Raw genomic sequence first — 112635 nt, forward strand, 5'->3', positions numbered from 1 at the left:
GCGCTGGCCGACGCCGACACGATCATCCTGCCGGGCGTCGCCGACCCGACCGTGCCGCTCCCGCCGGGGGTCGCGGAGGCGGTGCGCGCGGCGGCCGCGAACGGCACCCGGATCGCCTCGATCTGCGTGGGCGCCTTCGTCTTCGCCGCCACCGGCCTGCTGGACGGGCTGCGCGCGACGACGCACTGGATCGCGGCCCGCGACCTGGCGGAGATGTACCCGGCCGTGACCGTCGACCCGAACGTCCTCTACGTCGACAACGGCCAGTTCCTCACCTCGGCGGGCGCCGCCGCCTCGATCGACATGTGCCTGCACATGGTCCGCCTGGACTACGGTTCGGCCGTCGCTGCGCACACGGCCCGCATGTCCGTCGTACCCCTCGAACGGGAGGGCGGCCAGGCGCAGTTCATCATCCACAGCCGGCCACCGGCACCGACAGGCGCCACCCTGGAGCCCCTCCTCAACTGGCTGGAGGAGAACGCCGGGCGTGACCTCACCCTGGAGGACATCGCCGTCCACGCGGGCATGAGCACCCGCACCCTCAACCGCCGCTTCCGCGAACAGACGGGCACGACGCCTCTCCAGTGGCTGCACCTTGCCCGCGTACGGCGCGCCCAGCACCTCCTGGAGACGACCACCTACCCCGTCGAACGCATCGCGACCCAGGCGGGGTTCGGCTCACCGACGGCGTTCCGGGAACGGTTCAAGAGGGTGGTGGGGACGAGTCCTTACGCGTATCGGCGGGCGTTTCGGGGCGTTGCGTGAGGCGTAATGTCTGAGGTCTGGGGCCTCAGGTCGGGGGCCTGAGGCCTGAGGCCTGGGGTTCGGGGCGGGGCCCGGGGGTACGGGGCTTGCGGGCGCTCAGGCGGACCGGCGGTCGGCGACGGCCCAGGAGGCGAGGGCGACGGCTCCGGCGGCACCGAACACGGCGGGCCAGGCGCCCACCTTCTTGGCCAGCGGGTGGGACCCGGCGAAGGCGGCGACGTACGCGACGGTCAGCGCCCCGGCGGCCTTCCCGCCGGCCTGCTGCTGCCACTGCCGCGCGGCAGTGGCCCCCGCGGCGGCCAGCACGACCCCGCCGAGCTGCCGCTTCCGGGTCCAGCGCGCCACGCCGTACCCACCGACAAGCCCACTCGCGGCCACCACCGCGGCCGGAACCTTCGCCATTGCTGCCTCCGTTGTCACGCGCGTCAGGAACGATACGAGGCTAGCCCGCCGGGGTGGCGGTTGTGGGCTCTGGGGCGCCGTGCTGGGTCGGGGTACTCGGCTGTGGGTTCAGGCGCGGACGCCGAGGTGGAGGCCACCGCTGGCGTTGAGGACCTGCCCGGTAATCCAGCGGCCGTCGTCGGAGGCGAGGAAGGCGACGGCGTCGGTGACGTCCTCGGCCCGGCCGAGGGAGATCGCCGATGGCATTGCGGAGGGTGCCCCGATGCTGCGGCTACCGCCAGGCGTGTTCGACGGTGGCGGAGTTGGAGATCGTTTCGACGCCGGCTGGGAGCTTCCATGCGCAGGTGTCGTGCAGATTGGCGAGCAGTTCCTGTTCCTGGTCGGTGGTGACCTTCAGGTAGGAGAGGGAGCGTTTGGAGTGGAGCTCGGAATCATCGATGTCGCGGGTAGTGGTGTAGGTCTTGGCTTCTTGTCCAGGCGTGATGGGATCCGATGGGCAGAAGACGGTGTGCTCGGTTCCCGGCTCGCCGACGTTGTCCAACTGGGCAATCAAGTAGTACTTGGTGCCCTTAGGGGGCGGACAGTTCACCTTGGCTGTCGTCTGGAAAGTGCTGCCGGCCTTCTCAGGCGCACTGATCTGGACGGCAGGGAAGGAGCATGCCTGGGGCGGAGGAGGCGGAGGTGGGTCCCCACCTCCGGCGATGAGCAGGAAAACGCCACCGCCGACTGTCGTGATGAAAGCCGCGATGACGACCTGGTACTTGGACGGACGGAACCGGCCCCCTGTGGGTGCTCCCTGTGTTCGTTGGGGTGCCGGACGAGACGGTGCGTCGGTTGCCTGGGGTGGACGAGAGCGGCGACTCATAGGCACTCCCTGTATTTGCTGACTTACAAGAAGAGACAGCATGTCGGCTGTCATCCGTTGCACGGAAGCAGAGGTGGTTTAGACGGATAAGAGTGATGTACGCGCAGTCATCTTTGCGCGTAGCGTTAGTAGTACTCGCTGCCTGAAATCTTCCGAACAGGGCGAGGTGAAGTCGGTTTCTGCCGATGTCCGGCGTGCTGAGAGTGCGTCTCGGTGCGTAAACACTTCGTACGAGCCGCGTTCGACGCGAGACGCTAAACGGCAAGCTCAGTGCGAGTGGCTGCACTCTCACCCAGTAGTGTCAAGAAATCCCACCCGCTGACCCCTCTCGCCGCTCGGACAAGATCAACCCGCAGTGAAGTGGCGAGGGCCGGAAGGAGGGCGCAGCGGAATCGGCGAAGCCGACGCGACCGAGGGAAGCGCCCTTCACCGGTGCCGCGGGAGTCCGTTCCTGACCAGAAGCCGGCAGTCCCCACGGCTACCTCGCGGAAAAAGTGTCGCTCTTCAGGACTCGAACGAATGCTCGCCAGGCGTATGGAGGGACGGTGACGACAGGTCCCGCGGTGTTCTTGGAATCCCGCAGAAGGGTGCCTTCCACCGTGTGGGCAAACTCGACACATTCGCCGCCCGCGCCGTTGCTGTAAGAGGACTTGAACCAAGGCGGTGCGTAGACGGCCGGGGCCTGCGCAGCTTTCATCTTGTGTATTCCTTAAGGATGGAGTTGATCAGTTCGGTGGAGCGCGGTGGGCTCAACGCTGCTGCTCGAAGTCCGTCGAAGGCCCTCGTGTACTCACGCACGTGATGTTCGCCTTCCAGATAGACGGCGTCGGTGATGCCGTCTCGATATACGAGGTCCGGGTCTTCTCGGTCGGGGAAGCCAAGCATGGTGAACGATCCCGTGGCCGGACAGGTACCCGCGTCGAAGGGTAGGACCTGCACCGTGACGCAGGGCAACTCGACGCATTTCAAGACGTGTTCGAGCTGCTCCCGCATCAACGCCCGGTCACCGACAATTTTGCGCAGGGCGCCCTCGTTCACGATGAACCAGGTATCCGGCCCGTCGGGCGCGGTGAGCATGGACTGGCGCTCCATGCGTACACGTACAGCCCGTTCGATATCCTCGGTTGGCAGGTGTGCGCCGGTCTTGTGAAGCTCACCGGCGTAAGCGGGGGTCTGCATCAGGCCGGGCAACAGTTCGCACTGGTACTGACGGAATGTCGAGGCGTCCTGCTCCAGGCCGATGTAGATGGAGAACCACTCGGGAACGCCGGCACCGTGTACCTGCCACCAGCCAGGGGTTTTGGCTTGCCTGGCAAGGGACTTGAGGAACTCACGCAGTTCGTCACTGGTGTTGTAGAACCGGCACATGGCGTCGATGTCGGACGGCTGGACCCTGCCGTTCCCCGTCTCCATCCGGTTGACCTTCGAGCCGCTCCAATCCAGCGCCTTGCCTACCTGGGCGCAGGTGAGAGTGCTCATCTCGCGAAGTTTCTTCAGTTCGATCGAGAGACGACGTCGACGTGCGGTGGGTGACCCGGCCATCCCAACCCACCTCCTCGTAGCGGGCGTTCAGTCTTGCGCCAAGGTGTGTGCTTGCCAATCACCCGTAAGTGGGAATCCCGTCGTGCACATTGCACGACGGGATGCGAAAGCGTCATTCTGTCGAGCAACACCACTCACAGTGAATGCCTGTAACAGTCCGTCGCTAGATCGGATCGGCGACAGGGGATGCCGAATGAGAGGGTTCTCGGTGATTCAGCACGCCTGCATGCCGCGGAAACCGTGGGATCTGGCCTTTGCGGCAGAGCCTCGGGAAGTAGCCGCCCTGCGCCGCATCATGCGGTTGCACCTCGGACACTGGGGATTGCACGAGGTGATCGGGGCAGCTCAACTCTGCGTTAGCGAAATGGTGTCCAACGTGATCACACACGTGGGACCCGGCACACCTACCACCCTGGCTGTCTCGATGAGCGGTACCTATCTGCGCATCGAAGTCCGCGACCCCGACACACGGACCCTGCCGACACTCCTCGACGTGAGCACCGATGCCGAGTGCGGACGCGGCATGGCGCTGGTGAACGCCCTCGCGGATCGCTGGGGCGTACAACTGCGGGGCGAGCAGAAGGTGACGTGGTGCGAGCTCCCCACGGACTTGAGCTCGGCAGACGGACACACCGGAGGGCCGGGTGTGACGCGGGCCGATGCGATCCTGAGCCTCTATGGCTCGGCGAACCCGCCTCGCACGTCCGCCCCCTTGAGCGTGGCTTTGGCCGAAGAGACGGCTATCGACGTCATCGCCGACCTCCTCCACTGGCTCCGGGCGCACGGCCGCGACGCCGATGAGGCGCTGGATCGAGCTCAGATGCACTTCGAGACAGGGTCCACGGAGATCATCTAGCTCGATCGAGGAACGGTTCAGCACTCGTAATTCCTGCCGTGGCGCGGCCTCTTGGCGTACGTTGGACAGCGAATCCTCGACGAAGGAGCCGAATGCCCTCCTCAAGTGCCTTGAGTTTCCTGGAAGTCTGTGCTGGGGCGGGTGGACTCGCGCTCGGATTGGAGTCGGCAGGTTTCTCACCCACGGCACTAGTGGATACCGATGACAAGGCGCTTGCGACACTGTTTGCCAACCGCCCCGAGTGGAAACTTGTGGAGGAAGACCTCAATACCTTCGATCCCCAAGACTACCCGGAGGTATACGACGTCGACCTGTTGTCCGCGGGCACACCGCGTGTGAAGTCGATGGCAACGATCAATCGCAAGGACGATCAGTCGGCAAGGAAGCTGGTCAAGGCGGCCCTCTATCTAGTGGGAGTCGTCAGGCCGCGTGCCGTTCTTCTGGAGAATGTGCCTGGTCTCATCAGCAAGGACGACTTCTCCGAAGTGCGCAGGGAAATCGAGGAAGAGCTGCAACACCTCGGCTTTCGACTTTTCAAGAACGTCCTGAATGCGAGGGACTTCGGTGTGCCTCAGAGTCGAGAGCACGGGTTCATAGTCGCTTTGCGGGAACCCTACGCGAAAGCCTTCACCTGGCCCCCTCCGTTGTCTGAACCACCACTTCATGTCGGCGACGTGCTGTACGAGTCCATGGCCAGTCGAGGATGGCCGCACGCTCGCGCTTGGGCTCGGCAGGCAGGGATCGTGGCACCGACATTGGTCGGAGGCTCCGACAAGCGTGGTGGTCCGGATCTTGGGCCGGAACGAGCCAAAGCCATCTGGGAGAGGATCGGGATCAACGGCGGCACTCTCGCAGACGAGCCGCCGGGGCCCGAGGACGGATGGGCTCCTGGCAGCGAGAGGAAGGAACTGCCCGCACTGACGCTCGCGCAGACGGCCTTGCTTCAGGGATTCCCTTCGACTTGGCAAATTGCAGGCAGGAAGACGCGGGGGTATCGACAGGTGGGCCAGGCGGTTCCACCGCCGCTGGCCACCGCGGTGGGCCGGCAGATCTCCGCCGCGCTGAACGTCGCTGCGTCCGGTTCGCCGCGACCGTAGCCCGCCAACTAAGATCTGGAAACATGAACGCCACCCGACGCACCGATCCCATCAACGTCGTTGACCTTTTCGCAGGTTGTGGTGGCTTCACTCAGGGTTTCCATGATTTTCGGTCGGTTGGTGACGATTCCCCAGCTTTTCGCACGGTGGCGGCGGTGGAGCACGATGTGGCTGCCGCCTCCACGTACGCCTTGAACTTCGCTGATGAAGCCGGTGGCGTCGACCACGTCCACGCGGGAGACATCGAGGACTGGGAACCCGACTCGAAGGAGGCCCAGGCTGAGGTGATCCTCGGTGGGCCGCCGTGCCAGGGCTTCTCGGGCCTTGGGAAAGAAGACAAAGCCGATCCGCGCAATAAGCTTTGGCAGGAATATGCCCGAGTCGTCAATGCGATCAAACCCAAGATGTTCATCGTCGAGAATGTCGACCGGTTCCTGAGGTCTCCGGAGTTCGCCCTGCTTCACGCGGCAACTGAAAAGCCTGACGGAATGCTTCGCGACTACGTGGTGGTCAGGCAGTCGGTGCTCAACTCTGCGGACTATGGAGTTCCTCAGGCGAGGCGCCGCGCAATTGTGGTTGCGGTGCGCCGAGACATTGCGAGCCTGGAAGGGCTGAACTACCCGGATCCAAGTCATACCAAGCATGTCAAAAATTCCGGTGAGTTCATTCCGGGTGCCGGCCCCGATCCTTGGGTGGCCGTCGGCCCCGCTGTCTTCGAGCACACGCCTGCGGGGACCTCTACGACAGAGCTGCCGGAGCGGACATGCGCCCCACTCGGTGTCACTCTCCCTGGTGTCTTCTTGACGACGGATCTGCATTTTGGTCGCAACCCGACAGAAATGTCTCAGAAGCGCTACAGGGCGATTCCCGAAGGTGGAAATCGCCATGACCTTCCGCCAGAGCTCTCTACGGAGAAATGGCTGGCTCACAAGTCTGGTTCGCATGATGTGATGGGCCGCATGTACTGGGAGCGCCCATCGGTAACTATCAGAACCGAGTTCTACAAGCCGGAGAAGGGGCGATACCTCCACCCCCGGGAGCACCGCCCCATCACTCACTACGAGGCTGCCCTGATTCAGGGGTTCCCGCCCGGATTCAAGTGGAGCGGAAGTAAGATTCAGATTGGCCGACAGATCGGCAATGCCGTGCCTGTTGGCCTCTCCAGGGCGCTGGCCGGAATGGTGCATACGGCTCTCAGGGGCTGACACTCTCGGGTTCGGCGGTATCTTCCGTTTCGCTGCCGCGAATAGGTGCTGTCTCGAACAGTTTCTCAAACCAATTGGTGAGCTGTTGCACCGACCGGAAGGGCACGCTTCCGTCCACAGGGCCCTGCGGCAGGGTATTCGGATTCCACACGGGGTCGGATTCGACGGATTCGATCCACTGCTGAAGTGCTTCGTAGTCCCTGGGCTCGTCAGGGGCGATCACTTCGTAGACCAGGGTGCTGCCAGCAGCTCCGGCAGCCTTGACGAGACCGTTCACGTCTCGTCCGGTCCGCACGATGCCTTTGTCGAGAAGCTCCACCAACGCCTGGGCGGAAGGACGGTGGTGATTCATGTCCAGACGCAGTGCAGTGTTCAGTACGTCCTGGTTACCGCAGGCGGCGCTCACAGGGCGATAGTCCTCTCCATCACGGAAGAGTTCCGCAGCCCACCAAAGGCGTGAAAAGCACTGAATATCCCAGCGCCCACTGAAACGGGCCGCCTGACGCACAACCATCCGGCCATTTTTCTCTTGACCCCAACGCCATCGGACGAAATCGGGCGCGACTCGGAGCGCAATAAAATTCCACAGCCCTGAATCAGTCGCCTCGGAACGAGTCAAGCGCAACGTGTAGTGCAATCTTGGTGCGAGCCAAGCATCGGAAGCTGTCGGACGTTCACTCGCGAAGCGTTCCATGGCCTCTTCAACGAGAGTGCGTACTTCCTCTGTGTACCATCGGGGCGAATCGTCGACGAGGGCGGTCGAATTACTGGCCAGCGTCGCTTGCGGCAACGGGGCACCGTTCACCACGCTGGGGGTCAGTACTTTATTGGCCACGGCGTCGGAAAGTCTTCCCAGCCTATCCGGTATGGTGGGCTTGTTATCCGCCGTCACGCGGTCTCCTTCTTGTTCGCCATGCGCCGTAGATCACGCAAGGCAGTCGATACCTTTCTGGGCTTGCGGGCCTGTACTCCGGAGCCGTGCATCAAACGGCGCTGCAAGTCACTCCCGTTCTCTCCCTCAGTGCGAGCCTCGACCAACTCGATCAGGGCGTCCTCGGGCGAGAGGTCGGGGTACAGATCAGGGATCATCCTCCGCAGTACGTCCTCGTGCCAGCCACCGGGCCATTGTGCCTCGCCGTCGATCACGTCGCATGCATAGACGGCGGCATTGAACATCGCGCTCCATGCCTCGGAGGCAACCTGGGACGCCATGATCTCTCGAACCAGCTTCTGTTCGACGGTTGAGGCACCCTCCATCACGCCACGGAGCCCGTCGATCGAAGAGTTGAGGAGGAGCACAGGTTCGCCGGCTTCGGTGTCGACCAACCAGGGGTCGTCGCGGTACTCCTTCAGGTAATCGTGTTCGGTGAAGTCGACCCACCGCATCTTCATCGAGCGTTCGGGGGTGGGCACCTTCGCTTCGAAGTCCACGTCCCACGGGGCTTCGGAGACACCGATGAGTCGACCTTCTATGTCATCGACGGTGGCGACGATGCTCGCGGACAGTTGACTGCGACCGACATGTTCTTCGCGTCTCAGCCCGACGTCGCCGACCCAGGTTCCCGCGCGTTCGTGACGCAGTGGAAAGGCGTGATAGACGTTCGTTCGGCGATTGGTCACCACGGCGACGCATTGAATGTCGGTCCACTGCCCCGACTCAAGTTCCGTGCCGTCCGTATGCACGGAGACCTTGAGGCGTACCTCGGACCAACGTTGGTTGGTCTCTTCCAGATCCTGAAGAGCCACGACTTGAGCCCGGTCGTTGATTCGATCAAGCCTGACGGGCCTGTTGTCGACCGAGATTTTCTCTACTCGAAGCCTAACGTCGCCGCTGAGTACCTGATAAGGGAAGACGGTCTTCACTACAGCTCCTCCTTGGCCCGGCGAACATCAACCATCACCTGAGACATGGCCGCAGACACCGGGTGACTGGACACATCGGTGACGCCGCGGAACTGTCCCTGTGTCGCTCCGTCCGAAAAGGCCAAGTCGCCGTGTGGCGTCAGCTCACAGCCGGCGAGAGGCACGATTTTGCTCCACTCGACGCTGACCGAACCCGCGGAGCGGACGACGAATCTGGGCACAGCCGTGATGACCCACGGCTCCTCACGCTTGGGCAACTTCACCGTGACGGTGACATCCCAGGCTCCGGTGTTGTCGATCGCCCCCTCGATTGCCCGCACTGTGGGGAAGCCCTGGCTCTGCGCCACCTTTGGGGGATCGAGTCTGAGCAACTCCCGCAGCACCTGGGGACCTTCGTCTCCAGCGGCTTCGTCTGCCTGCCCTCGCAGAACTTCGCGGACTTTCTGATCCGCCGATTTCTTGAAGTCAATGATCTTCTGGCGTGCACCGCGTTCGTACGTTGCGGTGAGATCCTCGGTACCGATCCAGTCATTGTGGTCGGGAGGCTCTGCCGTGCGTAGAAACTGTTCGGCCGCTTCGGCCTCGGGTGTCCCACTGCGGGTTGAGGATCCGGCCAGAAGAACCGCCTGGAACGTTCGATGTCCCAGCGGAAGGTCTCCGACCCGCTTGTACTTCACGACCATTCTGGTGGCACGCATGTAGGCGACGCAGTCGGGTTGCTCATCATCCTCCCCGGCAGCGGTCAGGAGCAGGACTGCTTGATGAACTCCAGGATTGTCGGCACGCAAGTCGTCCTTGCGGCGACGCAACTCCAAAGGCACTGTTGTTTGCAGGACTTGATCACGCTCTGTGAGTTCCTGGACCGTCTCCCCGTCGAGAAACGCTTGCACAGCCCGGGACCGCGCAGGCTCATGCGTATGTGGGTCGATGAATTCTTCGGGTCTCACCGGTACGCCGTTGCGGAAAGCCGTCACCGAGGCGCTCAGTTTCGCCCCCTCCAGGTTTCCTCCGACCATGGAGGCCCAGAAATTGTGCGCAAGACTCTTCACCAGGCGACTGTGCATGTCCTCCAAGTCCTCGGTCTCTCCGGAGCCGTCGTAGGCGCCGACGACGAGGAAGGTCGTACCGGGGGCCGCCTCGCTACGCTCCAAATAGAGGGATTCCGCCGCCGGTTTGTCGCCCCACCAGGACTGCGCGGTGTTCTGACGCTGGGGGTCGACCCTGCCGAACCAACCGGGACCGGCATACTCGACGCCGTCGAGGGTGTGCCACGGCAGCTCCAACCGCCCCGCCATGCGGCGCTCCGTGCGGCCCTGCTCGGGTGTGGAGAGCGTGCTGTTCACGAGTACCAGGCCGAATCGGCTGGATGCCCACAACGCGGCTTTCCCCAGGCCGTACGAACCGCCCTGCGCACCGGCTTTCCCACTGTCCAGGGTTCGCCGTACAACGCGCGCGAACCGTCCGTCGTCGAACTCCGGGCCTGTGAGACCGGTCGCGTTGTAGTCGTCCACCCGCAGCAGAATGAGCCGCTGGGTGTCCGCCAGTTCACTCAGTCCGTCCCTGAGTACACGGCCGACCTTCTGCCGCATGTCGGCCGCGGCGGTGATATGTCTTTCGATGGCCTCCCAACCGAGAGCGGCAAGAAAGTCCTTGAGATGCTGTCCGGTCAACTCGTGCAGTACGTATTTGGCGACCACCGGTTCCGGACCGGGCAGTTGCTCGTCCAGACTGTTCTGTGTCGCCTCTCGCGCCAGTACGTCCAAGCTCGCGGAGAAGGCGAAGGTGGCCGTGTTGCCCCCCTCGCGTCCGCCGTCTGCCGGGGCTGCCCGGAAGACCCACTTCACGTCGTCGGGCGAGACCATCGGAGTCCGGCGGTTGACGGCGTCCTCGATCTCGACGTCCAGGGCCGCAGCCACGGCGGCGATCTTCTCGTACCGGGGCTCGGAACGACCGTTGACCCACCCGTTCACGGCCGCGCCGGTGACACCGGTCATCTCCGCCAGCTTCTTTTGGCTCATCCCGCGTTGAACCAGCATCTCCGCGAGCCAGACACTGAAGTCTTTCATCGTCCTCCTCGCTTCTTCGAGATCAAAGTTAAGTGATCTTGGAGAAGTTAACTTTCCTTAAGTGGATACGGGCATAAGGTGCATATCTGGTGTCCGGTGGGGCTCTTTCGGTCGCCGTGGTCGCGATGCTAGCACCGGGCGGAGTCTCCGCGTCGATCAAATATGCGACGTGCGCACGTTCGGGGCGTGCTACCGTTCCCAACTGTGCTCCTCTGGCGCTCGGTTACCCCCTCAGTAGTCGATTGCCCGCGCAGTCATGGCCCCCGCCCTCCCTTCCGTGCGACATGGGCGGAGCTGCGCGGTCGCCGTTCATGGGATCTCGTATTGCAACCCGCTTCCAGCCATCGCGGCAGACGAATCGTCCCCAAATTTCGTGCGTGTGACGCTTGTTGCTGCGATGGAACCCTGTGTTCGTTATTGCCCGAACAATCCGTGAACCTTGGAGGTTCCGTGTATCCGAATCGGCGCGAAGTGTTTGTGGAGTTTTCGGCGGACAAGCCCTGCTCGGTGCAGTTCGTCGTCAACGGGTCGGCCACCGTGGCCACGGTCACGTCTGGGACCGACGAGATCAATGTCGGCTTCAGGGACATCGAGGAGGGTGGCGAGGAGTCCGACGAGGGCTTCGGTATGCCGGATGTGCGGTAGTTCGTCTCGTGTGGGCGTAGTCGGCGCGTCACTCCCACTATGCGCGCACATTCCCTGTCTTCAGGGCGGGGCGGTGTTTCGTGAGTGAAAAATCAATCCTTATCGAGAGCCTGATTGCATACGCAAACGATAAATTCGGCGAGGTTGCCTGGTGGCCCGGCGGCCTCGGCCGCGTTTCGTCGCCCCGATTCACGGGTGTTGACGCAGCAACTCGGGGCCTGATGTGGGTAGTTGTGTGCCCGTCAGTTCAGACGGTGCGTTTGGTCATGGTGTATCAGGCTGTTCATGAGTTCGTGCCTGAATGTGCAAGCGTGAAGGAGGGGTGGCATTGCTGGCCGACGTCCTGGTATCGGTGATGGACCGAACGACTTCTTCCGGTGGCTCGTGCTCCCAGAAGCGCAAAACGGTCCATCCCTCGGCCACCAGATGCTCAGAGGTCTGGCGGTCCCGTGCCATGTTCTTGTCCAGCTTGTCGCGCCACCATGTGGCGTTCGCTTTCGGTTGCGTCGCGTGTTGTGGGCAGCCGTGCCAGAAGCAGCCGTCCATGAAGATCGCGATCTTGGCTTTGCCAAAGGCGATGTCGATCGTACGTCGAGGCATCCCAGGAACAGGGACATTCACGCGATAACGGAGACCGGAGGCGTGAAGGAGGCGTCGGACCGCTACCTCGGGAGCTGTGTCGCGAGAGAGCTGTCGGCTCATGCGGGCCGAGACGGCGGGGGAGGATGGGATGGCATCGGGCACGCGAGTATTGTGCCGGCGTCCCGAGGCGCTCACACCTGTGGCGCCACCTGGGACCAACGGGCCATCGTAGATGGGTTTTTGGGCTCGACGCGGCTTCAGGTCATTCCTGACGTTGAAAGCCCGGTTCGAGGTGATGATTCCTGAGGATTCTCGGACAGGCGCCCGAGGGTGCACCCTCGGGCGGTCGGCCTCGGTCGTCGGTTCTCCTTCCTGCGCAGGCCTACCGGATTATTGACTGGCCCCGTGACACCCGCCGTAGGAGTCCCCCGACCCACACCAACACCCCGCCCCCCCCTGCGGAGGCCAAGCCACCGCCAACCCCCGCGCCGCCAACGTCGTCGCGTACTGCGGCAACAGCGTGCCGTCCGCCGGGGACGAGGCCTCCGACGCCGCGAACGCCTCGTATGAGGGGACCGTGCCCGTGACGATGCCCAGGTTCGGGGTGCCGGAGGCCGCCAGCTCTCGTAGGGACGTCTCTATCGTCGTGAGGTGGTCCTCGTGGGACGGGTATTCCGAAGCCAGGGAGGGGTACGCCGTCAGGAGTTCGGTGAGTTCGGGGGCCGGCCAGTGGAGGACCGCTACCGGGAAGGGGCGGGAGAGGGCCGCGCGGTGGGTGTTCAGTTCGGCGCGGAGGCGGGAGATCTCGGCCTGGAGTTCCGCCGGGTTGTCCGAGCCGAGGGACCAGACCCGCTTCGGGTCGTGGAGCTCGTCGAGGGACACCGGGGACGAGTGCAGGGTGTCCGCCAGCAGGTCCCAGTCGTCGTGGGTCGCACCCAGCATGCGGCGTACCCGGTGGCGCCCGAAGAGGACGGGGTGCGTGGCGTACGGGGGCTCGGCCACGTCGGTCAGCAGGAGCGTGGCCGCCTGCGTGAACGTTTCCTGGGCCGCTTCCAGCTCGTCGTGGGACTCCAGGGACTCCGCCACGATCACCCAGGGCGCCGGGTCGCGCGGGGACGCGGCGCGGACTCCGTCGATGATCGCTCGGGCCTCCGCCTCGTGGTCGTACTCCCAGAGGTTGGCGGCCTTCAGGGCCCGTACCAGGTGAGGGTTCTCCAGGGTGCCCGCGGCGGAGAGCAGGCGGTCGTAGAGGGCGGTGGCTCCGGGGCGGTCGCCGGCCAGTTCGAGGTGTGCCGCGGCCTGCACGAGCAGGTGTTCGGCGTCCTCGGGGTAGAGGCCGGCGGTACGTTCCAGGCGGGCTGCTTCGCCGGTGTGGTCGGCGTTCTCGGCAGGCGTGTCGGGGCGCATGGTGGACACGGTACTGCCGCCGGCCTGCGAACGAGAGGGATCCGCAGGCCAGAGGCAAAGGAGGGGAGGGAAAGGGGCGCACCCGCCGGGCAGGTTCAGGCGGCCCCGACTTCGTTCATTCCCGCGGGACTCACTCCCGTACGCGTCGCGTGCGACTCACGCCCACGACCGAGGGGTGAGCGCCCCTACCGGGGAGGGGTGAGCGCCTCTGCCCGCGGAACGCCCGCGCCACTCACACCACCACCCCGTCCACCTGCAACGTCTGCACCGCCCCCGCCGCGAACGGCACGCTCACCGATTTTCCGTTCAGGTACGTGTCCGAGCGGGCCGTGTAGAGGTCGCCGCCGCCCGAGGTGGCGGTGTTCCAGCGGGGGACCACGCCGCCCGTGCCGCCCGTGACGGTGGTGTAGCGGGAGAGGTCGAAGGTCAGGGTCTGGGCGGAGGTGGACTTGTTGGCGGCGACGATCACCAGGCGTCGTGCCGTCGCGTCGTAGGCCGCCGTCGCGTAGTCCACGCCCGTGTTCACGATCTTCATGCCGGGCCGGATGTGGCGGCTGAACTGTGCCAGCACGTAGTACTTCGTCTGTACGGCGCCCGGCTGGAGGGTGCTCGCGTCGTACGCGATCGTCGCCCAGCCCGCCGACGGGTCCATGACCTGCCAGTAGACCCAGGCCGTCGGGTGCAGCCAGCGCAGGTCCATGAGCAGGTTGCCCGCCATGGTGAGGCCGGTGGCGTCGCCGTCTCCGTACTCGGAGTTCCACAGGCTCTTGCCGGACGTCGTGACGGCGTCCGAGTAGAGGAGGTCGCGGCGCCCGCCCGAACCCTGGTAGCCGTGTACGTTGACGCGGTTGACCAGGGCCTTGGTGGCCGAGCTGAAGGAGTTCCAGGTCGTGCGCGCCAGGTCGTAACTCGTCTCGTCCGAGGCCGAGATCCTCGTGCCCGTCAGGCCGCGCTTGTCCAACTCGCTGCGCAGGTAGGGGAGTACGGCCGACTGGACGGCGGCGTCCAGGTGGCAGCCCTCCTGGGTGCCGGTGGCGGTCCACCAGTTGGAGGAAGGCTCGTTGAAGGGGTCCACCGTCGCGAAGTTCACGCCCCAGTTCGACTTCGCGTACAGGGCCACGGCCGCCAGGTGGGAGGCGTGCTGGCGGTAGTTCCAGCTCTGGAGGTTGTTGCCGCCGCCCGCCGCGCCCGACGGGTTGTGGTTCGCGCACATCCACCACATCGGGGAGTTGGCGAACAGCTCGCTCACGGCGCCGCGTTGGGTGGCCTTCACCAGCGCGGCCCGCTGTGCGGCGTCCGCCGTCCAGTCCCAGGCGGCGGACGCCGGGTCCTCGTTGTTCCAGTCCTGCCAGAAGCCCTCGATCTGCTTGAAGCCGGGGATGTTGGCGGAGGCGACCATGCTCTCGCCGTTCACGCTGTTCCAGCTGCAGGCGCCGAGGTTGTAGCGGGCGATGTTCAGGCCCAGGCCGGGCAGTGTCCTGCCGCCGTACGCCACCGACTTGGTGGTGAAGAAGATGTCGGCGAAGTCGTCCCGGGCGCCGAAGACGTTCGCCCACCAGGCCAGCGAGGTGCCCCAGCCCTCCCAAGTCCCGTACGTCGTCGCCGGAGTGACGGCGATGGTCGCGTCCGCGTGTGCGGTGCCCGTCGCCAGGGCGCCGCCGGCGACCGCGCCGCCCGCCGCGGCCAGCAGTGTTCTGCGTCGGATCATGGCTCTTCCGTCCGTTCCGCCCAACTGCCGGTCGTCCCACCGGGGTTGGGCTGTCGCGGCCTGATGCGGCCTGTCCCGCTGATGCCATCAGGAAGCATCGGGGGTGGCGCGTGAGGTTGTCGAGGGTTGTGACAGCCCTTTCTAAAACCGGTTTATGAAGCTGCTGTCGGCCAGTGGGGAGAGGCGCCGATCACGTGGAGTAATGAAGCCGTGCGGGTCTGGTGACTTGGAGCCGCAGCCCTTATCGTGCGTGCCGCCACGGCGAAGGAGGCGTACGCATGCGGGTTCCCGTGGTGCGGCACAGCACCCGACGACGGCGGGCCGTGCTGCGGCGCGCCCTGTGGAGCTGCGGCGAACTCCTCGTCACGGTGGGGACGGTGCTGCTCCTCCTCGTCGTCCATCAACTGTGGTGGACCAACCGGCAGGCCCAGCAGGGCGCCGAGCGCGAGGTGCGGGCCCTGGAGCGGGAGTGGCGGGCCGCGGCACCCTCGGAGACGCGGACACCGGGGGGAGCCGCCACGCCCCCGGAGGAGATCGCCACGCCCGCGGAGGGGGCCGCCGAAGAGCCGTCCGACGTCGAGTTGTCGCGCGGTGACGTCAACAGGACCGCCCCGCGCCCCAGTTGGTCACAGGCCTACGCCGTCCTCGCCATTCCCCGTCTCGGCCTCCGCGTCCCCGTCGCCGAAGGCGTCAGCAAGCCGGACGTCCTCAACAAGGGATACGTCGGCCACTACACGGACACCCAACAGCCCGGCCAGGCAGGGAACTTCGCCCTCGCCGGCCATCGCAACACGCACGGCGAGCCGTTCCGGTACATCAACCGCCTCAGGCCCGGCGACGAGATCAGCGTCGAGACCAGGGCCGCCTTCTACACGTACGTCGTCGACAGCACCCTTCCGCAGACCTCGCCCCGGGACGGCGGGGTCATCGGTCCCGTGCCACGCAGCGCCACCCGGCCCGCCCACGGGTACACCGAGCCCGGGTACTACCTCACCCTCACCACCTGCACCCCCGAGTACACCTCCACGTACCGGCTGGTGGTGTGGGGGAAGCTCGCCTCCATGCGGCCGCGCTAGGGGGTGTCGTTCGGCCCCGAGCCCAGCGGAGGTCCGGGCGGGTGCCTGCTTGAGCCGATCAGGACGCTTACCGTATAACTCGTACAAGCCGTATAGCCGTATAGCCGTGCAGCCGCGAGCCGTACGAGGAAGGAGGAGCAGCCGATGATCCGGACCTGGGGCAAGGACACCATGCGTCCCGCCGCCATGCTGCTCCTGCTGCTCGTCGAGGTCGCCCTGCTCGACACCGGCAGCCTCGCCGCCGCTGTCGCCGTCGCGTTCACCGCGACCGCCGCGGCCGGTTCCGCGCTCGCCGTCTGCGCGCTCATCGGCTCGCGCTGCGCGCCCGCCGTGCCGCGTACGCGCGTACGGACGGCCATCCGCGACCGCGAGCACCGTACGGCGTTCCTCCCTCAGCGTGATCCCGACGCGGCGGGGCGTTCGCGTCCCCGGGCGCCGGGGCGTGCCCTCCTGACGGCCGCCGCGTAGGGAACCTCCCGAGCCACCTCCGTGCACCGCCATGCCCGTGCACCGCACACCCGTACCCGTGCGCCGCCGCGTCCATGGAACGCGCCACACCCGTGGCCCGCCGTGGACGCGCACCGCCACATCCGTGCCCGTGCTCGTGCCCTCCCCCGCGCCTGGTCGTCATGCCGCCATCCCGTACGTCGACGCCGCACGCCCGCTTACGTCCGTACTCCCGCACTTTCGGCACGACGAGACCCTCGGAGGGCTCACCATGTCCACGTTCCTGTCCGCTTTCGCCGGCGTTGTCGAGCAGCTCGCCGAGCTGCTCCAGCCGCTGTTCCACGCTTCCGCGGCGGCTGCCGCGATCGTTCTGTTCACCGCGCTCGTACGTCTCCTCGTGCATCCCCTGTCGCGGGCCGCGGCGCGGGGACAGCGGGCGCGGGCCAGGCTCCAGCCGCGGCTCGCGGAGCTGCGCAGGAAGCACGCGAAGAACCCGGAGAAGCTGCGGAAGGCGGTGCTGGAGCTGCACGAGAAGGAGAAGGTGTCACCGCTGTCCGGGCTGCTGCCGGGGCTGTGCCAGATGCCCGCCTTCTTCCTGCTCTACCACCTCTTCTCCAGCTCGACGATCGGCGGCGAGGCCAACGGCCTGCTGGCGCACCAGCTCTTCGCCGCGCCGCTCGGCGACCGTTGGGCGGACGCGCTGGGCGACGGCGGCCTCCTCGGGGCGCCGGGGCTCGTCTACCTCGCGCTCTTCGCCGTCGTGGCGGCAGTCGCGAGCTTCAACTACTGGCGTACGAAGCGGATGACGGCGGCCGGTGGCGCGCTGGCCGCCGCCGCGGCGGGCGACGGGGGACAGCCGGTGCCCGGGTTCGCCGCCGTCAGCAAGGTCATGCCGTTCATGTCCTTCCTCACGCTCTTCTCCGTGGCGGTGATGCCGTTGGCGGCCGCGCTGTACATGGTGACCAGTACGACGTGGAGCGCGGTGGAGCGGGCGCTGCTGTATCCCGTGAACCCGTGAACCCGTGAACCCATGAGCCCTGCCCACCCGGACGCCCGGGAGCGCGGTCCAGTCCGTGATCAGGGTCTTGCGGACTGGACGCCGAACTTGGACGATCGACCAGTCATCCGATGGCTGCACCCGTCGGACGGCCGCCCGAGATCGAGGGAGATGCTCATCATGAAGCTGCTGCGAGTCGGTACGGCGGGATCGGAGCGGCCCGCGCTGCTCGACGCCGAGGGGACCCTGCGGGACCTGTCGGGTGTCGTCACGGACATCGACGGGGCGCTGCTCGCCGATGCCGGGGCGCTCGGCCGGATCCGGACCGCCGCGGAGGCGGGGGAGTTGCCCGAGCTGGACGGGGCCGGGCTGCGGGTCGGGCCGCCGCTCGCCCGGATCGGCAAGGTCGTGTGCATCGGGCTGAACTACCACGACCACGCCCGCGAGACCGGGGCCGAGCCGCCGGGTGAGCCGGTCGTCTTCTTCAAGGCGGCGGACACGGTGATCGGTCCGAACGACACCGTGCTCGTGCCGCGCGGGTCCGTGAAGACCGACTGGGAGGTCGAGCTCGCGATCGTGATCGGCCGCACGGCACGCTATCTGGTGTCGCACGAGGAGGCGCTCGCGCACGTCGCCGGGTACGCGGTGGCGCACGACGTCTCCGAGCGCGAGTTCCAGATCGAGCGCGGCGGGACCTGGGACAAGGGCAAGAACTGCGAGACGTTCAACCCGCTCGGTCCCTGGCTGGTGACCGCGGACGAGGTGCCGGACCCGCAGAACCTGACGCTGAAGCTCTGGGTCAACGGTGAGCTCAAGCAGAACGGGACGACCGCCGAGCAGATCTTCCCCGTCGCCGAAGTGGTGCGGTACGTAAGCCAGTTCATGACGCTGTATCCGGGCGATGTCATCAACACCGGTACGCCGGCGGGGGTTGCCATGGGGGCGCCGGAGCCCAAGCCGTACCTGCGGGCCGGGGACGTGGTGGAGCTGGAGATCGAGGGGCTCGGGCGGCAGCGACAGGAACTCAAGAACGCGTAGGCGCTCCGCTTGGTTTGGTGGGGTTGCGCGGGTTGCTGGGCGGTGCCGTCGTCCGGTGTCGACGGCACCGCCCAGCCGCGTGCCGCCCAGCCGCGTGCCGCCCAGCCGCGTGCCGCCCAGCCGCGTGCCGCGTGGCTTCAGCGTCTGCCTTCGGCCGTTGGTTTTTGGCTGACGGTCGGCTGTGGCTGGTCGCACAGTTCCCCGCGCCCCTTGCGGGGCGCGGGTGTTCGCGTTTCTTGTGGGGTCAGCCTGCGATGAAGTGTTCCAGGGCTGCTACGACCATGGCGTGGTCCTCGATCTGGGGGAGGCCGGAGACGACGACGGTGCCGACGACTCCCGCTCCCTCGACGGTGATCGGGAACGCGCCGCCGTGGGCCGCGTAGGTGTCGGGGTCGAGGCGGGAGGACTCCTCGAAGGTGGTGCCCTTGGCGCGGAAGCGGGAGCCTACGAGGTAGGACGAGGAGCCGTAGCGTTCGACGACCCGGCGCTTGCGGTCGATCCAGGCGTCGTTGTCCGGTGTTGAACCGGGCAGTGCGGCGTGGAAGAGCTGCTGGCCGCCGCGGCGGATGTCGATGGCGACGGGCGCGGCCTGCTCGCGGGCCATGTCCACCAGCAGGGTGCCGAGCGCCCACGCGTCGTCGTAGGTGAAGTGCGCCAGCGTCAACCGGCGCTCCTGCTCCTCCAGTTCGGGAATCGTGGGGGCGTTCACAGGGACACCACCACTCCGTCGCGGGCCGAGCGGCGGCCCGCCTCCAGGACGTCGAGGGCGGCCGCGGCCTCGTGCGCGGTGACCGGGTTGAGGCCGCCGTCGCGCAGGGCGGCGGCGATGGCCGCGTAGTACGCGGGGTAGGCGCCCGGAACCGTGGGCTCGGGCCGGCCGCCGCCCGTGAGCGGAGACTCCCCGGCGCCCACCCGGCCCCACAGGGACTCGGGCTCGACGCCCCACTCCTCGTCGGTGTCGGTGGGACGCTTTCCGTCGCGCAGGGCCGCCTCCTGGGGGTCGAGGCCGTACTTCACGTAGCCGGCCTGCGAGCCCAGCACCCGGAAACGCGGGCCGAGTTGGGCGGTGGTCGCCGACACGTAGAGGTGGGAGCGGACGCCGCTCTCGTGCGTGATCGCGAAGAACGTGTCGTCGTCCGTCGCGGCCCCCGCGCGACGGATGTCCGACTCCGCGTACACCGAGGTCGCGGGGCCGAAGAGGACCAGTGCCTGGTCGACGACGTGGCTGCCGAGGTCGTAGAGGAGACCTCCGATCTCTGCCGGGTCGCCGGACTCGCGCCAGCCTCCCTTGGGCTGCGGGCGCCAGCGCTCGAAGCGGGACTCGAAGCGCCACACGTCGCCCAGTTCGCCCTCGGCGATGAGCTTGCGCAGGGTCAGGAAGTCGTTGTCCCAGCGGCGGTTCTGGAAGACGGAGAGGAGCAGGCCGCGTTCGTCGGCCAGGGCGGCCAGCTCGCGGGCCTCCGCCGCCGTACCGGCGAGGGGCTTGTCGACGACCACGGGGAGGCCCGCCTTGAGGGCGGCGGTCGCGATCGCGACATGCGTCTTGTTCGGCGAGGCGATGACGACCAGGTCCAGCTCGTCGGCGCGGGCCCAGAGGTCGTCGGGGGTGGCGGCGAAGCGCAGCCCGTCGCCGAACTCGGCGCGGGCCTGCTCCTGCCGCTCCGGGTTCGAGGTGACGACCGTGTCGAGGGCCAGGCCCTCGGTCGCCGCGATCAGGGGGGCGTGGAAGACGGAGCCCGCCAGGCCGTAGCCGACGAGGGCCACGCGGAGGGGGCCGCCCGGGGTGCCGGGGGCTGCGGAGGCGGCGGGCGCGCCGGGTTCAGAACCTGTGCCAGTCATACGTCCACTTTCGCAACGCTGTTGCCAAAGTGCAAGCGCGGAGGACAATGGCGTACGTGAACAGGATCGATGCGGGATCGGGATCGGGGACGGGGCCGGGGGCAAGGTCGGGGTCGGGTACGGGTTCGCCGGGTGCATGTGGTGAGCGGGTGCCGGGCGCGGTGCCCGACGCGGAGTCGGTGAGGGCCGCGACGGCAGGTGACCCGCGGGCGGGCGACGCGGTGACGGGCCGAGCCGTGACAGGCAGAGCAGTGACGAGTGGCGCGGCCACAGGCGGCGGGCTCACGAGCGGCGTGGCCCCAGGCGTCGAGCAGGCCCCGGGCGACGAGCAGCCCCCGGGCGAGGCCCCGGGCGTCGAGGCCACGGGCGACCGGGCCACCCCTGAGCGGGTCACCGGCGACCAGCCCACCCGCGACCGAACCACAGCCCGCGCCGGAGTGAACCTCCGCGCCCCCCGCAGCCACAACGCCGCGCTCGTGCTCGACCTGCTGCGTACCGCGGGTCGGACCGGTATCAGCCGTCTCGAACTCGCCGAACGGACCGCGCTCACCCCGCAGGCCGTCAGCAAGATCACCGCACGGCTGCGCGCGGACGGTCTGCTGGCGGAGGCGGGCCGTCGAGCATCCACGGGCGGCAAACCACGCACGGTGCTGCGGCTCGTCCCGGGGGCCGGACACGCGGTCGGCCTGCACCTCGACCGCGACGAACTGACAGCCGTGCTCTGCGATCTCACCGGAGCGGTCGTGGCGGTACGGCGGGCCCCCCTCGATCTGGGACGCGGCGCGGACGCGGTGGTCGAGGTCGCGGCCACGGAGGTCGCGGCGCTGCTCACCGGGGCGGGCTCCGTACTGGGCGGGGGCTCCGTGCCGGGCGTGGGCTCCGTGCTGGGGGTGGGAGTCGCTGTCCCGGGCCCGCTCGATCACGTACGAGGGATGCTGCACCGGGTCACCGGGTTCCCCGAGTGGGACGGATTTCCGCTGCGGGACGCTCTGGCGGGACGGCTGGGGCTGCCCGTAGTGGTGGACAAGGACACGAACGCAGCCGCGCTGGGACTGGCGGCGGGCGATGCCCTGGACCCCGCCGCGGGCAACGGCTCCTTCGCCTATCTGCACCTGGGTACGGGCCTGGGCGCCGGCCTCGTCATCGGCGGCGCCGTCCACCGTGGCGCGCGTACGGGCGCGGGCGAGTTCGGACACCAGGTCATCCAGCTCGACGGCCCCCTGTGCGGCTGCGGCGACCGGGGGTGCGTCGAGGTGCTCTGCCTGGGCGCGGTCGCCGACGGCGCGATGCCCGAGGCCGCACGGGTACTGGGCGTGGGCGCGGCGAACCTCGTGGGGCTGCTGGACATCGACCTCGTGCTCCTGGGCGGCCGCACGATCGCGGCCCATGAGGAGACCTTCGTACGAGGTGTCGGCGCCGTACTGGAGGAGCGGGCCCGGCGAGAGGGCGCGGACACGCCGGTCCCCGTGCGGGTCGCTCCCGGCGGGGCGCGGGGTGTGGCGGAGGGGGCCGCCCAGTTGCTGCTGGGGCCGTTGTTCGGCCGCGGGGACGGGTGAGCGGGTGACTGGTGACGGGAGGCGGCGCGGTCTGCCGCTGACCATCGGTGGCTGCGGTTCACGGCGTTCACGGACTGGTTCCACCACGACACCTCGGACGTGGCTTTCGCCGTGCTCGATCCCACCGGGACGCGGGTCGCGGTGCTGGCGGCCACCGACACCGACTGACCGGCGCGTTCGGCGGCTTCGTACGGGCTAGAGCGCCTCCGCCGGGCGAGGGGAGTGGTGCCGCCGAACGGGTTGCTCGGCGGCGTGGCGGCGTGGGGCGGGCGGGGGATGCGTGACAGGGTCGCGGGCCGCTGCCCGGTACCGCTTACGCTCCCGATCGGCAAAGGCTCCTCATGCGAATGCGAACGCGAATGCGAACGCGATTGAGACTGCGCACGTCCCTGCCCCTCTCCGTGACAGCTGCGGCCGCCGCCCTCCCGCTCACGCTCGCCACGCCGGGTACGGCACGGGCGGAGCCGAGCCCCATCTGTGCCGCCACCGAGAGCCGCGCCTTCCCGGTGGAGACCCGGATCCACGGCGGTCCCGCCCGCTACGACGTCGGGGGCGGCTTCGGGACCTGGTACATCGACCTCACCAACACCACCGCGCAGACCTGCCAGGGCATCCACCCGGTCGTCGTCCTGGTGGACGAGAAGCGGGCGTTGCGGCCCGAGCAGGCGCGGCTGGAGTTCTACGAGGGTGCCGGTGCCGAGCAGGGCGGCACTGAGGCGCCTCATCCCGTCGAGTTCGAGAAGACCGACGAGGACGAGAACGTGGGGGCGTTCGACGGTTTCCCGGGGTTCACCGTGGGACCCGGGCGGACGCTCACCGTGAAGGTCCGTCTCTCCGTCACCTCCGACGCCGCCGTCCCGAACGACGTCGTCGCCAACGCGGCCGTCGTACAGCGGCACGACGACGACGGCGACTGGGTGGGGGAGTCGAACGACTACCGGTTCCGCATCGCGGACGAGGACGCGGACGAGGGCGAGGCAGAGGACGAGGGTGAGAGCGAGGCGGAGGGCACGGGTGAGGCCGAGGGCAGGGGAGACGGGGAGCGGGACCGGGAAGGTGCCGGCGAGGACGCGGGCGGCGCGAGCACCGGGGGCGCCGGCACCGGTGGTGTGGGCGGCGACGGCGGTGTCGTAGGGGAGGAAGAGGGGGCGGCGCCGGCCGCCGACGAACTGGCGAGCACCGGTCCGCGCGCCTCGCGCGGGCTCGGCCTGGCAGCGGGTGCTCTGCTGTCCGGCACCGGCGTCGTCCTCCTCGTCGCGTCCCGGCGGGCACGGGCGCGGGCACGGGTACGGGTACGGCGGTGAGGTCCCGGGTGCGCGCCGGGTTCCGGCCGACACGGCTCGGCGGGTGACGCGCGGAGTCCACCCCCTCCGGTGTCTCTGTAGCCCTCCACACCTGGCGCCCGCCCCCACTCCCCCCGTCTGCGACGATCGACCCCGTGGACTACCCGAACGACCAGGCCCCCGGCGCCCCCGTGCGCTCCGGTATCCCGGAGCACGGCCGCATCCCGAAGTACTACGCGGTGAAGGCGCACATCGCCCTGCTCATCGAGGAGTTGGGGGAGGGAGAGCCGCTGCCGCCGGAGCGGGATCTCGCGGAGACGTACGAGGTCGCGCGGGAGACCGTGCGGCAGGCGCTGCGGGAGCTGTTGCTGGAGGGGAAGGTGCGGCGGCAGGGGCGCGGCACGGTGGTCGCGGGTCCGAAGCTGGAGCAGCCGCTGTCGCTGGCCAGCTACACCGAGGGCGTACGGCGGCAGGGGCGCACCCCCGGTCGTACGCTGATCAGCCTCGACCGCTTCCCCTGCCCCGAGTCCCTCGCGGCCGAGGCCGGCCTGACGCGCGGCGAACCGGTCTGGCACATGGAGCGCGTGCTGCTCGCCGACGACGAGCGGGTGGGCCTTGAGAGCACCTACGTCGCCGTGGCGCGCGTACCCCACCTCGACCGCGACTTCACCCCCGACTCGTCCTTCTACGCCTACCTCCACGAGCGGCTCGGCATCGCGTTCGGTGACGCCGACGAGCGCATCGAGACGGTGCTGGCCACCCCGCGCGAGGCGCTGCTCATCGGTACGCCGCCCGCGCTTCCGATGCTGCTGATCCACCGGGTCTCGCGGGACACGGCGGGCGAGCCGCTGGAGCGCGTGCGGACCCTGTACCGGGGAGACCGGTTCTCCTTCACCGCCCATCTCGGCGGCTGACCCCTTCTTTCCGAACAATCTGAACTATCCAAACTATCCGAACAGTTCGGATAGTTCGGACGCGGGTGGGCTGCGGTCCGCCCGTTCTTTATAACGTACAGGTAACGGGTCTAGCCCAAATGTGATAGGCAGTTCACCATTCGGATGCTGTGCCGTCCCTTTCGATTCCCCCCTTCCGAGGAGCGTTGCCGTTGTGAGAGTGATAGTTGTCGGAGCCGGCGTGGTGGGCACCCTGCATGCCTGGCACGCAGTGGAGCGCGGCCACGAGGTCGTGCAGATCGAGCGTGAGGCGGAGGCCCGCGGGGCCTCGCTGCGCAACTTCGGACAGATCTGGGTGAGTGGTCGCGCCGGAGGAGAGGAGCTCGAAACCGCCCTGCGGGCAAGGGAGTTGTGGGAGTCGATCGGGGCCCGCGTCCCGGGGATCGGCTTCCGGGCGAACGGGTCGCTGACCCCCGTACGCGGCGAGCGTGAACTCGCCGTCGCCGAGGAGGCCCTGGCCCGCCCGGACGCCGCCGCCCGCGGCTACAAGCTGCTGACGGCGGGCGAGGCGCGCGCCGTGAACCCGGCCCTGCGGGGCACGTACGACGCCGCCCTGTACTGCGAGCGCGACGCGGCCGTCGAACCGCGCGTCGCCCAACTCGCCCTGAGAGCCGAGCTGCTGAAGTCCTCGCGCTACACCTTCCTGCCGGGTCGCGAGGTCCGCGACGTCGTCGGTGAGCACGCGGTCCGTGACGACCACGGAGACGTGCACCGCGGCGACGTGGTCGTGCTGTGCACGGGGGCCTGGCTCGGCGGTCTCGTACGGGAGTTGGCCGGGCCCGAACTGCCCGTGCGGCGGGTGCGGTTGCAGATGATGCAGACCGAGCCGCTCGGCGAGCCGCTCACCACCTCGGTCGCCGACGCGGACAGCTTCCGCTACTACCCGGCCTACCGCGGCGAGGCCCTGGACCGGCTCAACTCCGGTCAGCCGCAGGCCGAGACCGCCGCCGCCCACCGGATGCAGCTGCTCATGGTGCAGCGCGCGGACGGTGGGCTGACCATCGGCGACACCCACGAGTACGAGCACCCCTTCGCCTTCGACACCGTCGAGGAGCCCTACGACCACCTGACCGGCGTCGTCGAGTCCTTCCTCGGACGCCCGCTGCCGAAGATCCGGCGGCGCTGGGCCGGGGTGTACGCGCAGTGCACCGATCCGAGCCGGGTCGTGCACCGCCAGCGCGTACGGGACGGGGTGTGGCTGGTCACCGGGCCCGGCGGGCGCGGCATGACCTGCTCGCCCGCGATCGCAGAGACCACCGCCGACAAGCTGGGATGGTGAACCGAGTTGAACGACATACGACTTGTGGTGCTCGACATGGCGGGAACCACCGTCGCCGACGGCGGACTCGTCGAGCGGGCCTTCGCGACGGCCGCCGGGGAACTCGGCGTCGAGCCCGGCTCCGCCGACCACGCGGAGAAGCTCGACTACGTCCGCGCCACCATGGGCGAGTCCAAGATCTCCGTCTTCCGGCACCTGTTCGGTGAGGAGACACTCGCCCAGCGGGCCAACTCCGCCTTCGAGAAGGCGTACGGGGAACTCGTCGACGACGGGCTCATCGCACCGGTCGACGGCGCGCGCGAGGCCATCGAGGAACTCACCGCCGCCGGGCGGACGGTCGTGCTCACCACCGGGTTCGCCCGCGTCACCCAGGACGCGATCCTCGACGCCCTGGGCTGGCGGGACCTGGTGCCGCTCACCCTGTGCCCCGCCGACGCGGGGGGCCGCGGGCGCCCGTACCCCGACATGGTGCTGGAGGCGTTCCTGCGGACCCGGGCCGCCGACGGCCTGCGACAGGTCGCGGTGGCCGGCGACACCTCGTACGACATGCTCAGCGGCGTACGTGCCGGGGCCGGGGTCGTCGCCGGTGTCCTCACCGGGGCGCACGGGGACACGGCGTTGCGGGCCGCGGGTGCCACCGCGGTCCTCGGATCCGTCGCCGAACTCCCGTCCCTGCTCAGGGAATTCGGGTCATGAGCGGCGGTGTCCGCTTCGAGAACGTGTCGGTCGCGTACGGCGGGACCACGGTCCTCGACTCGCTCGGCCTCACCGTCGAGCCCGGCGAGGTGATGGCGCTCCTCGGGCCCTCCGGATCCGGCAAGACGACCGCCCTGCGCGCCGTCGCCGGGTTCGTACGGCCCGACTCCGGGCGGGTGTTCATCGGCGACCGCGACATCACGGACCTGCCGCCGCACCGGCGCGGGATCGGCATGGTCGTCCAGCAGTACGCCCTCTTCCCGCACATGCGGGTCGAGGACAACGTCGCCTTCGGGCTCAGGGCGCGGAAGGCGCCCAAGGGGGAGATCCGCGGGCGGGTCGCCGAGGCGCTGGAGATGACCGGGATGGGGGCGTTCGCGCGGCGCTACCCGCGCGAACTGTCCGGCGGGCAGCAGCAACGGGTCGCCATCGCGCGGGCGCTCGCCATCCGGCCCGGCGTCCTCCTGCTCGACGAGCCGCTGTCCGCGCTCGACGCGCAGCTGCGCTCCGGGATGCTCGGCGAACTCGCCCGGCTGCACCGTGAGTTGCCCGAGGTGTCGATCCTGTACGTCACCCACGACCAGGTCGAGGCGCTGACCCTGGCCGACCGGATCGCCGTCATGGACAAGGCCCGGCTCCAGGACGTCGGCACGCCCCAGGAGCTTTACCGGGCGCCGCGCACCGAGTTCACGGCGTCGTTCGTGGGCAACGCCAACCTGCTGCCGGTGACGGTGGGTTCCGGCACGGTGTCCCTCGCCGGGACCGAGCTCAGGATCCCGACCGGGGGTGCCGCCCGGGGGGCGTCCGCCACGCTGTGCATACGCCCGCATCTCGTCGGACTCGGGGCGGGGCCGAACTCCCTCGGCGGGACCGTCGCCGAGGTGCAGTGGCGGGGGGCCACCCATCGGCTGTACGTCGATGTGGGGGGCCACCGGGTGATGGCTGATCTCCGCGAGTCGCGGACGCCGCCGGCTGCGGGGGAGTCGGTGGAGCTGCACTTCGCCTCCGAGGACGCGGTACTGCTCGCCGGCGGGGTGACCGATGGCTAGGTCCAGCGAACCTCCGACGACAGGTGACCCGGCGCCGGTGGCTGTGCCCACCCGTTCCGCCCTGCGGAACGATTGCCCACAGCGGGGTCAGCCGGATCAGCCGGATCAGCCGGATCAGCCGGATCAGCCGGATCAGCCGGATCAGCCGGATCAGCCGGATCAGTCTGGCCAGCCGGGCCAGCCAGGCCAGCCGGAGTCGGCGGCGTCGGCGGCGTCTCATCATCACCCCCGGCGATGGTCCAGCGCCCCCCTCTGGGCCCTGCCCCCCGTCGCCGTCCTCGGGCTTGTGTTTCTCTATCCGCTCGCTCTGGTCGTCCAGCAGTCGTTTCGGCCGGACAGCGGGGGGACGTCGGCGCGGGCGTACGGGGACGTGTTCGCCTCGGCGGCGTTCCGGGAAGCGCTCGGTACCACGGTGTGGCTGGCGGTCGGGTCCACCGTCGGATGCCTGGTCCTCGGATTCGTCCTCGCCCTGGTCATCGCCTTCGTGCCGTTCCCGGGCGGGAAGGCCGTCGCCAGGTTCATCGACGTCTTCCTGTCCTTCCCGTCCTTCCTGATCACGCTCGCGCTGCTGTTCGTCTACGGCACCGTCGGCATGGCCAACGGCCTGTGGACGGACGCCACCGGAGCGGCCGAGGGACCCTTCCAGTTCCTCACCACGCCCTGGGGAGTGCTCCTCGCGGAGATCACGTACTTCACCCCGTTCGTGATGCGGCCGCTGCTCGCCGCCTTCTCCGGCATCGACACCGGTCAGCTGGAGGTGGCGTCCTCCCTCGGCGCGCGGCCCGCCCGGATCGTGCGGCAGGTCATCCTGCCCGAGGCGCTGCCCGCGCTCGCCGCCGGCGGTGCCCTCGTACTCGTGCTGTGCCTGAACGAGTTCGGCATCGTCCTGTTCACCGGGGCGAAAGGGGTCACCACCCTGCCGATGCTCGTCTACAGCAAGGCGATCCTGGAGTCCGACTATCCGGGAGCGTGTGTCGTCGCCGTCGTCAACGTCCTGATCTCCGTGGGGCTCTACGGCCTCTACCGGGTGGTGAGCCGCCGTGCTGGTGCATAGCCGCAAGGGGAAGTGGGCCACCTGGGCCGTCTTCTTCGTCCTCTTCCTGCCCCTGTTCGCCCTGCCGCTGCTCGTCGTCCTCGCCGCGTCGTTCGCCACGAACTGGTCGAGCGCGTTCCCGTCCGGCTTCACCACCGGGCACTACTCCGCCGCCACCCGCGGCGAATCCCTCCGGGCCCTCACCACCAGCCTGGTCACCGCAATCACCGCGAGCGTGCTCGCGCTCGTCGTCGGCACCTGGGCGGCGCTCGCCGGGCACGCCCTGAAGAAGCGCGGCAAGCGGCTGCTGGACGCGCTGTTCATGCTGCCGGTCGCGGTGCCCTCCGTCGTCGTCGGGCTCGCGATCCTGGTCGCCTTCTCCAAGCCGCCGATGCTGCTCAACGGCACCCGGTGGATCGTCGTCCTCGCGCACGCCGTTCTTGTCACGGCGTTCGCCCACCAGTCGGTGTCGGCCGCCGTCACACGGCTCGACCCGGCGTACGAACAGGCCGCCGCCTCCCTCGGCGCCCGGCCCTCCTACGTGCTGTGGCGGGTGCGGCTGCCGCTGCTGCTGCCCTCGCTGACCGCCGCCGCGGGCCTCTGCTTCGCCCTGTCCATGGGCGAGTTGAGCGCCACGATGATGCTCTACCCACCGGACTGGACCCCGCTTCCCGTCCAGATCTACGCGGCCACCGACCGCGGCGCCCTGTTCACCGGTTCCGCTCTCGCCGTGGTCCTCATGACGGCGACGGTGCTCGTGCTGTTCGCCGTCTCCCGGATCCGCACCAGGGCCTCCTACCGCTGATCCGCTCCACCCGTCGTAACCCTCAAAAGCACCGCTCACGCAAGGAGTTCACCTCGCCATGCCCAGAAACAAGCACCTCAGGCCGGTCACCGCCGTCGTCGGCGTACTCGCTCTCGCCTCCACCCTCACCGCCTGCGGGGGCGACTCCGCGGCCTCCGACGCCAAGGTCGTCACCGTCTACAGCGCGGACGGACTCAAGGGCGAGAACGGCGACGGCTGGTACGACCAGGTCTTCAAGGACTTCGAGAAGGAGACCGGGATCGAGGTCAAGTACGTCGAGGGCGGCTCGGGCGAGATGGTCCAGCGGGCCGTCCGCGAGAAGACCAACCCGCAGGCCGACGTCCTCGTCACCCTCCCGCCGTTCATCCAGCAGGCCGACGGCAAGGGACTGCTCCAGAAGTACGCGCCCGAGGGCTCCGACCAGGTCGACGGCGCCGACAAGGCAGCCGACGCCACCTGGACCTCCGTCGTCAACAACTACTTCGGCTTCGTCTACAACAAGAAGGAGCTGAGCCAGGCGCCCACGACGTGGGAGGAACTGCTCGACGGCACGTACGAGAACAAGCTCCAGTACTCGACGCCCGGCGTCGCCGGTGACGGAACCGCCGTACTCATCAAGGCGATCCACGACTTCGGCGGCAAGGACGCGGCGCTGGAGTACCTGAAGAAGCTCCAGACGAACAACGTCGGCCCGTCCGCCTCCACCGGCAAGCTCGCCCCCAAGGTCGACAAGGGCGAACTGCTGGTCGCCAACGGCGACGTCCAGATGAACTACGCGCAGTCCAAGGACATGCCGAACCTCGGCATCTGGTTCCCCCAGGCCACCGACAAGGCCACCGACGGCGCGGGCAAGCCGACCACCTTCGCGCTCCCGTACGCCGCCGGCCTCGTCACCAAGGCCCCGCACACCGAGAACGGCAGGAAGCTCCTCGACTACATGCTGACCGCCAAGGCCCAGCAGCAGGTCAGCGAGATCGGCGGCGGCTTCTCCGCCCGCAAGGACATCAAGGCCACCGACGCCAACGCCATCGCCCTCACCAAGCTCATGGACGGCGTCGAGGTCTTCGAGCCCGACTGGGCGGACATCGACAAGAACCTCACCACGTACGTTGAGGACTGGAAGTCCGCCACCGGCAGCTGAACCACCGGCAGCTGAACGATCGGCAGTTGACCCACCGGCAGCCGAACGACCGGCAGCTGAACCACCGGCAGCCGAACTGCCCACCCGTACCACCCCCGCCACCCGCACCACCCCCACCACCCGCGACGCCCCTGGACCCGAACCGCCGGGGGCGTCGCCGTGCCCGACCGCGTCACCCCTCGCTGCTCCATCCGTGCTCCACACCCTCGTCCCCCTCCCGGAGGATCACGTGTCGTCACGCATGTCCCGTCGCTCCCTGCTCGCCTCCGCGGCCGGTCTCGCCCTCGCCGCCGGCCCGCTCGCGTCCGTCGCCCGAGCCGCCGCCAGGACGCCCAAGGTCCTCGTCATCGGCCTCGACGGCACCCTGCTGAGCCGTGTCAAGGACGCCGACGCGCCCAGTCTCGACGCCCTGATGGCCGCGGGTCTCACCGCGCCCAGCAGCGTCTACGCCAACCCGCTCGCCCCGACCCTCTCGGGCCCCGGCTGGTCCACGCTCATCACCGGTGTCTGGCCCGACAAGCACAACGTGAAGGACAACAGCTTCACCGGCCAGAAGTTCGCCCAGTACCCGGACTTCCTCACCCGGATCGAGACCGCGAAGCCGTCCCTGTCGACCTACGCCGTCTCCTCCTGGGCGCCCCTGACGGACACCGTGTTCTCCGCGAAGGTCGACACCCGCGTGTCCACCCCGAGCGCCGAGTACGACACCGGCACCACCTCGCGCGCCGTCGCCCGGCTGCGCGACGCCGACCCCGCCGCGGTCTTCGTCCAGCTCGACAACGTCGACCACGCGGGCCACAGCTACGGCGCCGCCAGTCAGCAGTACCTGGACGCCATCCACGGCGTCGACACCCAGGTCGGACAGATGGTCGCCGCCGTCAGGTCCCGTGCCACGTACGCCTCCGAGGACTGGCTGATCATGATCACCGCCGACCACGGACACACCGACGCGGGCGGCCACGGCGGCTCCAGCTGGCCCGAGCGGCAGACCTTCCTGATCGCCACCGGCCCGACGCTCGCCGCCGGCTCGGTGCGCCACGACGTCAAGATGCCGGACGTCGCCGCCTCCGCCCTCGCGCACCTCGGCGTCGCCGTCGACCCCGCCTGGGGACTCGACGGACGGCCCGTGCAGCAGCCCGCCCCGGACGACTTCGACGCGCTGCGTCCCCAGCTCGCCACCCGCGTCGACGAGACCGGCATCGGCGCGACGGTGCTCGGATTCACCCACACCCCGCCGAACGGCTGGTCGGTCGACAACTCCGCGATGGGCACGGGCGGCGTCACCGAGTGGCGCGGCTGGTCCTTCACCACGGACGAGTTCTGGACGAAGGCGCAGGCCGACCAGAACCGTGAGAGCAACGTCCGGGCCCGCAACGTCTTCGCGGTCGCCGACGGTGACGAGTGGCAGGACAAGACCTTCTCGGGCACCTTCGACTCCACCCTGGTCAGCCCCGCCTATCCGGTCACCGCGGGCGCCGCCGCCACTCTCACGTACACCACCTACTACCGCCAGGAGTCCCCGCAGAAGGGCGAGGTACTCGTCTCCTACGACGGCGCGACGCCGGTCGCCGTGCGGACGTACACCTCCGACACGTCCTCCCGCGTGGAGACGGTGACCCTCCAGGTGCCGGCCGGCGCCAGGACGGCCCGGGTCCGGTTCCGCTACACCGGCGGCAACAACTGGTACTGGGTGATCGACGGAGTGTCGGTGAAACCGGCCTGACCAGGCCGGTGCCGCGCGGGCCTGACTAGGGTGGGGGCGTCGGCACAGCGCCGTTCCGGCGCCCCCGGATCGAGTGCGTACGTACGCCACAGGACGGCAGGAGACCCAGCACATGTCAGAGCGCAAGCCCATCGAGTCGTGGCTCACCGACATGGACGGTGTGCTCATCCACGAGGGCGTGCCGATCCCCGGCGCCGACGCCTTCATCAAGAGGCTGCGGGAGTCCGGAAAGCCCTTCCTGGTGCTCACCAACAACTCGATCTACACCGCCCGTGACCTGCACGCCAGGCTCCAGCGCATGGGTCTGGACGTGCCCGTCGACAACATCTGGACCTCCGCCCTGGCCACCGCCAGGTTCCTGGAGGACCAGCGGCCCGGCGGCACCGCGTACGTCATCGGCGAGGCGGGCCTGACCACGGCGCTGCACGACATCGGCTACGTGCTCACCGACCACGACCCCGACTACGTGGTCCTCGGGGAAACCCGTACGTACTCGTTCGAGGCCATGACCAAGGCGGTCCGGCTGATCAAGGGCGGCGCCCGTTTCATCGCCACCAACCCGGACGAGACCGGCCCGTCCACGGAGGGTCCGCTGCCCGCCACCGGAGCGGTCGCCGCGCTGATCACCAAGGCGACCGGCAAGCAGCCGTACTTCGCGGGCAAGCCGAACCCGCTGATGATGCGGACCGGCCTGAACGCCATCGGGGCGCACTCGGAGACCAGCGCGATGATCGGCGACCGGATGGACACCGACGTGCTGGCCGGTCTCGAGGCAGGCATGGAGACGTTCCTGGTGCTCACGGGGCTGACCACGCCCGCCGAGATCGAGCAGTACCCCTACCGCCCCTCGACGATCGTGGACTCCATCGCGGATCTCGTCGACCGCGTCTGAGCCGCCGCCCGCACCGGGCGCTAAACCATTCGCAACCCGAACGGAGCAGTCGTACGCCTCTGGAGATGCGCCCCGGCGTCCTCGGGAGCAGTCTCCAGGTATCTGGAGGTTCACGATGCGCTCACTGCGAATCACTCTCTGTGCCGGTGCGGCGGTGGCGGCCACGTTCGCTCCGGTCGCCCACGCGGCCGACTCGGGCGTCCGGGTGACGCCCGGCTCCCCGGCCCCCGGCGGCGACATCCAGCTGCGGGTTAAGGGCTGCGAGGGACGGACGGGGACCGCGAAATCGGACGCGTTCGTCGCGGACGCGCGGCTCACCGGCGAGCACGGCGCACTCGCCGGCGAGACCCGGGTGCCCAGCTCGCTCGAACCCGGCACCTACGACATCAGGGTCAGCTGCGACGGCCACGACGACCGGATCAAGGGCACGGTGACCGTCGGGGCCGCCCACGGCGGCAGCGCCCGCCCCTCCGCCGCGCCCGCCTCGCCGGTCGCACCCGTGCAGGCCGGCGGCGGGGGAGCCGCGACGCAGCTCGCCCTGGTGGACGCCCGGCAGACCGGCCCCGGCACCTGGCACGCGGTGGTCGGCCTCGTCCTCGCGAGCGTGGCGGCCGTGGCCGTCGCGGTACGCAGTGCCCGCCGGAGCCGGCACGGCGACGCCCGCGACTGACATGTCCGCGGAGGAGCACTCCTCGGCCGCCGGGCGCCTGATGACGGGCGCCGCCTGGGCGGTACTGCTGCTCGGACTCTGGCTGTGGGGCCGTGAGGTGACGGACGTACGGCCGGGGACCTCGTCGCCGACCACCGGCGACATGGCCGCGGTGGGACGTCCGCCCGGGATACGACTGCCGCCCGCGAGGCGGCCGTTGGGGGACGCCAGACCGCAGCGCGTCGACATCCCCGCCATGGGGGTGCAAGCGCCCGTCGTGGCCCGTGGCCTCGATCCGCAGGGCGCGATCGACCCGCCGCCCCTCGACCAGCCGGGTGTGGTCGGCTGGTACGGCGCCGGCACGAAACCCGGGGCGGCCGGTACCGCGCTGCTCGTGGGGCATGTCGACACCGAGACCAGGCCCGCGGTCTTCTACAAGCTCAGCACCGTACGGCCCGGCGAGACCGTGCGGGTGATCCGCGAGGACGGGACGGTCGCCGAGTTCACCGTGGACGACGTGCGAGTCCTCTCCCGCGACGACTTCGACGCCCAACAGGCCTACGGATCCAGGCAGTCGGGCCGGGCCGAGCTGCGGCTCATCACCTGCGGAGGCACCTTCGACGCGGCGAGCCGCACCTACACGGCGAACGTGATCGTCTCGGCGTACCTCACGGGAAGCGGACTCTGACCGCGCCGCGGAGCGGCTGCCGGGCACCTGGCCCGGTCGGCGACCCGCTCCCCCCGGGGAGCCACCGACCGGGCTGGTCCTCGACCGCGCGCGCACGGGCTGCGGGAGTAGCCCGGCGTCCGTCGCGGGAGGTAGGGGGCAGTTCCGCTGATGTCGCGGCGACATCGCGAACCCGGTGGACCGGCCGGGGGCTGGGGCCGTTCGAGGCAACTCTAGAGGGGATCAGCGCTCCGGCCTAGGGTCTCTTTGACGTGAAGTCGACAGCTCGACCTGCGCGCGATCCACGCAGGTGAGACCCGCCCCGGCAGCGCCTTCCCGGGTGCTGCGAGGGCCAACCGCCCGGCCCCCTCCCAGTCCCCTCCTAGCCCCCTCCCAGCCCCCCCCCCGCGCAACTCCTCCTCGTGCACCGAGCGGTCGATCACCGCCGTCGCGACCAGCCGTTCCGTGCCGTAACCGTCCAGAGCTGATGCGAGGAGCGTTTCCCGGGTAGTCGGGTGCGTGTGACCTACCCCGATTCCGTTGATCCCCGCTTCCCGTCCCAGGCCCGACGCACCCGTGCGCCCGGGGCTGTAACAGCTCTCCACCAAGGGTCGGGTGACCTCGTGGGCGAGGCGGGACCTATGTCAGGATTGACCCTTCGGACAGTGCACCCGAGGGGGAGTTGGATGTACGGCAGCAGGCAGGCCGGGGCACGGGCGTCCGTGGTGATGGCAGGGGCGGCACTGCTGCTCGCGGGGTGTTTCTCCTCGGGGGGCGACGGCGACGAGAACGACGGCTCCGGTGCCAAGGTCACACAACAGCCCAAGGACTCCGACCCGTTCTGGGTGAACCCGGACGGGAACGCGGCGGCACAGGTCGCCACCTACGTGAAGGCGGGCAAGGACGACGACGCCGAGCAGATCCGCAAGATCGCCCAGCAGCCGACGGGCGAGTGGATCGGCCCGGAGAACCCGGAGCAGGAGGCACGCGGCTTCACCGAGGCCGCCGAGAAGGCCGACCGGGACGCGATCCTGGTCCTCTACAACATCCCGCACCGCGACTGCGGCCAGTTCTCGCAGGGCGGCGCCGCCGACGGCAACGCCTACCGGACCTGGATCGAGGGGGTCGCCAAGGGCATCGGGGACCGGCCCGCCACGGTGATCCTGGAGCCGGACGCGGTGCTGCACCTGGTCAACCAGTGCACCCCGGAGGAGTTCCACGAGGAGCGCTACGACCTCCTCAAGGGCGCCATCGGCGAGCTCAAGGCACTGAAGAACACCAAGGTGTACGTGGACGCGGGCAACGCGGGCTGGGGCCACCCCGACCAGATCTTCGAGCCCCTCCAGTGGGCGGGCATCGAGGCGGCGGACGGCTTCTCGGTCAACGTCTCCAACTTCTACTCGACCAAGGACTCCATCGCCTACGGCAAGCAGCTCTCGGAGAAGGTCGGCGGCAAGCCCTTCGTCATCGACACCAGCCGCAACGGCAACGGCCCGTACACCGAGGGCGAGGCCGACGAGAACTGGTGCAACCCGCCCGGCCGCGCGCTGGGCGAGACCCCGACGACGAAGACCGCGGATCCGCTCGTCGACGCCTATCTGTGGGTCAAGCGGCCGGGGGAGTCGGACGGCGAGTGCAAGGGCGGCCCCAAGGCCGGCGAGTGGTGGGCGGACTACGCGCTGAAGCTGGCGAAGGCCACCGAGTAGGACCCGGTACGTGAAGGGGGCGCCCACCGCGAGAAGCGGAGGGCGCCCCCGGTCACGTACGGGCTAAGGCACCTTCACCCACCGCGCCTTGCTCGGTGTCCCCTCGTCGTCCGTCACGAAGAGCATGTACCAGCCGGACTCCACCAGGTTCCGGTTCTTCGGCACCGTCACCGTGACGCCGTCGGCCGTCTTCTTCAGGTCCAGGGCGATGGACCGCTGGTCGGTGTCGGTGACATGGGTGGAGGCGCTCGGCCGGATCAGCCGGGCCGTCTTGATGGACGACGCGTGCTCGGACTTGAAGGTCCCCGAGGCGCCGCGGGCGATCGTCTCCGGACCGCCGGAGAGCGTGGGCTGCGAGCCGTGGAACAGGTACGGCGGCGTGTAGATCTCGATGCGCTGCTCGAAGACGCCGGGCTTGGTGTTGGCCTCGTCGGCGTACAGCGAGTCGGAGCCGAAGAACATCACGCGGCCGTCGGGCAGCAGCAGCGAGCCCGAGTGGTAGTTGCGGCCCACCAGCGGGTCGGCGACCCGGTTCAGCTCGCCCGACTTCGCGTCGTAGATCCGCGCCTGGAGGATGTTGGAGTCGCCGCGCCCGCGGTAGTCCTCCGAGCCGCCCGAGATCAGCACGGAGTCGTCGGGGAGGATCGAGGACTGGGGGTAGCGGGTGCCCTTCTCCAGTGACGGCCCGTCCACGAACGCCGGGTCGTCCGCGAGCAGGTCGATGATCCGGGTCTTCTCGCTGGACCTGTCGGACTCGCCGACCCCGCCGCCGCCGATGACCATGTACTTCTCGTCCTGGGCCGGCGGCAGCAGCACCGTCCCGGAGGTCTCCAGGAGCTTCGGGTCGCTCATGCCGGTCAGCTTCTTGAACTTGTTGGTCTCCAGGTCCCAGATGCCGGGGTCGCGGCCCACGTCGTCCGGGCCGTACCCCGCGTTCGAGCCGGAGTAGAAGAGCTCGCCGGTCTGCATCAGGGAGATCGCCGGGTAGGTCGGGAACTGCCGGACGCCCTCGGTGTACGTCCACTTCTTGGTCTTCGGGTCGAAGACCTCGTTCTTGCCCGGGACCAGCTGGCCGATCTCGTCCAGGCCGGAGAGGCTGAGGACCTTGCCGTCCGAGAGGGTGGTCAGCGTGGGGTACCAGCGGGCCTCGTTCATCGGGTCGACCTTGATGTACTTCTCGGCGACCGGGTCGAACTCGTAGGCGTCCTTGATCCCCTGGAAGTCCTTCTTGTCCAGGGCCAGCTTCTCCGCGATGCCGTACGTGTTGCGGGCGTCGGTGCCGGTCAGGCCCTGGACGCGGTAGTTGTCCTGGGTGCCCGTCTCGTACTGGGTGCCGCTCTTCTGCGCCTCGACGTAGATACGGCCGAGGCCGGGGTCGTTGCGCAGGAACACGCCGGTGTCCGGGTCGAAGACCTTCTTGGCGCGCGGGACGAGCACCGGGTCCTTGGAGACGAACGTCCTGCCGTTCTCCTTGCCGGTGAACTTGGTGCCCGCGGGCAGCGTGATCGGCTCGTCCGGGTTCTCGTTGTGCACCACCATCAGGCCGCCGGCCTTGGTGACGTCACCCTTCATCTTCTCGTAGCGCTTGGTGCCGCCCGCGATCAGCAGATTGCCGTTGGAGAGCTGGGTGTGGCCGGTGCAGAACAGGTCGGCCGGTGTCGGGACCTTCTTGATGGTGCCCTTGACCGGGTCCCAGATCCGGGTGTCGAACTTCTTCGCGTCGAAGTTGTCCTGGTCGTTGCCCGAGCCCGCGATCAGCAGGATCTTGCCGGTGTGCAGCAGGGCGGCGTGGATGGTGTTCTGGCGGAACTCCTCGGGGAAGTCGATGACGTCCCAGTGGCCGTTGGCGGCCTTGTACTCCGGCTTGTTGATCTTGTACTGGTGGTACTGCTCCGTCCCGAAGCGATACAGCCACGGGCCGTTCATCCCGGCCAGCGCGATGACCACCGCCGCGCCTATCGCAAGACGACGGGCACGGCGGCGGCTGGCACCGTCTTTCATTTCTTATGTCCCCCAAGGGAAATCTGCATGGTCTGGTCGTTCCCGCCGTTCGCGGCGGCCCACTGCGGCTTGTGCTGCGGGGCGTGCGGAGCGTGCTGCTCCTGCTGGGGCACGGAGGCCTGTGGCGGCAGTGCGGACTGCGGCGCCGAGGCCGGCCTGGCGTGCGCCCCCTTCGGCTTCTTCCTGTCCTGCCGCATCGACCAGCGCCAGGCGAAGATCGGCGAGGCGGTTATCAGCAGGGCGAAGGTGGCCCAGATGGTCATCGCGGGGTGGGAGTGCCCGAGCACGATGCCGGCGGTGATCGAGCCGGCGAAGACCAGAATGAAGAACAGGTGGATCCGGAAGGTCCCGAACAGGGTGTCGGGGCTCGCCGAGTCGCCCTTGGGCGTCACCACGAACTTGCTCTTGCGGCGCAGCACGGCGTCCATCAGCGACCGGGCGTAGATCGGCGCCGAGAGGGCCGACATCATCATGCCCGCCACGCCGCCGCTGCCCTCGGGCTCGTGCGGGGAGACGTTGTGCCGGCGGTTCCAGATGTAGAGCCCGATCTGCAGCGCCGAGGCGTTGCCGTACAGCATCAGCCAGACCGTCGGGTCGATGTTCACACCCGAGGCGCCCAGACCCAGGAAGAGCGCGCAACTCAGCGCCGCGAGGATCCAGTTCAGGGCCGACATCGGGTAGAAGATGATCATCATGGTGTAGTTGAAGAGCTTGCTCGGCGGCAGCGAGTACCAGCCCTTCCAGTACTGCTTGAGGATCGTCTCGTAGGTGCCACGGGACCAGCGCAGCTGCTGGGTGAAGAAGTCCGTCCAGGCGTTGGGACCCTCGCCGACCGCGAGCACGTCCGGCGTGTAGACCGAGCGCCACTTCCTGCCGGTGGCCGGGTTCTTGGCGCGGTGGATCTCGAAGCCGGTCGCCATGTCCTCGGTGATCGAGTCGTACAGGCCGCCGATCTGCTTCAGCGCCTTGATGCGTACGGCGTTGGAGGTGCCCACGAACATCGGGGAGCCGTAGGCGTTGCCGGCGCGCTGGATCAGGGCGTGGAAGAGGAACTGCTGGGACTCGGCGGCCTTGGTGATGACGTTGTCGTAGTTGCCGTAGACCTGCGGGCCGATGACGAAGCCGACGTCCGGGTCGCGGAAGAAGCCGAGCATCCGCTCCAGGTAGTTGGGCAGCGGCACGTGGTCGGTGTCGACCGAGGCGAAGAAGTCGTAGTCGCCGCCGTGCGCGTCCAGCCAGGCGTTGTAGTTGCCGTGCTTGGTCTTGGCGCGGTGCGGGCCCTTGGCCTGGTTCCACTTCTCGACGCCCTTGCGGGAGAAGTGGTGCACGCCCAGGCGCGCGCAGACCTCCTTCACCTCCGGGTCGTCGCCCTCGTCGAGGAGCCAGATGTGCAGCAGACCCCGGTGGCGCAGCTTGACGGCGGCCTCCAGGGTCTTCGTCACCATGGCGAGGGGTTCCTTGCCGGGCACGAAGGAGGTGAGGAAGGCGACCTTGGTGCCGGTCTCGGGCACCACCGGGACGGGGTCACGGGCGACCAGGGTGGCGTGCGCGTTCGACAGCACGTTCAGGCAGCGGAAGAGCTCGATCAGGCCGATCGAGACGAGCATCACGATGTCGAGGGCCGGCAGGAAGTCGTACGCGGGGTAGTCGCGTTCCGTCCAGTGCGCGGGCTGGAGCAGCCAGACGAGCAGGACCACGGAGAGCAGCGGCGCGGCACCCAGCATCAGTGCCGCGCGTATGCGGTGCGGCTCCTGCGACAGGAGTGTGCGGTACTGCACCTTGTACGGCTTGGTGGGATCCGGCTGTGTGAGGGGCCCCGCGAGCCGGCTGTAGTGCTCGTAGTCGTATCTCGGCAGGGTCTTCTTGATCCTGCGGAAACCACCCGTCCGGTGCGAAGGCACCCTGAGCTGTGTCGTCTCGGACGGGTCGAAGTCCGGTCGGGCGCCCGTCGGCGTCGACGTCATGAGTCATCCCCCCGCACGCGGATGTCCGCGTGTTCGTCGGTTCAGTCGTCCGGTCGGATCCCCCTCGACCGTCCCGGACGCATCACTGGCAGGCCGTCGTCACCACATCATCTCCACCACAGAGACATGGAAGGACGACCTTCCGGTTGCATGATGCCCCCCTCGACATCCGTTCATGAACCGGGGCCCCCTGTCCCCGTCACGTCCGCAACCGACCTTGCCCCCAACTGTCTGGTATCGACAGTCCCTTGCAGCCCAGGGTTCTACGGCTTACATCATGATCGCAAGACGCGAAACGCGGCGTTAACCGGTCATACGCGCTAATTGGGACGTGTGTACGATGAAGGGTTTGTTGTGGCATATGACGGAGGACTCCTCGCCACGGCGAGGAGTCCTCCGGTCGGTGCGCCGCCAGGGACTCGAACCCCGGACCCGCTGATTAAGAGTCAGCTGCTCTAACCAACTGAGCTAGCGGCGCGCGCTGACCCGAGAACTCTACCGCGCCGCCGGGAGTGCCCCGGACCGTCCAGGCGTCGGCGCGGAGGGTCCCGACCTGGCCTTGTACATCATTCGGACCGTCAACATGCGACACCGGACGACAGTTGCGAAACTGGCGCCTGTGCAGAAGCGCGGAGATTTCGACCTGGAGTGTGAGGGGAATCGCATGAGGGCTCCGGTATTCGAGGAATTCGATGCCGCGAGCGACTGCGACTGCCCCGGATGCGCGCAGTGGCGACGCGTCATGCCCTATACATCCTCCCCTTCCTCTTCCCCTTTCCCTTCCTCCTGTTTTTCCCCGGCCCGCGGTCCGGTGGCCGGCCGGGCCTTCGTCCTGGTCGCGGCGGCGGGCGCCGTCCTGGGCGGCGGCTCGCCGGTGACGGCGGTCGCGGCCGCACACGGGACCGCCCGGACGGCAGTCCCCGCGGCCGACGAGCCCAGCACCCCGCAGGGCGGCAAGGCCCCGCTGCACGGTCCCGCGGGGAAACCGGCCGCCGGAAGGCCCGGCATCGTGTCCAGGGTGCCGACGACCACCCGGGCCGAGATCATCGACCGGGCCAGAATTTGGGTCGACGCGGAAGTGCCGTACAGCATGAGCGAGTACTGGTCGGACGGCTACCGGCAGGACTGCTCCGGCTTCGTCTCGATGGCCTGGAACCTTCCGGGCAACGAATGGACCGGCAGCCTCGACACCGTGAGCGTGCGCATTACCCGCGACCAGCTCCAGCCCGGCGACATTCTGCTCTTCCACAATCCGGCGAACCCGGAGAAGGGTTCGCACGTCGTCATTTTCGGCGGCTGGACGGACAGTACGCACACCCATTACGTCGCTTACGAGGCGGCGCCCCCGCACGCCCGGAAGCGGACCACTCCGTACGCGTACTGGAGCAACTCGGGCCGCTATGTGGCCTACCGCTACAAGGGTGTGGAGGAGACCGCGGGCGGGGCGGAGCCCTCGGAGCCGCAGCCGGCCGGCCGCTACCCGGGGGCCGCCTACTTCGGGCCCGGCGCGAACAACAAGTACGTCACCCAGCTGGGCCACCTCCTCGTGGAGCGCGGCGCGGGCCGTTTCTACACCTCGGGTCCCGGCCCCCGCTGGTCGAGCGCCGACCAGCGGGCCACCCAGGCGTTCCAGCGGGCGCAGGGGTGGACGGGGGCGGCCGCGGACGGGCTGCCGGGGCCGCTCACGTGGTCGTACCTGGTGGAGAAGACCGGCAGGGACATCCCCCCGGCCGGCAACCCCGGGCCGCCGCCCGGCCCCGGCGCGCCCCCGCACCAGTCGCCCGGCTATCCGGGGCGCGGGAACTTCCGCCCGGGGGCGGCCAACGCGTACGTCACCCAGCTCGGGAAGCAGCTGGTCAGGAAGGGGTTCGGCAAGTACTACACCTCGGGTCCGGGGCCGCGCTGGGGCGAGGCGGACCGGCGCAACGTCGAGGCGTTCCAACGGTCACAGGGCTGGCGCGGCGGGGCGGCCGACGGCTACCCGGGACCGGAGACCTGGCGACGGCTCTTCTCCTGACGCCCGGACGAGCGGGCCCCGCATCCGCGGCGGTTCCCGGGCCCAAGGACCCGCGGACCGCCCCGAACCACCCCCACGGCTCGCGGCCCGGGAATCGCGACCGGCGACATGTGGACCGCGGACGGCGCGGGCGCACGGGTCGGGCACACAGAGCGCGGCCACACGGGTCGGGCCCACGGAAAGCCGCACGCACTGCCGCACCCCTGATCACACTTCCACGCGCGGAGGCATGGAGGCTCGAATGAGTACGACGACGTCACACACCCCGGAGTCCGAAGGGCCGTCCTCCCGGGCGGCCGGTCCGCAACCGCCACCGGAGGGCGGTGGCACGCGCGCCACCCGGCTCATCCACAACGAGGTGACCACCGAGATCCCCGTCCACCTGCTCTTCCGGGACGATCCCGACCCGGTGTCCGTCCCGCTCGCGCCCGCCGTGGTGGGCCGGCGGCGCGGTACGGGGGAGCAGCCGCGCGTCCGGCACCCGGCGCCGGGCAGGGCACCGCGTCCGGTGCCGGAGATCGACCCCGACCTGATGGAGCGCCCCGCCCGGGTGCTGCCCGGAGTGGTGGGAGTGCTGGCCGGGGCCTGCGGGCCCGCCGGATGTGTCCTCACCTCGTGGTGGGCGGGCACCCTGCCGCCGTCGGTGGCGCGGGCGCTGGAGCTGTCCGGGCACGGCGGCGCCGGGCTCGGACCGGCGCAGTGGGCGGCGTACGCCGGGGCGGGCGCGCTGGGTCTGTTCGGCTTCGGCGGTCTCGCCCGGGGACGGACCGGGCGGGCCTGGGTGCTCGGACTGTTCGGACGCTACCGCGGCACGGTCCGGCGGACCGGGCTCATGTGGGTCAACCCGCTGGTGCTGCGCCGCCGGGTGGACGTCCGGCTGCGGCACTGGCGCAGTGAGCCGATGGCCGTGGTGGACGCGAACGGGGTCGCGCTGCGGGTGGTTGTGCTCGTGGTCTGGCGGATCAGGGACACCGCGCGCGCCACACTCGGCGTGGAGGACCACGAGACGTATCTGCGCGAGTGCGTGGAGGCGGCGCTCTCCCGGGTGCTCTCGCGGCTCCCGGCCGAACTGCCGCCCGCCGTCGTCAAGGACGCGTCGCTGCGCAACACCGAGGCGGTCGGCGAGGCGCTGACCCGGCTGGTGGCCGCGGACACGGCGCCGGTCGGCCTGGAGGTCTTCTCGGCGCAGCCGACGAGGATCGAGTACGCGCCCGAGGTCGCCGCCGTGATGCAGCGCCGCCGGATCGCCGCGCTGGACGCCCAGCACCGCGACACCGTGCTCACCTCGGTCGTCGACTCGGTGGAGGACACGGTGACCCGGCTGACCATGCGGGGGCTCGTCGAGCTCGATGACTACGAACGCAAGGCCCTGGTGAAGGACTTGACGGTGGCGTTCTACACGGGCCGCAGAGAATCGTCGGCTTGATTGGTATGGACATGTTCAACAACGGGCAATAATCTGGGACTTGGTCTAGACCTGCAATATCGCGCGCACAGCTCATGTGAACCTCCCCCACGTCCCCAGGAGCGGCAGGATGCGCATACGTGCGACCAGGAAAGCGAAGATGTACGCGGGCATGGTCGGCCTCGCCACGACGGGAGCGCTCGTGCTCTCCAGCGGCGGTGCCAGTGGTCACGGCTACACCGACCTGCCCCTGAGCCGGCAGAAGATGTGCCAGAACGGCACGGTGACCAACTGCGGCAACATCCAGTGGGAACCCCAGAGCGTGGAGGGCCCCAAGGGCTTCCCCGCGGCAGGTGCGGCCGACGGCCAGATCTGCTCGGCGAACCACACCGAATTCGGGCAGCTCAACAGCCCGACGACACCCTCGGGCGGCGCCTGGCCGACCACCAGGGTCACCGGCGGGGCCAGCTACAACTTCCGCTGGCAGTTCACCGCCTCGCACGCCACGACCGACTTCAAGTACTACCTGACCAAGCAGGGCTGGAATCAGAACCACGCGCTGGCGCGCTCGGACCTGAACACCACGCCCTTCCTCACCGTCCCCTACAACAACGCCCGCCCGCCGTCCACGATCTCGCACAGTGGCACGATCCCCACCGGCAGGTCCGGACACCACGTGATCGTCGCCGTATGGACGATCGCCGACACGGCGAACGCGTTCTACTCCTGCTCGGACGTCACGTTCTAGCGGGTGAGCGGTGGTCGGTGGCCCGCGGCCGGTGAGCGGTACCTGAAGGGGGCCTCGTTCTCTGAGGCTCCCTTGAGCCGCACACCCTTCCCCGGCGGGTAGGTTCCCCGCACGCCGGTATGACCGTGCCGGCGTGCGAGGAACCGCACGAAAGCCGGGGAATGCGATGGACGTCTTCTTCTACGCCGTACCGGGGCTGATCATCGCCGTGGCCGCCCTCATGGCGGTCAGGATCCTGCGCCGCTCGGCGGAGCTGCGGCGCGCCTGGAGCAGCGGACTGACCGCGCGGGCGCGCTGTCTGCGCGCGTACACCACGACCAGCGGCGGCGGTGGCGACACCTCCGTGTCCACCACCCTGCACCACGTCTACGAGTTCCGGACGGTCGAGGGCCGGGCGGTCCGCTTCGACGAGAGCAACGGCCCCGCAACGGTCGTCGAGGGTGACCTCGTCACCGTCCACTACGCGGCCTCGCGCCCCGAGAAGGCCACCGCCCTCGCGCCGAGCCCGGTCAAGGCCGCCGCGGGCACGGTCGGCGTCCTGGTCCTGCTCGGCGTGGTCGCCGCCATCTGCGTCGGCTTCATGGTCACCTTCCACACGGCCGTGTCCGAGGACCCCTTCGCGGGCATGCCGTAGCGACCGCGAGACCTCGTATCGACCCACCCGCGTGTCTCCACATCTGACGGGCCGTCAATTATGGTGCGCCCCCATGGGATCCATCAGGCGCACCGTCGCGGAGCTCGTACAGGAACGGTGGAACGACCACCGGCCGGGGCTGTGGTTCGAGGGGCAGGTCCTGAGCCATCACCGGGTGGCCGCGGGCGCCGCGGCGCGGGCGGCGCTGCTCGCCGACCTGCTGCCGCCGGGGACCGACCCGCCGCACCTCGCGGTGCTCCTCGACAACACCCCCGAGTACCCCATGTGGCTGAGCGCGGCAGCCCTCGCCGGCGCCGCCGTCGCCGGCGTCAACCCGACCCGGCGCGGCCCCGAACTGGCCCGCGACATCCTGCACACCGAAAGCCGCGTCCTGATCACCGAGCGAGCCCATCTGCCCCTGCTCGGCGGCCTCCGGCTGCCGGGCGTACGCGTCCTGGTGACCGACACGGACGCCTACGCCGACCTCCTCGCGGCGTACGAGGGCGCCGAGCCCGACGCCTCGACGGCTACCCCGGAACACCGGCTGCTCCTCTACTTCACCTCCGGCTCGACCGGCGCCCCCAAGGCCGCGATCTGCACCCAGGGCAGGCTGGCCGCCGCGGGGCGGTCCCTCGTGGACCACTTCGGCGTGCGCCGGGAGGACACGCACTACATCTGCATGCCGATGTTCCACGGCAACGCGGTGATCGCCGACTGGGCTCCCGCACTGGCGGCGGGCGCGGGGGTGGCCCTGCGCCGGCGCTTCTCGGCCTCCGGTTTCCTCGCGGACGTACGGGCCTGCCGGGCCACCTACTTCACCTACGTGGGGCGCGCCGTGCAGTACATCCTGGCGACCCCGGCCCGCCCCGACGACCGCGACAACCCGCTGCGGATGGGCTTCGGGACCGAGGCGGGCGCCGTCGACGCGGCCGCCTTCGAGCGGCGCTTCGGGGTGCGGCTGGTGGAGGGGTACGGCTCCTCGGAGGGCGGCGCGGCCGTCCAGTGGACGTCGGGCACCCCGGTGGGCGCGATCGGCCGGGCGGCCCCCGGCGATGACCTGGCCGTGGTCGACCCCGCCACCCGGCACGAGTGCCCCGCCGCCGTCTTCGCCGAGGACGGGCGGCTGCTCAACGGGTCCGACTCCATAGGCGAGTTGGTGAACCGCGGCCCCAACCCCTTCGAGGGGTACTGGCGCAACCCCGAGGCGAACGCCGAACGCCGGCGGGCGGGGCCGGACGGGGACGGCTGGTACTGGACGGGCGACCTCTTCTACCGCGACGCCGCGGGATACCTCTACTTCGTGGGCCGCACCGACGACCGGCTGCGCGTCGACAGCGAGAACCTCGCGGCCGCCGTCATCGAGAACATCCTCGCCCGGTACGAGGGCGCCGCCGCGGTGGCCGTGTACGCCGTGCCGGACGCGGTAGCCGGCGACCAGGTGATGGCGGCCGTCGCACTCCGCGAGGGGACCGGGTTCGACCCGTCGGCCTTCGGTGAATTCCTGCTGTCCCAGCCCGACCTGGGGACCAAGATGGCCCCCCGCTTCGTCCGGATCGTGGAGCGGATGCCCGTCACGGCGACGAACAAGGTCCACCGGGTGGGGCTGCGGCGCGAGGGCTTCGGATGCCCCGACCCGGTGTGGTGGCGACCGCCGGGGGAGTCCGCCTACCGGCCGCTGACGGCTCCCGACGTCGAGGAACTGCTCGCCGAGTACCGGGCCCGTGGGCGCGAGGAGTTGCTGACCAGGTAACAACCACCGCCGGGTGCCGGTGGTTGTGGCCCGCCCGCGGGGCCGAGGCCTCTCCGGCCGGCTCCCGCCCGGTCCGGCTGACTCCCTCCCGGTCCGGTGGACTCCCACGGGCACCCGGAGGAATCCCCTTGGGTGAACGGGGGGAGGATGCACCGGACAACCGCGTCGGCGCCGGGCCCTCCCGCATAGGCGTTTGTCATGTGCCTGCCTGTCGTGACCGCCCTCAACATCACCCGAAAGGCACTCATGTCCCCCACGCATGAACCCGCGCACGAGCCCGAGTACGACCGCCGTCACAGCGACGACCTGCTCACCTTCGTCCGGGCGAGTCCCTCGCCGTACCACGCGGTGGCGAGCGCCGCCCAGCGGCTGGAGAAGGCCGGCTTCGAGGAGCTGCGCGAGACGGACGACTGGACCGGTGCCGAGGGCGGCCGCTACGTCGTACGGGGTGGCGCGCTGATCGCCTGGTACGTCCCGCAGGGCGCCCCGGCTCACACACCGTTCCGGATCATCGGCGCGCACACCGACTCGCCGAACCTGCGGGTCAAGCCCTCGCCCGACACCGGCTCGGCGGGCTGGCGGCAGGTCGCCGTGGAGATCTACGGCGGAGTGCCGTTCAACACCTGGCTCGACCGCGACCTCGGCGTCTCGGGGCGGCTGGCGCTGCGCGACGGGTCGACCCGGCTGGTCCGCGTCGACAAACCGCTGCTGCGGGTGGCGCAGCTCGCCATCCACCTGGACCGGACCCTGAACGAGGGTGTCGCCCTCGATCCGCAGCGGCACATGACCCCGCTGTGGGGGCTGGGCGCGGGCGAGCCGGGCGCCCTGCTCGGCCGGGTGGCCGCCGAGGCCGACGTCGGCGGCTCGGACGTCCTCGGCTGGGACCTGATGCTGCACGACATCCAGCCGCCCGGATACCTCGGCGCCGACGAGGAGTTCGTCGTCGCCCCACGGCTGGACAACCTGATCTCCGTGCACGCCGGGGTCACCGCCCTGGTCACCGCGGCCACCTCCCGGCCGCCCGCGCACATCCCCGTACTCGCCGCCTTCGACCACGAGGAGGTCGGCAGCGGCTCGGAGTCGGGCGCCCAGGGGCCGCTCCTCGAACGGGTGCTGGGCCGTGGTGTCGCGGCCCGCGGCGGCAGCGGCGAGGACTGGAACCGGGCCCTGGCGGGCGCCTTCTGCGTCTCCTCGGACATGTCGCACGCCGTCCACCCCAACTACGCCGAGCGCCACGACCCCGACCACCGGCCCCTCCCCAACGGCGGCCCCGTGATCAAGGTCAACGTCAACCAGCGGTACGCCACCGACGGCACCGGGGTCGCCGCGTTCGCCGCCGCCTGCGAGCGGGCCGGGGTGCCGTGGCAGCCGTTCGTCTCCAACAACGCCATCCCGTGCGGGACCTCGATCGGCCCGATCACCGCGGCCCGCCTCGGCGTCGCCACCGTCGACGTGGGCGTACCGGGGCTGTCGATGCACTCGGCGCGCGAACTGTGCGGGGCGCGGGACCCGGGGCTGCTCACCCGGGCGCTCACCGAGTTCGTCACGGCCGGCTGAGTACGGCCGCCTGAGACGTACATGCGTGAAAGGCCCCCCACGTGGTGGAGGGCCTTCATCAGTTGTGCGCCGCCAGGGACTCGAACCCCGGACCCGCTGATTAAGAGTCAGCTGCTCTAACCAACTGAGCTAGCGGCGCGTGACTCTCGCCTCCCGCACTCGGCGGGCGGCGACAAAAGAAATACTACCTGGTCCGCGCGGGTGCTTCCGACCACTTTCCGACGGCGGGCGCCGGCCTAGATCGCCATCGACAGGAGCACCGGAGCCGCCCCGCGGTTCAGCGAGTCCGCCGCGCGGCGCAGCCGGTGCGCGTGCTCGACGGGCAGGGAGAGGGCGAGGCAGCCGACGGAGGAGCCGGCCGTGATCGGGACCGCCGCGCAGACCGTGCCGATCGCGTACTCCTGGAGGTCCAGGACCGGGACCGTCGGCGGCTGGGCGCCGAGCCGGGAGAGCAGCTGCCGTTCGCTGGTGATGGTGCGCGAGGTGAGGCGGGCCATCCTGTGGCGGGAGAGGTGGTCGCGTCGGCCGTCGTGGTCGAGCTGGCCCAGCAGGCTCTTGCCGATCGCGGTGGCGTGGCCCGAGGAACGGAAGTCGACCCATTCGTTGACCGCGGGGGTCGCCGGGCCGTCCGCGTACTGGGAGATGTGGATCTCGCCGTCGACGTACCGGCTGAGGTAGATCGCGGCGCCGACCGTGTCGCGCAGCCGGTCGATGGTCTGCTGGACCTTCTCGCGCAGTGCCTGGTCCCGCTCACCGGCGGAGGCGAGGCGGCCGAGGGCGGCGCCGCTGACGTACGCGCCGTCGGCTACCTGTTCGACGTAGCCCTCGCGGCGCAGCATCCGCAGCAGTACGGCCAGGCGGTCCGTGTCGAGTCCGGTACGGCGGCCGATCTCGGCGTCGAGGACACCGGAGGAGTGCTGTGCCACCGTTTCCAGGACGCGGAGTGCGTCCTGGGCCGAGTGGTACGGCACGGTCGGCTCGTGCTTCAGCGCCACGGTCTCCCCCTGGCTTCTGGGCCGTTTTTCGGACAGCTGAGCTTCCACCACGATAGCCCTCAACATGCTTGCTGTGAGCATCCGTTGACGAGATCGGTGGCGCGCCCCGCGCCACTCGGCCGGAACGCGCCACCGTGGCATATGCCAAGCTCATGGCGCGTAAGGCATGCACCACGATCCGGACCTCAGACCTTCCCGGGTGCGCCGTGTTCACTCCCCGCAATCACAGGACCGCACTGAGGAATTTCCGGGTCCTTTCCTGGCTGGGATCGCTGAAGATCTTCTCGGGCGAGCCGGACTCGATGACGCGGCCGGAATCGAACATCAGCACCTGGTCCGAGATGTCCCGGGCGAAATTCATCTCGTGGGTCACACAGAGCATCGTGATGTCGGTGGTGTGGGCGATGTCGCTGAGGACGTCGAGGACGCCCGCGACCAGTTCGGGGTCGAGCGCGGACGTCACCTCGTCCAGGAGCAGCACCTGCGGCCGCATCGCCAGCGCCCGCGCAATCGCCACCCGCTGCTGCTGGCCGCCGGACAGCTGGCTCGGATAGGCGTCGTGCTTGTCGGCGAGACCGACCAGGTCCAGCAGTTCGCGGGCGCGTGCCTCCGCCTCGTCCTTGGACATGCCGAGGACGGTGACGGGCGCCTCCATGATGTTCCTGAGCACCTTCATGTTCGGGAACAGGTTGAACTGCTGGAAGACCATCCCGATCTTCTTGCGGATCTCGCGGACCTCCTTCTCCCCGGCCGGGAAGAGCCGCTCCCCGGCGACCGTGATCGTGCCCTCGTCGGGCTGCGTCAGCGTCATCAGCATCCGCAGGATCGTCGTCTTGCCGGACCCCGAGGGCCCGATCAGCGTGACGTGCTTGCCGGCCTGGACGGAGAAGTCGAGCCCGTCCAGGACGGTGTTGTCCCCGAAGCGCTTGGTCACCTTCTCGAAGCGGATCAGCTCCGTGGGAAGCGATTCCGTGAGGCCCGCGGGCTCTTCGGGCACCAGGAGGGGTTCGCGGACCGCGATGTCCGCCGGGCTCTCCACGGTCCCGGTGATCTCGCGGTTCTCGGGGGTCTCGGGAATTTCGACAGCGTCAGCGGACAAGACGTCGCTCCAAAGCTCGCAGGAGAAGGGAGGCCGGATAGGAGATGAGGATGAAGGCCACGCCGATGACCGTCAGGGGCTCGGTGAACTGGAAGTTCTGCTGCGAGAAGAGCCGCGCCTCACCGAGCATGTCCAGCACGGTGATCGCCATCAGCAGCGGGGTGTCCTTGAGCATCGAGATCACGTAGTTGCCCAGCGCCGGGACCACCCGTCGGACGGCCTGCGGCAGGATCACCGCGGTCCAGGTGCGGGTGCGGGGCAGGCTGAGCGCCGTGGCCGCCTCCCACTGGCCGGCCGGCACCGCCTCGATACCGGCCCGGTAGACCTGCATCGTGTACGTCGAGTAGTGCAGCCCGATCGCGACCACACCGGTGGTCAGCGCGGAGAACGTGATGTCCCACTCGGGCAGGACGTAGAAGAGGAAGAACAGCTGCACCAGCAGCGGGGTGTTGCGGATGAACTCCGTGACGACCCCGACCGGCCAGCGCACCAGTTTGCTCGGCGTCCGCATCAGCAGCGCCCACACCAGCCCGAGCGCGAAGGAGATCACCGAGCCGAGGGCCGTCGCCTGGAGGGTGACCAGCAGCCCGTCCCAGAAGTGCGGCATGAAGTCGCCGACAGCGCTCCAGTCCCAGGTCATACGGCACCTCCGCCGACTCCGGTGGTCTCCGCCCGGCGCAGCTCACGCCGGGACACACCACGCTCCGGGGCCTTTCCGACCCCGGCCTTCAGCCGCTTCTCCAGGCCGCGCATGAGCCGCGTCAGGAGGAAGGCGATCACGAAATAGATCAGCAGGATGTACGTGTAGATCTCCGTGCTCTCCTGCAACGCCAGCCGCACCAGGTTGCCGCTGAACGCCAGGTCGCCCATCCCCATGATCGAGACCAGGGCGGTGCCCTTGAGGAGTTCGACCAGCAGGTTGCTGAAGGACGGGATCATCTCGGGTATCGCCTGCGGCAGCAGGATCAGCCGCATCCGCTGCCAGGGCGTGAAGCTGAGTGCGATACCGCCCTCGCGCTGCGCCGGGTCGACCGCGTTCAGGGCGCCGCGCACGATCTCGCTGCCGTACGCCCCGTACGTCAGTCCCAGTGCGAGCGTGCCCGCCCACATCGGCACCAGCTGCCAGCCGAAGGCGAGCGGCAGCACGAAGTACACCCAGAAGATCATGATCAGCGCGGAGGTACCGCGGAACACCTCGGTGTAGAAGCCCGCGAGGAAGCGGACGGCCCACCACCGGTGGGTGCGGGCGATGCCCACGACGAAGGAGACGGCGCCGGCCAGCAGAGCGCTGAAGAACAGCAGTTGGACGGTGATCCAGATTCCCTTGAGTACCAGTTCCCAGAGTCCTGAGGTCATCCGCCGCAGAGCTCCTTCGCGGTCATGTCCGTCATCTCGGCCTCGGTGAAACCGAAGGGCCGGAGGATGCGGAACAGCTCACCGGTCGCCTTGAGCTTCTTCAGCTCCGCGTTGAAGGCGTCCCGCAGGTTCGTCTCGGCCGGCCGGAACGCGAAGCCCCCGCCGTCCACGTGCGGCTTGCCACCGACCAGCGGCGCGAAGGCCTCGGTGCTCTCGGCCTTGGAAGACTTCTTCACCACTTCACGGACGGTCAGCGCGGTCCCGGCGAAGACGTCGGCGCGCCCGGCCTCGACCGCGTTCAGCCCGGCCACCTGGTCCTGCACGATCAGGATGTCGCTCTCCTGGTAACCGGCCTCCACCGCGTACTGGATCTCGGCGTAGCCGGTGCCGGTCGCGAACTTGGCCTTGGCCTCGACGACGTCCTTGTAGTCGCGCAGGTTCTTCGGATTGCCCTTGCGCACGATGAACGCGTCGAGCATCTGGTAGTCCGGGTCGGAGAAGATGACCTGCTCGCAACGCTCGGGGTTGATGTACATCCCGGCGGACACCACGTCGAAGGTCTGCGACTGGAGTCCGGGTATGAGCGAGCCGAACTCGATCGGCACCGGCTGGACGCGGTCCACCCCCAGCCGCTTGAAGATGACCTTCGCGAGCTCTGGCGCCTCACCGGTCAGCTCGCCGTCCGTGTCGATGTAGCCGAACGGGATCTCACCGGCTATCCCCAGCCGTACGACGCCCTGCGCCCTGAGCCGGTCCAGCAGATCGCCGCCGTCCGTGCCGGAGGCGGTGGCGACCCGGCTGCAGCCGGCCGCGCCCAGGGCGCCGACGGCACCGAGCGCCGAGGCGCCGGCGAGCAGCGCCCGCCGGCTCGGCATGCGTCTGTCCTTCGCGTCTTTCTGAAGTGGTGGTGCCATGGCGGCGCGGCTACCCGAGACGATCCGACTTATGCCGGTCGGTTTCGGCCCCCTCCCGCCCCTCGGACCCCGGACGCCCCCTTGACCGCGGCGGGACCATGGAATGCATGACCGACCGCGACACTGCCCGTGATGCCACCCGCCACATCGAGATCTCCCTGGTCAAGCGGGGAGTCCACTGCACGGCGAAACTCCTCGACGACCGCGCGCCGATCACCTGCGCCGCGGTCTGGGACGCCCTCCCGCTGAGCGGTGACGTGTACCACGCCAAGTACGCGCGCAACGAGATCTACGCCCTGTTCCCGCCCTTCGCACGCACCGAACCACCCCTGGAGAACCCGACAGTCACTCCCATACCCGGCGACCTGTGCTATTTCGCCTTCGCGGGTACGGAGCTGGGCACCAAGTCGTACGGCTACGACGCCGACGTACGCCCCGGCACCACCGTCGTCGACCTCGCCCTCTTCTACGAGCGCAACAACCTGCTCCTCAACGGAGACGTCGGCTGGGTGCCGGGCATCGTGTGGGGCCAGGTGACCGAGGGCCTCGACGCGATGGCCGAGGCCTGCAACGACCTGTGGCGCTCGGGCGCGCTGGGGGAGACCCTCAGCTTCCGGCGGCTCTAGGGCCTGTCTGACAATTCCCGTCGTCGCCCGGAGGGCGGCCTCGCGGCGTCAGGTGCGTGCTCTGGGGGTCCCCCCCCGGCCGGAGGCTGGGGGAGTGCCGGGCGTGGACCCTCGTACTGGATGTACTTGGGTCTGCGCCCGGTGCGGCGAGAGTGCGTGCATGGCGTCGCGGGGCAGACGGGAATTGTCAGACAGGCCCTAGGGCAGCCCGGGAGCGGTCACTCCGGCCGCCCCCGCCTCGTACAGCGCGTGCGCCGTCCGCAGGACGAGGTCGTCCCGGTGACGGGCGGCCACGAGCTGGAGGCCCACCGGCAGCCCGTCGTCGTCCAGGCCGACCGGGACCGTCGCCGCGGGCTGCTGGGTCAGGTTGAAGGGGTACGTGAAGGGGGTCCAGCCCGTCCAGCGGCGGTGACCGGAGCCCTTCGGCACCTCCACGCCCGCCTCGAACGCGGTCAGCGGAAGCGTCGGCGTGACCAGGACGTCGTACGACTGGTGGAAGAGGCCCATCCGCCGGCCCAGTTCCATGCGGACGTCCACCGCGGCGAGGTACTCCAGCGCGTTGTGACGGGCCCCCAGGTCACGGACCTCGCGGAGGCCGGGGTCGAGCAACTCCCGCTGGTGGGGCCCGAAGTGCTGGGTCACGCGGGCCGCGCCGGCGAACCACAGCGTGTGGAAGGCCTCCACCGGATCGGTGAAGTCGGGGTCGGCCTCGGACACGTAGGCGCCGAGCCCCGCCAGCCGCTCCACCGCCTGCCTGACCGCCGCCGCGACGGCCGGCCTGACCGCGACCTGCCCGCCGAGCGAGGGCGAGTAGGCGACCCGCAGCCCGCGCACCCCGTCCCCCAGCGTGTCCCTGAAGGAGCCGTCCATCGGTGCGAGCGCCGACCAGTCGCGCACGTCGGGCCCGCTGATCACGTCCATCATCAGCGCGGCGTCGGCGGCGTCCCGGGTCATCGGCCCCACGTGCGCCAGCGTCCCGAAGGCGCTCGCCGGATACAGCGGCACCCTTCCGTACGTCGGTTTCAGCGCGAAGATCCCGCAGAAGGCGGCCGGAATACGGACACTGCCGCCCCCGTCCGTGCCCAGCGACAGCGGGCCCGCGCCGAGCGCAACGGCCGCCGCGCTGCCCCCGCTTGAGCCGCCCGCGGTGCGTGAGACGTCGTACGGATTGCGTGTCACCCCCGAGAGCGGCGAGTCCGTGACGCCCTTCCAGCCGAACTCGGGTGTCGTCGTCCTGCCGAGGAACACCGCGCCGTGTTCGCGCAGCCGGGCCACGGACGGCGCGTCCTCGTCCCAACTGCCCTGCGGGTCGATGTTCCTGGAGCCGCGCAGGGTCGGGCCGCCGCGCATCAGGATGATGTCCTTGACGGTGACCGGGACGCCGTCGAGCAGTCCCGCGGGCTCACCGCGCCGCCAGCGCTCCGTCGACCCCGCTGCCCGCGCGAGGGCTTCGTCCGAGTCGAGCCGGACGAACGCGTTCACCGCGGGCTGCACCCGTTCCGCCCGGTCCAGGGCCGCCCGGGTCGCCTCCACGGGGCTGAATTCGCCCTTGCGGTAGCCGTCGACGAGTTGCGTCGCGGTCAGCTCGGTGAGTTCCGGCATCGGCCCCTCCAGAGGGAGTTCGGCATGGTGGGTGTCGGGAGTTCAGTGACCGGGCACGTACCCGCGCTTCTTGTCGACGACGTTCGCCAGCGGCTTCCCCGCTTCCCAGCGCTCGTACAACTCCACGAACTGTCTGCCGAGTTCGTCCCGCCAGCCGATGGTGTCCCCGCTCATGTGCGGCGACACGATCAGCCCGGGAACCTCCCACAACGGGCTGTCGGGGCCCAGCGGTTCGTGCTGGAAGACATCCAGCGCGGCGCCCGCGATCCACCGCTTGGACAGCGCCTCGATCAGCGCGTCCTCGTCGACCAGCGGCCCGCGTCCGACGTTGACGAAGCGCGCCGACGGCTGCATCATCCCGAACCGCCGCGCGTCGAACATGCCGTGCGTGGCCTCGGTGAGCGGCGCCGCGCACACCACCCAGTCGGCGCGCGCCATCAGCCGGTCCAGCTCCTCGGGGCCGTGGATTCCGGTGCGCGGGACGCGCCCCACCAGGGCCGTCGTGATGCCAAGTGCCTTGAGGGACTTGACGATCGCCCGCCCGATCGGCCCCGAACCCACCACGCAGGCGCGGGTGCCCGCCACCCGCTGCGACTCCCGGTGCCGCCACTCCCGTTGCCGTTGGAGGTCCAAAGTCCTGGGCAGATCCTTGGCCATCGTGAGGACCAGGGCGGCGACGTACTCCGCGATCGGCTGGTCGAAGACCCCCCGCGCGTTGGTCACCACCGTGTCGGAGTCGGCGAGTTCGGGGCACATCAGATGATCGACCCCCGCACTCGCCGTGTGCACCCAGCGCGGCCGGGGACCCGCTCCGGGCCACGCGTCGCGCACGGCGTGCGAGGCGAAGTCCCAGACGAGCAGCGCATCGGCCCGCGGCAGCCGCTCGGCCAGCGTGGACGCGTCGGCGTGCTCGATCCGCACCCGCCCGGTGAGGCTGCCCAGACGGGGGAGCGGATCGGCATCGAGGACAAGCAGAGTCTTATCGGGCATCGCCGGGAAACCGTTTCGCAATACGGGTCCGCTTCTCTGGAGGGGTGAGTGTGGTCCGTTGCCGTCTGAAGCCGTCTGAGATGCGCGGATTGACCACGCTCGCACCCGAACCTACCTTCGTCAACACGGACCCGGATACGGTCCGTTGCTCACCCGTTTCCCTCCGTGAGGCCGGTGTCTGCCATGGACGTCTCCTTTCTCGGCGGACCCCGTCCGCAACGCGGTGTCGGGGTGGTGGCCCCGTTCGACTTCGCCCTCGACCGAGAGCTGTGGCGCTGGGTCCCCGACGACGTCTCCCTGCACCTCACCCGCACCCCTTTCGTGCCCGTCGAGGTCAGCCTCGACCTGGCCCGGCTGGTCTCCGAGCACGAGACGCTCGGCGAGGCGGTCCGCGCGCTGAACGCGGTCGCGCCCGAGATCATCTCGTACGCCTGCACCTCGGGCAGTTTCGTCGGGGGAGTGGCCGGCGAGCGGGCGATGTGCGAGGCGATGACCCGGGCGGGCGCGGTCCCCTCCCTCACGACGTCGGGCGCCCTGCTCGAAGCGCTGGCGGAGCTGGGCGCCGGCCGCATCGCGCTCGTCACCCCCTACACGGTCTCCGTCACCCAGTCCCTCGAGGAGTACCTCGCCGAGGCGGGCATCACCGTCACCGGCCGCGCCTACATGGGCCTGACCAGCCACATCTGGAAGGTGCCCTACCGCGAGGTGGTGGACATGGCCCGCGACAGCGTCCGCGGCAGCGCCGACGCGCTCTTCATCAGCTGCACCAACCTCCCCACGTACGACGTCATCCCCCAGCTGGAGGCCGAACTGCGCATACCGGTGATCTCGGCCAACCAGGTCACGATGTGGGCAGCCCTGCGGCATCTGGGTACCCGTGCGGTGGGCCCCTATCAGGCGCTGCTTGGGGGTACCTCCCACGCTTTCGGCAGTGGGGGAGAGTCGGCGCGCCGGGGTCCGGTACTGCCGGAACAGAACCAGCAGGAAGGTTGGGCATGACCGCACTGGGATTTCTCTACCCGGGCCACTCGGCCGAGGACGACTACCCGCGCATGGAACAGCTGCTCGGCAGCGACATCCGCCTGGCCCTCGTGCACACGGACATCGGCGAGGACGCGCACCGCGTCGACGCGCTCCTGGAGATGGGCTCAGCCGACCGGCTCGCCGCGGGCGTCGAGGAGTTGCGGCTCTCCGGCGCCGAGGCGGTGCTGTGGGCCTGCACCAGCGGAAGTTTCGTATACGGCTGGGAGGGTGCCCACGAGCAGGTCCGCGCCCTCGCCATGTCGGCGGGGCTGCCCGCGTCCTCCACGTCCTTCGCCTTCGCGCACGCGGTGCGGGAGCTGGGGGTCCAGCGGGTCGCTGTCGCGGCGACCTATCCGGATGACGTGAGCGCGCTCTTCGCCGCGTTTCTCAAGGACGCCGGGATCGATGTCGTCGCGGTGCGGGCCTCCGGGGTCGTCACCGCCGCGGAGGTCGGGACCTGGGGCGAGGCCGAGGTCCTCGAGCTCGCCCGGTCCGGCGACCACCCGGACGCCGAGGCGGTCCTCCTCCCCGACACCGCCCTGCACACCGCGTCCTTCATCCCCGCCTTGGAGAAGGAACTCGGCAAGCCCGTCCTCACCGCCAACCAGGTCACCGTCCGCGAGGCCCTCCGCCTCACCGACCGCCGCGTCAACGCCCCCGAACTGGGGGCCCTGTTCACTCGGGAACCGCTGATCCAGGCATAGACGTTTCCTCGCCCCCTCCGCCCCTTCCCGTCCCGTTCCTGGGGGCTGCGCCCCCAGACCCCCCTTTCGCGCTGACGCGCTCGTCCTCAAACGCCGGACGGGCTGAAAGATTTCTAGCGCCGCCCGGGTAAAAGTTTCAGCCCCTCCGGCGTTTGAGGAGCGGGGGTTCGGGGGCGGAGCCCCCGAGAGACGGGACGGGAAGGGGCGGAGGGGGCGAAAACGGCTTTCCGACCCCCGGTCGCGGGGAATAAACGGAGACACCCTCCTGTTCGCACGCTGCGTACAGCGTGACGCACCGACACAGGAGGCACCCCCGGTGAACGAGACGGACGAGATCCGCGGCACGGCACAGGGCACCGCCCCGGCCCCCCTCTCCGTACTGGACCTGGTCACAGTCGGCGCAGGCCGCACCGCGACCGAAGCCCTACGGACCAGCGTCGAGATCTCCCGCCTCGCGGAATCCCGCGGCTACCACCGCTACTGGGTGGCCGAACACCACTCCATGCCGGGCGTCGCCTCGTCGTCCCCCGCGGTCATCCTCGCCCACCTGGCAGCCCACACGACCCGCATCCGCCTCGGCTCGGGCGGAGTGATGCTCCCCAACCACGCCCCCCTGGTCATCGCGGAGCAGTTCGGCACCCTGGAGGCACTGGCCCCGGGCCGAGTGGACCTGGGCCTGGGCAGGGCCCCCGGCACCGACGGCGCCACCGCCGCGGCCCTGCGCCGCACCGACCGCCTGAACGAGGGCGCCGACGACTTCCCCGAACAGCTCGCGGAGCTGACCCGCTTCCTGGACGACGACTTCCCCTCGGGCCACCGCTACGCCCGTATCCACGCCGTCCCGGGACCGATCCAGTCGACCTCCCCCGGCGGAGTGCAGTCCCCGCACCGCCCGCCGGTCTGGCTCCTCGGCTCCTCCGGCTTCAGCGCCCGGCTGGCCGGCTCCCTCGGTCTCCCCTTCGCCTTCGCGCACCACTTCTCGGCGCAGAACACCATCCCGGCCCTGGACCTCTACCGGCAGTCCTTCCGGCCGAGCGCCGTCCTGGACGCCCCGTACGCGCTGATCGGCGTCTCCGCCCTCGCCACCGACGACGAGCGGGAGGCCCGCCGCCAGGTGCTGGCCGCCGCCCTGAACATGGTGCGCCTGCGTACCGGCCGCCCCGGCCTGGTCCCGACGCCCGAAGAGGCGGAGGCGTACGAATTCAGCCCCATGGAGCGGGAGTTCATCGACACCTGGAACTCCAACGTCATCCATGGCACCGCGGACGAGGTCCGCTCCGGCCTCGACGACCTCCAGAAGCGCACGGGCGCCGACGAGTTGATGCTCACGTCGCACGCGCACAGCGGCGACCTGCGGCTGCGCTCCTACGAACTGATCGCGGACGCCTACGGGTTGCCGCGGGCCTGAGACCCCGGCGGCGGACCCGGCGCGCTCAGGTCTGCCCGCAGGTGGCCGCCTCCAGCAGCACGGAGATACGGTCCGCGGCCACCGGCCGTGAGTACAGCCACCCCTGCCCGGTGTCGCAGCCGATGCCGCGCAGGCGGGAGGCCTGCGAGGCGGTCTCCACGCACTCGGCGGTGACGGTGAGGCCCAGCCGGTGGGCGAGTTGGATGAGCGCCTCGACGATGACCTCGTCGGCGGGGTTGGGGTGCACGTCGGTGCCGTCGCTGTTCTCGTACTGGAAGCCCCGCACGAAGGCGCCGTCCAGCTTGAGCACCGACACCGGGAGCCTGCTGAGGTAGGCGAGGTTCGAGTAGCCGGTGCCGAAGTCGTCGATGGCGATGTGTACGCCCATGTCGCTGAGCGCCTGGAGTGCCTGGAGGGGGCGGCCCGCCGAGCCCATCACCGCGGACTCGGTGAGCTCCAACTGGAGCAGATGCGGCGGGAGTCCGGTCTCCGCGAGGATCTCCGCCACGTCCGCGACCAGGTCGGAGTCCCAGACCTGACGGACCGCCACGTTCACGCTGACGAAGATCGGTACGGCGTCCGGGTGGTCCAACTGCCAGCGCCGGGCCTGGTGGCAGGCGGTGGCGAGAACCCAGCGGCCGAGCTGCACGATCGAACCGTCCTCCTCGGCAAGTCCGATGAACCGATTCGGCGTGAGCATTCCGAACTGGGGGTGGTTCCAGCGCACCAGCGCCTCCACTCCGCGTACGCCGCCGTCCTCCATGCCCACCAACGGCTGGTACTCCAGGGTGAATTCGCCCCGCTCGACGGCCGCGCGCAGGGTCGAGGAGAGAGCCTGCCGGGTCATCCGGTGAGCATTGCGCTCCGGGTCGAAGAGGGTCCAGCGGCCCTTGCCGTCCGCCTTCGCCCAGTACAGCGTCGTGTCCGCGGCCTGCATCAGCATGGTCGCGGAGGTCCCGGCCGCCCGGCGCTCGACGACACCGATGGACGCTGAGACGGAGACCCGCTGCCCGGAGAGGTCGAACGGCGCCCGGAGCGACGTGAGGACGGACTCGGCGAGGTCGGCCAGCTGCTCCGTCCCCGTGGAGTCCTCGACGAGCAGCGCGAACTCGTCACCGCCCAGCCTCGCCACCAGCGGAGTTCTCGCCCGCGCGAAACCCGCCTCCTCGGCGCAGCGGGTGAGGCGCTCGGCCACGGCCGCGAGGAGCCGGTCGCCGACCCGGTGCCCGAGGGTGTCGTTGACCGCCTTGAACCCGTCCAGATCCAGATAGCAGAGCCCGATCCGGCCGGTGCCGCCCTCCTCGTACGCCTCCGCCTCCAGCGCCGCCGTCAGGCGCTCGAAGAACAGGGTGCGGTTGGGCAGCCGGGTCACCGCGTCGTGCATCTGCAAGTGCCGCACCCGCGCCTGGAGTTCGTGCCGTGCGCTGATGTCGGAGACGGAGAGCAGCACCGCCCGCTCCTGGGCGGGCAGCGGCGCGACCGTCACCTGGACCCAGAGCGTGTGGCCCTCGGGGTGCTTGAGCCGGCGGGTGCAGCGCAGTCTGGCCTGCCGGCCGCGCAGCACCTCGCGGTAGGCGTGCCAGGTGCGGGCGTCGGACGCCAGGTCCACCAGGTCGGAGGCGATCTGTCCGACGAGGACGGCGGAGTCGCTGCCCAGCAGCGCGCCCAGCGACTCGTTCGCCGTGACGATCAGACCGTCGCGGCCGACCACGGCCATCGCGAGGGGCGCGGTGGTGAACGCGGCCTGGAGGGCGCGGGGTGACACCCCGTCGGACGGTGTCCCGGCCGGGACGGCAGCGCCGGAAGGTGACTCCGGCGGTACGGATGTGCCGGGAGGTGCCCCAGGTGTTACGGACGTGCCGGGAGTCAACCCCCGGGACGTACGAGGAGATGGGTCGATGTGACGTTCTGTGACAGCCGGCCGGACGAGATCTGCCGCGGGCGCCGGCCCTTCGGACGTTCCGCTCACCGCTCGCTCCCGCAGTGCACTCGATCTTCGTATGGGTCTCTCGGGTGGTCGGCCGGTGATGGGCGGCCGCACAAGCCGGGTCCGTGCAGGAAAGTGTGCCGATCATAGAGGCTGGTCCCGGGGAGTCGCAGCCACTGTCCAGTGTCCCGGAACAACCACCCGTTCTGACAGATCGTTTCTGCCTGCATCTGGACGGGATCCTTCCCCCTCCGATCGCCTGTGACGTTCCGTGAGTGTTCGGGGTGTCGTCTCCTCGTCGCCCGTCACCCTTCCGGTGTAGACAAACAGGGCAAAGTAATACGAACTGACCCATGCTGGGTGCGGTGTCCCGAAATCCGCATCCGGAGGTCGATGTGCCGCGTCCGCTCCCCCTGAAGGAGCTCACCCGTGAAGCCCTGCGGGTCTTCACCCGTGACGGGGCGCCTCGTTGGCGCAGCACCGCGGCCGTGTTCACCTCCATGTCGGCGCTGGCCGCGACCTCGCTGCTGCCGGGAGCAGCGCTCGCCGAACAACCCCGCGCGGACCTGTGCGCCCTCAAGCGCACCGAGGCGCACCACTCGGAGGGGCTCGACACCTGGAACGCCTCCTACACGCGCCCCACGCGCGCCCTCGACGCGTTGCTCGTCTTCCTGTCCTTCCCCGACTCCGAGCCGCGGACCACGCCCGCTGAACTGACCGCCGACTACTTTCCGGCGACCACGCAGTTCTTCGAGCGTGCCTCCTACGGAAAGTTCACGCTGCGCCCGCACCCGCGGCGTGACTGGATCCGGATGCCGCACGCCTCCACGGAGTACGCCATACAGCGTGACTGGAGCCCCGCGCACCGAGCCGCCTATCTGCGCGACGCGCTCGCCGTGGCCGACCGGCGGATCGACTTCTCGCGCTACGACATCGTCTACTTCGTCGCCGACCCGGACGCCCCGGGCGTCGACTCGGACGCGACGAAGGTCGTCAACCTCGACACCCCCCTGCGGGCCGACGGCAAGGACATCCGCCGGATCGTCACCGTCTTCGAGAAGCACCCGCCGGACCGGCTCGTCCTCGCCCACGAGACGGGCCACGTCTTCGACCTCCCCGACCTCTACCACCGCCCCGTCGACGGCAAGGGCGACTGGGACACCTACGTCGGCGACTGGGACCTCATGGGCAGCCAGTTCGGCCTCGCGCCCGACCTGTTCGGCTGGCACAAGTGGAAGCTGGGCTGGCTGGAACCGCGCCAGGTCGCGTGCGTACAGGGGCGGGGGAGTACGCGACTGACGCTGGAGCCGTTGAGCGCGGGACCGGCGACGGTCGGAGCGGCGGGAGCGGCCGGTGCCGCCGACGGCGCCGACGAGTCCGGCGGGCAGGGCTTCGGTTCCGGGCGCGGTACCAAACTGGCCGTGGTCCGCACGGGGCCCGACAGCGTGCTCGCCTTCGAGGCGCGCGGCACGGCGGGCAACGACGGCACGACGTGCACCCAGGGCGTCCTCGTCTACCGCGTCCGCGCCGAGGCCCAGTCCGGCCGCGGCCCGATCGAGGTCCTCGACGCGCACCCCCGCTCCGAGTCCTGCTGGGAGGCCTCGGTCTACCCACCGCTCGCGGACGCGCCGGTGTCACTGGGGGAGAGCTTCCCGGTGCCCGGCGAGAACGTACGGGTCGAGGTGGAGGACCGTACGGCTTCGGGAGCGTGGACGGTCAAGATCACGACGAAGCGGCACGAGGAATGACCGGGAACGACCACGGCCGGTCGGCACTGGGCGCGGCGGCGATGACGACGGTCGGTCGGTGCGGGAAATGACGATGGCGAGACGGTCCGCGTTTCCGCGAACCCGTCTCGCCATCGCTAGCGTGCGCCGCCAGGGACTCGAACCCCGGACCCGCTGATTAAGAGTCAGCTGCTCTAACCAACTGAGCTAGCGGCGCCTGCTGACGTCGTAGACCTTAGCATCCTGATCGCGGCGAGGAAAAATCGATATCCGCACCGCCGCGGAGGCCGCCGCACGGGCCGCCCGGACGGCCGCCCAGACCAGAATCTCGGGGCCGGGAAGCCAGGGCTGCCGGGTGTCAGGGGCCACCAGCCAGCGGGATTCCGGCCGGGGAGCCGGCCCCGCGGAGTGGCCGGCGGCCGGCGCGGGGACGGTGACCGCGTCGCCGGTGCCGTGGCAGAGCAGGGGCGGAATCCCGCCGCCGCGGCCGTTCCCGGACGGCGCGCCCCCTTGCCCGCCGCTCTGGGATCCCCACTCCTCCCAGTGGAGGAGCGAGGGCAGCCGCTGCGCCGTACCGGGCGCGGCGAACAGCAGCATCCGGCCCCGGTACGCGGCCACCGGTCCCGAACCGGGCCCCTCGTCCCAGAGCCGGTCGAGCATCAGCCGCCCGAAGATCGCCGGAGCGTTCACGACGTCGAAGGTGCTCCCGCAGGGCAGGACGACCGGGGCGCCCGGCCGCTCCTCCCAGAGTGCGAGAGCGCTGCGGGGATACGCCTCCGCCGAGGCGAGCCACGCGACTCCCTCGGACGTGGCGCCCGAGACGTCGAACGGGTCGGACAACGGTGCGCCGGGGCCGTGGGGGGATGTGCGTGCCGGGTTCCGTGTGCTGCTCATGGCGACAACATCTACCCGCGGTGAGCGAGTGATCTCCGAGGGTTGCCGGAAGTCGGGACAGGAGGGGGCGGAATGGAGTATCTTGCCGCGCTGGCATATGCCATAAGGGGGGCGGGTGGACATCCGCCCCGCGCGCCCCCGGTCTCAGGCGTGGTCGCCGACCCCGTGCCCCAGCCCGTGCGCCCGACCGCTTCCCTCCACCCCTCGCAGCAGATCGCGGCCGAACTCGATCATCTTCTTCGCGTAGTCCTCGGTCCACTCGGCCCGCTCCGCGACATCGGCCGCGGTGAGCCGGTCGAAGCGCCGCGGATCCGCCAGCTGCGAGGCGGCCATCGCCTGGAACTCGACCGCCCGGTCGGCCGCGGCGCGGAACGCCAGGGTCAGCTCCGTCGCCCGCGCCAGCAGGGCCCTCGGGTCGTCTATCGACTCCAGGTCGAAGAAGTGCTCCGGATCGTCGACGGCCTCCGCCGGCTCGAAGAGCAGGGGCGCGGGGCGAAGCCGCTGTTCGTTCCGACGCGGCGTGGGCTCCGCCATGTCTTCTCCTCCTCGTACGGTTCAGGGCCCGCCTCGCGAGCGGGCCACCGTCCATTGTCCCCCGGCCGCGCAAGAGGGCCCGGGGGCAGACCGGAAGCCGAGCACGCGCGAACGGACACCGGGCGGGAGCGGCCGCCGGAAACCAGGTCCGTACGCCGGGTTCGCAAGCCGGGTCCGTACGCCGGTCCGCACCTGGCTCCGGCCACCGATCCACTCCTCCGCCGATCCGCCGATCCGGTGATCTAAGGCCGCCAGGCCACTCGATGCTTCCCCAGGTGGGACAACACCGAGTGGTTGGCCTCCCAGCCATCGGGAAACTTGACGGTGACGCCCAGCTGAACCGGTTCCGTGGAGGGATGCGCGTCCAGCAGGTCCGTCACCCCCGCCCGGCACACCACGACGCACGCGTGCCGGTGCCGGGAGGCCAGTACGCACAGGCGGCCCGTCTCCAGATGGAACGCCGTCGCGTCGGGCCGCCCCGACAGCGGATGCAGGACCACCGTCACGTCGAACTCCCGCCCCTGAAGGCGGTTCGCGGTGTCGACGGTGACGTCCGTGACCCCGAGCCCGGCCAGCGCGGCCCGCACCGCGGCGGCCTGGTCCCGGTGTGCCGTGCCGACGGCGATCCGGTCGGCCGTCAGCGGCACCGGCTCGGGGGACCGCTCCGAGGTGGCCGCGCCACCCCGGTCAAGGAGCCGGCGGACGACCTGGGCCACCGCCCTCACCGCCTCCGGATCCGTACGTGGCGTGTGCCGGGCCGGCAGCTCCAGCAGCCCCCAACCCGCCTCCGCCGCCTCGTCGATGACCCGGTCAGGACCCGAACCGTCGGACGGGACACCGAAGTCGAGCCGCCGGTCGCCGTGGTCCGTGCCGCTGTGGAACGGCGTGTACGGGTAGAACGCGTCCGAGACCAGCGGCGCCGCGGACGCGGGCAGCCGCCAGGACACCGGCAGTCGGTGCTGCGGAAGCTCGGGGTTGAGTGCGAGCAGGGTCGTCACGGCGGAGGCCGACGGGTCGTACGACAGGCCCGCCCACTGTTCCGAGCCCACGATCGCGAACGGGTCCAACTGCCCCGGGTCGCCCACGAACAGCGCCCGCTCGAAGAGGCCCGCGACGGCCAGCAGCGCGTCCGAACGCATCTGGTACGCCTCGTCGACGATCGCGTGCCGCCACGGCTCGACGCCCTTGACGTGCGCCCACTTCGCGGCGGTCGAGATCACGACGTCGAGGCCCCCGAGGTCGGCCGCCTTCGCGGACTTGCGGACGTTCTCCAGGCCGTCGAGCGCCTTGTCGTACGGGTCGGGGTCGCTGCTGTGCAGCCGTCCGACAGGCAGCCCGGGGTTCTTCTCTGCGAGCCGCAGCACCAGGTCGTCGACCTGCGCGTTGGTCTGCGCGATGACCATCAACGGGCGCCCCGCGGAGGCCAGTTCGAGCGCCGCGCGGACGACGAGCGTGGACTTGCCCGCGCCGGGCGGGGAGTCGACCACGACTCCGCGGTGGGTGCCGTGCAGCGTGTCGTGCAGGATCGCGTCGGTGGCCCTGGTGGCGGCCGCGCCCGGATCGAAGCCGGTGTCCGTCAGGGCTGTCACAGCACGTCCTCCTCGGTCACCGGGTCGGCCGGGGGCACGGCACCGGCCTCGCCCGGCGGTCCGCCGTGCGTCCACGGCGTGTCCTCCGGGTCGGGCAGCTTGGCCCCGCCGCGCTGCTCGTGTTCGAAGAGCGTGAAGCAGACGAGGTCGCCCTTCTCCGGCACGGACCCGGCCTCCGGTTCCTTGCCGCGCCCCATCTTGTCGACCACCCGCAGGACGACCAGGGCGCCGTCCTCCTCCGCCGCGACGAACTCCGCCGCCTGCGGTCTGCCCCCCGACGACCGGTACACCTTCGTCCGCTCGCCCAACTGCGGCCGGTCGTCCGTCCGTACAGTGACCAGCGGGCGCGGGCTCGGCCGCTTGCCCTCGCTGTACGCCATGACGACATCGGTGACCTCACCGGCGAAGGCCTCGCCGCCGAGCCGCCGGCCGGCCATCACGAGCGGGTCGTCCAGGGCCTCCTGGGCTTCCAGACGGGCCTGTTCGCGCTCGCGGGTGGCCAGTTTGTTCGCCGCGGTGACCGCGTCGTCGCGGCGCGGCTGCGGGGGTTCGCCCGCGGTGACCCGGTCTCGGTGGCCGGTGAACGACCAGCGGTCGCGGGTCCACCGGTCGGCGGCGTGGGTGCCCTCGGGCAGTGCCCGCAGCAGGTCGAGGCCGTGCCACACGGCGTCCCAGGTGGGCCGCGTGACGCTCTCCACCAGGGCGTGGATCTCCCTTTCGGCGGCGGTGAGGTCACCGAGCCGGTCGTCCGCCTCGATACCGTCCTCGGCGGTGGCGAGTGCGGTGCGCGCGCGGTCGTAGCGCTCGATGGCGGGGGCCAGCAGCCTGTTGTCGAAGGCCGGGTCCGTGGCGGGTCCGGCGGGCGGGCACAGGAGCTGCCCCCGGGGGTCCCGCAGCAACTCGGCACGCAGCGCGGCCTCGGCGCCCGACGTGCCGTCCTCCGGGTCGATCCAGGCGAGCAGCGCTCCCAGGTGCTGGTCCTCCAGACTGCTCTGTCCGGTGGCCCAGTGCCGCGAGAGCACGTCGGTGAGGGCGAGCAGCAGCGCCGATCCCGGCACCCGGGCCCGCTCCCCGAAGTGCGTCATCCACCGCCCGAGCAGGGGCACCCGGGGCGGCGCCGGATAGGGCTCCTCCGGCTCCTGCTCGGCCGTGCGCCGAAACCGCATGGAGCGCCCGAGCAGTCGTACGAAGTCGATGCCCGAGCGGCTCGGGACGATCAACTGCGGGGCGTCCGCGCACAGTTCGACCTCGACCTTGACGCGCTTGCCGGTCTCCGGGTCGGTTTCGCTGCGCTCGGCGGCCTCGACGGCGTCGGCGTAGGAGTCGATGTAGGGCAGCACGACGTCCGCGAGCTCGGCGAGGAACGCGAACCGCAGGTCGCGGTCCCGTGGCTGCGGCACGACGAGCAGCCGGGGCGCGTCCCGCTCGGTACCGACAAGCGCCCCGAGCGGGGCCCCGGCCTCCCCGGCGGTGATCAGCGGCACGAACACCAGGGGCCGGTCGGCGAGATGCCGGTGCCGCACGGTGGCGACGGGCTGGGCCCGGCCACTGCCGACGGCTTCGAGACGCGCGAGGGTGGCGATCAGCGACATTCGACACCCTTCTGGGCTTCGGGGGGCTGGGGTGCCGGTGCCGGTGCCGGTGGCCGGGCTTCCGGGGTCCAGGGTGCCGGGGGTGGGGCTGTCGGGGTCCGGGGTGCCGGGGGCGGGGCTGTCGAAGGCCTGGTTTCCGCCGACGGGGTTTCCGGCGACCGGCCTTCCGCCGACGGGGTTTCCGTTGGCCGGACTTGCGTCGGCCGGGCCTCCGTCGGCCGGGCCTCCGTCGGCCGGGCCTCCGACGGTTGGGTCCCCGAGGGCCGGGTTTCCGGTACTTGGGTTCCAGGCACCTGGGCTTCAGGCGACGGGGTATCCGGCAGCCGGGTTTCCGGCGGGCGGGGTGCCGGCGGGCGGGAAGCCAGTGCCTCCGCCCGTAGCTGCGCGGCCCTGCGCAGGGCCGCGACCGCCGGGTCGGCCGGATCCCCGGCGTCGCCGTGGGCCGCGGCCAGCACGTCGTCCACTGTCGTCAGCCCGCCGAGCTCGGCCCGCAGGGAGCGGCCCAGGGACGTCACCGCGCCCTGCGCGCGGGAACGGTCCCGGCAGTGGAAGGCCAGCTCGCAGGCGGCCAGGCACTCGGGGGCGTAGGTCGCGGGGACGGACTCGACCGCGGCTGTCAGGTCGCCTGCCGGGAGGCCGGGGGCGAAACAGGTGCCCTCGGGGAGGGCGTCGGCGATGTCCTCGATCCGGGGGAGGCGGGCGAGCTGGCGGCGGGTGACCGCGCGCTGCTTGCGGACGTCGACGGCGGACGCGGTCGGGAGGTTCGAGAAGTCCTTGGGGCAGACCAGCAGGATCCGCCGGCGGACCTCGGGCGCCGGGTCCAGGCGGGCGGCGATCTCCTCCAGCGCCAGGACGTAGACGGCGGACTGGCGGGCGGCGGCGCCCACCTTCGCCGGGTCCGCCGAACCGTCCAGCATGGGGAAGGACTTGATCTCGACGACGGTCCAGCCGCCGTCGGGGTGCACGACCACCGCGTCGGGTTCGAGGAAGGCGGGGGAGCCCGCCACGTCGAGGGCGACCATGGGGTGGTCGAGCAGGGTCCAGGCGCCGGCCGCGGTCGCCTCGCGCAGGGCGAGCGCGGTGCGGGCCGCCCGCCCCTCGGGGCCGACCGCCGAGAGATCCGGCACCCGCCCGGCGGCGGGCGGTTCGGCACCGGGGTCCAGCTTCTCGTGCACGAGGCGGAGCAGCTCCGCGCCCCCGTCGGCCTTCACCCGGGCCTCGAACGCGTTGCCCCGCATGAAGGCGAACTGCGACTGGCCGAAACCGGACGGGGAGCCCAGCCCTTCCGCCAGCTTCGCCTTGTCGACCCCCGCGCCGTCCAGGAGGGCCCGCCGATCGCACCCGGGGTTCGCCGCGAGCGCCGCGAGGGCCCGCGCGTCCAGGGCTTTGGGGGCTACTTCCGGGCCGCGCAGGTCAGCGAGCCGCTGCCGCAGCACCGTCCCCCGCGTCCGTGGGGGCGGCACCGGGCTCGGCTCCCGGACCGGTTCGGGACTCGCGCTGTCGGGGGAATCGTTCACCCGTGGAAGTCTGGCACCCCGCACTGACAATTGAGGAACCTGCGCCGCGTGAGGTGCCCGAGGCGCGGGCGATCCGGGCGCCGGAGACCCGCCCGAACCGGGTGTCCACGACCTGGGCGACACGCGCGCCCAGCACGGTCCTGACGCGGTCCGCGCTCCGCATCACATACGGGGTCAGCAGCAGCCCGGCGCCCATCACCGCGGCGCCCGCGACGGCGTCGAGGAGATAGTGGTTCGCGGTGCCCATCACGACGATCGTGGTGATCAGCGGATACGCGATGCCCGCGGCCCTGGCCAGCGGCGTGCGGCCGTACTTCCAGAGGATCACTCCGCACCACAGGGCCCAGCCCACGTGCAGGCTCGGCATCGCCGCGTACTGGTTCGTCATGCCGCCCAGGCCGCGCGGCGCGCTCGCCTCGCCCGCCCACCAGCCGTAGTCGCTGTACTGGGCCATGGTGTCGACGAAGCCGTGGCTCGCGTCGAGCAGCCGGGGCGGACAGGTGGGCAGCAGCGTGAAGCCGATCAGCCCGATGAAGGTGGAGGTCATGAGCCAGGTGCGGGCCGCGCGGTAGCGCACGGCGCGGGACCTGAAGAGCCAGATCAGGATCGCGGGCGTGACCAGGTAGTGCAGCGACGCGTACCAGAAGTCGGCGGGTACGCCGAGCCAGGCCTCGCGGGTGAAGAGGCGGTTCAGCGGGTGCTCGGCGTTCAGCCGCAGCGCCTTCTCGATGCGCAGGATCTCCAGGCCGTGGTCGACGGCCCCGGCCTCGCTGCCCCGGGCGAGCAGCCGGCCCGCGGAGTAGGACGCGTACACCAGCAGGAGCAGCGGGAGCTCGGTCCACCAGCGGAGCCGGGCCTGCGACGCCCTGGAACTACGCAGCTCGGTCCACCGGCGAAGCCGGGCGCGTGGTGCCGCCTCGGCGCGCGGTGCATCGGTCTGCGGCATCCGATCGCCCTCCCCCATCTGCTTGCGGTGACCCGACAGTCCGCGCGGTTCGCCGACGTCGGGGCCCCGCTCAGTCTGCACACGACGATCCGTGGCCACATTCGATTTTACGGTGTATGTGAACTCCCCGAACGGGCGCCCTCGGTCGTCAAAGACGCAGAGATCGCCCGCGGGGTTGCCCAGATCGGGTGTGAGCGATGATGGGAGGACCGATTCCCGCGCACCGGATCGACCCGCACCGCACACCTGAATGACCCATTCCCCACACCTGTCGGAAAGGCATCTCTCCATGGCACCGCGCATCCTGCTGGCCCGGCACGGACAGACGGAATGGTCGCTGTCCGGCAAGCACACCGGCAGGACGGACATCCCGCTCCTCGAGGAGGGCAGGCGCGGCGCCAAGCTCCTCGGCGAGCGGTTGCACCGGGCTCCCTTCGACGGACTGGACGGCGTCGAGGTGCGCACCAGTCCGCTGGCACGCGCGCGTGAGACGTGCGAACTCGCCGGGTTCGGCGACCGCGCGACCGCCTGGGACCCGCTCATGGAGTGGGACTACGGCGCGTACGAGGGCATGACCCCGGCGGAGATCCAGGCGGTCCGGCCGGGCTGGCTCATCTGGCGGGACGGCGTCCCCGGGGGCGAGACCCTGGAACAGGTGTCCGCGCGCGCGGATGAGGCCGTGGCCTGGGCCCGGGAAGCCGACCGCGACGTTCTGGTCTTCGCCCACGGACACATCCTGCGCTCGATAGGCGCCCGCTGGCTGGGCCTCCCGATCGACTTCGCGTCCCGCGTCCGGCTCAGCCCGACCTCGCTCTCGGTGCTCGGCTGGGCCTACGGCGAGCCCGCGATCGAGGCCTGGAACGACTGCGGACACCTGACCTCGTAGCCGCCGCGCCCCCGCTCGACGCCGACGGCACTCCTCACGCCGTGCGCGGCAGTGCCGCGTGCCGGTCCAGGAACGCGGAGACGCCCGAGGCCCGCCGGTGCGGCAGCAGCACCCGTGCCGTTCCGGCCAGCATGGTCTGGATGCGGGAGGACTGGACCTCGTTCAGGAGGTCCAGGACGCGCATTCCGGCGACGGCGGCCTCGTCCGGGTGGCCGCCGCGCGCGAGGTCGTCGGCGAGTTCGGCGGTGTAGAGGGCCAGGTTGCGGGTGAAGTGCGGGTCCTGGAGGGCCGCCGCCCGGCGTGCGTGGCGGGCGGCCCGGTGCCAGTCGCCCAGCGTCGACCAGCACTGCGCCTCCAGACCCTCCAGTTCGGCCTCTCCGTAGAAGCTCATCCACTCGGGGTCCGAGTCCGAGGGGCCCCGTTCAAAGAGGGCCTGCGCGCGGGCCAGTGCCTGTTCGCAGCCCGCCCGGTCGGCGAGTCCCGCCCAGCCGCCCGCCTCACGCAGCGCGAGCAGCGAGAGCAGGCGGGGGGAGCCGAGGTGCCGCGCGGCGCGCTGTGCGGCCTGTGCCGCGCGGACCGCCTCGCGGGGGCGGCCCGCGTCGCGCGCGAGGAACGCCGTGTTGCAGAAGGCGTGCGCCTCCAGGCCCGGGTCGCCGGACATCCGCGAGGTCGCGAGGGCCTCGGCGTAGTGCGAGCGCGCGTCGTCGAAGCGCCCCGAGTCGTGCGCCAGCCAGCCCACCGAGATGGCCAGTTCACCCGCCCCCGCGTACAGCCGGTCGGCGGTCGCCCGCCGGGTGGTGCCCGCGTCGAGCAGTTCGAACGCGGTGCGCAGGGGCGCCGCGGCCCGCCGGTACAGGCCGTCGGCCCCGTGCCGGTCGTCGAGCAGCCGGATCTTGCGTACGGCCTCTTCGAGGGCGCCGGCCTCGGACGTTCCCGCCCGGTGGACGCGCCGGTCGGCGGCCGCGGCGGGGAAGCCGAGGGCGACCCCGAGGGGCACCATTGAGGCGGCCGCCACGGTGGCGGTGCCTCCCGTCATGAATGCGCGACGCTGCACGTCGCTCTCCTCGTTGTTCTGTTCGTGGTTCCCGTACGGATCGTGCGGGTCGTACGAGTGGCACGGATCGTGCGGGTCATGCATGTGGAGCGGGTGGTTCTGGACTTCATACGTTTCGCACGCCCCTTCCGGTTCATGTGGGGCGTGTGAAGGGCTCGCGGACTGGGCGGGGAGCGCGTCGTCCGCGTCACGCGCCCCGCGCCCGCGTACCGATGAGCGGGGCGCGAAGCCCAGGTCGGTGAGCGTGCGGCCGGGGAACATGTGCAGGAACACCCGCTCGTACGCGTAGTTGGGACAGCGGATCTCACCTGCCTCGACGCGCCCGATGTAGCGCGCGTCGCAGCTGACCCGCTCGTCGATCTCGCGCGCGGCCCGCCGCACCGCCGCGGCGAACTCGCCGGGCGAGCGCTGCGCGCGCAGCCGCCGGAAGGCGAGGTTCGGCCGCGATGGCCTGGGGGGCTGGGACGAGGTCACCGTTGACGACGCCATGGGCGGGCCCTCTCTTGCGAACCGTCGAACCGTGCCGGTTTCAGGGCGGGTTACCCGGGTTGTGCCCTATGGGTACCAATGCGTCCGGCGGGGCAAGAACGTACCTGCTGTGACGGTGCCCGTACGCTGGGTTTGGCTACAAACCGGATATCTCATCCACGATCTGCCATGAACTGCCATCCTTTGCGGCGGCATTACGCCGTAGCCGTTGACGTTCTGGCGCGTTGAACCCGGTGGACCGGGAGCCACCCGAACTCCCGACCCGCTCGTCAGGAGGAGGGGTTCCGTGTTGGAGGCCGGGATGGAGACCAGGCAGACCACCGAGTTCCGCACGTCGCTGTCGACCGCGCAGCACCGTCCATCGCCGGAGTGCAGCGCCGCGCCGGAGCCGGTCGCCGACTGCGACCTGGTGACGGTGCCCGCGCGGCAGGGCCTGGAGGCGGTCGACATCCTGCGTCGTGGCTGCGGCGACGCCGTCGGACCCGTGATCCACGACGACGGCTGCGACACCCTCGGCTTCCTGGTGCCCTCCGGCACCGCGGACGCCTGGGACGTGCCGGGCAGCACCTGTACGCACACCAACGGCCGCGGCCTGAGGCTGGCCCCCGAACCCCCCGTAGAGGGTTCGGACTGGCTCCTCCCACCCGGCGACGCCGACCTCGCCACCGACCCGGCGGTACTGCGGGCAGCCCTCGACGAGGCAGCACGCCTCATCGAGGCGGCAGACAACTGCCGCTGACCGACCGGACAAAGCCCGCGGCGACCTCGACGACCTCGACGACCTCGACGACCTCGGCGGCCGGTCCGCCGGGCAGGCTCCCGGCGATCTCCGCCGGTGGGGCCTCGGACGGGGTCCCGGCAATCCGCGGCGGATGGGACGCCGGGCGGGGTTTCGGCGGTTCGCGGGGCTTGGGCTTCGGGTGAATCCGTGGCGATGGGCGGGGCTGAGTCGCCGGACAGGGTCGCGGCAATCCCGGCGGTCGGTCGGTCCGCCGGACTCGTTGCCGGCGATCTCCGCCGGTGGGATACCGGGCGGGGTTTCGGCGGTTCGCGAGGCCGGGCTGCCGGACGTAGCCCTGGTGGCCCGCGAAGTTGGGCCGGACGGCGGGCTCGCGGTGACCTTGGCAGCAGGTCCGCCGGACATGATCCCGGCGATTCGCGCCGGTGGGGCCCCGGACGGGGTTCCGGCGATCCGCGGCGGCGGACCCCCGGGCAACCCCCGCCGCTGGGCCGACCCGCCCCCGCGCCCGGATAATGGCGGGATGGCAAGGGCGAGGAACAAGCGGTCCGGCGACGGGCGTGATGGGCGGGGCGCGCGGCGTGGGCAGGGGGGCGAGGCCGTGGTCGAGGCGGTCGACGGCGGGCTCGCCGAACTGATGCCCGACCGGGACCGGGCGCGCGCCTGGACCCTGTTGATCGACGGCGCCCCGCAGTCGCACGTCGACCTCGACCACCCCGGCTACCTGAACTTCGAGTACCAGCGCCGCCTCGGACACGTCATCGACCTCGCGGCCCCGCCCGGCAAGCCCGTGCACGCCGTACACCTCGGCGGCGGCGCCCTCACCCTCGCCCGCTACACCGCGGCGACCCGCCCCCGCTCCACCCAGCAGGTCGTCGAACGCGACGCGGCCCTCGTCCAACTGGTCCGCCGGGAGCTGCCGTTGGACCCCGGTGCCCGCATCCGGGTGCGCTCGGTGGACGCGCGCGAAGGGCTCACGAAGGTGCCGGACGGCTGGGCGGACCTGGTGATCGCGGACGTGTTCAGCGGGGCACGCACGCCGGCCCACCTCACCTCGGTCGAGTTCCTCACCGACGTCCGCAGGGCCCTCGGGCCCGACGGCCTGTACGCCGCCAACCTCGCCGACGGCCCGCCGCTCGCGCACCTGCGCGGCCAGATCGCCACCGCGGCGGCCGTCTTCCCCGAACTCGCGCTGATCGCCGACCCGACGGTGCTGCGCGGCAAACGCTTCGGCAACGCCGTCCTCGTCGGCTCCGCCCAGCCCCTCCCGCTGGCCGAACTGACCCGCCGGGCGGCCTCCGACCCGCACCCCGGACGGGTCGAACACGGCAGGGAACTCGCCGACTTCACCGGTGGCGCGACTCCGGTCACGGACGCGGTGGCGGTGGCCTCACCCGCGCCGCCGCCGTCGGTCTTCCGCTGAACCGCCCCGCGACGCCCAGCACATGCCGACCGGCAGGCACCTCAGTACGGGCCCGATCAGTACGGTCCGATCAGTACGAGCCGATCAGTACGTGCCGACCTGCACCCGCGGCGCGCTGTCGTGCCAGGTGCAGAACACCGACACCCGGTCCGCGCCCGAGGCGAACTCCACCCGGATCCACGTCTCCGTCTTCCACACCTGCATCGACCAGCCCGAGCCAGGGGTCGCCGACACCAGCGTCGCGGACGTCGTGCCGAGCGCGAACACCGCCCGGCCGCCCTCGGTGTCGTAGCTCTTGACCTGAGCGGACGAGTCGGCGGACGAGTTGGCGGAAGAAGCGACGGAGGAGGGGGACGGTGAGGGGCCGGTGCCGGACGTCTTCGAGGGGGTCGGGCTCGGCGAAGGGCTCCGCGGCGCCCTGCTCGACGGGCTGTTCGACGGCCTGGCCCGCTCCGTGGAGGAGGCGAGCGGCTTCGACTCCTGAGTCGTCGCGTCACCCGCCTTGATGGGCAGGGCGCGCGGCGGGTCGTACGCCGTCCCCGTCATCACGCTGTGGACACCCCACCACGACAGCGTGACCGCCGCGCCCGTGGCGAGCGACCACGCGAGTACGTGTACGAGTCCTCTGCGCATCGCGGCCATACTGCCTCACGACCGCCTCACCCGTCCCACGGGTGTCACGCTCACCCGTCCCGCGGGCGTCACCGCTTCCCGCACGGGCGGGCCTCCGTGAGCTCGTCCACAGCCGACTCGGGTGGAGTCGTACCGAGTTATCCACAGGCAGCGGAGCGGCTCGCCCGGATGGCGTACGGTCCTGCCCATGGCAAGTGTGCTCGTGGTCGAGGACGACCAGTTCGTACGCTCAGCCCTCATCCGGCATCTGACCGAGGCCGCGCACACCGTGCGCAGCGTCGGCACCGCTCTTGAGGCGCTGCGCGAGGTCGCCCATTTCTCCTTCGACGTCGTGATCCTCGATCTCGGTCTGCCCGATCTGGACGGGGCCGAGGCGCTCAAGATGCTGCGCGGAATCACCGACGTGCCGGTGATCATCGCCACCGCGCGGGACGACGAGGCGGAGATCGTCCGGCTGTTGAACGACGGCGCGGACGACTATCTGACCAAGCCGTTCTCGGTCGAGCACCTGTCGGCACGGATGGCGGCCGTCCTGCGCCGCGCCCGGGTGTCCCCGGGGGACGCGCCTCCGTCGTCGGTCATCCGCGTCGGCGGCCTCGCCATCGACCCGCTGCGCCGCCAGGCCGAACTGGACGGCGTACGACTGGATCTCACCCGGCGTGAGTTCGACCTGCTCGCCTTCCTCGCCGGGCGCCCCGGTGTCGTCGTGGCGCGCAAGGAACTGCTGGCCGAGGTGTGGCAGCAGGCCTACGGCGACGACCAGACGATCGACGTCCATCTGTCGTGGCTGCGCCGCAAGTTGGGCGAGACGGCGGCCCGGCCGCGCTATCTGCACACCCTGCGGGGTGTCGGCGTGAAGCTGGAGCCGCCGCTATGAGGCGCGCGCCGGCCACCGGGGGGTGGGTGTCATGAGGTGGGCGCTGGTCAAGGTGTGCGTGGCGGTGACCACGATGGTCGTGGTGGCCTTCGCGGTGCCGCTCGGACTCGTCATCAAAGAGATGGCCAGGGACCGGGCGTTCTCCAACGCCGAGCGGGAGGCCGCGGCGATCGCGCCCGCGCTCTCCATCACCACCGACCGGGCCGAGCTGGAGCGGGTCGTCGCCTCCGCGGGCTCCGACCAGGGCATGGCCGTGCACATACCGGCCGCCGAAAGCACGGCCGCGGTCGAGATAGGCAAGCAGCGCGCCCTCGACGAGGACATCTCCACCACCCGGAGACTGGGCCGCGCCTCCACCACGGAGGTCCCCGGCGGCTCCACCCTGCTCCAGCCGGTCGCGCTGAGCTCGGGCGAGATCGCCGTCGTCGAGGTGTACGTCCCCGAGGCCGAGGTCAGCAACGGCATCGACACGGCCTGGGCGGTGCTCGCCGCGGTCGGCGTCGCGCTCATCGTCGGCTCGGTCGCGGTGGCCGACCGGCTGGGCGTCCGCATGGTGCGGCCCGCCCAGCGACTGGTCGAGGGCGCCCACGAGTTGGGGGAAGGCAAGCTGGGCGCGCGGGTGCCCGAGGAAGGGCCGACCGAACTGCGCCTCGCTGCCGTCGCGTTCAACTCGATGGCCGACCAGGTCGTACAACTGCTGGCGAACGAAAGGGAGTTGGCCGCCGATCTATCGCACCGGCTGCGCACGCCGTTGACCGTGCTGCGGCTCAACACGGCCTCGCTCGGCGACGGACCGGCCGCCGAGCAGACCAGGGCGGCCGTCGCGCAGTTGGAGCGCGAGGTCGACACGATCATCCGGACGGCCCGTGAGGCCAAGCCGCAGACGGTGGCGATAGGCGTCGTCGCCGGGTGCGACGCGTCCGAGGTCGTACGGGAGCGGATGGACTTCTGGTCGGCGCTCGCGGAGGACGAGGGCCGCAAGGTGCGCGTCGCGGGCGTGGACCGCCCGGTACGCATACCGGTCGCCCGCGCCGACCTGGTGGCCGCCCTCGACGCCCTGCTCGGCAACGTCTTCCGGCACACCGCGGAGGGCACCGCCTTCGCGGTCGACGTGCACAACGGCGAGGACGCCGTGATCGTGCTGGTGTCGGACGCCGGCCCCGGGATCGTGGACCCGGAGGCGGCGATGGCACGCGGGCGGGGCTCCGGGAGCGAGGGCTCGACGGGGCTCGGCCTGGACATCGTGCGACGGCTCGCCGAGTCGACGGGCGGGGACGTCCGCATAGGGTCGTCCGTGCTCGGCGGGACGGAGGTGCGGATCTGGATCCAACTGGACGGGCGGGCGCCGGTCCGGCGGGGGCACCGGGGATCCGTACGGCGTCGTCGGCGCGGCGTGGGCGTGGGTTGACGCCCGAAGGCTGACGCCCGACCGGGCCGACGGCCGGGCGGGTCAGTCGGCCAGGGCCCGGAAGCCGGCGAAGAGGTCGAGCAGGCCCTGCGGGGCGTCGTCGCGGAAGCAGAGGAACAGGTTCTCGGCGGAATCGGCCGCGGAGGTCTCGCTGCGGGGGAACAGCGCCCGCTCGTAGGCGGCGAGGGCGGCCTCGGTGTCGCCCGGGTGTGAGGCGAGGGCGGTGCCGAGTTCGGCTCCGTCGAGCATGGCGAGGTTGGCGCCCTCGCCGGCGAACGGCGACATCAGATGGGCGGCGTCGCCGAGCAGGGTGACGCCCGGGACGCGGTCCCAGCGGTGGCCGACGGGCAGGGTGTGGATCCTGCGCGGGATCAGCGCGCCGTCGGCGTCGGCGACCAGGGCGCGCAGGCTCTCGTCCCAGTCGGCGAAGTGATCTAGGACGGCGGCCTTGGCCGCGGCCGTGTCGGTGAAGTCGACGGTGTCGAGCCACTCCTCGGCGACCTTGAGCGCGGTGTAGATGTGCAGGCTGCCGTCGGGCTCGCGGTGGGCGAGGAAGCCCCTGCCCGCGCCGAGGGCGAAGAACATGCCGCCGCCGACGACGACGGCGCTGTCGGGGTGCCGGGTGTCGGCGTCGAGCAGGTCGGCCTCGACGAAGGACAGGCCGGAGTAGGCGGGGGTGGCGTCGGAGAGCAGCGGGCGGATCCGGGACCAGGCCCCGTCGGCGCCGATCAGCAGGTCGGTGGTGAAGGTGGAGCCGTCGGCGAGCGTCACCTCGTGGCGGCCCTCGCCCAGCGGGCGCGCGCTGGTGACCTTCGTGCCCCAGCGGACGGTGCCCTCGGGCAGCGAGTCCAGCAGGAGGTCGCGGAGCGTGCCGCGCTCGACCTCGGGCCGGCCGCCGTCGCCGTCGTCCTCCTCGGCCATGCGCACGACGGCGTGCCGGTCGAGGATGCGCATCGCCTCACCGCCGGGGTGGACGAGGGCGCGGAAGTCCTCGTGCAGGCCGGCCGCGCGCAGGGCGGCCTGGCCGGATTCCTCGTGGATGTCGAGCATGCCGCCCTGCGCGCGGGCGGACGGGGAGGCGTCCAGGTCGAAGAGGGCGGCCTCGATGCCGTGCACGTGCAGGACGCGGGCGAGAGAGAGGCCGCCGAGACCGGCGCCGACGACGGCGATCGGGTGGTGAGCGGGCGTGGTGGTGGTCATGGTCGTGCTCCCTCGGTCGAGGTGGGGATGGGCGTGTGGAGGATGCCGTTGAGCAGCATCCGGAAGCCCCAGGACAGTCGGGCCCGCGGCTCACCGGACACGAGCTGACCGGCGAGCGCGGCGATGTGCGGGTGGGTGTCACCCGAGGACTCGCGCAGGGCGCGGGTCAGGGCGTCCCAGTCGTCCCGGGTCTCGACGGCCCGCTCCTGGACGGCGTGCTCGGCCGCCGTCGCGGTGGCGTACTGGAGCAGCAGGTCCACACCCCAGGCCGCCTGGCCCGGGGGGACGCCGCCCTCGTCCAGCAGGGCGAGCAGCCCCTCGACGAGGTCCAGGTAGTGCTGTCCGCTGGGGCGGGCCACCAGGGCCGACTGGGCGAGACCCGGGTGCTCGAACAGCACCGCGGTGTAGGAGGTGAGGACTCTCTCCAGCCGCGCGCGCCAGTCGCCCTCGGCCGGGGGCGACTCGACGGTCCCCAGGAGCGCGTCCAGGACGGCCGCGTGCAGCTCGGCGGTGTTGCGGACGTACACGTACAGAGAGGCCGGGCCGGTGTCCAGCTCCTGTGCCAGGCGGCGCATGGTGACCTTCCGCAGCCCCTCGGCGCGCATGATCCCGACCGCGGTGGCGACGATGCCGTCGCGGGTCAGGGCCGGTTTGGCGGGGCGCTCGCGGCGGCTGCGGCCGGGACCGCTCGGAGTGTCGGAGTGGGCTTCCATGCCTCCGATAGTAACGAACATGTTCGTCGCGAACAAGTTCTGAACGAACATGTTCGCGATGATCCTCGTTCTCCCCCGATCGGTCCCCCGATCGGTCCCCCGATCGGTCCCCCGATCGGTCCCCCGATCGGTCCCCCGATCGGTCCCCCGATCGGTCCCCCGATCGGTCTCGACCTGGTCTCGACCATTAACCGCTCCCGATGCCTTCCTTAAGCGCACCCTAAGATCCCCAACCCCCGTCCGGATGAAGCGGTTTGCCCGATTCCGGATCGCTAGCGTGCTGCCGCACCCCCGTGAACGGCGAAGGCAGGAAACAAGCGATGAGCAGTCCGCACCGGCGCAAGGTCAGTGGCAGGAACAAGGTGATAGGCGGTGTGGTCGCCACGGCCGTGGTCGGTGGCGGCGCCCTCCTCTTCTCCGGGACCGCGCAGGCGGCCGACGTCGGAGCGGCGTACACCAGGACCAGCGACTGGTCGACCGGCTACACCGCGCAGTACGTCGTCACCAACGACACCGGCGGGACGAAGAGCGACTGGACGCTGGAGTTCGACCTGCCGTCCGGCGCCGGACTCAGCTCGCTGTGGAACGGCGCGTCCGTGGTGAGCGGGCGGCACGTCACCGTGAAGCCGCCGTCCTGGGACAAGGACGGCCTGGCCGCCGGTGAGTCCGTCACCGTCGGGTTCGTCGTGAACGGCTCCGCGAATCCGACGGGCTGTCTCATCGACGGCGCCAAGTGCTCGGTGGACGACGGCGCGACACCGGAACCGACCGGCCGCCCGACGGAGACGGCGACCTCGTCGCCGTCGTCCACCCCGACCGCGACCCGCACGCCGACCGCGACGCCCACCCCGACCGCCACCGTGTCCCAGACCGCGACGCCGACCCCCACCCCCTCCGGGACCACCGGCGGCGGCACCGCCGACAGCGCCGGCTTCGCGCCCTACGTCGACACCTCCCTCTACCCCGCCTTCGACCTGGTCGCGAGCGCGACGGCCACCGGTGTGAAGGAGTACAACCTCGCCTTCATCACGGACGGCGGCGGCTGCACACCCAAGTGGGGCGGTGTGACGGACCTGGCGAGCGACGCGGTCGCGGCGCAGATCGGTGCCCTGCGGGCGAAGGGCGGCGACGTCCGCGTCTCGTTCGGCGGCGCCTCCGGCTCGGAGCTGGCCACCGCCTGCTCCTCGGCCGACGCGCTGGCGACGGCGTACGGCAAGGTCGTGGACGCGTACGACCTCACGAAGGTCGACTTCGACGTGGAGGGCGGCGCGCTGCCGAACACGGCGGCCAATACGGTCCGGGCGAAGGCCATTGCGCGGCTCCAGCAGCAACACCCCGCGCTGAACGTGTCGTTCACGCTGCCGGTGATGCCCGAGGGCCTCACCCAGGACGGCGTGAGCCTGCTGGCCGACGCCAGGACCAACGGCGTCTCCATCGACACCGTCAACATCATGGCGATGGACTACGGACCCGCGTACAGCGGTGACATGGGCACCTACGCCGAGCAGGCGGCGACCGCGACACAGGCCCAGGTCAAGGGCGTTCTCGGGCTCTCCGACAGCGCGGCCTGGAAGGCGGTCGCGATCACCCCGATGATCGGCGTCAACGACGTCACCACGGAGATCTTCAAGGTCGAGGACGCCACCCAGCTGGTCGCCTTCGCCAAGTCCAAGGGCATCGGCTGGCTCTCCATGTGGTCCGCGACCCGCGACAAGCAGTGCGCGGGCGGCGCGAAGAACTACGCCGACGCGACGTGCAGCTCGATCGTCCAGGACGCGAACGCCTTCTCGAAGGCCTTCGCGGCCAACAACTAGTCCACGCACCGCAGTTCCGGCGAGACGCCGAACCAAGCGCCCCCGCAAGGGGGTTGAACGCCCCGGCCGGGCGTCCCCACCCTCGGCCGGGGCGCTCGGCGTTCCGTCACCTCCCGCCGCCCGCCGACCACACCGTGACCGCCAGCGCGATGAGGGAGGCCACCGCGGCCAGCGACGGCAGGGGCCAGCGGGTCCGTTCCAGCGCGTCGATCCGTTCCTCGTGCTCGCCGAGTGTCTTGTCCGTCTGGTCGGCGCGTTGCAGCAGCAGTGCCAGATCGCCCCGGGTGGTGGCGAATCCGACGTCGACCGCCCTTCTCAGCCGCTCCAACTCGATGGCCACTCCTGCACGTTCGTCAATATTCACCATCCGCACAGCCTCCGAAGACGTGTGGTGTCGGGTGTCGGGTCATGGGCGGGGGACACGGAGCCTGTCCCAACTGGCGCGCCCGGGAACGCCGTCGGCGTCGGAGCCGCGGTAGCCGAGCTTGCGCTGCCAGGCGGCGTACGACCGCTGGTCCGCCGCCGTCCAGGAGGGACCCGGCCCCACCGCGTACTTCCCGCAGCCGACCGCGACCAGCCGCCTGCCCATCGCGGTGATGACGGCACTGCGACGCCCGGACGTGAAGTAGGCGGGGCCGGGGAAGGGTTCGTACCCGACGGGGGCGGGGCCGGCCGTGCCGCTCAGCCGCTTGGCGATCCGGGTGCGCATCGCCGCCATCGAGAACGTCGGGTCGATCTTGCGGGTCGTCCACTCCTTGTGGCCGATGACCCGGGCCGCGTGCCAGCCGTGCGCCCGGCAGACCGCCGCGGCGACCTTCTCGGCGGCCTTCAACTGCGCCTCCGGATAAGGGTCCCGGCCGTTGCCGAGGTTCTCGATCTCGAAACCGTAGAAGTGGGTGTTGCCGTCGACGGCGTCCGTGCCGGGCCTCGCGGGCAGCGCGGTGCTGTCGCGCACGGCGTCGTAGACGGCCCGGCCGCCGCGGCCCGCGTGGTTCGTACGGCCGTATCCGACCAGGTGGACCTTGCCGTCCTTGGCGATGACGGCGACGCACAGCGGTCCCGGCAGGTCGGCGCGGCCCGCCCGGCAGAGCTCGACACTGCCGGAGCCGGCGGTGTGGTGCAGCATCACGCCCTGGACGGGTCCCCAGGAGCCGACGCCGTTGCGGTTGTGCGTGGACCAGGAGCCGTGTTCCTCGACGGCGACGCTCTCGGCCCGCAGCGCGGCGGCGAAGGCCGCCGCGGACAGGGGAGTTGCCATGGAATTTCCTCTCGTGGGATCGATGTCAGGCAGAGACCGCCGGGCCGACGGTGCTGGTGCTGGTGCTGGTGCTGGTGCTGGTGCTGGTGACGGCGCTGGTGCCGGACGGTTCGGTGGTCTCCTCCGGGTCGCCGGCCGGCTCCGAGGGCTGTTCCTCGGCCGGTTCCGGCACCACCACCGTGACCTCGGCGGGTACGGCGGTGCCCGGCTCCGGTACGAGGTGCTCGGCGGGCCCGGTGTCCGTCCCGGTGGTGGGCTCAGACATACGCCGACTCCTTGATCTCGCCCCAGGTGAACCCGGATGCGGTGAGCGCGGACAGGGTGGGGAAGGCCGTGGCGACCGAGGCGTACGAGGACAGGGCCACGGTGGCCGGGTCCGCCGCCGGGTCGGGGCTCAGCCCGCTGTCGGCCGGTGTGCTGTTGGGCCGGGTGCCGCGCAGGGCCAGCGTCTGCCGCATGCCGCCTTCGGCGTTGGACGCCGTGCTGATGCCGACCACCCAGGCCAGGGTGTCGAGCCGGGTGCCCGAGGTGTCGGTCAGCCGCACCACGTCACCGAGCTGGATGCGCGGGTCGTACAGCACCTCCACGTCGCCGATGACCGGCACCGGATACAGCCCGGCGTTGTAGAGCGCGTCGGCGATCGACCTGGCGGAGGCGAGGTCCTGGATCCAGTCGGTGGTCTCGCAGGTGTGCTCCTGGCGCCCGTAGTAACGCTCGCTCGCGGTTCCCGGGACGTACACGGTCGCGGAACGCTCCACCGGATCCGCCTTCGGTTTCAGCGTCATCAGGTAGACGGACGGGGTGCCGTCCTTCTTCGCCGTGTAGAGGGCCTGCGAGGTGCGGTTGGTGAACCGCACCACCAGGTAGCCGTCCTCGCGGCGGGTCAGGACGTCGACCGCGCCCTTGACCGCGGTGGTGCCCGCCCTGGTGGTGGCGAAGCGGACCTGGGTGCCGGCGGTGACCACCGAGTCGTCGTCGGTGCCGGGCGGCCCGATGTCGAACTCCTCCTCGGCCATGACGTACGAGACGGTCAGCGTGCCGTTCGCCGGTACGGTCCGCACCACGGTGTCGGTGTACGTGGTTCCCGCGTCGACCCCGAAGTCCTCGAAGACCTTCGCGGGCTGGACGACGTAGTTGCGGCAGGCGTCGATCTCCTCGGTGAGGGTGAGCGAGGCGATGTCCCGCACCGAGGTGAGGGAGAGGTCCACGTCCGCGCTGGTCGGCGTACCCCTGAAGCGGGTGTAGTTGCGCCAGCGGAAGATGCCGCGTTCGTCGAACTCGGCGGTCGACATGGCGGCCTTGGCGATCTGCCCGATGACCTCCCACTGCGATCCGGAGACCCGCGGCACCGAGTACAGCGGCAGGATCGCGTCGTCGAGGCGGGCGGCCTTGGTCCAGGCGCCGGTGCGGTCGAAGACCGGTGCCGAGGGCATGGCGGTCAGTCCGCCGGTGAGCTGGACGCCCTCCACGGCCAGGTCGGTGACCAGCTTGAGCTCGCTCAGCTCCGCCGCCGGCTGGATGCCGTACTCATGGGTGATCGTGGTCGTCGTACCGAGGAGCACCGTGCCGTCCGGCCCGGTCAGCCGGGGTGTCACGGTCGGATACACGGTGGTGCCGGCGCTCACGGTGTCGATGAACACCCCGATGTGCCATACGCCCTTGAGCGCCCGCACGGCCCCCCAGCTGTCCCAGTTGAGGTTGAGGAAGGCCTCGTCGGTGGTCGCGGTGGTGCCGGAGCCGATCTGGACCCGGCCGGTCGCGAAGTTGACGTACAGCCGCAGGGTTCCGCTCGTCCCGCCGGTGCGGTCGAGCACCAGGTCCATGCGGACGGTGTCGCCTGCGCCGACGGCGCTGTTCACCCAGGCCTCCAGGAGGAGCCGGCTTCCGGGCACGGTGACCCGGGAGCGCGGGAACCAGCTGGCGGTGACGCCGGTGGTGGTGGGCAGCAGCGCCATCTCGTGCGGGGCGCCTTCCCTGGTCCAGGTGTACTCGCCGGCGGCGGGGAGCTTCTCCGGCTGCCCGTACGGTGCGGCGAAGCCGCCGTGCAGACTGGCGTGTACGAGGGTCAGCGGCTGCACGCCCTCGACGAACTCCGGGTAGCGGGGCGGCGGGGCGCTGTGCACACCGGCCTGGCGCAGCAGTTCGTCCACGCACCAGGTGGCGGTGGCGACGGGACGGCCGAGGCGGAAACCGGCGTACGGCTTGGGAAGCAGTGCCGGGCCGCGCAGCCGCTCCGCGCCGTCCAGGGCGATGACCTGCACGGAGTCCGAACCCGCTTGTGCAGAACGGGATCTGACGGTCCCTCGGAAGGCGGGCAGGGTCGCCCCGCCCACTCCGCCGCGGTGGGCCACGGACTGCCCGGGACGGGCGATGTCCCCCGTGAGGCGGTCGGCCCAGGGGGCGTACATGGTGGGCGCCCACACGCCGTCCGCACCGGACAGCTGGAGCTGCAACTGCGCGGCGGAGGAACCGGAGAACGCCCGCATCGCGGCGGGCAGATCGGTCGCGTACGAGCGTTCCACCTGCCACGACTGAACCTGCGCGGAGACGTCCCTGCCGCCGAGCCGGGTGGTGTGCGCGGTGGTCCGTTCGCCGGCCGCGAGCGCGGTCGCGGTGGCGTCGTCAGCCTGCTGCACCGGACACCTCCACGAGGTCGAGACCGATGCTCCGGTAGGGGAGCGGTCGGCCGGGGGAGTCGCTGTAGCCGGTCACGGACATCGGCGGGAGCCCGTCGCCGGGGACGCCGCTCGTCGCCGTACCGCCGTAGGTGAAGCAGGCGTCGGCCAGGGAGTAGCCGCCGGCGGCGCCCGGCTTGGCGGTGGGGGTGGCGTACGCGGCGGTCGCGGGGGCGGTGCCGGAGACCAGCGCGCCGGTGGCGACGAGGGAACTGATGTAGGAGCCGTCGGACTTCTTGAAGTCGATGCCCACGCCTGCCGTGCCGAGCGCCGCGATCGCGGCCGGGGCGCGGAAGGACACCTGAAGACCCGGCGAGACCGGGAAGTTGCCGCCGGTGCCGACGCAGCGCCAGGCGACGGTGCTGGTGGTGTCGGCCGCGGTGAAGAGGAAGGTGCCGGGGACCGCGGCGTTCTCGGCCACGGCACCGGTCGACGTCTTGAACCACTGGGTGAGGCCGGTGATACCGGTGGCCCCGGCGACACCGAGTCCGGCGGCCTGGCCGGGGCTCAGGACGTTCCCGGCGGCGGGGTCGACGACGAACACCGGCCCGGCGCCCTCCACGCGGCGGGCGATCCGGTCCAGGGCGCGGGCCTGCGCGGGGGGAAGCAGGTCCCAGGCCAGTTTGAGGCGGCGGACGGGGGCGAGGTTGCGGGTGACGGTGACCCGGCCGCCGAGCGACTTGAACTCGCTGACGCCGAGGTCGGCGGTGCGGTCGAAGGACTTGGCGGCCTGGTCGATCTCGGTCATGGAGCCGGGCGGGCCGATCCATAGGTTTCCCATGAGGTCTCCTGGGGCGGGCGGCGGTTGCGGGCATGAGAAAACCGACGGCGCGGGCCGTCGGCGAGGGGCTGGGCGGAGTGGGCTGTCGTGCGGGTGAGGGCTGAACTACCGCCGGGCGAGCTGCCGTTGTCCCAGGAACACGGCGCGGGCGATCTCCTGCGAGTCGACCTGTACGACGACGGGGCGGTCGGCGAGTTTCTCCACAGCGGCGGTGAGGGTACGCAGCCCGCCGCCGGAGCCGATCATCCGGTCCAGCTTGGACAGCGGGATGACGGCCTCGTGCTCACCGGCCTCGCCGAGCAGGGCGAGGGTGCCGCCGGAGCGGGCCTGGACGACACCGCCGGCCGCCAGACGCGGGACCGGGACGTGCAGGGACGGGAAGGAGAACGACCTGCCGCCGAACATCGGCACCCAGTCCGGCACCTTGATCCTGATGCCGGCCAGCACACCGAACAGCGCGTTGAGCGCCGAGGTGAGCCCGATCCACGGCGCGAGCATGCCGTTGCCGAGGCCCTTGAGCAGCGGAACGATCATCCGCACCGCGCTGGACGTCGCCGAACCCATGCTCTTGAACGCGCCGAGCACCACCTTCCGGAGCACCGCGGTGACCTTGTCCATGTTGACGAACTGGGCGATGAGCGGCGCCAGCAGGGTCATGATCAGCCCGAACGGGCTCGCCGCCATCGCGAGGTTGAGCCCCTTCTGCGCGAGCGAGGCCCCCTTGAGCCCCTTGCCCAGGCTCCCCATGGACTTCCCGCCGGCGTCGGCGTTCTTCCCGGCCCTGCCGACGGACTTCTCCACCGCGTCCGCCTGCTTCTTGACGCCCAGCAGCTCGCCGTGCGCGCCCTTGGCGGCGGACCTGAGCTTGTCGAGGGAGGACTTGAGCTTGTCGGAGCCGGTTCTCGACCTGGAGAGGGCGGTGTCGGTGCTGAGCAGGCCGGTGCGGATCTTGCCCAGCGCGCCGACGCTCCCGCCGGTGGCGGTGTTGAGCCTGCCGAGGGAACGGGACGCGGAGTCGGCGCCGCCCCCCGCCCTGCTCATGGCGGTGCCGGCCCGCCCGAGCGCACTGCCGAGCGCGCCGAGCCTGGCGTCCACTCCGGCGACGGCTTGCTTCAGATTCATCACTGTCTCGATTCAGTCGGTGTGTGCGGTCGTCGGAGCGGTCGGAGACGAGATCAGATCCCCGCGAGTGCCTGGCTCAGGCTCTGGACCGAAGTCCTGATCTTGCCGAGGTCCTTCTGGACCCTGCCGCTGGACTTCAGGGCGGCTCCTTCGCCGGCGCTGCGCAGTGCGGTCCTCAGTTCGCGAACCTCACGGCTCGCTTTGTCACCCGACTCCCGCGCCTTCTTGATTTCCTCGTTCTTCGACTTCTCAAGGAACATCCCCTTGAGGCGGTCGTCGAGTTTCTTCTCCTTTTCCTTCGACTTCTCGTCCTCCGCGTCCCTGACGTTCTTCCAGGTGACCTTCTGGACGCCGCGGAAGGTGACGCCCTTCTCGTCGATCTTCCAGAGGCTGTAGTCGACCTTGAGGAGCTGGGCGGTCGCCGCCACCAGGGAGACGGCGAACTTGAGACCCTCGACATCCGCCTTGACCCCGGTCATCGAGTGACTGAAACCGGTGAGGCTCTTTTTGATTCCCTCCGTTTCCTTGCGTACGAAGTAGAGGTCTTTGTCGATGTCGAATCCCATGTGAACTCCTGTCATTTCGTTGCACTTTCGCGCGGTGGCGTCATACTCTCCGGGTGTGACTGTCGAGAAAGCGCATCCGTCGAAAGGCGAGATGAATGCCCATAAAGGGCGTATCGCCGCATCCGTAGCCGCCCGTCTCAGCGGTGTGCGAGAGAACTCGACCAGAGTCGTGCTGGCCGTCCCGGGGGCACATCGCCATCCGTTCGAAGTGGGCACGGTGGCCGACGTGGTGCGCAGGGCGGCCGTACTGGGCCAGTTCCTGTCCCCGGCGTCGGAGGTGGACAGCTGGATCTACACGTCACGGGCCCACCGCCTGCCGGTGCTGCGCCTGCCGGATGTCGCGCGATGGATCGCGGACTGGGGCATGCTGCCGCCCGAGGCACTGCTCACCGGGGACGCGGTGCCGCCCAGCCTGCTCGCCCGGGAGTCGGAGCGCTTCGGTCTCTTCGACGCCGAGGACGCGGCCGCGGCGGTCGAAGGGATCGCGGCGGCCCTCCCGGAGGACGAAGTCCCGGTCCTGGTCCTGTTCTTCTTCTGGGGACTCCACTCGGAAGGGCCGGCCCTGGCCGACCAGTTGGACGCGGCGTCCGGGCGCAGGGTCTTCTGGCAGTTCCTCGGTGACACCGGCACCGGCTCGTCCGTACTCGACGACCTCGACGCCCTGCGTTCCCGGGCGCCGCACATCCGGAACGTGAGTCTCTACCGGGGATGGGAATCGATGGAGGGCACCCCCGAGTACCTCTTCCACCGTGCCGTCCTGAAGCCGTTCGCCCGCTGGCGGAAATCACTGCCGTAGTCGCCGAGGCGCTACGAGGGCTCGCCCTCCGGGGGAGTTGGGGGAGCCGGGGGCACCGGCGGGGCAGGTGGGACCGGCGGGGCCTGGGGAGTCGGCGTGACGGGCGGGGACGGGCGGCCGGACGGGGCAGATGAGGACTGCCTCTGGCGGGGAAAGGGCAGGACCTTCGCCTCCTGGTCACGGCCGGCGCGGCCCACGACGCCCGCACGGCCCACGTGAGCGTCGTCGCCGTGGTGCTGCTCGTGCTCGGCGCGGTCCCGCCAGCCCTGCCCGTACGCCGTGAACTCCCGTGTCTCGATCTCGGCCCGTGTCGTGATCACCAGGTCCGCCGGAAGGGCGTAACCCAGTTCTCCGGTGAGCACCCGCCGCAGCTCGGCGGTGCCGAGACGCTCCCCGCCGTCCCGCCCCGTGCCGTCGTCGTCCTTCGTCACGCAACCCCACCCCTCCATGCCGGCCGAACCTCCGGCCGGCGACCGCACCGTCGTCTTTCCGCTGGACCCCAGAATCGAACGTTTGAGCGATAACTCTTCGAGAGGATACACGAGCGACCAGTGACGGGCAGGGAGAAAACGGGCCGGTCAGGCCACCTCGTACGTCCCGTTGATCCGGAAGAAGCTGCCGCTGGCGAACGCCGAACCGAACAGTCCGCCGTTGCCGATCTGGGCGATCGCGGAGGACGAGGCCGAGGTCTGGCCCCACAGGGTGTAGGTGGTGGCGCCGCTGGTGGAGGCGGGCTGGCAGATGATCTGTCCGCGGCCTCCTCCGCTGAGCGCCATGCCGTTGAACTGGACGAGTCCTCCCGTCGCCCCCGTGGCGAGCGGGAGGCTGAGGGAGTAGGCGCCGCTGCCGTAGGTCGTCGTGGATCCGCACGCGACGAACGCCGTGAAGTGGCAGACCTTGCCCACCACGGCGTACCGGCCGGTGACCGAACCGTTGCCGATGACCGGGTCGGTCGTGGCGGCCGTCCAGGCCGGGGTGTACGCGTTCCAGGCGCCGAGAGTCGTCCACGCGGACCCGGTGAAGTAGCTGAGGGTCCCGGGTGTGGTGAGCCAGGCGACCATCCCGGCGACCGGCGTGGTGACGGCGGCGTCGCGGTCGGCGGCCGTGGCGTACCGCAGGACCGTGCGGCCGTCGATCCCCTCGGCCAGGGACTGGAGGTGCAGCGGGAGGTTCGCGGTGTCGGTGGGCTGTGGATACGGCAGGTTGCCGAGCGGGGTGTAGAGCGTCATGGGCGGGCTCACTTCTCATGTCGTACGTCGTCTCGTACGTCGTGTCGTACGGGAAAGGGGGCGGGGCGGCGAGGGCGAGTGATCAGGAGAAGAACTGGGCCAGTTCGGCGCGGCCGGGGTTCCTGGCGGGGGCGCCGGGCGGCGAGGGCTCCGAGGCGGGGCCGGTGCTCCTGGAGGCATCCTCCGAGAGGTCCGGATCCTCGGCGTCCGGATCCTCGGCCGCCGGACGCGGTACGGGCTTCGGGTACTCCAGCGGGTCCGAGTCCTCGTCCCGGTTCACCGTGGCGAACATCCAGTTCGCCTCGGCGAGTTGGTCGACGGCGGAGGCCAGCAGATAGTCGGTGGCCGACCACCGCGCCGCCTCGCCGTGCAGCTCGTACAGGGTCGCGCTGTCGCGTGGCAGGTGCTTGACCAGCACCGTGAGCCGGCGGGAGGAGAGCCGGCCGCGGTGCCAGTCGAGCAGGTCCACGCCGTAGTGGCGGAGCAGGTCAGCCTCAAGGGCCTCGGCGTGTTCGTCCACGAACTCGCCGAGGCTCAGCCTTCCCCCAGGCCGAGCCCCGTCTCCTTGCCGTAGGCCTCGATGATCGCCGCGATGTCCTGCATCGTGACCTCGTGCCGGTCGAAGCGGCCGAACTGGGCGTCGCCCATCAGCGCGCGCAGGAGGCCGTCCACGTCGTTGTCGTCCAGCTCGCGCAGGGTGCGCGCGGTCCGGCGGGTCAGCTCGGTCGGGAGCGTGAAGGTGTCCTCGTCGATGGTGAACGACCAGTCGCGGCCGAGCGCCTCCTGGCGCTGCGCGCGAGCGGCGCCGACGTCGAAACCTGCCATGGAGCAACTCCTTCTAGGGGTAGGGGAGATGAGAGTTCGGGGAGCCGGGCGGGGGGCGGGCAGGGCCGGGGTGGGTGCCCCGGCCCTGCCCGTCGTGGTCGTGGTCGTGGTCGGAGTGGCGGGTGTGGATCAGGAGGCGGTGCTGTACGCCGGGTCCTTCATCAGGAAGGTGGCCAGCGGCTTGGTGCTGTCGACCGCGAGCGCGGTGAAGGTGACGCCGAGCTTGATCGAGGCCGTGCGGGTCAGCGACAGTTCCTCGGTCTCGGTGACCTGGCCGCGCGAGATGACGAAGCGGTACGTGATGGCCGTACCGTCCGTGAACTCGATGCCCAGCGCCTTCTCGTTGAACTTCGGGTCGGCGGCCAGGTCGTACTTGTAGATCCCGGAGCTGGTGGCCGTCTCCGTGGCCGCGTCGCCGCCCATGAAGAAGGGGAGGGTGTCGTCGTTGAGCTGGAGCAGCTGGAACTTCAGGGTCAGGTCGCGGTCCGAGTAGATGAAGCGGGCCGGGGAGACGGACTGCCAGGTCTCGACCGGGTCGAGCTTGTCCTTCTTGGACAGCTTGATTCCGTCGGCCGAGGTGTAACCGAGGTCCCGCCAGGCGGCCGCCCAGGCGGTGGTGACGTCGGCCGGCGCGGTCGTGCCGACCGGGGCGACCAGGATGCGGCCGGTTCCGGCGACTCGGATCTCGCTGGAGTTGTTGCCTGCCATGAATAACTCCCTTGAGGAGAAGGCGCGTCGGTACGCGCCCGGAGGTGGATACGGCGAAGGCCCCGCCGACCGGCGGGGCCCTGTCGGGTGGAGCGCGGGCGCGGGCGTCCGGGTGGGACGCTCGCGTGGTGGGCGCTCAGGCGGCGGGATGGATGTGCAGCCGCACCGTGGAGAGGTAGCGGTTGGCCGCCGACCGGTTCCAGTCGGGCAGCCAGCGCGGGCCGTCGGCCTCGACGACGTCGGAGACACGCGCGGTTCCGTACGTCGTGCCGCGCAGCGCGAGCAGCGCCGAGCGGGCGGTCAGGGCCAGGCTGTGGGCCGCGGTCTTGCTGGGGCCGTACACCTCGAAGTCCACGAGGGGCTGGTCGAGGTGCAGGTCGTCGACCCAGGCCCCGCCGGAGCGGGAGACCAGGACGACCGGCTGGGTACCGTCGAATCCGGTGGGCGGCACGTTGTCCACCGTCGCGGCGGCGAGTTCGGGCCGGTCGGTGAGGAAGTCGACGACGAGCCGTTCGACATCGGGAAAGGTGACCGTCGGATCGGCCAAGGTGCGGCCTCCCTTCTGGAGGGGCGGACGGGTTGTCGCGCGGGAACGGGGACGGCCTGGTGGGCGTTGCGGCTTCCCGGCCTGTACGGCGCCGCGGTCCGGGGCGGCGCTACGACCGTCCCGGCTGCACGGATGCTCCAGGACCGTCCACACTCGTGGACCACCACGGCTCCACGGCCGCGCCGCCCCAGCCCTGCGCGAAACGGCGGTGCCGCGCCCCGGTGTCGGGCACAGCTCCGCCGCTGCACCAACTGTGACACGTTGCGAGCGCGCACGCAACTCAATCCCGGGTTCGGTCTCCCGGAAGGCCCCACGAACGACAGCTGCCCCGCCGCACCGGAAGGCGCGACGGGGCAGCGGGGCAACGGGGAGCGATGGAGCAACGGGGGTGCGACAGGGCGACGGGGGTGCGTCGGGGCAACTGCGACGGGGCGACCGCGACGGGGCGACAAGGCAGGGGAGTGGTCAGCCCAGTGGAGCGCGTCGTCGACCTCGCGAGCGCGCCGCCCGCTCCGCGGCGAACACGTCCTCCAGCCGGAACAGATGGGCTCGCCCCCGCTGTCCGGCGGCGGCGAGGTGACCCTGCTGAACCCACTTGCGTACGGTCGCGGGGACCACCCCCGCCTCGGCGGCCGCCGCCGCGCCCGTCAGCAGGGCCGGCCCCGGCCGCGGTGCGGCGCCCGGCATCACGCGGCCTCCGTGTCGTCGGAGTCGTCCACCAGCGCGGCGATCTCGTCCGCGTCCGCACCCGAGTCCGCGGCGAGTTGCGCCCAGCCGGCCTCGGTCCAGCTGTGCCGGTGGGCGGGATCGGCGGCGCAGTCGCACCCGTCGTCCGCGCAGCGGCAGCCGGGGTTCACGCAGAGCACCGTGCGCCAGGCGGGAAGCGCGCGCAGGGACACCGAATCGCACCATGGGCAGCGGCCGTTCACCCGGACCAGCGTCTCGGAGTCCCCCAGCGCACGCCCGCAGCGGCGAGCCATCCGGCGGCACTCGTCCAGGACGTGCCGGGCGAGTACGGGGTGGGCGGCGGCCACGTCGTCGAGGAGCTCCGCGATCCGCCGCAGCCGCTCCGGCACCGGGGCCCGCGCCGCCCGGCCCAGCCGGAGCTTCTCCCGTACGGCCTCCTCCAGTTCGACGACACCGTCGGTGATGTCCCGTATGGCGTCGGACACATGGAGCCTGATCGGTGCCGAACCGGCGCCGAGAGGGGCGATCCCGTGCTGCTCGTTACGCAGGGCGTCGGCCCGCTCCGCGAGATCGCGCTCAGCCAGGGCCTGGAGCGCGGCCGGCGCCGGCGGGGTGTGGGGGCGGGTGGACAACCCCGGCCGCCCGGGGGCCAGTTCGTCAAGGAGGTCCGGGAACTGGCGTATCAGGATGTCGATCCAGCGGGCTGCGCGGGCGGTGTGCTGGGCGGCTGGGCCGGTCGTCATGGGAGGCACGCTCCAATCCGTGAACAAGCGTCAACAGGTGGGGATGGCGGGGGAGGGTCCGCGAGGGAGAGGGGTGGGGAGGGGTGGCGGTGTGGCGGGTGGAGGGCAAGGGAAAGGCGGGTCAGATGTTGTTGCGAGCTCGCACACAGCTTTACATGTTGCGAGGTCGCACGCAATTGGAATCGGTAGGTCCGGCCTCTGTCCGCACGGTGACGCATTGTGCGTGCGCGCAACTGCTCATTGCGTGCGCGATCGCGCGTTACAGTGTGGAGAACGGAGGGAGTACCGACCATGCAGAGCGATGCCGAGCACATCGACAAGTTCGCCACCTGGATCGAGAACGTGATGCGCGACCGGGGTTACGACATCGACAGCCCGCGCGGTGGTGGCAAGACCAAACTCGCCGAGGACGCCGGCGTGCACCGCGCCGCCGTCACGCGGCTGTTGCAGCGCCAGAGCATGCCCGACCTGGAGACGATGCGGGGCCTGTCCCGCGCGCTCGGCGTTCCGGTCAGGGACGTACTCGTCCATTCCGGCAAGCTGACCGAGGAGGATCTCCCCGAGGTCCCCGCAGTCGCCCCCGTGGATATCGTGCTGTCCGGCGAGGGAACCATCACCGCCGAACAGGCGGCCGTCGCCCTCGGCATCCCGGAACACCTGCGGGCGGCCTTCGTGCAGATCACGGAGCAACTGCGGCTCGGCGGTGTGCAGGAGGCGTCCGCGCGGCCACCGGGCAAGGCGACCACGGAGACCGAGGTGGAGGTGGCGGAGGCGGGGGACGAGCGGGCTGGTCCCTGAGGGCCGGTCCTTGAGGGCCGGTGACCTCCGCGTCCCACGCGGGCCGGCCCGCCGAACCCCGCCTCACCCCCCTGCCCCGCCCACCCTCACCCGCCCCACCCTCACTGCCTTGCCCCCACCCTCACCGCACCTCGCCCGTACTCTCCCCTCCCCCCTTCCCCCTCCTCCCTTTCCCCCTTCCCCCTCTCTCCCCTCCCCCGGACACACCAAGGGCGCGGCACCCCCCTCAGGTGCCGCGCCCCTCCCCGCCCCCGTCTTCCCCAGGTGGTGGCCTATTCGACGGTCGTCGTCAGCGGCGGCAGCGTGCCCGACCGGGCCGCCTGCCCGTACCAGTGCGCGCTCGACTTGGGGGTGCGCTCAAGCGTCGCGTAGTCCACGTACACCGCGCCGAAGCGCTTCTCGTAGCCGTACGCCCACTCGAAGTTGTCCAGCAGGGACCACAGGTAGTAGCCGCGGACGTCCGCGCCGTCGGCGATCGCGCGGCGGACCGCGCGCAGGTGGCCGTGCAGGTACGCGATCCGCTCGGGGTCGTGGACCTTGCCCTCCGGGTCCGGCTTGTCGTCGTAGGCGGCGCCGTTCTCGGTGATGTAGAGCGGCAGCCCCGGGGCCTCGCGGACGTACCGCATGATCAGGTCGTGCAGGCCCGTCGGGTCGATCGTCCAGCCCATCTCGGTGCGCTCGCCCGGGGTCTGGTGGAAGGCGACGTCGTCCGCGCCCGGCCAGGGGGAGTGCGAACTCGTGCCGTGACCGTCCGCACGGGGGCCGTCCGTGACGTTCTCCGCGGCCGAGACCAGCGTCGGCGTGTAGTAGTTGAGGCCCAGGGCGTCCAACGGCTGCTTGATCAGGGCGAGATCGCCGTCCTGGACGTACGACCAGTCGGTCACGGAGGCCGTCGCCGCGAGCAGGGTCTCCGGGTAGGCGCCGTGCAGCATCGGCCCGTGGAAGACGCCGTTGGCGAGGTCGTCGATGCGCCGGGCCGCCGCCAGGTCCGCGGGGTCCTGCGAAACGGGCCTGACCACCGAGGAGTTGAGGCTCACCGCGACCGTGTTGCGGTGGGGCATCGCGGACCGGAGTGCCGAAGTTCCCAGCCCGTGCGCCAGGTTCAGGTGGTGGGCGGCCTTCAGGGAGGCCGCCGGGTCGGTGCGGCCGGGAGCGTGCACTCCGGAGCCGTATCCCAGGAAGGCGCTGCACCAGGGCTCGTTGAGGGTGATCCACTGCTCCACCCGGTCGCCCAGCGCCGCGCCGACGATCTGCGCGTACTCGGCGAACCGCAGCGCGGTGTCGCGCTCGGGCCAGCCGCCGGCGTCCTCCAGCTCCTGGGGGAGGTCCCAGTGGTAGAGGGTGACGGCCGGCTTGATGCCGTGCGCGAGCAGCTCGTCCACCAGCCGGCGGTAGAAGTCCAGGCCGCGCTGGACGGCGGGCCCGCGGCCGGTCGGCTGCACCCGGGACCAGGAGACGGAGAAGCGGTACGCGGTCAGGCCCAGGTCTGCCATCAGGGCCACGTCGTCGCGGTAGCGGTGGTAGTGGTCGACGGCCACGTCACCGGTCTCGCCGCCCGCGGTCTTGCCCGGCGTATGGCTGAAGGTGTCCCAGATCGAAGGGGTGCGGCCGTCCTCCCGTACCGCCCCCTCGATCTGGTAGGCGGAGGTCGCCGCACCCCACAGGAAGGCGGGAGGAAAGGTCACGGGCGTAACGGAATCAGGCATGGAAGCGCTCCCATAGAAGGTCGTGGAGACCGGAAGTAAGAGGGGGAGAGGGAGGGGAAGGCACCGGCGGGGCGGGGTGTGCGGGGCCGAGGCGGCGGTGACTCGGCCCCGCACGGGTGGCGTCGATCGGAGGCGTCGGCGTGGTCAGCCCTTCACGGCGCCCTGCATGATGCCGCCCACGATCTGCTTGCCGAAGATCGCGAAGACCAGCAGCAGCGGCAGGGTCCCGAGCAGTGCGCCCGCCATGATCAGGGACTGGTCGGGGGTGAAGCCGCGGCCGAGACCCGCGACCGCGACCTGCACGGTCGGGTTGCCCATCTGGGTCAGCACCAGGAACGGCCACAGGAAGTCGTTCCACGTCTGCACGAAGACGAGCATGCCGAGGACGGCCATCGCCGGGCGGGCCGCCGGGAACACCACGTGCCAGATCACCCGCCAGCTGTTCGCGCCGTCCACCCGGGCCGCCTCGATCAGCTCGTTCGGCAGTGCCTGGATCAGGTACTGCCGCATGAAGAAGACACCGAAGGCACTCACCAGCGACGGGAAGATGACCGCCTGGAGCTGGTCGGTCCAGTCGAGCTTGGCGACCATCATGTACAGCGGGATCACGCTGAGCTGGGGCGGAATCATCATGGTGCCGACGATGATCAGCATCATGGCGTTACGGCCCTTGAAGCGCAGCTTGGCGAAGGCGAACCCGGCGACCGTGGACATGACGACGACGGTGAACGCCGAAATCCCCGACACGATCGTCGTGTTGAGCATCGCCTCGCCCAGGTTGGCGTCCTTCCAGGCGAGTTCGAGCTTGTCGAACAGCCCCGAGCCGAACCAGAACGGCGGAGGCGTCTGCGCCAGCCGCTGGTTGTCGCGCGAGGCGGCGATCGCCGTCCACACCAGCGGGAAGAGCGAGCCGATGGTGAACAGGATGAGCACGGCGTAGGCGATCGGTCCGCCGTGCAACTGGCCGCCCGCACGGGCGGACTTGGGGCGCCGTGCGCGCTTGGGCGGTTCTTTCACGGGGTCCGAGGGGGGCGTGGGGGGCGTCAGTGTCGTCGTCACGGCCTCTACTCCTTAGCTACTGGCGCGCAGCCGGCGCGAGATGACGTAGTTGACGATCCCGATCACGATGAGGATCAAGAACATGGTCCAGGCGATGGCGGAGGCCCGGCCCAGGTGCTGGTTCACCCAGCCCTGCTCGTACAGATAGAGACCGAGCGTCTGGAACTGGTGCTCGGCGCCGCCGGACGCGCCCTTGTTGGCGTCGAAGAGCAGCGGTTCGCCGAACACCTGGCTGGCGCCGATCGTGGAGACGACGACCGTGAACAGGATCGTCGGCCGCAGCGAGGGCAGCGTGACGTGCAGGAACTGCCTCCAGCGCGAGGCCCCGTCCAGGGCCGCCGACTCGTACAGGTCCTGCGGGATGGCCTGCATGGCCGCCAGGTAGATCAGCGCGTTGTAGCCGGTCCAGCGCCAGACGATGATCGACGAAACGGCGATCTGCGAGGGCCACTTGTCGTTCTGCCAGTCGATGTTGTCGATGCCGACGGCGTTGAGCGCCCAGTTGATCATGCCGTAGTCGCGGCCGAAGAGGAGCACGAACACCAGCGAGGCGGCGGCGATCGAGGTGGCGTACGGCGCGAGCATCGCGACCCGGTAGAAGGTCGAGCCGCGCAGCTTGTAGTTGAGGATGTGGGCCAGGCCCATGGCCATCAGCAACTGCGGAACGGTCGAGATGATCCCGATGGTCAGGGTGTTCTTCGCCGCGTTCCAGAAGAAGTCGTCGTCGAAGATGCGGGTGTAGTTCCGCAGCCCCACCCAGTCCATGTCGGTCGGCGCCGTCAGCTCCACCGTGTGCAGCGAGGCCCAGCCCGTGTAGATCAGCGGGAAGAGGCCGAAGGCGAGGAAGAGCAGGAAGAACGGCGAGACGAAGGCGTAGGGGCTCCATCGCATGTCCCGCTGCCATCGGCGGGAGAGCCGGTCCCGGCGCCGGACGTCCGCCTCGGCGGGCGTACTCGACGTGGGCCGGGCGGCCGGGGCCGCGCCCCCCTCCTTCTCGGGGGGCGCGGCGGTGTCGTGCCGGGTGGCCATACCGGTCACTTCTCCAGGTTGTTGTCGATGGTCTTGGTCGCCGTGTCCCAGGCTTCCTTGGCCGACTTGCCCTTGGTGACGAGGATGACGCCGTTGTCCGTCAGACCCTGCTGGATGATCTGGTCCTTCGGGCCGATGACCTGGACCGGGCTGGACTTGGCGGCCTCGGCGAAGATCTCGCCGATCGGCGCGTCACCGGTCATGTCGTTCTTGGCGCCGGTGACCTCGGGCAGGGTGTACGCGGTCTGCGCGCTCGGGAAGCTGCCCTGCACGCTGAACAGCTTCGCCTGCTGCGCGGGCGCCGTCAGCCAGGCGGCGAACGCCTGGGCCTCCTTCACGTGCTTGCCGCTCTTGGGCACACCCAGGAAGGTGCCGCCCCAGTTGCCGGACTTCGGCGCGGTGGCCACGTCCCACTTGCCGGCCGCGTCGGGCTGCGACTTGCCCTTGATGTAGCCGAGCATCCACGGCGGGCAGGCCACCGCGGCGAACTTGCTGTTGGCGATCGTGGTGTCCCAGGCCGGCTGGAACTGCGTCTGCGCGCCGACCAGGCCCTCCTCGGCGGCCTTCGCCGTCAGGTCGAAGCCTGCCTTGACGGCCGGGTTCGTCTTGTAGATGACCTCGCCCGAGGCGTCGTAGAACTTCTCCTTCTCACTGCTGAGGATCGCGTTCAGCAGTCCGCCGGGGGAGTCCATGAAGGTGGTGCCCTTGGGTGCCTTCGCCTTGTACTGCTCACCGGCGTCGATGAACTTGTTCCAGTCGCCCGCCCACAGCTTGCTGACCTCCGCGCGGTCGGTGGGGAGACCGGCCTGCTCGAAGAGGTCCTTGCGGTAGCAGATCGCCATCGGGCCGACGTCCGTGCCGAGTCCGATGGTCTGGCCGTCCTTGGTGGTGGCCTGCGCCCACTTCCAGTCCAGGTAGTCGCTCTTCTTGACGCCCGGCGCCTTGGAGAGGTCCTCGAACTTGCCGGCCTGGGTGCTGACGACCTCGGCGATGTTGCCGACCTCGATGGCCTGGATGTCCTGGAGGCCGCTGCTGGTGGTGAGGTGGTTGAGCAGCGCCGGGTAGTAGTTCTCGTTGCGCTCGATCACGTTCTCGGCGATCTTGATCTCCGGGTGGAGCTTCTCGTACTCGGTGTAGAGACCGGCCTCCTTGAAGCCCTGGGTGCCGAACAGACCCATCGTGATCGTGGTCTTGCCCTTGCCGCCCCCTGACGACGAACCGGAGTCGTCGTCGCCTCCGTCGTCGGCGCAGCCGGCCAGCAGCCCCGCGCCCAGCGTGGCGACGGCCATGATGACCACCGCCTTGCGGACAGTGGGAGTCCCCCCGCTCGAGCCCTGCCGAGAGTGGGGGAGGGTACGTCCTCGCATTGCGTCCTCCTGTTGCCCTGACGTGCCGACCCCCCGGCCAACTGCGTTGTTGGGCCCGTTTGTTCAAGCTGCGGCTCGGGCGGGGAACGTGCGGGTTGTGTATGTGTCAGGTACCGTGGGAGCGCTCCCACAGGTGATGTGTTGAAGAGTCGTCGGTTCGCGCGGGGGTGTCAAGAGAGCGGACGCGGAGAGTGTGTTCGGTTATCTGCCTGTTAGCTAACTCCGAGAAGTGGAACGAAATCGGCCGGAGCGGGGTTCACCGGGCGGGCCCCAAGGTATCGGTGACGCCCCCTGCCGGGCTCCTGTTCATGAACAGGGCTGTTAGATTCCAGGCCAGTCGCGGAGTGATCCGCGGTGTGACGGGAGGCGGACCATGGCAGGCCACGGAGTGCGGGGCCGGAGCGGCGGGCGGCCGACCCTGGAGGAGGTCGCCGCGCGCGCCGGAGTGGGGCGCGGGACGGTCTCCCGGGTGATCAACGGCTCGCCGCGGGTCAGCGACGCGACCCGTGCCGCCGTCGAGGCCGCGGTCGCGGAGCTCGGCTATGTCCCGAACACGGCGGCCCGCGCACTCGCGGCCAACCGCACCGACGCGATCGCCCTCGTCGTCCCCGAGCCCGAGACCCGCTTCTTCGCCGAGCCGTACTTCTCGGACATGCTCCGGGGGGTCGGCGCGGCGCTGTCCGACACCGAGATGCAGCTCCTGCTGATCTTCGCGGGCAGCGACCGCGAGCGTCAGCGACTGGCCCAGTACCTGGCCGCGCACCGGGTGGACGGCGTCCTGCTGGTCTCCGTCCACGCGGACGACCCGCTGCCCGACCTCCTCTCCCAGTTGGAGATCCCGGCGGTGATCAGTGGCCGCCGCTCGGCGGAGGAGACCCTCCCGTCCGTCGACTCCGACAACTACGGCGGGGGCCGCGCGGCCGTCGAGCACCTGATCGCGCAGGGCCGCAACACCGTGGTCCACCTCGCCGGCCGCCTCGACGTCTTCGGCGCCCAGCGCCGCGTCGACGGCTACCGCGAGGGCCTGCGCCAGGCCGGCCGGAAGCCCGACGACCGGCTGATCGTGCCCGGCGACTTCACCGAGGAGGGCGGCCGTCGCGCGATGGCGGAACTCCTGGCCCGCTGCCCGGCCCTGGACGCGGTCTTCGCCGGCTCCGACGTGATGGCGGCCGGCGCCCGCCAGGTCCTGCGCGAGGCGGGCCGCCGTATACCCGAGGACGTGGCCCTCGTCGGGTACGACGACTCCGCCATCGCCCGCCACATGGACCCCCCTCTCACCAGCGTGCGCCAGCCCATCGAGCTGATGGGCCGGGCCATGATCGACCTTCTCCTCGACGAGATCGCGGACCGCCGCCCGGCGGCCTCCCGGGGCCTGGAGCGACGGCAGGTCGTCCTGCCCACGGAACTGGTCGCAAGGGCGTCGTCCTGACCGGGCCGCGAGCGGACCCGGCGCGCCACCGCTCCTGCCGCTGTGGCCGAAGGGCGGCGCCGAGGCGGCCCGGTACGGCAGGCTGACGGCATGGTCCTCCATCCCCTGCTGGGGGTCGACGAAGTGCCCGCCGTGGAGCCCTACTTGGGCCGGGTGGGCGAGGTGTTCAAGGTGTTCCGGGGTGCGGACTCGGGGGCCGTGGCGTACGGGGTGCGACTGCTCGACGGCGCGCGCTGGTTCGTCAAGGAGGCGGCGACCGAGGGCGCGCGGCGCTCACTGGAGCGCGGCTGGGCGTTCCACCGGGCGGTGCGGCACCCGGCGATCGTTCCGCAGGTCCACCGGATCGCCGTACGGCGGAGCTGGGCGGTGGTGATGCCCTGGCGGGACGGCGAGGTGCTCTACCACCCCACCCCCGGCGGACCGCAGGACCGCAACGGCCCGGACAGTCCGATGGCCCGCTTCCGCGCCCTCCCGACCGCCCGCGTGCTGCGCGCCTTCGACCGGATCCTGGCCGGGCATCTCGCGGCGGAGGCCGTGGGCCAGGTCGCGGTCGACTTCTACGACGGCGCGCTGCTGTACGACTTCACCGGGGACCTCGTCCACCTGGTCGACCTCGACGAGTACCGGCCCGGCCCCTTCCTGGTGGACGGTGACCGGCTGCCGGGCTCCCGGCGGTTCATGGCGCCCGAGGAGTTCGTCCACGGAGCCGTGATCGACACCCGTACGACCGTGTTCACCCTGGGCCGCGCGGCCCGCCTCCTCCTCGACGCCGGTGACGAGGAACGCGCCTGGCGGGGCACCTCCAGGCAGCTGGCGGTCATCGAACGCGCCACCCGCCCCGATCCCGGGGACCGCTTCGACCACGTCCACCACTTCGCCGCCGCGTGGCGCGCCGCCAACACGCCCCAGAACGGCTGAGGTTACCTACGCAGCGGCAGTTCCCACCTGACCTCGCCGTCCTCGAACCGGTCGGTGGCCGTCAGTCCCGCCGTGCGGGCGACGGCCGCGGAGGCCAGGTGGCCGGGGTGGACGTGGGCGATGACGGTACGGAGACGGGGCCGGCGCCCGAGCCACTCGACCAGCCCCCGCGCCGCCTCCCCGGCGAACCCCCGCCCCTGCCAGGGCGTGCCCACCACCCAGGCGATCTCCACGACGTCCTGCGCGACCGTCGCCTGCACGGTCCCGACCAGGCACTCGTCCTCGCGATGCCCCAGCACCCAGTTCCACCAGGTGACGGCGGGGTCGGGGGAGCCGCCGACCAGCCGTTCGTAGCGTGTGCGCAGGGCGTCCGCGTCCGCGGGCGCGCCGCCGGTGAAGGCGTGCAGCGCCGGGTCGGACAGCACCTCGGCCATCTCCCGGGCGTGCTCGACGCGGAGCGGAAGGAGATCGAGGCGGGCGGTGGAGATGGCCTCGGCGGAACCGATCGGGTCGGGCATGTGCGAAGCCTATGGCGGGCTCGCGGGCCCCCCGGAAACGAATCAAGGCCCGCCCTGTTCCCAGGGCGGGCCTTGATCATTCAGGGTGAGTGACGGGACTTGAACCCGCGGCATCCTGGACCACAACCAGGTGCTCTACCAGCTGAGCTACACCCACCATGACCGGTCCTGCGTTCTCCGACCGGCCGAGAAAAAGTGTACAGGGTCCGAGGGGGTGCTCGCGCCCGGCTTTTGCTGGGGCCCATCAGGGCCCCGACAAAGGCCTGTCCGGGGTCTTCCGGCGTTATTCGACGGGCAGGACGTGCTTCGCGGCGATGGTGCGGGCGGTCTCCGAGTCGGGGCCGGGCTGCGGGACGAAGATCGCCTCGCGGTAGTAGCGGAGCTCGGCGATGGACTCGCGGATGTCGGCGAGGGCGCGGTGGTTGCCGTTCTTGTCCGGGCTGTTGAAGTACGCCCGGGGATACCAGCGGCGGGCCAGCTCCTTGACGGAGGAGACGTCCACGATGCGGTAGTGGAGGTAGTCCTCCAGGGTCGGCATGTCACGGAAGAGGAAACCCCGGTCCGTGCCCACCGAGTTTCCGCACAGCGGCGCCTTGCCCGGCTCCTTGACGTGCTCCCGAACGTAGGCGAGGACCTGTGCCTCGGCGTCCGCCAGGGTTGTGCCCTCCGCCAGCTCGGTGAGGAGGCCGGATTTGGTGTGCATCGTGCGCACCACGTCCGGCATCGTCTCCAGCGCCCGTTCCGGCGGCCGGATCACGATGTCCACACCGTCACCGAGTACGTTCAGCTCAGAGTCGGTGACCAGCGCGGCCACCTCGATGAGCGCGTCATCCGACAGCGAGAGGCCGGTCATCTCGCAGTCGATCCACACCATGCGATCGTTCATGTGCCTCACCCTACGGCCCACTACGCCCAGGTGAACCGCTCGTGCGCGCCACCGGGCGGGAGCCCGAGGGCCCCCGCCCGGTGAGAACGGCGCGAAAGGTGGAAATGGCGGAGATGCCGGTTCTACGGGGCGCTGCGCTGTCCCGGCAGGCTCGGCCGTCCCGCCGCGTACAGTTCCGTGCCCGCCTTGCCCGAGTCCGTCGACATGGACATGGCCTGTCCGACCATGCCCGCGGCCGCCGTACGACGGGTCTGCGAGGGGACCGGACTCTCCTGGTGGATGGCCGGTGGCGGTCCCGGCGTGCTCGCGGCGCCGTCGGCCTCCGCGGACCGGTCGGCACTCTGCGGACGACGGGCCCGGTAGGCGGCCCGGTACGCGGCCGGCGACGAGCCGAGCTGGCGGCGGAAGTGGCCCCGCAGCGCGACCGGTGACCGGAAGCCGCAGCGCCCCGCCACCTCGTCGACCGAGTAGTCCGACGTCTCCAGGAGCCGCTGCGCCTGGAGCACCCGCTGCGTGATCAGCCACTGCAGGGGAGCGCTCCCGGTGAGCGACCGGAAACGGCGGTCGAAGGTCCGCCGGCTCATGTACGCCCGTGCCGCCAGCGTCTCGACGTCGAACTGTTCGTGCAGATGCTCCAGTGCCCAGGCGACGACCTCCGCGAGGGGGTCGGCGCCGATCTCCTCGGGCAGCGACCTGTCGAGGTAGCGCTCCTGGCCGCCACTGCGGCGCGGGGGGACCACCAGACGACGGGCCAGCGCGCCGGCCGCCTCGTTCCCGTGGTCCGTCCGCACGATATGGAGACAGAGGTCGATTCCGGCCGCCGTACCCGCCGAGGTCAGTACGTCTCCGTCGTCCACGAAGAGTTCTCGCGGGTCGACGTGGACGGACGGGTAGCGCTTGGCCAGGGTCGGCGCGTACATCCAGTGGGTGGTCGCCGGGCGGCCGTCGAGCAGGCCCGCCGCGGCGAGGACGAAGGCGCCGGTGCACAGCCCGACTATGCGGGCGCCCTCCTCGTGCGCCCGGCGCAGCGCGTCGAGTGCCTCCTCCGGAGGCGGCGAGGTGATCGACCGCCAGGCGGGCACGACCACCGTGCCTGCCCGCGAGATCGCTTCCAGGCCGTGTGGCGCTGTCAGTTCCAGGCCCCCCGTGGTCCGCAGCGGGCCGTCCTCGCCCGCGCTCACCAGCAGGCGATAACGCGGTACGCCGGCGTCCTGGCGGTCAATCCCGAACACCGACAGCGGTATGGAACTCTCGAAGATGGGGCCGCCGCTGAACAGCAGCACCGCGACGATCTCCTTGCGGCGTCGCCCGGAAAGTTTCCGGGCCGCGGCTTCTGGCGCGGCAGTGGAGTCGTGGCTCATCCTGCTAAGCCCCCCTCGGTGGTCGCGGCTCCTCGGTTGTGTCGCTCCTGCACGTTTCCCCTCGGTCCTGCACGAGTCCCCCGCCGTAAGACGTCAAGATCGAATCTACTGTGTCCCATGACGCCAAGGTGACCAGTTCGATACTCAACAGAATGTCGACAAGGCAACTTGGCGTGAAGCATTCGATCACGAAGCGTTGCACTCGTGGGCCGTGCAGGGAAGTACGCCTCGTGCCAGTGGCCAATCCACGTAGGGTGCGCGAGCCCTCTGTGGCCCTTTCAGTGCAGGTGGAACGGGGGTTGGGGGGTCGTTCGACCAAGAAACGCGCCACACACAGAAGTTGGCTGAAAAGAGGCGGGCGCGTGCGCGTAAACCGGTCAGTCGACCGGCCTGTTCGCCCCGCCGTGCCGACCGCCCCTGTGCGCCCCCACGCCACTCCTGCCCTGCGGACCGCTCAGGTGCTCCGCCCCGCGCGAGGCCGGAACCGCGCCGGGGGCCGCCGGACCGCGTGAGGCCGGGACCCCGTGTCCGCCGGGTGCGCCGTGCCGCGCGCGGGCGGGGGTCCGTTCCTCGGCGAGCAGCCGCGCCGCGCCCCGCTCCGACCGCGTCAGCAGTACCCGGCAGACGGCTGTCACCGCCGCGAGGCCCAGCGCCGTACCGGCCGCGCCGGCGAGTGAGGTGCCGTACCAGACGAGGACCACGGGAACCAGTACACAGCTGAAGGCCGCCCAGCGAACCACATCGCTCGCCGTGTCCGGGGCGGAGCCCGCCGCGGCACGGGTCCGGGGGGCGGGTCGGGAGGCGGTCTCGGGTCCGGGCACGGTGTGCTCCCTCGTACGTACCTAATACTCCATTGCTCCCCCTGGCGGCGGCCGAACAGTTCAACGCGTGGTCGACCGGCAGGTCACTGTGGCCGATCGGCATGTGACGGCGGCGCATGCCCGGGTGAACCCTGTGCAAACCGCCTGTACGGGGCAGCAACCATTGCGTTACGGGCGCCTCCTCATGCATGCTCCGATGAACGCCGCGTGTCCTACGCGGGATCTGGGCGGAGGAGGCGTGCCGCCGTACCCTTGGGGGTATGAGGTTGGGAAGATGATTCCCGGACACAACCCCGCCGCACGTTGATGTCGTCCCACACGAGGATCCAAACGCCGAGACACCCATGGCCGGTCACGAATTCTTCGATCCCGCGGACCGCCAGCGCCCGCTCGTCGATCCCACGGCGGCGGAGCCCCTGGCGGCGGAGGAACTCCGCCAGTCCTGCGATCCCGCGTTCAAGCACGGCGTCGTCGTCGGTTTCGACGGTTCGACGTCCAGCGAGCGTGCCCTCGCCTACGCGATCGGCATGGCTCATCGCTCCGGTTCGGGCCTGATCATCGTCCACGTCGCCAACCGGCTGCCCACCACCGTGTGGGCGGGCTGCGAGCCACCGGTCTTCGTCGACGTCCCCGACCACCGCACCGAGGTGCTCGGACTCGAACTCGCCTGCGCCGAGTACCTCTCCGAGGTCCCCTGGATCCTCGTCGAGCGGGGCGGCGACATCTGCCACGAACTCGAAGAGGTCGGGCGGGAGTACGAGGCGGACGCCATCGTCGTCGGCTCCACGCACGGCCTTGTCGGGCGCATCTTCGGCTCGGTCGCGGGCCGGCTCGCCAAGCGCGCGCGGCGCCCCGTCGTCGTCATTCCCTGACTCCCCGTTCTCCCTGATGGGGCGATGCCGCGCCGTCGTCAACTCCCTTGCGCGCCAAGCGGGAAGCCGCGCGAACCTACTCGGCTGTAGAGGTGTTTGTGCGCTTGTGAAGGGCATATATCGGTCAGCTCTTCACGAACGCGCCGCCGGCCGGGGGGTGACGGCCACCGGCCGAAGTCCGGCGCGGGCCGGGGTATTTGGGCGGCCCCGGCCCAAAGAGGAACGGGCCCCCGTGCGCTGGTGGCGCGCACGGGGACCCGTTCTCGTCCGCCCGCCGCCCAACCGGGCGCCGTCGGCGGGTGCTTACTCCACCGTGACGGACTTCGCCAGGTTGCGGGGCTTGTCGATGTCCCGGCCCAGCGCCAACGCCGTGTGGTAGGCGAGGAGTTGCAGCGGGATACCCATCAGGATCGGGTCCAGCTCGTCCTCGTTCTTCGGGACGACGATCGTCTGGTCGGCCTTCTCCTGCTCGCGGTGCGCGACCGCGAGGATCCGGCCGCTGCGGGCCTTGATCTCCTCCAGGGCGGCGCGGTTCTTCTCCAGCAGGTCGTCGTCGGGGACGATCGCGACCGTGGGGAGCGCGGGCTCGATGAGGGCCAGCGGGCCGTGCTTCAGCTCGGAGGCCGGGTAGGCCTCGGCGTGGATGTACGAGACCTCCTTGAGCTTCAGGGAGGCCTCGCGGGCCACCGGGTAGCCCCGGACGCGGCCGATGAAGAGCATCGAGCGGGCCTCGGCGTACTGCTCGGCCAGCTTCTTGATCTCTTCCTCCTGGTCGAGGATCTCGGTGATCTGGCCGGGCAGCCTGCGCAGTCCCTCGATGATCCGCTTGCCGTCGCGCACCGACAGGTCGCGGGTGCGGCCCAGGTGCAGCGCGAGCAGCGCGAAGGCGACCGTGGTGTTGGTGAAGCACTTGGTGGAGACGACGCAGACCTCGGGTCCGGCGTGCACGTACATGCCGCCGTCGGCCTCGCGGGCGATGGCGCTGCCCACCACGTTCACCACGCCGAGCACCCGGGCGCCCTTGCGCTTCAGCTCCTGGACGGCGGCGAGGACGTCGTACGTCTCACCGGACTGGGAGACCGCGACGTACAGCGTGTCGGGGTCCACCACGGCGTTGCGGTAGCGGAACTCCGAGGCGGGCTCGGCGTCCGCGGGGATGCGGGCCAGCTCCTCGATCATCTGGGCGCCGATCATGCCCGCGTGGTAGGAGGTGCCGCAGCCCAGGATCTTCACCCGGCGGATCTGGCGCGCCTCGCGGGCGTCCAGGTTGAGGCCGCCGAGGTGCACGGTGGAGAAGCGGTCGTCGATGCGCCCGCGCAGGACGCGGTCCACCGCCTCGGCCTGCTCGTGGATCTCCTTGTGCATGTACGTGTCGTGGCCGCCCATGTCGTACGAGGCGGCCTCCCACTCAACGGTGGTCGGCTCGGACGTCGTACGGGTGCCCTCGGTGGTGTACGTACGGAAGTCGTCGGCCTTGAGCGTGGCCATCTCGCCGTCGTCGAGGGTCACTATCTGGCGGGTGTGGGTGACCAGGGCGGCGATGTCCGAGGCGACGAACATCTCCTTCTCGCCGATGCCGAGGACGACCGGGGAGCCGTTGCGGGCCACCACGATGCGCTCGGGGAAGTCGGCGTGCAGGACCGCGATGCCGTACGTGCCCTCGATCACCCGCAGCGCGTCGCGGACCTTGTCCTCCAGCTTCTCCTGCTGGGAGCGGGCGATGAGGTGGGTGAGGACCTCGGTGTCGGTCTCGGAGAGGAACTCGACGCCGTCGGCCTCCAGCTTCTTCCGCAGGTCGGAGGCGTTGTCGATGATGCCGTTGTGGACGACGGCGACCTTGCTGTCGGCCGACAGGTGCGGGTGGGCGTTCACGTCGGAGGGGGCGCCGTGGGTGGCCCAGCGGGTGTGGGCGATACCGGTGGTGCCGGCGAAGCGCTTGGGGACCTTGGCCTCCAGGTCGCGGACCCGGCCCTTGGCCTTGACCATCTTCAGGCCCGCCGACTTGGGCGTCGTGACGACTATGCCCGCCGAGTCGTAGCCGCGGTACTCCAGCCGCTGGAGGCCCTCAAGCAGGAGGGGAGCGACGTCACGCCTGCCGATGTATCCGACGATTCCGCACATGTATGGGGTTTCCTAGCCGTAGACGATGCGGCGCAGCTGCCTGAGCGTGAGCTCCGGCGGTGCGACCGCGCGGTATTTCAGGTCCGCCTCGATCCGTTCGAAGATCGACGCGTTCAGCAGGCCCTGGGCCTGGAGTTCGCGGTGGCGGCGACGGACGTACTCCTCGGTCGTCTCGTCGAAGTAGGCGAGCACGTCCTGGACCACACGCAGCGCCTCGCCCCGGCTGAGGGGCGAGGACCGCGTCAGATGATCAACAAGTTCGTCGTGCACCCGTTGATCCTGAGGTAAAGCGCTGGCAATCGCAAGAATCCTGCCCGATATCGGGCAAGTGGCTGTTGAATCTCTTATGGGACCCTGTTCGGGGCCTGTTCATGCTGTGTCCTGCATCCCGATGGATGCCCGGAGCACCTTTTTCAGCCATGGACACTCCTCGCATGGGCGTACCGGACAAGCTCGCCGAGCGCATGAGCATGGCCGAACAGCACGAATACCTGCGCGCGAAATTCTCGCGGCGCACGATGATGAGAGGCGGCGCCGTCACCCTCGGCGCCGTCGCGGGCGGCGCGTTCGTGCCGGGCGCCACCGCGCAGGCCGCCGTGCCGACGCACAAGGCGGGCACCGAGAAGGTGGACGGCGCGCTCGTCGCCCCCTTCGGCCGCCACCTCGCCTACGGCACCGACCCGAAGACCGAGATGACGGTCTCCTGGCAGGTCCCGGCCCCCGTGAACAAGCCGTACATCCGCATCGGCGCGCACCCCTGGGACCTCTCCCGCAAGATCCAGGCCGAGGTGCGCAGCCTCTACACCCCGGCAGGCGTCGGCGTCAGCGCCGACCACACGCAGTACTACGTGCACGCGCAGCTCACCCACCTGCGCCCCGGGCAGACGTACTACTACGGCGTGGGCCACGACGGCTTCGACCCGGCGTCCGCGCACCTCGCCGGCACGCTGGGCACCTTCACCACCGCGCCCTCCAGGGCAGAGTCGTTCACCTTCACCGCCTTCGGCGACCAGGGCGTCAGCTACCACGGTCTGGCCAACGACAGCCTGATCCTGGCCCAGAACCCGGCCTTCCACCTGCACGCGGGCGACATCTGCTACGCCGACCCGTCCGGCGCGGGCAAGGTCGAGGACACCGGTTTCGACTCGCGCACCTGGGACCAGTTCCTCGCGCAGACCGAGTCGGTCGCCAAGCAGGTGCCGTGGATGGTGGCGTACGGCAACCACGACATGGAGGCCTGGTACTCGCCCAACGGCTACGGCGGCGAAGAGGCCCGCTGGCAGCTTCCGGACAACGGGCCCGACAAGAAGAACCTGCCGGGCGTGTACTCCTTCACGCACGGCAACACGGCGATCATCTCGCTGGACGCCAACGACATCTCCTTCGAGATCCCGGCCAACCTCGGCATCTCCGGCGGCACCCAGACCAAGTGGCTGGAGCGGCAGCTCAAGAAGTACCGGGCCGCCCACGACATCGACTTCGTCGTGGTCTTCTTCCACCACTGCGCCTACTGCACCTCCACCGCCCACGCCTCCGAGGGCGGCGTGCGCCAGGAGTGGGTGCCGCTGTTCGAGAAGTACACCGTCGACCTGGTCATCAACGGCCACAACCACGTCTACGAGCGCACCGACGTCATCAAGGGCGACAAGGTCGCCAAGGAACTGCCGATCGGCGCCACCGCGTACCCGGAGACCGACGGCATCGTGTACGTCACGGCGGGCGCGGCCGGCCGCAGCCTCTACGCGTTCAGCGCGGACGAGTCCTACGAGGGCCATGTGAAGGACAACGAGGCGGTGTCCTCGTACGTCGTCCAGAACGGCGGCGTCAAGCAGGCCGAGACGGTCGCCTGGTCGCGGGTGCGCTACCTCAACTACTCCTTCCTGCGCGTGGATGTCACGCCGGCGGCCAAGGGCCGGCTCGCGACACTGCGGGTGCGCGGCATCGCCGAGACCGGTGAAGAGGTCGACAACTTCACGGTGGCGCGCCGGGTCAAGTAGTCGCGCCCCGAAGGCAGGGCGCGGAACTCCGGCAGGCGGTCCTCACATCCGTTTGAGGACCGCCTGCTTGGCCAGGGAGAACTCCTCGTCCGTCAGAACTCCCGACCTGTGCAGCTCGCCCAGTTCGCGCAGCCGCCGCAGCAGCGCGTCGTGATCGGCCTCGGCCGCGGACGGCAGTTCCTTGACCGGCTCGGGCGGGGGCGCCGACGCCGGATGCGGCAGCCGCACCTGCACGGCGGCGGCGACCAGCGCCATCAGCGGGTCCTTCTTGAACCCCCACAACTCCACCGAGTTGGGGTCGTACTTGGGCGGCGCCTTGGTCGGCGCACCGCGCACGGCGAAGCGCAGATACCCGTTCTCCAGACCGGCCGAAGGGTGCCATTCGACGCCGGTGATGTCCCCCAGGGCCAGCGACCGCGCACCGGCGGCGGCCTTCGCGTCCTCCGTCTTCCAGTTCCAGTCAAGGCGTACGTGTTCGCCGTCGAAGCTCGCGGTGCCGTCCCCGGCGGAGACGGACAGCGGCAGCGCGGGGCCCGGCAGCAGATAGCCGGCGACCGGGCCGGACGGCACCTCGTCCAGGAGCAGCGCGTTGCGGACCTCGTCCGCGAGGTACTCGGCGACGCCGTAGCGGTCGGACTCGACGGTGAGCTGGTAGGGGTCGTTGGGCTCCGCCAGCTTGCCGCCGGTCGCCTGGAGCAGCGGGTCGGCGCCGTCACGCAGCCTGAGCCGCAGCCGCCCGGCCTTCCTGCCCTGCTCGAAGGAGATGCCCGCCAACGCCTGGAGCGGGACGGTCAGTTCACCCAGAGTCCTGCGGAGCAGGCTGACGTTCTTGTCGCGTCCGGGCGTCAGGCGCAGCGCGTCGCCGTCGAAGATCCAGGTGCCGTCCTTCTGGATGATTTCCGCCATGAGGGGGATTCTTTCACCGGCGGTACGGGAGAGTGGTCTATACCCATTCGAAGGGAGCGCATGTGAGACAGCACAGAACGCCCCGTCTTCTCAGTACGCTGCTGCTCGTGGCGGCCGCCTCCATATCCGTCGTCGGCGCGGCACCCCCCGCGGCCGACCGGACCGTCACGCCGCTCGGCCAGGTGATCCCGGCCCCCGCCTCGGTCCAGCCGGGCGGGCCCGCGTACCGCATCACCGGCGACACCCGCATCCGCGTCGCGGACTCGGCCGAGGCGCGCAAGGTCGGCGAGTACCTGGCGGACATCCTGCGGCCCTCCACGGGCCACCGGCTGCCGGTCACCTCCTCCCACGGCCAGGGAGGCATCCAACTCCGGCTGGGCGCAAGGGAACTGGGCGCCGAGGGCTATCGCCTCGCCAGCGGCAGATCCGGTGTCACCATCACCGCCGCACAGCCGGCCGGCCTCTTCCACGGCGTCCAGACCCTGCGCCAACTCCTCCCGGCCGCGGTGGAGAAGGACTCCAGGCAGCCGGGGCCCTGGCTGGTGGCGGGCGGCACCATCGAGGACAGCCCGCGCTACGGCTACCGCGGGGCGATGCTCGACGTCTCCCGGCACTTCTTCACCGTCGACCAGGTCAAGCGCTACATCGACGAGTTGGCGCTCTACAAGGTCAACAAGCTGCACCTGCACCTGAGTGACGACCAGGGCTGGCGCATCGCGATCGACTCCTGGCCGCGGCTCACGTCCTACGGCGCTTCCACGCAGGTCGGCGGCGGACCGGGCGGCTACTACACGAAGTCCCAGTACAAGGACATCGTCCGGTACGCCGCCTCGCGCTATCTGGAGGTCGTCCCCGAGATCGACATGCCGGGGCACACGAACGCGGCGCTCGCCTCGTACGCGGATCTGAACTGCGACGGCGTCGCCCCGCCGCTCTACACCGGCACGGAGGTCGGCTTCAGCTCGCTGTGCGTCGCCAAGGACGTCACGTACGACTTCGTGGACGACGTGATCCGTGAGCTGGCCGCGATCACTCCCGGCCGGTACCTGCACATCGGCGGGGACGAGGCCCACTCCACCTCGCACGCCGACTACGTGGCCTTCATGGACCGGGTGCAGCCGATCGTCGCCCAGTACGGCAAGAAGGTGCTCGGCTGGCACCAGCTGACCGGGGCCACCCCGGCGCCCGGGGCGCTGGCCCAGTACTGGGGGCTGGACGGCACGGACGCGGCGGAGAAGGAACAGGTCGCCCAGGCCGCGCGGAACGGGACGGGCCTGGTGCTGTCACCGGCCGACCGGGTCTACCTGGACATGAAGTACACCGCGGACACCCCGCTCGGGCAGGACTGGGCCGGACTGGTGGAGGTGCGGCGCTCCTACGACTGGGACCCGGGCAACTACCTTCCCGGCGTGCCAGGTTCGGCGGTCAGGGGCGTCGAGGCGCCGCTGTGGACCGAGACGCTCGTGAAGTCCGCGGACATCGAGTACATGGCGTTCCCCCGGCTGCCCGGGGTCGCCGAGCTCGGCTGGTCGCCTGCGTCCACGCACGACTGGGACACCTACAAGGTGCGGCTCGCCGCGCAGGCGCCACGGTGGGACGCGCTGGGGATCGGCTACTACAGGTCGCCCCAGGTTCCCTGGCCTTCGGTCTAGAAGTGCGGGTGGGGCTCGGGAGGGGACCATCTCCCGAGCCCCACCGGCTCAGAGACCCGCGATCGGGTTCTTCAGGGTGCCGACGAGCTGGAGGGCTCCGGACGGGTCGGTGAGGTCCACCATCTGCCTGTTGTCGCGCAGTTGGAGGCGGTTGAGGCAGGACAGCGCGAACTCGGGCGCGAACATGTCGTACTGCCGGAACTTGTCGGCGAGTTCGGGCGTCGCGTCCTGGTAGGCGCGCACCGACTCGGCGACCGTCCGCCAGAAGAGGTCCTCGTCGAGGATGCCCTCGGCGTCGAGGTCCGCCGCCAGGAAGCGGAAGAAGCAGTCGAAGACGTCCGTGAAGACCGACAGGAGCTTCTGGTCCTCGGGGACCTCGACGCGGATCCGCTCGACGGCCGGCGGCAGCACCGCCTGCGGGTCGAGGACCGCGATCTCCTCGGCGATGTCCTTGTAGATCGCGCGCCGCACGACGCCGTCCTCGATGACCAGGATGACGTTCTCGCCGTGCGGCATGTACACCAGGTCGTAGGCGTAGAAGCTGTGCAGCAGCGGGGTGAGGTAGGCGCGCAGATAGCGGCGCAGCCACTCCACCGGGTTCAGCCCCGACCGCTCGATCAGCGCGCCCGCGAACGACGCGCCCTCGTCGTCGACATGGATGAGGGAGGCCA

At 70.4% G+C, this 112635-nt stretch carries 105 protein-coding genes, 4 tRNA genes and 3 pseudogenes (2 of these 112 only partly in view); 48 read left to right on the forward strand and 64 right to left on the reverse strand.

The window, feature by feature from the left end:
* Positions 1-765 carry the 3' portion of a GlxA family transcriptional regulator gene (locus ACIP79_RS16485; RefSeq protein WP_401223689.1) on the forward strand. The gene continues 183 nt to the left of window position 1, outside the view, so 765 of the gene's 948 nt are visible here — the last part of the coding sequence; its start codon lies off the left edge, out of view; the stop codon is at positions 763-765.
* A gap of 96 nt (positions 766-861) precedes the next feature.
* On the opposite strand, the gene ACIP79_RS16490 is transcribed toward ACIP79_RS16485, so the two are convergent.
* The 5 genes from ACIP79_RS16490 to ACIP79_RS16510 form a co-directional block, all read right to left on the reverse strand.
* Complete coding sequence (locus ACIP79_RS16490) at positions 862-1167, reverse strand: hypothetical protein (RefSeq protein ID WP_401223691.1); 306 nt, start codon at positions 1165-1167, stop codon at positions 862-864.
* Between the two features lie 108 nt (positions 1168-1275).
* On the reverse strand, positions 1276-1413 hold the full coding sequence (locus tag ACIP79_RS16495; RefSeq protein ID WP_401223693.1) for an SDR family oxidoreductase: 138 nt from the start codon (positions 1411-1413) through the stop codon (positions 1276-1278).
* A 25-nt stretch (positions 1414-1438) separates the two neighbouring features.
* Positions 1439-1720, reverse strand: a complete 282-nt coding sequence (locus tag ACIP79_RS16500; RefSeq protein ID WP_401223696.1) for a hypothetical protein — start codon at positions 1718-1720, stop codon at positions 1439-1441.
* A gap of 790 nt (positions 1721-2510) precedes the next feature.
* Positions 2511-2729, reverse strand: a complete 219-nt coding sequence (locus tag ACIP79_RS16505) for a DUF397 domain-containing protein (RefSeq protein WP_401223699.1) — start codon at positions 2727-2729, stop codon at positions 2511-2513.
* Positions 2726-3574, reverse strand: coding sequence for a helix-turn-helix domain-containing protein (locus ACIP79_RS16510; protein ID WP_401223701.1), 849 nt, complete (start codon positions 3572-3574; stop codon positions 2726-2728). The genes ACIP79_RS16505 and ACIP79_RS16510 overlap by 4 nt, the downstream gene beginning before the upstream one ends.
* A gap of 226 nt (positions 3575-3800) precedes the next feature.
* On the opposite strand from ACIP79_RS16510, the gene ACIP79_RS16515 reads away from it, so the two are divergent.
* From ACIP79_RS16515 to ACIP79_RS16525, 3 genes are all read left to right on the forward strand, one after another.
* The gene (locus ACIP79_RS16515) at positions 3801-4430 is read left to right on the forward strand and encodes an ATP-binding protein (RefSeq protein WP_401224268.1); all 630 of its coding nucleotides are present in this window, start codon (positions 3801-3803) and stop codon (positions 4428-4430) included.
* A 92-nt stretch (positions 4431-4522) separates the two neighbouring features.
* Entirely contained in the window at positions 4523-5527 is a 1005-nt protein-coding gene (locus tag ACIP79_RS16520) for a DNA cytosine methyltransferase (RefSeq protein ID WP_401223704.1), read from the forward strand.
* Positions 5528-5550: 23 nt separating this feature from the next.
* Complete coding sequence (locus ACIP79_RS16525) at positions 5551-6732, forward strand: DNA cytosine methyltransferase (RefSeq protein WP_401223706.1); 1182 nt, start codon at positions 5551-5553, stop codon at positions 6730-6732.
* Here ACIP79_RS16525 and ACIP79_RS16530 read toward each other — a convergent pair.
* Genes ACIP79_RS16530 through ACIP79_RS16540 form a run of 3 tightly spaced genes read right to left on the reverse strand, consistent with a single transcriptional unit; the run spans position 6722 to position 10661 of the window.
* A complete protein-coding gene (locus ACIP79_RS16530) occupies positions 6722-7624 on the reverse strand; it encodes a DUF6339 family protein (RefSeq protein WP_401223709.1) in 903 nt (300 codons plus the stop codon). The two genes, ACIP79_RS16525 and ACIP79_RS16530, sit on opposite strands and share 11 nt — an antisense overlap.
* Positions 7621-8595, reverse strand: coding sequence for a hypothetical protein (locus ACIP79_RS16535; RefSeq protein WP_401223711.1), 975 nt, complete (start codon positions 8593-8595; stop codon positions 7621-7623). The genes ACIP79_RS16530 and ACIP79_RS16535 overlap by 4 nt, the downstream gene beginning before the upstream one ends.
* Positions 8595-10661 carry a helix-turn-helix domain-containing protein gene (locus tag ACIP79_RS16540; protein WP_401223714.1) on the reverse strand — a complete coding sequence of 689 codons (2067 nt, stop codon included), beginning with the start codon at positions 10659-10661 and terminating at the stop codon, positions 8595-8597. Before ACIP79_RS16540 ends, ACIP79_RS16535 begins: the two co-directional genes overlap by 1 nt.
* 477 nt (positions 10662-11138) lie before the next feature.
* Between ACIP79_RS16540 and ACIP79_RS16545 the strand changes: the two genes are divergently transcribed.
* On the forward strand, positions 11139-11306 hold the full coding sequence (locus tag ACIP79_RS16545; RefSeq protein ID WP_401223717.1) for a hypothetical protein: 168 nt from the start codon (positions 11139-11141) through the stop codon (positions 11304-11306).
* Positions 11307-11570: 264 nt separating this feature from the next.
* On the opposite strand, the gene ACIP79_RS16550 is transcribed toward ACIP79_RS16545, so the two are convergent.
* The 3 genes from ACIP79_RS16550 to ACIP79_RS16560 all read right to left on the reverse strand — a co-directional run bounded on the left by ACIP79_RS16550 (position 11571) and on the right by ACIP79_RS16560 (position 15003).
* Positions 11571-12008 (reverse strand): very short patch repair endonuclease, encoded by a 438-nt coding sequence (locus tag ACIP79_RS16550; protein ID WP_401224270.1) that lies wholly within the window; start codon positions 12006-12008, stop codon positions 11571-11573.
* A gap of 270 nt (positions 12009-12278) precedes the next feature.
* Positions 12279-13295 carry a hypothetical protein gene (locus ACIP79_RS16555; RefSeq protein ID WP_401223720.1) on the reverse strand — a complete coding sequence of 339 codons (1017 nt, stop codon included), beginning with the start codon at positions 13293-13295 and terminating at the stop codon, positions 12279-12281.
* A gap of 232 nt (positions 13296-13527) precedes the next feature.
* Entirely contained in the window at positions 13528-15003 is a 1476-nt protein-coding gene (locus ACIP79_RS16560; RefSeq protein WP_401223723.1) for a beta-1,6-galactanase, read from the reverse strand.
* A gap of 278 nt (positions 15004-15281) precedes the next feature.
* Between ACIP79_RS16560 and ACIP79_RS16565 the strand changes: the two genes are divergently transcribed.
* The 4 genes from ACIP79_RS16565 (at position 15282) to ACIP79_RS16580 (ending at position 18561) form a co-directional block, all read left to right on the forward strand.
* The gene (locus ACIP79_RS16565) at positions 15282-16079 is read left to right on the forward strand and encodes a class E sortase (RefSeq protein WP_401223726.1); all 798 of its coding nucleotides are present in this window, start codon (positions 15282-15284) and stop codon (positions 16077-16079) included.
* A gap of 144 nt (positions 16080-16223) precedes the next feature.
* The gene (locus ACIP79_RS16570; protein ID WP_401223728.1) at positions 16224-16547 is read left to right on the forward strand and encodes a DUF6412 domain-containing protein; all 324 of its coding nucleotides are present in this window, start codon (positions 16224-16226) and stop codon (positions 16545-16547) included.
* Between the two features lie 262 nt (positions 16548-16809).
* Positions 16810-17544 carry a YidC/Oxa1 family membrane protein insertase gene (locus ACIP79_RS16575; RefSeq protein WP_401224272.1) on the forward strand — a complete coding sequence of 245 codons (735 nt, stop codon included), beginning with the start codon at positions 16810-16812 and terminating at the stop codon, positions 17542-17544.
* 159 nt (positions 17545-17703) lie between these two features.
* Positions 17704-18561 carry a fumarylacetoacetate hydrolase family protein gene (locus ACIP79_RS16580; protein WP_401223731.1) on the forward strand — a complete coding sequence of 286 codons (858 nt, stop codon included), beginning with the start codon at positions 17704-17706 and terminating at the stop codon, positions 18559-18561.
* A gap of 244 nt (positions 18562-18805) precedes the next feature.
* On the opposite strand, the gene ACIP79_RS16585 is transcribed toward ACIP79_RS16580, so the two are convergent.
* Positions 18806-19270 carry a heme-degrading domain-containing protein gene (locus tag ACIP79_RS16585; RefSeq protein WP_401223733.1) on the reverse strand — a complete coding sequence of 155 codons (465 nt, stop codon included), beginning with the start codon at positions 19268-19270 and terminating at the stop codon, positions 18806-18808.
* Positions 19267-20400 carry a Gfo/Idh/MocA family oxidoreductase gene (locus ACIP79_RS16590; protein WP_401223735.1) on the reverse strand — a complete coding sequence of 378 codons (1134 nt, stop codon included), beginning with the start codon at positions 20398-20400 and terminating at the stop codon, positions 19267-19269. Before ACIP79_RS16590 ends, ACIP79_RS16585 begins: the two co-directional genes overlap by 4 nt.
* A gap of 236 nt (positions 20401-20636) precedes the next feature.
* Between ACIP79_RS16590 and ACIP79_RS16595 the strand changes: the two genes are divergently transcribed.
* From ACIP79_RS16595 to ACIP79_RS16665, 15 genes and pseudogenes are all read left to right on the forward strand, one after another.
* On the forward strand, positions 20637-21956 hold the full coding sequence (locus ACIP79_RS16595; RefSeq protein WP_401223737.1) for an ROK family protein: 1320 nt from the start codon (positions 20637-20639) through the stop codon (positions 21954-21956).
* Positions 21957-21986: 30 nt separating this feature from the next.
* Positions 21987-22124 (forward strand): annotated as a pseudogene (locus ACIP79_RS16600) (DUF6183 family protein); the annotation flags it as partial.
* Between the two features lie 191 nt (positions 22125-22315).
* The gene (locus ACIP79_RS16605; RefSeq protein ID WP_401223739.1) at positions 22316-23260 is read left to right on the forward strand and encodes a hypothetical protein; all 945 of its coding nucleotides are present in this window, start codon (positions 22316-22318) and stop codon (positions 23258-23260) included.
* Positions 23261-23394: 134 nt separating this feature from the next.
* Complete coding sequence (locus ACIP79_RS16610) at positions 23395-24153, forward strand: GntR family transcriptional regulator (RefSeq protein WP_401223742.1); 759 nt, start codon at positions 23395-23397, stop codon at positions 24151-24153.
* A gap of 193 nt (positions 24154-24346) precedes the next feature.
* Complete coding sequence (locus ACIP79_RS16615) at positions 24347-25471, forward strand: TIGR03364 family FAD-dependent oxidoreductase (protein ID WP_401223745.1); 1125 nt, start codon at positions 24347-24349, stop codon at positions 25469-25471.
* 6 nt (positions 25472-25477) lie between these two features.
* Complete coding sequence (locus ACIP79_RS16620) at positions 25478-26167, forward strand: HAD family hydrolase (RefSeq protein ID WP_401223748.1); 690 nt, start codon at positions 25478-25480, stop codon at positions 26165-26167.
* Complete coding sequence (locus ACIP79_RS16625; protein WP_401223751.1) at positions 26164-27216, forward strand: ABC transporter ATP-binding protein; 1053 nt, start codon at positions 26164-26166, stop codon at positions 27214-27216. The genes ACIP79_RS16620 and ACIP79_RS16625 overlap by 4 nt, the downstream gene beginning before the upstream one ends.
* A 250-nt stretch (positions 27217-27466) precedes the next feature.
* Positions 27467-28270, forward strand: a pseudogene (locus tag ACIP79_RS16630) (2-aminoethylphosphonate ABC transporter permease subunit); the annotation flags it as partial.
* A complete protein-coding gene (locus tag ACIP79_RS16635; protein ID WP_401223754.1) occupies positions 28257-29054 on the forward strand; it encodes an ABC transporter permease in 798 nt (265 codons plus the stop codon). The pseudogene ACIP79_RS16630 and the gene ACIP79_RS16635, both read left to right, overlap by 14 nt.
* Before the next feature lie 58 nt (positions 29055-29112).
* On the forward strand, positions 29113-30195 hold the full coding sequence (locus tag ACIP79_RS16640) for a 2-aminoethylphosphonate ABC transporter substrate-binding protein (RefSeq protein WP_401223757.1): 1083 nt from the start codon (positions 29113-29115) through the stop codon (positions 30193-30195).
* Positions 30196-30436: 241 nt separating this feature from the next.
* The gene (locus ACIP79_RS16645) at positions 30437-31918 is read left to right on the forward strand and encodes an alkaline phosphatase family protein (RefSeq protein WP_401223760.1); all 1482 of its coding nucleotides are present in this window, start codon (positions 30437-30439) and stop codon (positions 31916-31918) included.
* Positions 31919-32030: 112 nt separating this feature from the next.
* A complete protein-coding gene (locus ACIP79_RS16650; protein ID WP_383677656.1) occupies positions 32031-32810 on the forward strand; it encodes an HAD-IIA family hydrolase in 780 nt (259 codons plus the stop codon).
* A 115-nt stretch (positions 32811-32925) separates the two neighbouring features.
* Positions 32926-33480 (forward strand): hypothetical protein, encoded by a 555-nt coding sequence (locus ACIP79_RS16655; protein WP_401223763.1) that lies wholly within the window; start codon positions 32926-32928, stop codon positions 33478-33480.
* Between the two features lies 1 nt (position 33481).
* Entirely contained in the window at positions 33482-34147 is a 666-nt protein-coding gene (locus ACIP79_RS16660) for a class F sortase (protein ID WP_401223766.1), read from the forward strand.
* A gap of 665 nt (positions 34148-34812) precedes the next feature.
* Complete coding sequence (locus tag ACIP79_RS16665; RefSeq protein WP_401223768.1) at positions 34813-35832, forward strand: glycoside hydrolase family 6 protein; 1020 nt, start codon at positions 34813-34815, stop codon at positions 35830-35832.
* A gap of 63 nt (positions 35833-35895) precedes the next feature.
* On the opposite strand, the gene ACIP79_RS16670 is transcribed toward ACIP79_RS16665, so the two are convergent.
* The 3 genes from ACIP79_RS16670 to ACIP79_RS16680 all read right to left on the reverse strand — a co-directional run bounded on the left by ACIP79_RS16670 (position 35896) and on the right by ACIP79_RS16680 (position 40275).
* Complete coding sequence (locus ACIP79_RS16670; RefSeq protein WP_401223770.1) at positions 35896-37833, reverse strand: galactose oxidase-like domain-containing protein; 1938 nt, start codon at positions 37831-37833, stop codon at positions 35896-35898.
* On the reverse strand, positions 37830-39797 hold the full coding sequence (locus tag ACIP79_RS16675; protein WP_401223773.1) for a glycosyltransferase family 2 protein: 1968 nt from the start codon (positions 39795-39797) through the stop codon (positions 37830-37832). Before ACIP79_RS16675 ends, ACIP79_RS16670 begins: the two co-directional genes overlap by 4 nt.
* Positions 39798-40201: 404 nt before the next feature.
* Positions 40202-40275: transfer RNA gene (locus ACIP79_RS16680), tRNA-Lys, on the reverse strand.
* A gap of 186 nt (positions 40276-40461) precedes the next feature.
* Here ACIP79_RS16680 and ACIP79_RS16685 point away from each other — a divergent pair.
* The 6 genes from ACIP79_RS16685 (at position 40462) to ACIP79_RS16710 (ending at position 47908) form a co-directional block, all read left to right on the forward strand.
* Positions 40462-41814 (forward strand): peptidoglycan-binding protein, encoded by a 1353-nt coding sequence (locus tag ACIP79_RS16685; RefSeq protein ID WP_401224274.1) that lies wholly within the window; start codon positions 40462-40464, stop codon positions 41812-41814.
* 241 nt (positions 41815-42055) lie between these two features.
* Positions 42056-43240, forward strand: a complete 1185-nt coding sequence (locus tag ACIP79_RS16690; protein ID WP_401223774.1) for an SPFH domain-containing protein — start codon at positions 42056-42058, stop codon at positions 43238-43240.
* Positions 43241-43349: 109 nt separating this feature from the next.
* Positions 43350-43967, forward strand: coding sequence for a lytic polysaccharide monooxygenase (locus ACIP79_RS16695; protein ID WP_401223777.1), 618 nt, complete (start codon positions 43350-43352; stop codon positions 43965-43967).
* 133 nt (positions 43968-44100) lie between these two features.
* A complete protein-coding gene (locus ACIP79_RS16700; RefSeq protein WP_401223779.1) occupies positions 44101-44601 on the forward strand; it encodes a DUF3592 domain-containing protein in 501 nt (166 codons plus the stop codon).
* A gap of 73 nt (positions 44602-44674) precedes the next feature.
* Positions 44675-46351, forward strand: coding sequence for an AMP-binding protein (locus ACIP79_RS16705; RefSeq protein WP_401223782.1), 1677 nt, complete (start codon positions 44675-44677; stop codon positions 46349-46351).
* 246 nt (positions 46352-46597) lie between these two features.
* Positions 46598-47908, forward strand: coding sequence for a M18 family aminopeptidase (locus ACIP79_RS16710; protein ID WP_401223783.1), 1311 nt, complete (start codon positions 46598-46600; stop codon positions 47906-47908).
* 65 nt (positions 47909-47973) lie between these two features.
* Here ACIP79_RS16710 and ACIP79_RS16715 read toward each other — a convergent pair.
* The 6 genes from ACIP79_RS16715 to ehuB form a co-directional block, all read right to left on the reverse strand.
* Positions 47974-48047 (reverse strand) — tRNA-Lys (locus tag ACIP79_RS16715).
* 97 nt (positions 48048-48144) lie between these two features.
* A complete protein-coding gene (locus ACIP79_RS16720) occupies positions 48145-48903 on the reverse strand; it encodes an IclR family transcriptional regulator (protein WP_401223784.1) in 759 nt (252 codons plus the stop codon).
* Positions 48904-49126: 223 nt separating this feature from the next.
* A complete protein-coding gene (gene ehuA / locus ACIP79_RS16725) occupies positions 49127-49903 on the reverse strand; it encodes an ectoine/hydroxyectoine ABC transporter ATP-binding protein EhuA (RefSeq protein WP_401224277.1) in 777 nt (258 codons plus the stop codon).
* Between the two features lie 88 nt (positions 49904-49991).
* Entirely contained in the window at positions 49992-50642 is a 651-nt protein-coding gene (ehuD, locus tag ACIP79_RS16730) for an ectoine/hydroxyectoine ABC transporter permease subunit EhuD (RefSeq protein WP_401223786.1), read from the reverse strand.
* Complete coding sequence (ehuC, locus tag ACIP79_RS16735) at positions 50639-51358, reverse strand: ectoine/hydroxyectoine ABC transporter permease subunit EhuC (protein WP_401223789.1); 720 nt, start codon at positions 51356-51358, stop codon at positions 50639-50641. Before ehuC ends, ehuD begins: the two co-directional genes overlap by 4 nt.
* Entirely contained in the window at positions 51355-52272 is a 918-nt protein-coding gene (gene ehuB / locus ACIP79_RS16740) for an ectoine/hydroxyectoine ABC transporter substrate-binding protein EhuB (RefSeq protein ID WP_401223792.1), read from the reverse strand. The genes ehuC and ehuB overlap by 4 nt, the downstream gene beginning before the upstream one ends.
* 107 nt (positions 52273-52379) lie before the next feature.
* Between ehuB and ACIP79_RS16745 the strand changes: the two genes are divergently transcribed.
* The gene (locus ACIP79_RS16745; RefSeq protein ID WP_383677688.1) at positions 52380-52898 is read left to right on the forward strand and encodes a DUF3830 family protein; all 519 of its coding nucleotides are present in this window, start codon (positions 52380-52382) and stop codon (positions 52896-52898) included.
* A gap of 198 nt (positions 52899-53096) precedes the next feature.
* Here the strand turns inward: ACIP79_RS16745 and ACIP79_RS16750 are convergent, their stop codons facing one another.
* Entirely contained in the window at positions 53097-54500 is a 1404-nt protein-coding gene (locus ACIP79_RS16750) for an amidase (protein ID WP_401223794.1), read from the reverse strand.
* A 42-nt stretch (positions 54501-54542) separates the two neighbouring features.
* The gene (locus tag ACIP79_RS16755) at positions 54543-55490 is read right to left on the reverse strand and encodes a D-2-hydroxyacid dehydrogenase (RefSeq protein ID WP_401223796.1); all 948 of its coding nucleotides are present in this window, start codon (positions 55488-55490) and stop codon (positions 54543-54545) included.
* 183 nt (positions 55491-55673) lie between these two features.
* Here ACIP79_RS16755 and ACIP79_RS16760 point away from each other — a divergent pair, with 183 nt between their 5' ends.
* From ACIP79_RS16760 to ACIP79_RS16770, 3 genes are all read left to right on the forward strand, one after another.
* Entirely contained in the window at positions 55674-56489 is an 816-nt protein-coding gene (locus ACIP79_RS16760; RefSeq protein WP_401223797.1) for an aspartate/glutamate racemase family protein, read from the forward strand.
* Positions 56486-57217: a decarboxylase gene (locus tag ACIP79_RS16765; RefSeq protein WP_401223798.1), complete on the forward strand. Its 732-nt coding sequence runs from the start codon at positions 56486-56488 to the stop codon at positions 57215-57217. Before ACIP79_RS16760 ends, ACIP79_RS16765 begins: the two co-directional genes overlap by 4 nt.
* A 316-nt stretch (positions 57218-57533) precedes the next feature.
* On the forward strand, positions 57534-58625 hold the full coding sequence (locus ACIP79_RS16770; protein WP_401223800.1) for an LLM class flavin-dependent oxidoreductase: 1092 nt from the start codon (positions 57534-57536) through the stop codon (positions 58623-58625).
* Between the two features lie 25 nt (positions 58626-58650).
* Here the strand turns inward: ACIP79_RS16770 and ACIP79_RS16775 are convergent, their stop codons facing one another.
* Entirely contained in the window at positions 58651-60594 is a 1944-nt protein-coding gene (locus ACIP79_RS16775) for an EAL domain-containing protein (protein ID WP_401223803.1), read from the reverse strand.
* Positions 60595-60905: 311 nt separating this feature from the next.
* Between ACIP79_RS16775 and ACIP79_RS16780 the strand changes: the two genes are divergently transcribed.
* Positions 60906-62300 (forward strand): M6 family metalloprotease domain-containing protein, encoded by a 1395-nt coding sequence (locus ACIP79_RS16780; protein ID WP_401223805.1) that lies wholly within the window; start codon positions 60906-60908, stop codon positions 62298-62300.
* Positions 62301-62422: 122 nt separating this feature from the next.
* Here ACIP79_RS16780 and ACIP79_RS16785 read toward each other — a convergent pair.
* The 7 genes and pseudogenes from ACIP79_RS16785 to ACIP79_RS16815 all read right to left on the reverse strand — a co-directional run bounded on the left by ACIP79_RS16785 (position 62423) and on the right by ACIP79_RS16815 (position 69351).
* Positions 62423-62496: transfer RNA gene (locus ACIP79_RS16785), tRNA-Lys, on the reverse strand.
* Entirely contained in the window at positions 62487-63173 is a 687-nt protein-coding gene (locus ACIP79_RS16790) for a bifunctional DNA primase/polymerase (protein WP_401223807.1), read from the reverse strand. The genes ACIP79_RS16785 and ACIP79_RS16790 overlap by 10 nt, the downstream gene beginning before the upstream one ends.
* A gap of 144 nt (positions 63174-63317) precedes the next feature.
* The gene (locus ACIP79_RS16795; protein WP_401223809.1) at positions 63318-63707 is read right to left on the reverse strand and encodes a hypothetical protein; all 390 of its coding nucleotides are present in this window, start codon (positions 63705-63707) and stop codon (positions 63318-63320) included.
* Between the two features lie 242 nt (positions 63708-63949).
* Positions 63950-65296: an AAA domain-containing protein gene (locus tag ACIP79_RS16800; protein ID WP_401223811.1), complete on the reverse strand. Its 1347-nt coding sequence runs from the start codon at positions 65294-65296 to the stop codon at positions 63950-63952.
* Positions 65293-66888 carry a hypothetical protein gene (locus ACIP79_RS16805; RefSeq protein WP_401223814.1) on the reverse strand — a complete coding sequence of 532 codons (1596 nt, stop codon included), beginning with the start codon at positions 66886-66888 and terminating at the stop codon, positions 65293-65295. Before ACIP79_RS16805 ends, ACIP79_RS16800 begins: the two co-directional genes overlap by 4 nt.
* Positions 66889-67244: 356 nt before the next feature.
* Positions 67245-68351: pseudogene (locus ACIP79_RS16810) on the reverse strand (hypothetical protein); the annotation flags it as partial.
* Positions 68302-69351: a phosphatase PAP2 family protein gene (locus tag ACIP79_RS16815; RefSeq protein WP_401224279.1), complete on the reverse strand. Its 1050-nt coding sequence runs from the start codon at positions 69349-69351 to the stop codon at positions 68302-68304. The pseudogene ACIP79_RS16810 and the gene ACIP79_RS16815, both read right to left, overlap by 50 nt.
* A gap of 289 nt (positions 69352-69640) precedes the next feature.
* Here ACIP79_RS16815 and ACIP79_RS16820 point away from each other — a divergent pair, with 289 nt between their 5' ends.
* Entirely contained in the window at positions 69641-70237 is a 597-nt protein-coding gene (locus ACIP79_RS16820; RefSeq protein ID WP_401223816.1) for a histidine phosphatase family protein, read from the forward strand.
* A gap of 34 nt (positions 70238-70271) precedes the next feature.
* Here ACIP79_RS16820 and ACIP79_RS16825 read toward each other — a convergent pair whose 3' ends face one another.
* On the reverse strand, positions 70272-71780 hold the full coding sequence (locus ACIP79_RS16825; protein WP_401223817.1) for a hypothetical protein: 1509 nt from the start codon (positions 71778-71780) through the stop codon (positions 70272-70274).
* A 286-nt stretch (positions 71781-72066) separates the two neighbouring features.
* On the opposite strand from ACIP79_RS16825, the gene ACIP79_RS16830 reads away from it, so the two are divergent.
* Together ACIP79_RS16830 and ACIP79_RS16835 are read left to right on the forward strand one after the other, a co-directional pair.
* Positions 72067-72519, forward strand: a complete 453-nt coding sequence (locus ACIP79_RS16830; protein WP_401223818.1) for a hypothetical protein — start codon at positions 72067-72069, stop codon at positions 72517-72519.
* A 523-nt stretch (positions 72520-73042) separates the two neighbouring features.
* Entirely contained in the window at positions 73043-73942 is a 900-nt protein-coding gene (locus ACIP79_RS16835; RefSeq protein WP_401223821.1) for a spermidine synthase, read from the forward strand.
* Positions 73943-74026: 84 nt separating this feature from the next.
* On the opposite strand, the gene ACIP79_RS16840 is transcribed toward ACIP79_RS16835, so the two are convergent.
* Positions 74027-74575, reverse strand: a complete 549-nt coding sequence (locus ACIP79_RS16840; protein WP_401223823.1) for a hypothetical protein — start codon at positions 74573-74575, stop codon at positions 74027-74029.
* A 187-nt stretch (positions 74576-74762) separates the two neighbouring features.
* Between ACIP79_RS16840 and ACIP79_RS16845 the strand changes: the two genes are divergently transcribed.
* Positions 74763-75452: a response regulator transcription factor gene (locus ACIP79_RS16845; protein WP_383683475.1), complete on the forward strand. Its 690-nt coding sequence runs from the start codon at positions 74763-74765 to the stop codon at positions 75450-75452.
* Between the two features lie 31 nt (positions 75453-75483).
* Positions 75484-76860 (forward strand): sensor histidine kinase, encoded by a 1377-nt coding sequence (locus ACIP79_RS16850; RefSeq protein ID WP_401223826.1) that lies wholly within the window; start codon positions 75484-75486, stop codon positions 76858-76860.
* Positions 76861-76902: 42 nt separating this feature from the next.
* Here the strand turns inward: ACIP79_RS16850 and ACIP79_RS16855 are convergent, their stop codons facing one another.
* Together ACIP79_RS16855 and ACIP79_RS16860 are read right to left on the reverse strand one after the other, a co-directional pair.
* Positions 76903-78060 carry an FAD-dependent oxidoreductase gene (locus tag ACIP79_RS16855; RefSeq protein ID WP_401223828.1) on the reverse strand — a complete coding sequence of 386 codons (1158 nt, stop codon included), beginning with the start codon at positions 78058-78060 and terminating at the stop codon, positions 76903-76905.
* On the reverse strand, positions 78057-78773 hold the full coding sequence (locus ACIP79_RS16860; protein ID WP_401223830.1) for a TetR/AcrR family transcriptional regulator: 717 nt from the start codon (positions 78771-78773) through the stop codon (positions 78057-78059). The genes ACIP79_RS16855 and ACIP79_RS16860 overlap by 4 nt, the downstream gene beginning before the upstream one ends.
* 320 nt (positions 78774-79093) lie before the next feature.
* On the opposite strand from ACIP79_RS16860, the gene ACIP79_RS16865 reads away from it, so the two are divergent.
* Entirely contained in the window at positions 79094-80587 is a 1494-nt protein-coding gene (locus tag ACIP79_RS16865) for a cellulose binding domain-containing protein (protein ID WP_401223833.1), read from the forward strand.
* Between the two features lie 106 nt (positions 80588-80693).
* Here the strand turns inward: ACIP79_RS16865 and ACIP79_RS16870 are convergent, their stop codons facing one another.
* The 7 genes from ACIP79_RS16870 to ACIP79_RS16900 all read right to left on the reverse strand — a co-directional run bounded on the left by ACIP79_RS16870 (position 80694) and on the right by ACIP79_RS16900 (position 86989).
* Positions 80694-80954 (reverse strand): hypothetical protein, encoded by a 261-nt coding sequence (locus ACIP79_RS16870; protein WP_383683469.1) that lies wholly within the window; start codon positions 80952-80954, stop codon positions 80694-80696.
* Positions 80955-80993: 39 nt separating this feature from the next.
* On the reverse strand, positions 80994-81845 hold the full coding sequence (locus ACIP79_RS16875) for a peptidoglycan-binding protein (RefSeq protein WP_401223835.1): 852 nt from the start codon (positions 81843-81845) through the stop codon (positions 80994-80996).
* Positions 81846-81870: 25 nt separating this feature from the next.
* Entirely contained in the window at positions 81871-82110 is a 240-nt protein-coding gene (locus tag ACIP79_RS16880) for a hypothetical protein (protein WP_401223838.1), read from the reverse strand.
* Entirely contained in the window at positions 82103-84481 is a 2379-nt protein-coding gene (locus tag ACIP79_RS16885; protein WP_401223841.1) for a hypothetical protein, read from the reverse strand. Before ACIP79_RS16885 ends, ACIP79_RS16880 begins: the two co-directional genes overlap by 8 nt.
* A complete protein-coding gene (locus ACIP79_RS16890; protein WP_401223844.1) occupies positions 84468-85301 on the reverse strand; it encodes a hypothetical protein in 834 nt (277 codons plus the stop codon). The genes ACIP79_RS16885 and ACIP79_RS16890 overlap by 14 nt, the downstream gene beginning before the upstream one ends.
* A gap of 105 nt (positions 85302-85406) precedes the next feature.
* Positions 85407-86423 carry a hypothetical protein gene (locus ACIP79_RS16895; protein ID WP_401223846.1) on the reverse strand — a complete coding sequence of 339 codons (1017 nt, stop codon included), beginning with the start codon at positions 86421-86423 and terminating at the stop codon, positions 85407-85409.
* 53 nt (positions 86424-86476) lie between these two features.
* Positions 86477-86989, reverse strand: a complete 513-nt coding sequence (locus ACIP79_RS16900) for a hypothetical protein (protein ID WP_383683460.1) — start codon at positions 86987-86989, stop codon at positions 86477-86479.
* 91 nt (positions 86990-87080) lie between these two features.
* Between ACIP79_RS16900 and ACIP79_RS16905 the strand changes: the two genes are divergently transcribed.
* On the forward strand, positions 87081-87785 hold the full coding sequence (locus ACIP79_RS16905) for a VWA domain-containing protein (protein WP_401223848.1): 705 nt from the start codon (positions 87081-87083) through the stop codon (positions 87783-87785).
* A gap of 11 nt (positions 87786-87796) precedes the next feature.
* On the opposite strand, the gene ACIP79_RS16910 is transcribed toward ACIP79_RS16905, so the two are convergent.
* The 8 genes from ACIP79_RS16910 to ACIP79_RS16945 all read right to left on the reverse strand — a co-directional run bounded on the left by ACIP79_RS16910 (position 87797) and on the right by ACIP79_RS16945 (position 92524).
* Positions 87797-88216 (reverse strand): hypothetical protein, encoded by a 420-nt coding sequence (locus tag ACIP79_RS16910; protein ID WP_401223850.1) that lies wholly within the window; start codon positions 88214-88216, stop codon positions 87797-87799.
* A gap of 147 nt (positions 88217-88363) precedes the next feature.
* Positions 88364-89014, reverse strand: coding sequence for a hypothetical protein (locus tag ACIP79_RS16915; RefSeq protein ID WP_401223853.1), 651 nt, complete (start codon positions 89012-89014; stop codon positions 88364-88366).
* Between the two features lie 82 nt (positions 89015-89096).
* On the reverse strand, positions 89097-89483 hold the full coding sequence (locus tag ACIP79_RS16920) for a hypothetical protein (RefSeq protein WP_401224282.1): 387 nt from the start codon (positions 89481-89483) through the stop codon (positions 89097-89099).
* Positions 89484-89548: 65 nt separating this feature from the next.
* Positions 89549-89839, reverse strand: a complete 291-nt coding sequence (locus ACIP79_RS16925; protein WP_383683453.1) for a hypothetical protein — start codon at positions 89837-89839, stop codon at positions 89549-89551.
* Positions 89840-89968: 129 nt separating this feature from the next.
* Positions 89969-90547 (reverse strand): phage tail protein, encoded by a 579-nt coding sequence (locus ACIP79_RS16930; protein ID WP_383685707.1) that lies wholly within the window; start codon positions 90545-90547, stop codon positions 89969-89971.
* 136 nt (positions 90548-90683) lie between these two features.
* Positions 90684-91094 (reverse strand): hypothetical protein, encoded by a 411-nt coding sequence (locus ACIP79_RS16935; protein ID WP_401223855.1) that lies wholly within the window; start codon positions 91092-91094, stop codon positions 90684-90686.
* Between the two features lie 465 nt (positions 91095-91559).
* Complete coding sequence (locus ACIP79_RS16940) at positions 91560-91781, reverse strand: helix-turn-helix domain-containing protein (protein ID WP_401223858.1); 222 nt, start codon at positions 91779-91781, stop codon at positions 91560-91562.
* A complete protein-coding gene (locus ACIP79_RS16945) occupies positions 91781-92524 on the reverse strand; it encodes a hypothetical protein (RefSeq protein WP_401223860.1) in 744 nt (247 codons plus the stop codon). The genes ACIP79_RS16940 and ACIP79_RS16945 overlap by 1 nt, the downstream gene beginning before the upstream one ends.
* A 291-nt stretch (positions 92525-92815) precedes the next feature.
* On the opposite strand from ACIP79_RS16945, the gene ACIP79_RS16950 reads away from it, so the two are divergent.
* A complete protein-coding gene (locus ACIP79_RS16950) occupies positions 92816-93322 on the forward strand; it encodes a helix-turn-helix domain-containing protein (protein WP_401223862.1) in 507 nt (168 codons plus the stop codon).
* A gap of 272 nt (positions 93323-93594) precedes the next feature.
* On the opposite strand, the gene ACIP79_RS16955 is transcribed toward ACIP79_RS16950, so the two are convergent.
* The 4 genes from ACIP79_RS16955 to ACIP79_RS16970 form a co-directional block, all read right to left on the reverse strand.
* On the reverse strand, positions 93595-95028 hold the full coding sequence (locus tag ACIP79_RS16955; protein WP_387186609.1) for a GH1 family beta-glucosidase: 1434 nt from the start codon (positions 95026-95028) through the stop codon (positions 93595-93597).
* Between the two features lie 144 nt (positions 95029-95172).
* A complete protein-coding gene (locus ACIP79_RS16960) occupies positions 95173-96087 on the reverse strand; it encodes a carbohydrate ABC transporter permease (protein ID WP_383685719.1) in 915 nt (304 codons plus the stop codon).
* A gap of 12 nt (positions 96088-96099) precedes the next feature.
* Complete coding sequence (locus ACIP79_RS16965) at positions 96100-97116, reverse strand: carbohydrate ABC transporter permease (protein ID WP_383685738.1); 1017 nt, start codon at positions 97114-97116, stop codon at positions 96100-96102.
* Positions 97117-97121: 5 nt separating this feature from the next.
* Positions 97122-98483: an extracellular solute-binding protein gene (locus ACIP79_RS16970; RefSeq protein ID WP_401223865.1), complete on the reverse strand. Its 1362-nt coding sequence runs from the start codon at positions 98481-98483 to the stop codon at positions 97122-97124.
* Between the two features lie 373 nt (positions 98484-98856).
* Between ACIP79_RS16970 and ACIP79_RS16975 the strand changes: the two genes are divergently transcribed.
* Positions 98857-99912: a LacI family DNA-binding transcriptional regulator gene (locus ACIP79_RS16975; protein WP_383685723.1), complete on the forward strand. Its 1056-nt coding sequence runs from the start codon at positions 98857-98859 to the stop codon at positions 99910-99912.
* 90 nt (positions 99913-100002) lie between these two features.
* Positions 100003-100830 (forward strand): serine/threonine protein kinase, encoded by an 828-nt coding sequence (locus tag ACIP79_RS16980; RefSeq protein WP_401223867.1) that lies wholly within the window; start codon positions 100003-100005, stop codon positions 100828-100830.
* A gap of 2 nt (positions 100831-100832) precedes the next feature.
* Here ACIP79_RS16980 and ACIP79_RS16985 read toward each other — a convergent pair whose 3' ends face one another.
* From ACIP79_RS16985 to ACIP79_RS17005, 5 genes are all read right to left on the reverse strand, one after another.
* A complete protein-coding gene (locus ACIP79_RS16985) occupies positions 100833-101348 on the reverse strand; it encodes a GNAT family N-acetyltransferase (RefSeq protein ID WP_401223870.1) in 516 nt (171 codons plus the stop codon).
* An 84-nt stretch (positions 101349-101432) separates the two neighbouring features.
* Positions 101433-101505 (reverse strand) — tRNA-His (locus ACIP79_RS16990).
* Positions 101506-101631: 126 nt separating this feature from the next.
* Positions 101632-102234 (reverse strand): oligoribonuclease, encoded by a 603-nt coding sequence (gene orn, locus ACIP79_RS16995; RefSeq protein ID WP_401223872.1) that lies wholly within the window; start codon positions 102232-102234, stop codon positions 101632-101634.
* Positions 102235-102356: 122 nt separating this feature from the next.
* Positions 102357-103595, reverse strand: coding sequence for a helix-turn-helix domain-containing protein (locus ACIP79_RS17000; RefSeq protein ID WP_383685732.1), 1239 nt, complete (start codon positions 103593-103595; stop codon positions 102357-102359).
* A gap of 377 nt (positions 103596-103972) precedes the next feature.
* On the reverse strand, positions 103973-104416 hold the full coding sequence (locus ACIP79_RS17005; RefSeq protein WP_401223875.1) for a hypothetical protein: 444 nt from the start codon (positions 104414-104416) through the stop codon (positions 103973-103975).
* A 344-nt stretch (positions 104417-104760) separates the two neighbouring features.
* Here ACIP79_RS17005 and ACIP79_RS17010 point away from each other — a divergent pair, with 344 nt between their 5' ends.
* Positions 104761-105288, forward strand: coding sequence for a universal stress protein (locus tag ACIP79_RS17010; RefSeq protein ID WP_401223878.1), 528 nt, complete (start codon positions 104761-104763; stop codon positions 105286-105288).
* 303 nt (positions 105289-105591) lie between these two features.
* Here ACIP79_RS17010 and glmS read toward each other — a convergent pair whose 3' ends face one another.
* Together glmS and ACIP79_RS17020 are read right to left on the reverse strand one after the other, a co-directional pair.
* Positions 105592-107409: a glutamine--fructose-6-phosphate transaminase (isomerizing) gene (gene glmS / locus ACIP79_RS17015; protein ID WP_383685685.1), complete on the reverse strand. Its 1818-nt coding sequence runs from the start codon at positions 107407-107409 to the stop codon at positions 105592-105594.
* Between the two features lie 12 nt (positions 107410-107421).
* Positions 107422-107679, reverse strand: coding sequence for a hypothetical protein (locus ACIP79_RS17020; protein WP_383685687.1), 258 nt, complete (start codon positions 107677-107679; stop codon positions 107422-107424).
* A 164-nt stretch (positions 107680-107843) separates the two neighbouring features.
* Here ACIP79_RS17020 and ACIP79_RS17025 point away from each other — a divergent pair, with 164 nt between their 5' ends.
* Positions 107844-109406, forward strand: a complete 1563-nt coding sequence (locus tag ACIP79_RS17025; RefSeq protein WP_401224285.1) for a purple acid phosphatase family protein — start codon at positions 107844-107846, stop codon at positions 109404-109406.
* Positions 109407-109448: 42 nt separating this feature from the next.
* On the opposite strand, the gene ACIP79_RS17030 is transcribed toward ACIP79_RS17025, so the two are convergent.
* Positions 109449-110312 (reverse strand): DUF4429 domain-containing protein, encoded by an 864-nt coding sequence (locus ACIP79_RS17030; protein WP_401223881.1) that lies wholly within the window; start codon positions 110310-110312, stop codon positions 109449-109451.
* A 62-nt stretch (positions 110313-110374) separates the two neighbouring features.
* Here ACIP79_RS17030 and ACIP79_RS17035 point away from each other — a divergent pair, with 62 nt between their 5' ends.
* Positions 110375-111964, forward strand: a complete 1590-nt coding sequence (locus ACIP79_RS17035) for a beta-N-acetylhexosaminidase (RefSeq protein WP_401223883.1) — start codon at positions 110375-110377, stop codon at positions 111962-111964.
* A 48-nt stretch (positions 111965-112012) separates the two neighbouring features.
* Here the strand turns inward: ACIP79_RS17035 and ACIP79_RS17040 are convergent, their stop codons facing one another.
* A protein-coding gene (locus tag ACIP79_RS17040) for an IucA/IucC family protein (RefSeq protein WP_401223884.1) crosses the window boundary here: on the reverse strand, positions 112013-112635 show its final stretch. The gene runs 1150 nt beyond the window's last position; only the last 623 of its 1773 coding nucleotides appear in the window; its start codon lies off the right edge, out of view; it ends in the stop codon at positions 112013-112015.

The organism is Streptomyces sp. NPDC088747, assembly GCF_044751025.1.
GTDB lineage: Bacteria > Actinomycetota > Actinomycetes > Streptomycetales > Streptomycetaceae > Streptomyces.

Bases quoted from the DNA above. Each gene is read 5' to 3' on its own strand.
- ACIP79_RS16790 (WP_401223807.1), bottom strand. From the start codon at position 63,173: ATGAGCAGCACACGGAACCCGGCACGCACATCCCCCCACGGCCCCGGC.
- ACIP79_RS16940 (WP_401223858.1), bottom strand. From the start codon at position 91,781: ATGCCGGGCGCCGCACCGCGGCCGGGGCCGGCCCTGCTGACGGGCGCG.
- ACIP79_RS16955 (WP_387186609.1), bottom strand. From the start codon at position 95,028: ATGCCTGATTCCGTTACGCCCGTGACCTTTCCTCCCGCCTTCCTGTGG.
- ACIP79_RS16705 (WP_401223782.1), top strand. From the start codon at position 44,675: ATGGGATCCATCAGGCGCACCGTCGCGGAGCTCGTACAGGAACGGTGG.
- ACIP79_RS16900 (WP_383683460.1), bottom strand. From the start codon at position 86,989: ATGGGATTCGACATCGACAAAGACCTCTACTTCGTACGCAAGGAAACG.
- ACIP79_RS16710 (WP_401223783.1), top strand. From the start codon at position 46,598: ATGTCCCCCACGCATGAACCCGCGCACGAGCCCGAGTACGACCGCCGT.
- ACIP79_RS16870 (WP_383683469.1), bottom strand. From the start codon at position 80,954: ATGGTGAATATTGACGAACGTGCAGGAGTGGCCATCGAGTTGGAGCGG.
- ACIP79_RS16745 (WP_383677688.1), top strand. From the start codon at position 52,380: ATGACCGACCGCGACACTGCCCGTGATGCCACCCGCCACATCGAGATC.
- ACIP79_RS16625 (WP_401223751.1), top strand. From the start codon at position 26,164: ATGAGCGGCGGTGTCCGCTTCGAGAACGTGTCGGTCGCGTACGGCGGG.
- ACIP79_RS17000 (WP_383685732.1), bottom strand. From the start codon at position 103,595: ATGAGCCACGACTCCACTGCCGCGCCAGAAGCCGCGGCCCGGAAACTT.
- ACIP79_RS16875 (WP_401223835.1), bottom strand. From the start codon at position 81,845: ATGGCAACTCCCCTGTCCGCGGCGGCCTTCGCCGCCGCGCTGCGGGCC.
- ACIP79_RS16660 (WP_401223766.1), top strand. From the start codon at position 33,482: ATGTCCGCGGAGGAGCACTCCTCGGCCGCCGGGCGCCTGATGACGGGC.
- ACIP79_RS16555 (WP_401223720.1), bottom strand. From the start codon at position 13,295: ATGCGCCCCGACACGCCTGCCGAGAACGCCGACCACACCGGCGAAGCA.
- ACIP79_RS16845 (WP_383683475.1), top strand. From the start codon at position 74,763: ATGGCAAGTGTGCTCGTGGTCGAGGACGACCAGTTCGTACGCTCAGCC.
- ACIP79_RS16525 (WP_401223706.1), top strand. From the start codon at position 5,551: ATGAACGCCACCCGACGCACCGATCCCATCAACGTCGTTGACCTTTTC.
- ACIP79_RS16825 (WP_401223817.1), bottom strand. From the start codon at position 71,780: ATGGCGTCGTCAACGGTGACCTCGTCCCAGCCCCCCAGGCCATCGCGG.
- ACIP79_RS16750 (WP_401223794.1), bottom strand. From the start codon at position 54,500: ATGCCGGAACTCACCGAGCTGACCGCGACGCAACTCGTCGACGGCTAC.
- ACIP79_RS16760 (WP_401223797.1), top strand. From the start codon at position 55,674: ATGGACGTCTCCTTTCTCGGCGGACCCCGTCCGCAACGCGGTGTCGGG.
- ACIP79_RS16515 (WP_401224268.1), top strand. From the start codon at position 3,801: ATGCCGCGGAAACCGTGGGATCTGGCCTTTGCGGCAGAGCCTCGGGAA.
- ACIP79_RS16605 (WP_401223739.1), top strand. From the start codon at position 22,316: ATGCGAACGCGATTGAGACTGCGCACGTCCCTGCCCCTCTCCGTGACA.
- ACIP79_RS17030 (WP_401223881.1), bottom strand. From the start codon at position 110,312: ATGGCGGAAATCATCCAGAAGGACGGCACCTGGATCTTCGACGGCGAC.
- ACIP79_RS16690 (WP_401223774.1), top strand. From the start codon at position 42,056: ATGAGTACGACGACGTCACACACCCCGGAGTCCGAAGGGCCGTCCTCC.
- ACIP79_RS16895 (WP_401223846.1), bottom strand. From the start codon at position 86,423: ATGAATCTGAAGCAAGCCGTCGCCGGAGTGGACGCCAGGCTCGGCGCG.
- ACIP79_RS16640 (WP_401223757.1), top strand. From the start codon at position 29,113: ATGCCCAGAAACAAGCACCTCAGGCCGGTCACCGCCGTCGTCGGCGTA.
- ACIP79_RS16695 (WP_401223777.1), top strand. From the start codon at position 43,350: ATGCGCATACGTGCGACCAGGAAAGCGAAGATGTACGCGGGCATGGTC.
- ACIP79_RS17010 (WP_401223878.1), top strand. From the start codon at position 104,761: ATGGCCGGTCACGAATTCTTCGATCCCGCGGACCGCCAGCGCCCGCTC.
- ACIP79_RS16820 (WP_401223816.1), top strand. From the start codon at position 69,641: ATGGCACCGCGCATCCTGCTGGCCCGGCACGGACAGACGGAATGGTCG.
- ACIP79_RS16890 (WP_401223844.1), bottom strand. From the start codon at position 85,301: ATGGGAAACCTATGGATCGGCCCGCCCGGCTCCATGACCGAGATCGAC.
- ACIP79_RS16915 (WP_401223853.1), bottom strand. From the start codon at position 89,014: ATGACGCTCTACACCCCGCTCGGCAACCTGCCGTATCCACAGCCCACC.
- ACIP79_RS16780 (WP_401223805.1), top strand. From the start codon at position 60,906: ATGCTGGGTGCGGTGTCCCGAAATCCGCATCCGGAGGTCGATGTGCCG.
- ACIP79_RS16850 (WP_401223826.1), top strand. From the start codon at position 75,484: ATGAGGTGGGCGCTGGTCAAGGTGTGCGTGGCGGTGACCACGATGGTC.
- ACIP79_RS16665 (WP_401223768.1), top strand. From the start codon at position 34,813: ATGTACGGCAGCAGGCAGGCCGGGGCACGGGCGTCCGTGGTGATGGCA.
- ACIP79_RS16815 (WP_401224279.1), bottom strand. From the start codon at position 69,351: ATGCCGCAGACCGATGCACCGCGCGCCGAGGCGGCACCACGCGCCCGG.
- orn (WP_401223872.1), bottom strand. From the start codon at position 102,234: ATGAACGATCGCATGGTGTGGATCGACTGCGAGATGACCGGCCTCTCG.
- ACIP79_RS16860 (WP_401223830.1), bottom strand. From the start codon at position 78,773: ATGGAAGCCCACTCCGACACTCCGAGCGGTCCCGGCCGCAGCCGCCGC.
- ACIP79_RS16840 (WP_401223823.1), bottom strand. From the start codon at position 74,575: ATGCGCAGAGGACTCGTACACGTACTCGCGTGGTCGCTCGCCACGGGC.
- ACIP79_RS16560 (WP_401223723.1), bottom strand. From the start codon at position 15,003: ATGATCCGACGCAGAACACTGCTGGCCGCGGCGGGCGGCGCGGTCGCC.
- ACIP79_RS16925 (WP_383683453.1), bottom strand. From the start codon at position 89,839: ATGGCAGGTTTCGACGTCGGCGCCGCTCGCGCGCAGCGCCAGGAGGCG.
- ehuC (WP_401223789.1), bottom strand. From the start codon at position 51,358: ATGACCTCAGGACTCTGGGAACTGGTACTCAAGGGAATCTGGATCACC.
- ACIP79_RS16580 (WP_401223731.1), top strand. From the start codon at position 17,704: ATGAAGCTGCTGCGAGTCGGTACGGCGGGATCGGAGCGGCCCGCGCTG.
- ehuB (WP_401223792.1), bottom strand. From the start codon at position 52,272: ATGGCACCACCACTTCAGAAAGACGCGAAGGACAGACGCATGCCGAGC.
- ACIP79_RS16795 (WP_401223809.1), bottom strand. From the start codon at position 63,707: ATGGCGGAGCCCACGCCGCGTCGGAACGAACAGCGGCTTCGCCCCGCG.
- ACIP79_RS16510 (WP_401223701.1), bottom strand. From the start codon at position 3,574: ATGGCCGGGTCACCCACCGCACGTCGACGTCGTCTCTCGATCGAACTG.
- ACIP79_RS16520 (WP_401223704.1), top strand. From the start codon at position 4,523: ATGCCCTCCTCAAGTGCCTTGAGTTTCCTGGAAGTCTGTGCTGGGGCG.
- ACIP79_RS16930 (WP_383685707.1), bottom strand. From the start codon at position 90,547: ATGGCAGGCAACAACTCCAGCGAGATCCGAGTCGCCGGAACCGGCCGC.
- ACIP79_RS16655 (WP_401223763.1), top strand. From the start codon at position 32,926: ATGCGCTCACTGCGAATCACTCTCTGTGCCGGTGCGGCGGTGGCGGCC.
- ACIP79_RS16865 (WP_401223833.1), top strand. From the start codon at position 79,094: ATGAGCAGTCCGCACCGGCGCAAGGTCAGTGGCAGGAACAAGGTGATA.
- ACIP79_RS16540 (WP_401223714.1), bottom strand. From the start codon at position 10,661: ATGAAAGACTTCAGTGTCTGGCTCGCGGAGATGCTGGTTCAACGCGGG.
- ACIP79_RS16645 (WP_401223760.1), top strand. From the start codon at position 30,437: ATGTCCCGTCGCTCCCTGCTCGCCTCCGCGGCCGGTCTCGCCCTCGCC.
- ACIP79_RS17025 (WP_401224285.1), top strand. From the start codon at position 107,844: ATGGGCGTACCGGACAAGCTCGCCGAGCGCATGAGCATGGCCGAACAG.
- ACIP79_RS16905 (WP_401223848.1), top strand. From the start codon at position 87,081: ATGAATGCCCATAAAGGGCGTATCGCCGCATCCGTAGCCGCCCGTCTC.
- ACIP79_RS16980 (WP_401223867.1), top strand. From the start codon at position 100,003: ATGGTCCTCCATCCCCTGCTGGGGGTCGACGAAGTGCCCGCCGTGGAG.
- ehuD (WP_401223786.1), bottom strand. From the start codon at position 50,642: ATGACCTGGGACTGGAGCGCTGTCGGCGACTTCATGCCGCACTTCTGG.
- ACIP79_RS16970 (WP_401223865.1), bottom strand. From the start codon at position 98,483: ATGCGAGGACGTACCCTCCCCCACTCTCGGCAGGGCTCGAGCGGGGGG.
- ACIP79_RS16685 (WP_401224274.1), top strand. From the start codon at position 40,462: ATGAGGGCTCCGGTATTCGAGGAATTCGATGCCGCGAGCGACTGCGAC.
- ACIP79_RS16570 (WP_401223728.1), top strand. From the start codon at position 16,224: ATGATCCGGACCTGGGGCAAGGACACCATGCGTCCCGCCGCCATGCTG.
- ACIP79_RS16945 (WP_401223860.1), bottom strand. From the start codon at position 92,524: ATGACGACCGGCCCAGCCGCCCAGCACACCGCCCGCGCAGCCCGCTGG.
- ACIP79_RS16805 (WP_401223814.1), bottom strand. From the start codon at position 66,888: ATGTCGCTGATCGCCACCCTCGCGCGTCTCGAAGCCGTCGGCAGTGGC.
- ACIP79_RS16675 (WP_401223773.1), bottom strand. From the start codon at position 39,797: ATGACGTCGACGCCGACGGGCGCCCGACCGGACTTCGACCCGTCCGAG.
- ACIP79_RS16490 (WP_401223691.1), bottom strand. From the start codon at position 1,167: ATGGCGAAGGTTCCGGCCGCGGTGGTGGCCGCGAGTGGGCTTGTCGGT.
- ACIP79_RS16565 (WP_401223726.1), top strand. From the start codon at position 15,282: ATGCGGGTTCCCGTGGTGCGGCACAGCACCCGACGACGGCGGGCCGTG.
- ACIP79_RS16590 (WP_401223735.1), bottom strand. From the start codon at position 20,400: ATGACTGGCACAGGTTCTGAACCCGGCGCGCCCGCCGCCTCCGCAGCC.
- ACIP79_RS16495 (WP_401223693.1), bottom strand. From the start codon at position 1,413: ATGCCATCGGCGATCTCCCTCGGCCGGGCCGAGGACGTCACCGACGCC.
- ACIP79_RS16950 (WP_401223862.1), top strand. From the start codon at position 92,816: ATGCAGAGCGATGCCGAGCACATCGACAAGTTCGCCACCTGGATCGAG.
- ACIP79_RS16880 (WP_401223838.1), bottom strand. From the start codon at position 82,110: ATGTCTGAGCCCACCACCGGGACGGACACCGGGCCCGCCGAGCACCTC.
- ACIP79_RS16835 (WP_401223821.1), top strand. From the start codon at position 73,043: ATGGCAAGGGCGAGGAACAAGCGGTCCGGCGACGGGCGTGATGGGCGG.
- ACIP79_RS16755 (WP_401223796.1), bottom strand. From the start codon at position 55,490: ATGCCCGATAAGACTCTGCTTGTCCTCGATGCCGATCCGCTCCCCCGT.
- glmS (WP_383685685.1), bottom strand. From the start codon at position 107,409: ATGTGCGGAATCGTCGGATACATCGGCAGGCGTGACGTCGCTCCCCTC.
- ACIP79_RS16550 (WP_401224270.1), bottom strand. From the start codon at position 12,008: ATGAGCCGACAGCTCTCTCGCGACACAGCTCCCGAGGTAGCGGTCCGA.
- ACIP79_RS16965 (WP_383685738.1), bottom strand. From the start codon at position 97,116: ATGGCCACCCGGCACGACACCGCCGCGCCCCCCGAGAAGGAGGGGGGC.
- ACIP79_RS16985 (WP_401223870.1), bottom strand. From the start codon at position 101,348: ATGCCCGACCCGATCGGTTCCGCCGAGGCCATCTCCACCGCCCGCCTC.
- ACIP79_RS16505 (WP_401223699.1), bottom strand. From the start codon at position 2,729: ATGAAAGCTGCGCAGGCCCCGGCCGTCTACGCACCGCCTTGGTTCAAG.
- ACIP79_RS16670 (WP_401223770.1), bottom strand. From the start codon at position 37,833: ATGAAAGACGGTGCCAGCCGCCGCCGTGCCCGTCGTCTTGCGATAGGC.
- ACIP79_RS16765 (WP_401223798.1), top strand. From the start codon at position 56,486: ATGACCGCACTGGGATTTCTCTACCCGGGCCACTCGGCCGAGGACGAC.
- ACIP79_RS16855 (WP_401223828.1), bottom strand. From the start codon at position 78,060: ATGACCACCACCACGCCCGCTCACCACCCGATCGCCGTCGTCGGCGCC.
- ACIP79_RS16650 (WP_383677656.1), top strand. From the start codon at position 32,031: ATGTCAGAGCGCAAGCCCATCGAGTCGTGGCTCACCGACATGGACGGT.
- ACIP79_RS16975 (WP_383685723.1), top strand. From the start codon at position 98,857: ATGGCAGGCCACGGAGTGCGGGGCCGGAGCGGCGGGCGGCCGACCCTG.